The sequence below is a fragment of the Ignavigranum ruoffiae genome, from assembly GCF_900110675.1.
Classification (GTDB): Bacteria; Bacillota; Bacilli; order Lactobacillales; family Aerococcaceae; genus Ignavigranum; species Ignavigranum ruoffiae.
In genome coordinates, this window is record NZ_FOEN01000002.1 from 57,672 (window position 1) to 173,014 (window position 115,343).

A 115,343-nucleotide genomic window follows, 5' to 3' on the forward strand; every position below is an offset into this window, starting at 1 on the left:
GCTGCCTTAACCAATGCTGAAATTCAACTTTTGAGTCAAACAAAGGCACAAGCTATCAGCCAAGCCTGCGACGAGATTATTAATGGAGAGCATCTAGAACAATTTATTGTAGATCCGATACAAGGTGGAGCCGGAACTTCGATGAATATGAATATTAATGAGGTCCTAGCTAATCGCGCTTCAGAAATCTTACATGGCAAACTCGGTGATTATCAAACAGTCCATCCAAATGATCATGTCAATTATGGTCAATCGACTAACGATGTCATTCCAACCGCTGGTAAAATGACTGTCATTCAACTTAGCAAAGATTTACGTCAAGAATTAACTCGTTTGGCCTCAGCATTTGGCGATAAAGCTAAAGAATTCGACCATATTATTAAGATGGGACGGACTCAAATGCAAGATGCTATCCCTATCCGTTTAGGTCAAGAATTTAATGCCTACCAAGAAGCCGTCGAACGTAATATTCGCCGTTTGGATAAAGTCTTAGAGGAAATGCATCAAGTAAACTTAGGGGGAACAGCGATTGGAACAGGTCTTAATGCAGACCGTTTCTATGTCGATCACGTCGTACCTAAATTAGCTGAATATAGCCAACTTCCATTAGTCCAAACCGAAGATCTGATTGATGGCACTCAACATATTGATGCCTTTGCCGCTGTTTCAAGTCAACTTAAGAATTGTGCCATTGCCTTTTCAAAAATTGCCAATGACTTACGACTTATGTCTTCCGGCCCTAAAACAGGCTTTAACGAAATTAACTTACCTAAGAAACAAAACGGTTCTTCAATTATGCCCGGCAAGGTAAACCCAGTCATTCCAGAAGTAATCAACCAAATTGCTTTCAGAATTGTGGGTAATGATACAACCATTACCATGGCCGTTGAAGCTGGTCAATTGGAATTGAATGCCTTTGAACCAATTATCTTCTACTCACTGTTTGAATCTATCACCATCTTAACCCACGGAATTCGCACCTGGATTGACAACTGTATTGTAGGCATTACTGCCAATGCAGGTCGTAGCCAAGAAATGGTCGAAAATTCAATTGGTATCATTACCGCCATTGTTCCTTTTGTTGGCTACCAGAAAGCAGCCGATTTAGCCAACCAAGCTCTGGCTTCAGGAAAATCAGTCCGTGAATTAATCCTCGAAGAGAAATTATTAAGTTCAGAAACGCTTTATAAGATTCTGGATCCATACAAGATGACTGAACCTGGCATCTCAGATATTAATGAATAAATAATTATCTGAACCGAAATTGTCATCGGCTTAGTTTCTTATTACGAATATCAAAATCTTCAATACAAAATTTTCTAAAAGACCGGTCTACAAAAGATATTTTTGTGGGTCGGCCTTTTATTCTACATACTCCCCTTCAATGTTCAAAGTCATCAGACTATCTTTTTGCATCTTCTCAACTAAGAAAAACTTATGGTATGATAGATATAATTATAAAATTATATAAATAAGGAGGTCGTCTATGTTAGATAAAATCAAAGAAGTCATGATTGCGATTATACCGATTAATATTTTAGTGATATTCATTGATTTATTTATTTTATCACTACCCAGAGCATCCTTACTGATATTTTTTGCCTCGAGTTTATTGCTGATAGTAGGATTAGCCTTATTTATGCTAGGTGTAGATATTTCTGCTAGCCAAATGGGAAGGATGCTAGGGCAAGGATTAACAAGTCTGAAAAGTAAACACCATTTATTCCTTGCAACTGCAGGGGTAGGTTTTATCATCTCGATTGCGGAACCCTCACTCACTATTTTAGCGCATCAAATTGAGCGGGGAAGTTTCCAAGCTATTAGTCAGCTTACTGTGATTATTATTGTCTCGTTAGGAATTGCTGTTTTTATGGCCTTGGGGATTTTTCGGATTGTATTCCGTTGGAATCTTCGAATCATCATGATGTTGGGGTATTTACTCGTATTCTTACTTTCTTTCTTTATTGACGATACGATATTTGCCTTTGCCTTCGATGCTTCTGGGGCCACGACGGGCGTGATGACTGTGCCTTTTATCTTAGCGATTTCTCAAGGAATTAGCTCGATGACCGACAATCCAACCGATGACAATCACTTTGGTCTAGTTGGCATTACCTCGATTGGTCCAATTCTAGCAGTCATCATTTTAGGCCTATTAACCCCTCAACTTAATATAGATATCACTGATATTGAAGCGGCTGGCATTAATCCTTCGGAAAATTTTATCTCTTTTTTCCTAACCCAGGCTTTTCAAAGTATCAAGCAAGTCATTTTTGGATTAGGCCCGCTGCTTCTTATCTTCGCTCTGTATCATTATCTTATTGAGAAGCAAAGTCAACGAATGATTCGAGATAGTTTACTAGGTTTTCTTTATCTAGCTGTAGGGTTAACCCTCTTTCTACTGGGAGTTTCAACCGGTTTTATGCCGCTAGGGCGTATCCTTGGAGAGAATTTATACATGCAGGTACCGACCATATGGTTAATGCTGATTGGCTTTATACTTGGGGTAGTCGCCATCTTGGCTGAACCGGCTATTTACGTATTAATCGACCAAATGGAAATGGTGACAGGTGGAGCAGTGGCCAAATTACCGATACTCATGACACTTTCAATCTCGATAGGTTTGGCTATTGTCTTATCAATCGCCAAAATTCTAGTCCCCAACCTTAATTTATGGGGCATCTTATTTATTGGTTTTGCTTTGATATTAATACTTGCCAATAAGGTTTCGCCGCTCTTTGTCGGACTCGCCCTCGATTCGGGGGGAACAGCCTCAGGGCCAATGACTGGAACTTTTATTTTTGCTTTTATCCAGGGGATTGCTCAAGCTCATCCCCATGCTGAACCTTTAAGAGATGGTTTTGGTATGATTGGAATTGTAGCGATGACCCCGATTCTTTGTGTTCAAATACTAGGACTCATTTATCAAAAGCAACAAGATCAAGCCGAAGACTGAAAGGAGGAATTTGATGAATACTGAAGAAAAGAACGAACTAATGATGGCGGTCGCTATCGTCAATCAAGCAAATGATCGAAAGTTTATCAAACAAGCCACTAAATACGGTCTAGCAGGTGGGATTAGTATTCCCGCTGAGGGCTTGGTTTCTTCTAAATTGCTAAAACTGATGGGCATACGAAAAGAAAAAAGAAAGATGATTCTTCTTTTTGAAAGAAAAAATCGTCTGATGACCATCTTAAATAAATTGGTGAAAGATTTTAAGATGGATCAAGCCAATCATGGCATTATTTTCTTATTATCAGCCAACTTCAACTTGGATTCACATAGTAATTTGAGCGACAATGATTGGCAAGAACCATCCCTATCAAATCAACTTATCTTGGCAACTTATCGACACCAGCGACGTCAAGATTTCATTGACCATTTCCAATCTTATCAACCTCCCGGTGGTACTATATTTACCGGCATTAGCTTAATAAAAGAAGAAATCTCTAGAGTTCTGGGGCTTGAACAGGCTCCCCAAAAAGATTTACTATTATCGGTCATGCCCAAGACAAAGGTGAGTGAAGTTTTTAAAGGACTAGAACATCAATTTCAAATTAGCCAAAGTAAAGGTATGCGACTATACTCATTTGATGTCGACCAATTTAGTAAAGACATAACCAAAGATAAGGAAAGAACACCAGTACTTATGAATAAGTCCTTATGTTTATTGGTGGCGATTATCACGGACCCCCTCTTTGAAGCTCTGACTGATTTGCTAGATGAACTACAAATCCATGGAGGAACCTTACTACATGGCCGAGGAATCCTTAAAGAAGAAGCAATCGAACATTATTTCCGCATACCGATCAATCCAGAAAAGTTTATCTTTTTCATCATCGATACTAAAGAACAAACAGATCATATTTTTACAAGGATTCAAGAACATCCAAAATTGATGTCCGCTCATCAGGGAGTGTATTTCACCCTACCTATTCAACAAGCATTTGGCTTACATCAAAGGAACCATAATAAATAAATTAATAAAAGGATCATCGATTAGTGATATTTTTGTATAACTTAATGATAAATAAGCCCTAACTGTTTTTTCAATCAGTTAGGGCTTATTTATTAATCAACTTAATATCCTTATGAAATCGTCTTTAACAAGGTTTGTTGTAGATTTTCCTCGATTTTCTTAATTTCTACTTCTGCTTCTTGGCGCGCTTTCTTTGCATTTTGATGAATCTGAATGGACTCTTCAATGGTAGAAATTAAATCTTCATTGACCTTCTTCAAGGTTTCAATATCAATGGTGGACCGTTCAGCTTCTTTAGCGACTTCAACTGTATTCTTCTTCAAGGCAGCTGAATTTCGCTTTAATAATTCATTCGTTGTATCAGAAACTTCACGCTGCATTTCTAAGACTTGTTTTTGCTTATTCATACCGAGAGCAATCACCACTTGCGATTTCCATAATGGAATGGTATTGGTAATCGCATCAGACACTTTATCAACCAACAATTTGTCATTATTTTGAATCAGTTTGATTTGGGGTGCGGTTTGGATTGCTACGGTTTTTGATGTTTTTAAATCATGGACTTTCTTTTCGAATCGGTTAACAGTTTCTTGGAAATCATTGACCACTTGGCTAGCCATCGGATCCCCACTGGTCTTGGCTTGTTCAAGTAAAGAAGGGATTACTTCTTGGCGCAATTCTTCAATCTTCTCTTCACCCGCTACAATATATAACTGAAGCTCATTGAAATAGGCTACATTCTTCTCATAAAGCTTATCAAATACGCCGATATCCTTCAGCAGTTCCATCCGGGCATTCTCTAACTGTCCTTGGATTTTATCAATTTGATGTTCCATATTGTCATAACGTGCCAGGTATTTTTCTACCGAGCGTTTAGCATTTTTGAAGAAAGGAAGTTTGGCTAATAAGCCCTCATCTTGAATCTGCGTAATATCTAGATCTTTAACTTTGACCATCAAATCAGCCATTAAATTACCAACATCCCCAACATCTTTAGAGCGTACTTCGGCTAATATAGTATCGGAGAATTGCGCAATGTTCTTCTGAGATTCACTCCCATAGACGGTCAGCAAGGTTGAGTCTTGCATATCGATCTCTTGTTTGATTTCATTAACCCGTTGGCGATCTTCCTCAGATAGTTCGGCGACCTTTTGTTCAACCTGTTGAGTCAGGACTGCTTTATCAGTAGTTACAGAATCGGTCAGCGCATTCGCTTTCATCAGTGAATCTAGGGTAATTTCAGATTTAGTCATATTTTCCTCCTACTTTATAGCGTCCATCAGTTGCTGCATCAGTTCAAAATTCGGCATCGGCATGATTTGAGTTACTTCTTTGGCTAATCCTGGCACACTAAATTCATTCACATCACCCGTTCCAGCGACGATGGTGCGGAAACCATGTTCCTTCCAGGCTAGGTTCTGTACTTCTTCATCGAGCAAGGCTTCAATACCCACTTGAGCTTGGTCATTTAAAGCAATATAGACATGACTGGACCAGACCGTCGGCCTTGGATACAAGATAATGATATCGTCTTTGACTTGTTGATAGGTCTCCGGTTGAAGTTTTGAGAACTCGAGGAGTTGATTTTCATAACCAGCAATCAATGGATAGGCCCCCACCCCTAAACGCAAGAATTGATTAAACATATCTGACGAAGAGGTTTGCATATACCCTAAGGCCTGGTAAATCTGTTGAATGGTAGGCAAAATATCTCTTAAACTTTGCTGATCCATAGCCTGATTATTATTCAAGGCGTTTGCTAATAGGCCTAAAAACATATTCCCTGAATTTGATTTATTCGGGTCCGTAGTAGCGACTAAGATACGACCATTTAACGCATTTAATTCCACATCTTGCCAAGTCTTCTTCTCTTTGATTAATTGGGCCAAATTAGGCATATCCACATAATAGGTCCCAGATTCCTCTTGGACGATCCCCTGTTTAATTAAGGCATCTACCACTAATTTACGTGAATAAAGAACAATAGGGGTATTTAGAACAATTTCATCATCCTTGGCGGAGTTTCCCTGATTTTTAAATAGTTCTAAGGCTAATTGACTGGAGGGAAAAAGATAATCCTGTTGAGAAAAATCGCCTTGGATCATCTCATAGGATCCATTGACATGAAAGTCCAAAGTCAAATTGTATTTCTTCTTGATGAGCTTCTTAAAGTCCTCATTCTTAAAAAGCCCCGACTTCTCTCCTCCCAGATAGCCATTCAAGTTGACTTCAGGTTGGGACTGGCTCCGGTATAAACTATAAGCGATGGCTGAGATCACTACGGCTAGCAGAATCAGCACACCCCAAAATTTGGACTTCACCGTAAATCTCCTCCTAATTTAATGGTCTTTTCTAATAAATCTGTTTCAATTTCTAAGGCGAAGAGTTTATCTTCGTGGTAGGCTTCTAATTGCTTAGTAAAAATTTGATCAAGTAAGCTGACAGATTCCGATGTTTTCTGACCTATCTGTTCTAATTTTTGATTTGAAATGTGGGTTAAATGAATTTGATGATAATTATTGATAATTTTAGCTGCTGTATCGAAATAATATTCCAGAAAATGACGAGATTTGGAAATTTCTCTGGGATGATCAGCAAGATAAAGCATAATATCATCAGCAATTTGAATTAAATGTTGAACCTGTTCTTTCAGCCTTGAGTTGGCCAAGGCTTGATGATCTTCTTTCATCTTCTGCAGATCCTGTTGGGCTGCCACATATAAATCCTTTATTTCCAAACCATTTTTTAAGTTATCCAGGTCAATATTACCTATTTTATTCGCTGGCTGACTAATTAAATACACGGCAATAAATATTCCCACAGCTAATAACAAACTAATCAACCAGTACCATTTAAATAGTAAAAACATAAGAAGAAAAGCGAGACTTGATAGGATTCCCGCCCATAAATTCTGTCGTGTCATCTTAATTATATCCTTTCACACTTTGGAAAGCTTCGATTAAATCTTTCCGCCCATCGAAAATCCGTGCTTTCGATAAATTGGCTAAGCTTTGTAATTCATCCTCATAGGCATCGCCAAACATAATTGAGAAAATAGGAATATCCATATTTAAGTCTTGGTATTGCTCCATCAAATGACTATCATCATCATTGGCTCGGCCATCTGAGAGGACAATAATCGCTGGCGAATAATCTTGGATGGTATCTTGATAATCACGTTGGATAATTTCTAAAGCCCGACCCAATGCAGTATACATCGCCGTACTTCCATTTGCCTTAATTCGTTCAGCTTTTTGATAAAGTGAACGAAGCTCTTCCCCATTGCCTTGACCATGTTCTTCAGCTACGACATCATCATTGAAGGCCACGATATAGGTTTGATCCTTACTTGTCCCTTGCAATAAATTCTCAGCCGCATGTTCTGGAACTAATACTTTGTTCAAAGCTTCAACCATTTGATCACGTCCCTCACCATACATTGAGCCAGAGTAGTCTAGGACATAGATGGTTAAGGCAGGCTTTTTAAATTGAGTCTGATATAAGTTTAACGCTTCAAGAATCACAGGAGCTTGAGGATAATTAATGGGTGAGAGGACTTGATCTAATTGAATCCCCCATTCGGATTTGAAGATGGAGCGATTTTCTTGGCGTACTTGACCAAAAGCTGACCGCTTTCCAGTTGCTTCTATCTTTGATTGCACCTCATCCGTTAACAAATAATTTTGTAATTCAAGAAAAGCCTCTTCCATCTTATCATCGCCCTGATCAATATAAGCTAGCGGCGAATCACTAATCGCTAAACCATCCTTAGGGTAGACCAGATAAAGAGGTTCTTTACCTGCTTCGATTAATTTTTGATTAGTTTGGATTAGAAGAGCTTCATAGTTGACCATGGCATCATAATTGGAATCAATAAATAGATCGACTAGCCAATTTGAACTTCCTGAAGAACGATTGACCCCGGAAAGCAAACGGGTCACTTTGTCCTGTAAATCTGCATTTTGCAGATCTTCGGCCGCTAAACCTTGTTCTTGTTTGCCAGCCAAGGCAGTGAGAAAACCCAAATAAGCTGACGCACCAGAATTCGATTGACTCGCCGAAGTCATGGCAAATTTCAGTTTGCCTGCATCAATTGCCGTCATGATTTCTTGAATATTGACATCATCGCGACCGACAAAACCCAATTCTTTGGCAAGACTCTCACGGATCCCAAAAGCAATCGGCGAAACTGAAATCGTGGTAGCGTGTTTTAATTGATGGGCCTGATCGCCTAAATTTAACCAAATGCTAGACGCGGGCCAGACCGCATCATAATCGGTTTCCTCGGCTTGTAATAGTCGCATAATATCGAGCGAACCTAAATAATCCATTTCAAGATTGTATTTATATTCTTTAGCGAAATCTTTAAGAATCGGCTCTAACTCCTTATTCTCTGACCCACTGACAATTCTTAAAGTCTGACGGCCATGGCCATCGGCAACAAAGTCTGCACCCTTATCGGTTGAAGTTTCATTATCATTGGTGCAGGCAACAATAAATAATAGACTACACAATAACAGCCATATTCGATGTCGCTTCATAAGATCCTCTCCTTTAATCTTATTATACTGTGCTTTATTCCTCTATTGTGTAAAAAATATGTAAAGAGAAGCAGATTATCTCATTAAATTATCATATATTTCTTTTTTATCCTTCATCTTCTAAGAAAATATGATAAAATAGTTAACAAATCTTTGAAAGTCTAAAGAAAAGTCGAGTGATGGATATGAATATTAAGAAGAAAGACATTATCATCTGTGGTTTTGCCCTATTCGCTATCTTCTTTGGTGCGGGTAACCTAATATTTCCCCCTTATCTGGGTGTGATTGCCGGAGATCGTTGGCAGACAGCCACTTTAGCCTTTATTTTATCGGATCCCTTATTACCGATTTTAGGGGTAATCGTGACCGCTTTTATCGGCGGACATTCACAAGATTTGGGCAAGAGGATTAATCCCGGCTTTGCCAAAATCATCGGTGGCATCGCTATTTTATTAATTGGTCCTTTATTTTCAGTTCCAAGAACTGGAGCGACCACTCATGAAATATTCGTTCAATCTTTTTTCCCCCAAGCTCCGCAAGTGATGACTTCACTTATTTTCTTTGGCTTGACCCTATACTTAGCCTTAAATTCAAGTAAAGTGATTGATTTTATCGGCAAGTATTTAACACCTTCTTTAATCATCATTCTCGTCGCCGTCTTTATCGCTGCGCTAGTCAATCCCCCAGCAAAAATGGTACAGACGTCCACAGAGAATTTATTTGCTTTAAGTTTTCGGGAAGGCTATCAGACCATGGATGCTTTAGGAGCCTCATTGATGACTGGGATTGTCATCAATGATTTGAAACGGCGAGGTTACCAAGAACGACAGCAACAACTTAAAGCCAGTATTTGGATTGGAGTCGTTGCTTTTATCCTACTCGCCCTCGTCTATGCTAGTTTAACTTACGCAGGATCAACGGTTTCGGCTTTTTATCATGCCAATACACCGCGAACCACGATACTGATTCAAATGATTGAACAACTTCTAGGCAGTTGGGGTAAACTCGCCATGGGCTTGGTCGTTGCCCTTGCTTGTTTAACCACATCAACGGGCTTAACCTCAACCTGTGGCCAGTTCTTCGAAGAAGTTAGTCAGGGTAAATTTAGCTATCGCCAGATTGTCATCTTGACAGTTGCCATTGAATTTATCATCTCGCTACTGGGTGTCGATGCTTTGATTAACATTGCCGTGCCGATTTTATCAGCCATCTATCCTGTAGTAATTGTTCTGATTTTCTTATCCATTTTTGATCGTTACATCATTTATGATTGGACTTATCTAGGCGCAGTCTCAGGAGCCTTTGCCATCGGAATGATTCAAGCAATTTATATGTTTGGCCAAATGCAAGGCCTGCCATTATTAGAAAACTTGGCTAAATGGACCTATCAATTACCTTTAAATCAATACGGTTTTGAATGGGTCTTACCTAGTGTAGTCACGGGTCTATTGTTTACTGCTTGGCAAATATTTCTACAACAACGACCGCTTAAATCCTGATAACCAACTTATACATCCATACGACGCACATAATCAATCAAAGGCTGGATCGAAGAACGATCGAGATAAGAAGTTGATTTCCCATAAGCTTCTAAGATTACTCGCTCTTCCGGCTTCAACTCTTCAAATTCCATCTTGTCAAGATGGAATTTTTTCATGGCCCAAAGTAATAGCTTGTGATACCAAGACAAATCGGCAAAATTTAAAGCCCCTCTGAAATGAAAGAATTTAGCACGTTCAATGACTTGTGGGGGGAAGTTTCTTTGTAAATAGGGCTCAAAATTTATTTCATCCGGATTTACCATCCCTACGGTAAAAATAATTAATTTAGCAGCGGGATTTAAGTCGAAGAACTGATGATGGTCAATTCTCCCTGCATAGATTGGCGCCCCAAAGATCATCAAGTCATAATCAGACACATTCACCGCCTGTACCTGATCGGCTTTAACTAAAATACAATCTAAAGCTTCACTAATCCATTCCGCATATTGTCGGCAAGAACCATATTTTGTTTGATAGATTACAATCGCTTTCATTTTAATTCACCTCAATTAAAAGTCAGGTAAACTCCCTACTAATCAAAAAACGCTTCAAAATTGAGGCAAGATACCTCTGTAAGTCTTTATAAATTTATCATATCGGATTCTAAAGAAAAGTAAAGATAAATTGTTCGAATGAGCGCTGAATTTCATAATTAAATAAAAAAAAGCGAATATTTACCCACTCCACCTCCGTTATTAAGACTTAAATTGGACTGGACCGAGACCACACACGCATCACAGTCTCGCCTATTAAATCCAATAGCGCTTTAGGGATCTTCGTAAGTAAATATTCGATCGTTAATTGTTTCCGTAAATTTTAAATTGACTCAATCACGGCTATCAAAATCAGATTCAGGCCATGAGATAAAATACATTCAAACGTTCAAATAAAATTCATCCACTATATTAATGATTCAATCCTTGCAGGGTCTGCAGTCGATACATATCGTAATAGGTGCCTTCTTGAGCAATCAACTCGTCATGTCGACCAGCTTCAATCACTTTTCCACGATGGAGGACATAGATTTGATCCGCATTCTTAATGGTCGACAAGCGGTGGGCGATTACAATAAGGGTTGATTGCTGGCGAATCTTATCTAAACTTGCCTGAATATATTGTTCTGTCTCAGTATCAATATTAGCTGTCGCTTCATCAAGAATTAAAATTTGCGGTTTACGCAGTATGGTCCGCGAAATATTAATCAACTGCTTCTGCCCGGCTGACAGCGAGGTTCCGCCTTCAGAAATAATTGTTTGATAATCATCTTCTAGTTCATTAATAAAATGATCAGCACCGGTAAAATGAGCGGCTGCCTTGACTTCTTCATCGCTATAATCGCCGTGTAGACGAATGTTATCGATGAAATTTCCATAAAACATAAACGCATCTTGTTGAACCAAACCGATGTCCTGCCGCAACGCCCCTTTAGAATAATCGCGAATCGACTGGTTATCAATAAGAATCTGTCCCTGCTCATATTCATAGAAACGCATTAATAGATTAATAATTGTTGATTTCCCAGAACCAGTATGACCCACGATAGCAATCATTTGTCCTGGTTTAGCTTCAATATCAATATTTCTTAGGACATTATGCTTGCCATCATAAGCAAAAGTAAGATCATTAATTTCAACCTGCCCCTGAATGGTTTGACCAACTGTTTCAGAAGCTTGTTGCGGATCAATCATCGGGTTGTTCATCAGATACATCCCTCTTGAGGCTGAAACTAAACCATCTTGATAGATTGATAATGAATCCAACATGCTTCCAATCGGATGGAAGAATGATTTAGAATACGAGGTAAAGGCATAGATAAGCCCGATATCCAAGGCACGACCGGCCAAGAGTTCTTGACCAAAAATCCAAATCACTAGAACCAAGACAACTTGCTCAATCAAATTAACCGCAGGCATCAGAAAGATGGCATTCATCTTAAACATGTTCTTGCGGGCTGTCACATAATCTTGGTTAATCTCATTAAATTCGGCCTTCATCCGCTCAGTCTGATTGAATTGCTGAATCAACCACATGCCCATCGTCGATTCAGAAATCTGGGCATTCACCCGACTGAGGGCTCGGCGCATTCGTCGATATACTCTGGTTGAAATCCGTTGGTAGACATACACCAAAATAATGACCAAGGGAATAAAAGCCATGAAAACCCAAGATAAAGACACGGATAATGAAAACATGGCAATCCCAATCATAAACGCATTAATAAAGCCATCAAAGAAAGTGAGAAAGACATTCCAGAATTCCTTAATCGTTTCAGTATCATTAGTAATCCTTGAGACAACTTCCCCATTAGGGGTCTTGTTGAAATAATCCATACTCAATGCGCCAATCTTATGATAAATAGTGTCGCGCATATCTGCTACTGTCTGCTCCGAAGCAATCTTGAAAGTAAAGTCCTTATAATAAACCACCACGAGACGAACCGTTAAGATCGCCAAGTAGGTCAAGGCCACTCTTAAAGTAATGCTCGTCGTCGCTGTTCCTTTGGCTAGATATTGGTCAATGTAACGTTGAATGATCACCGGCAGATAAGCCGAGAATGCTGAAGCCAGGACCATCAAAAGGATGGACAAAATAAACCATTTAAGGTGTTTGCGGGCGAAGCCGAATAAATATTTCAGAATCTGAGCTTGTTCGCGAAGGGAAAAACTAGTTTTCTTAGCCGATTTCTGATTCATCTTCGTCGCCCCCTTCTGCTAACTTAGCCTCTAATTGTTGTTGATTAAACATATTCTCGTACCAAGCACGATTTGCTAACAATTCCTCATGGCTACCCCGTTCACTTACCCTGCCATCATCTAAGACCAGAATCTCATCGGCCCGCATGATAGAAGATAAGCGATGAGTCGCAATAATGGTAATGCCTGACTGACGATAGCTTCTGAGATTACTCAATATTTTTTGTTCAGTCTTGGCATCGACCGCCGATAAGGCATCATCCATGATTAAAATCGTAGGTTCAATGGCAAGGGTACGCGCAATAGAAATCCGTTGTTTTTGTCCCCCTGACAAACTAACTCCACGTTCACCAACCAAAGTATCATACCCCTCAGGAAAAGAAAGAATATCTTCATGTACTTCAGCAATCTTTGCATATTTTTCGACTTCAGCTTGATCCATTTCGGGCCGGCCGAAACGAATATTATCACGCACTGTCGTTGAGAAAAGTAAATTATTCTGGGAAATATAGCCAACTTTTCGATTTAATTCATGCTGATCAATCCGCTTAACATCTTGACCATCATATAAGATAGCCCCATGCTCTAAATCATAATTACGAACTAATAAATTAAAGATCGTCGACTTACCAGAGCCCGTCCGACCAACCAAACCTAGACTTTGACCTTCTGTTAAATCAAACGACAGATCAGTTAAGCTAGGTCGCTCAGCTCCAGGATAGGTAAATTCATCGATCTTGACTTGAAGTGATTGGTAAGATAAGCCATTCAATGGATGAGGATCATTCTCAACGCGAGCCGTTGTTGCCAATAAATCGGTAATTCGATCATAGGAAGCATTGCCTCGCTCCATGGTATTAACCAAACGTCCCACCGCTAATAAAGGCCAAGTCATATTCCCTAAATAAGAAAAATAAGCAACTAATTGACCAATGGAAATTCGTCCACTTTGGACAAAATAAGTCCCAAAAAATATAGTCAATACATAAGTTAAACCGGTAATCATATCAATACTCGGTGTATACGCCGAATCAATCTTATAAACTTGCCGATTCTTGGCGACAACATTCTGTGTTTCGCCATGAAAATCCTGATAATCAGCTTCTTCTTCGCCAAAGGCTTTAATCACTTTCATCCCCGCGATCGATTCTTGAACACGATCATTCATCTGCGAGAAAGCTTCTAAAGCTTGTCGGTAATAGCGGTTAATCAATTGACCCATGTAACGCGCCACCAGAATTAATAACGGAAATGGCAAAATCGTATATAAAGTTAATTTCCAATCTATTAGAAATACCATAGAAAAAAGTGTGACCACTGTAATTGATAAGGAATCAGTTAGGGTAAGAATGCCACCCCCAGCCACAAAACGCAATGAGGCCAAATCATTGGTCGCATGAGCCATCAAATCACCCGTTCGATACTCGGAATAGAACTCCTGGTCCATCTTGGTAAAGTGATCAAACAATCGATTACGCAAAATGGCTTCTAAACGAGTCGAATTCCCAAACAAATTATTCCGCCACATATAACGTAAGCCGTACATCAATAATCCAATGGCAAGCAAGAGGAATATATAGCGATATAAGGCATCTTGACTGAGGACCCCACGTGCCATCTCATCCACAGCATTCCCAATAATTAGCGGAATCATGGCTGACAGAATCGCACAAGCAATCAAGCCACTAATCGCGAGTAAATAGGTCTTCCACCTGAGTTTAAAAAACCAGGCTAATTTCTTAAATATTGCAAACATACTTTGCTCCTTATCTTAGTATATTTTATTTCATCTCTTACTCATTATTTTATAATAATCTGTCAGGTAGAACAAATATTCGAACTATTCTTTCTATATTATAGAAGCAATTCTTTTTGCAAATGGCTAAACCTCGGGTATACTCAAATTAGCATTAGCGAATACCATTATCTTTTATTAAGGAGGAGCCCCGATGAAAAAATTGCTATTATTGACCCTACTAGCTACGTCCATGACCCCCCTTGTTTCGGCACAAGATATTGACCAAATTGAAGAAGACTTAGTCAAGATTGAATTAGAATTAAATGATAAGATTGACGATCTTTATCGGGCCAGTAACGGTTTTATCTTAAAAGATTTAGATGCCAAAGATGAAAATGAATATGAAGATGACCAAGCCAAAATTGAATTTCTATCTAAGGGGCGCTACTATATTGCCAATGTCTATAATGCTTGGGTGTTCGAGTACACCAATCAATCCGATGAAGAGGTTGATCCTTTCAGTGCTTTAGAAAACTTGTTCACTGTTGAGATTTCCGACAGTCAGGACGATAAAGCTGTCAATGATTGGACAATCTATCCTTTATATGAAGATGGCGATAATCAGATGGCCATCAGTAAAGAATTTAATTGGGATAAGAAAATCCAACCCGGGGCTAGCCAAGTCTTTATGATCATCTATCCTAAAGACTATCTCTACTCCTATAAACTCTTAGTGAATGATGGAGACTTAAGCTTAGATGCTTATGTTAGTGAGTACGAGCAATAAGAGATAATCTCATAAAGATTCTGTTTAAATATTACAAAAATAAAGCGAGTATTTATCTGTCAAGGGAGAGCTAGCAAGCATAGACCCTACAAACCTTAATCGATAAATATTCGCTCTTTGTCTGTGCTATTAATATTTCTAAGCAAACGGATGCTAATAAATGGCCAATCTAATCATAAATAAAATCTAATATTTTGATTGGCCTGGCCGTGATTTTAATAATAATTTTCATAAATCTAATTATTTTTACTTCGAAATATGATATGATAGATAAATCAGATACCGATAGCTCAATTGGATAGAGCTCCAGCCTCCTAAGCTGAAGATGCGGGTTCAATTCCCGCTCGGTATATAACTAACCTTAAGAATCAATCAATACCCCTCATAATTATTGATAACATAATGCTTTCATACAAATTTGATTTATTTTGATTTGGTGTAAAATATTGAGTGTGGCGTAAAATTTTAACCCTACAGACGAATAAAAAGTTTACAACAGACAGTATATACAGCCTAATAATTAACTTAAAACTCAAAGGAGGTTAAATAATGGATAATAAAACGCTTATTCAAAAAAAGAAAGATGACTTCAATAAGGAAATTCAAAAAAGAGAGCTAAAACAACTGGAAAAACAAATAGATAAACATATCGAAGTTTTTATTCGTTTAAAGGATAAATAAATATGAACTATATTGATTTAGAATTTGCTATTAAAGTCCATGATATGATTATAAACAAATCTGGCGGTATGGAAGGTATTCGAGATGTCGGACAACTTGAAAGTGTTTTATTCCATATAAAAAATGATCTTTATTATCCAACATTTACAGACAAATTGACACATTTAATATTTTCAGTTATTAAATTCCATATGTTTAATGACGGAAATAAACGAACATCAATATCGCTTGGACTCTATTTTATGAATCTGAATCATTACACCTATGCTGATGATGATTTTATCCAAAAAATGGAAAGTATTGTGATTGAAGTGGCCAACAATAATATTTCAAAAGAACAATTATTGTTTACTCTCAATGATATACTAAATAAATAACAGTTTTTATTATTCCTAAAAATCCTCTTTATTTGCTCAACATAGAAACTAAAAACCATGCTTGAAATGAATGTTCTGACCCCCTAAAGTTGGACGCTTTGTTCCAACTTTAGGGGGTCAGTCTATAATCAGGCGTGTCTATTTTTCTAAATTTTATTCATTTCCTTAAAAGACAACTAACTTTCAGCATCAAACACTTCTTGCAGAGCTTGCCAAAATGATCGAGGAGTTGAAGCAAGCTGAATTGGCGTTATGGTCGTATACCCCGCTAAGACTCGTTCTAGATCGGATTTATCAACCACATTCTGGTCAGACCGATGCAACCAGTAGACAGGCTCATCTTTAGGGGTTCGATAGGCCTGATACTCAAAGCGTAGTTCAGTCTGGTTTAATGGCGCGACTATTATCTTCGATGTTGTTAACTGCTCTTGCTTGACTAAGTTGATATTATAGAAACAATACTCAGGCAAGGATATTTGGCTAAGCGTGTGCCAAATTTTTGTCAGTTGAGGCAGTATATAATTGTAATCAATTTGGCCCTGTTCTGACTTTCTCGCTGAAATGGCCATGGCCGGAACACCGTGAAGACTTGCTTCGACAGCTGCAGCTACCGTTCCTGAATAATAGATATATTGACCGATATTATCACCCAGGTTGATCCCCGACATCACCCAATCAACTGGTTGATCAATCAAGACCTCCAGACCCAACTTGACACAATCTGCTGGCGATCCATTGACAATGTAAGCTGCTTGACAGCCAGGAAAGTCAATCTTTCTAAAAGCGAGGGGGTGTCGCATGGTAATGGCTTGACTGGTTGCACTTTGCTCACTGGCAGGAGCGAGCAAATAGACCTCTGCCCTTTGACTCAGCCATTGGACTAAGGACTTAAGGGCTGGCGAATGAATGCCGTCATCATTTGATACCAGGACTCTCATCATCGTCATATCGGATTATGCGCGCTCAGCGATAACTTCTATTTCTACTTTAGCACCGAGTGGTAAACCAGCTACAGCAAAGGCGCTTCGAGCCGGATATAAACCTGCAAAAGCTTCAGCATAGATTGTATTCATTGCTTGAAAATCATTTATATCAGCCAATAACACGGTAACTTTAACGACATTGGCTAAGCTTAAGCCCGCTTCTTCCAAGACATATTGAATATTCTTAAAGACTTGTTTAGTCTGAGCTTCAATATCCCCTTCAACCAACTTCCCGATTTCTCGGTCAATACCAATTTGACCAGATAGAAAGACAAGATTGCCACTTTCGATCGCTTGAGAATAAGCACCTACCGGTTGGGGAGCAAATTGTGATTCAATGGTTTTCATACAATTCCTACTTTCTTCTTATAATCTGCCTCGATTATAACATATTCTCTAGATAATCCTATAATTTATCTAAGCCCATTTTTAAATCAGCAATGATATCATCGGCATCTTCTAGGCCGACTGATAAACGAATTAAACCTTCCGCAATCCCTGAGGCTGCCCGTTCTTCTTCAGTATAAGGTGAATGAGTCATAGAAGCTGGGTGTTGGATCAGCGTTTCACAGTCGCCTAGAGAAACCGCCAAAGTACATAATTCTAATGAATTAATGAAATTAATTCCAGCTTGTTTGCCACCTTTGACTTCGAATGAAATCATGCCACCAAACTGGTTCATTTGTGATTTAGCCAATTCGTGTTGAGGGAAGCTAGCTAAGCCTGGATAGTAAACTTTTTCGACATTATCGTGGCTTTCTAAGAATTGAGCAATCTTCATTGCATTGCTTGAATGTTTCTCCATCCGTAATTCCAAAGTTTTCATGCCTCTTTGAATCAAATACGCATCGAAAGGTGATAAAACGGATCCGGTCATGTCTTTAATCCCAAATAAAGCGACTTGACTAATTATTTCTTTGCTACCCACCGCAAAGCCGGCAATCACGTCCCCATGACCATTCAAGTATTTAGTTGCTGAGTGAACCACCACATCTGCACCAAGTTCTAGCGGTCTTTGAATATAAGGGGTATTGAAGGTGTTGTCAACAACTAAATAGCAATCCTTTTGCGCCTTGACTAACTCAGCAGTCGCTTTAATATCAGTAATTAACAAGTTAGGGTTGGCTGGCGTTTCTAAATAGACAACTTTAGTATTCTCTTTCATGGCGGCCTTAATTTCTTCTTGGTTTGAAGCATCAACAAAGGTCACTTCAACTCCATAGCGCGTTAAACCATGACTTAACAAGGCAAAGGTACAACCATAAAGTGTTTTCGAAGCGACTACGTGGTCACCAGCCTTTAATAAGGTCCATAGTACTGAACTAATAGCTCCCATCCCTGAGGCAGTAGCGACTGCGGCTTCACCTGCTTCAAGATGAGCTAACTTATCTTCAACTACTTTAACGGTCGGATTTCCTAGACGCCCATAAATATACCCTTCTTCTTCCAAGGCGAAACGGCGACCACCTTGTTCAGCATTTTCGAAGACAAAAGTTGAAGTTTGATAAATAGGTGTTGTCAAAGCCCCATATTTATTCGTATCATGCCCTGCATGAATCGCTCGAGTTGCAAAACCTAAATCTTTGTTCATTTCCATAATTACCACTCCTCATATATTTTATATTGTTATTGATTTTTGTCTGGGACACTCTTCTAGGACGGTCCACTTTTCAAAGTCCCAAGGATGTTTGTGAATATAACCATTCGCAAACGGAAAGATACTAGAACCAATGGTTAATAAAAGTACGATGAACTGATACCAAAGTAGCGGAATGATCTCTAATGGACTGACCGCGCCTTTAGTTAAACCAGCTGCAATTAAGACTTGGGCACCATAAGGAATCAACCCTTGCATAAATGTTGAATAACATGAAAGCAAGGTGGCTGAGCGCCGAGGATCAATGCGATAAGTTTCAGAGATCCGTCGGCATGTTGGGCCGGAGATAATGATTGCTACCGTATTGTTGGCAACCGCCGCATCAATTAAAGAGACAATCGCCCCGATGCCAAATTCAGCCGTCATTTGATTCTTAATGACTTTCTCAATTTTATTCAATATCCACTGGATACCGCCGCCATAAGTCACTAAGGCAGCGAGACCCCCAGACAGAATGGCTAGCAGAACCATTTCAAACATGCCGGCAAAACCATCGTAGCTCAACTGGGTGAAGGTCACGAGATCAAACTCCCCATAGAATAAGCCGATGATTCCTGAGATCAGTAAGCCCATGCCTAGAACGACAAAGACATTCATGCCCATCAAGGCGAAGATTAAGACGAATAGATAGGGAATCACTTTCACCAGTTCATAGTCATAAGAAACTGCTTGTAAATCGGCAATCGATTCCGGTCGACCGAAAATATAGAGTAGGATTACGGTAATAACCATGGCTGGAAGGGCAATCATAAGACTGGTCCTAAATTTATCCTTCATGGAACAGCCCTGTGTTCGAGTTGAAGCGATTGTCGTGTCAGAGATAATCGATAAATTATCGCCAAACATGGCCCCACCAATTAAAGCCGCGATCATTAAAGCTAAGGAAACCCCTGTCTTATCAGCAAATCCTACCGCTATCGGTCCAACAGCAGCAATCGTTCCAACCGAGGTCCCCGTGGAAACCGAAATAAAACCCGCAATTACAAAAATTCCAATAGTAATCAATGATGGTGGGATGAAATTTAAACCTAGATTCACTACTGAATCTACCCCACCCATGGCTTCCGAAACTGTTGAGAAAGCCCCGGCTAACATATAAATCATAATCATGATGATGATGTCGCTATCGCCACAACCTTTGACAAAGACATCGAATTTGTCATCAAACTTTCCTTTTATTATTAGAAAGCCAGAAATAATACCGATTAAGATGGCAATCGGTGCTTTTAACACATAAAACCCCATCGGGTCTCCCTGAGAAACAAAGAACATACCTGCGCCAAGATAAATGCCTACGAAAATTAAAAAAGGAACGAGAGCTCGCGCTGAGCCAACTTGTATTTCTTTATCTTCTTTCATATATTCACTCCTTTATTATTGAATCTGTGTATAAGCTGTCCTCCTTCGTAAAATGATTTCGCTTTCATCGACAGCTCTATCATATACGATTTTTTACTGAAATCACTTTCACAATCCTGCATTTACAGGCTTAAGTCTAATAATACAGACACCAAATCTCCAACAAATTAATACAGAATTATACTATAAATATTCAGTTAAAATAGGGAGTAGATTGCTTTCTTAAATTCTATTGTAACAAGACCTTTCTTCTGTTTCATGGATGATATGACAAATTTTGCTTCAGTAATCTCGAAGGTGTTTATCAATTCCTTGCCCCTCGGGGTATTTCTTTATCTTCGGAAACTTTTTCTGGTAGAATGATTGAAGAATGTAAAACGTTTACATATATTAGGGGGATTATTATGCGTTACATGTTATCCAAAAGCAAACTACGAATGGTTGAGTTAGTAGACTTTCTTTATCCCCAACAAGATTGGCTGACCATTAAAGAAATTGCCGACCATTTCGGCTGTTCCGAACGTACGATAAAAAAAGATCTGGCCTTAATCCGTAATCAGAGTCAAGAAATTTATACAGAAAGTTCTAGTGAGGGAATTCGCTTGCATGTCGCTGAAAATCATGGCATCGAGAGCTTCTATCGGCAAATATTTGCTAATGATTATGTATATACCTTATTAGAATATTTACTCATTCATGGCGAGACCACCATCGAAAAGTTGTCCGAAGATTTATTTATCAGTGTGCCTACACTCTATCGTTTGACCCATCAAGCCAACGAAACTTTAAGCAGAAATTTCGAAGTTAAAATTCAAACCAGTCCCTTTTCCTTGGTAGGGGATGAGAAGACGATTCGTTTTATCATTGCACAATACTATACTGAGGCCTATCCAAGTTATCAGTGGCCCTTTGAATATCTTGATGAGCATTTTCTTGAAGAATTCTTAATTTTTCTGAGTCATCATTGCCAAATTAAATTAACCTTTGCTGATTTGCGGGCCTTGAAACTCTCTACAGCGGTTTATTTATATCGCCACTTTGACCAACATATCGCCAATTGGCATATCGATCAGGATAAATCGGATGATTATTACCATTCGCTGATGATGGATTATCGCTTCCGCAATTTGCAAGTAGAATTTGAACAACGCTATCAAATAACTTTTAATCAGAAAACGTTTGAAGATCTTTTTGGTCCATATTTACATCCGCTCTACTTTCTATCGTTTCGAGATTGGCAACAAGAGCGAAAATACAGTCCCTTGGCTGAGAAATCCTATCAATTCCTTTCTCACTGGCTGACTGACCTCGCTCGTCAATTTGAAATCCCTTTAGAGAATAAAGATCTGATCATGTTAAAGTTGCATAATACTTTACAAACTGAAGGTATTGAGACGCGGGCGATTTTCTTGATGTCTAATCGTAAGCAACAATTTTGCCAGTTGATTAAAGACAAAGATATCGAGTTCTATCATAAGATTCATCAAGGAATCCTTGAATATCGCCAACTATTCCATAAAAATGACAACATTCAAATAGTATATCATATGATTTATCTAGTTTATATCACTTGGACCAACCTATTTACTCATTTAGCTAACCGTAAAAAGCCGATCAATGCTCTGATATTAAGTGACTTTGATCAGGGGCATACCCTTTTAATTCAAAATATTATTTATCATCACTTTGCCAACCGCTTAGTGACTCATGCTTATCAGTCTTTAGACATCAAGGAGTCCATCTTGCAGGAATATGATATTATTATCGCAAACTTCCACATCCCTCATACCAATCATCCACGAATTATTTGTGTAGATTGTGTACCCACTAAATCCGATCTCGTCTGGGTGAATCAGATGATTGAACAAGTCCATGAAGAAAGAGATAGAAATGTTAAAGCCCAAAATTTTCTTCACATCATTGAATAATTGACCTCAGATTAAAAAGACTGACCCGCAATTCATCACTTCACTAAAAATAATAAAGTGAAGAACGAATGACAGGTTAGTCTTTTATTGATTAAATATTTTTAAAAGGGCTTATCTGGCCAAGGTTTGAATCGGTAGATGATCATTCAATAAAGCATGACCAGGATCTAAGCGATTCTTCTGAACTCGGCCACTCTTAATAAATAAAAGCGTGATGGTGGTTGATATCAAAATACTAAAACCGTGAGTCAAGAAACCTAAGCCTAGATTGAAACCAATTGGTTGGCTTAAAATATAAGCCACACAAGCATAGAGCATTAAGACAGCTGGTAGGAATGTTACCCAGTAATTCCGCTGATGTAAGAACAGATAACGGGTAGATACGAATAAGGAAATTACTGCCGTAACTTGATTAGCCCAGTTGAAATAGCGCCAAATAATATTGAAATCCATCATAGTTAAGACAAAAGCGACCGCGAAAATGGGTAAAGTTAAGGTTAATACACGCCGAGCTGTATCTTGTTTAAAACCAATATATTCCGCGAGAATATTTCGCAAGCTTCTAAAAGCAGAAAGTCCTGAAGAAATTGGCAGAACAATCACACCGAGAATAGCGGCTGTCCCTAATACATTCCCTAAAAGCAACACTGAGACTTGATTAACCACATAAGAAGGGGTGCCCGTTTGAATCATTTCGGCTAAGCTCCGACCCTCAAATAAAGTCATTGAAGCCGCTGCCCAAATCATAGCAATGATTCCTTCCGCAATCATCATTCCATAGAAAGTAATCCGCCCTTCTCTTTCTTTGGTCATGGTCCGACTGACCATCGGAGTTTGAGTCGCATGGAACCCTGAGATAGCCCCACAAGAAACCGTAAAGAATAAAGCAGGAAAAATAGGTGTATGGTTTGGATGTATATTGGTTAAATGAGCAACATTCAAGTCAGGAAGTTGATAACCGCCAGTAAGTAGAGCAATTCCCATCGCCACTGTTGAAAGGATTAATATTCCGGCAAACCAAGGGTAAACTTTACCCATAGCTTGATCAATTGGCAAGAACGTCGAAATAATATAATAGACAAAGATGAGGAAAGTCGTCAAACCAATACCAATAAAATCTGGACTAATATCGGCAATCAAGGTAGCGGGCGAAATCACAAACACAGTCCCCACCAATAAGAGCAGTAACATGATAAAGATATTGACCAGATGACGAACAGGCTTGCCGAGGTACTTGGCCGCTAGTTCTGGTAAGTGAGCTCCATTATTTCTCAATGAAATCATACCGATCATATAATCATGAACGGCCCCGGCAAAGATACAACCTAGAACAATCCAAATATAAGCCGCTGGTCCATATAAAGCTCCCATAATCGGTCCAAAAATAGGTCCTGTTCCCGCAATATTTAATAATTCAATGATACAATTTTTCCACCGTGGCATCGGTACAAAATCCATACCATCTTGTAAAACTTCAGCCGGAGTTAAGCGGTCTGGATTAATTTGAAAGTTTCTTTCAATATAACTTCCATAAAATATATAGCCCAAGATTAATAAGACAATTCCGCCAATAAATGTTAACACAGCCATCTTCCTTTCTTTCAATAATGCGCTTACATTATATGAAAGAAAGAGCTGTTTGCGTAAAATTCATGACGAAATAACTGATATTTCCGATGAAATGCAGTCAGGCCCCTTTCAAATACAGTAAGACCTACTAGTCTATGCCTAACATGGTCTTAAAATGATTCAAATAGGAGCGACTAACTGGAACTTTATCTCCATTAATCATGGTTAAACGAAAAGTTTGGTTAAACCAAGGCTGAATTTCTTTCAGGGCCGTTTGGTTAATAACATAAGATCGATGAACTTGAATAAATCGCTGCCCGGATAATTTCTCTCTTAGGGCTTTTAAGGTGGTTTTACTAATGTATACTTTTTCAGCTAAGTGAATCTCAACTTGGCCCGCATCCGCCAATAAATAAATAATTTCTTGCGGATCAATCATAATTATTCGGTCTTCGATTTGGATGGGCAAAGTCGAGCTGGGCTCAGTTATAATTGTCGATGTCGCTATTTCCTCAGTTTTTGTTTGAACTGAATTTTTATGACTAGCAGCCAATCCTTGAATTTTAGTAATAATTCGTTGGACTTCTTCTTGACGGAAGGGTTTTAACAAATAATCGACCGCATTTTGATGGAAGGCATCAATGGCATACTGACCAAAAGCCGTGGCAAAGACAATATAAGGCGGATGATCTAATTTGTTAATCATTTGAGCAAGTTCGATCCCCGACTCTTCTTGCATCTGAATATCTAGAAAGGCCACATCAAAGGTCTGCCCCAATAGTTTAGGGAGTGCTGTTTTGATGGAATGACTTGATTCTACCTTAGCTTGAGAATCAACCGACTTAATCAGATAAGTCAATTCCTGAATGGCTAAAGGTTCATCATCGACTAAGATATAATTCATGATATTTGACCTCCTTGAATGGGGATCTTGGTCTCAATACAAGTCCCTTCCCCTTGGCGACTCTCAATCTGCAAAGCTGCACTTTGATCAAAAATTCCCACTAAACGTTGATTGAGATTGTACAAGGCGGTTCCAGTGCCAGTCTCAGATTCTATGGGTTGATGCGTAATTTCCTTTAGAATCTCTAGACGGATGCCCCGACCATTATCTTGGACGCGTAATAATAAATAATTGGCTCTACAACGAGCTTTAACCCATACCTTGGCACCATCTTCAACTTGCCAATGTTTAAAAGCGTGGCGCATCGCATTCTCCACCAGTACTTGAACGGTAAAATTCGGCAATTCAATAGACAGACATTGAGGGTCTACATCAAAATTGACCTCTACCCGACCAGGAAAACGGGCCTCCTCTATTTCTAAATACGCTTGAACATGTTGAATTTCTGCAGCCAAGCTAATTAAAGGATGTTGGTGATTGGTGAGTGAAGCCCTGAAATAATCGGAAAGATTGAGCAACAAGTGGCGAGCTTTATCAACATCAAAACGCATAATGGCTGAAATAGTATTCAAAGCATTGAAGAAAAAATGGGGATTCACTTGGGCTTGTAAACTTTTGAGCTCAGCTTGTTCGAGCAATTGTTTCTGCGCTTGAATCATCCCAAAGGTTAATTGCATGGAAAAGATATCTGCTAATCCAGAGGCTAATTCTTCTTCTAATGCAGTTATATCTTCTGACCGGTAGAAATAAAATTTCAAGGTTCCTAAGGTCTCATTTTGGTTCTTTAGAGGCACGATAATGCCTGCTGCGATTGGGCAATTAGCTTGATGACAACCAATCTGGTCTGAATTCAAGGCAATCGACTTCTTACCACTAGCTAAGGTCGTCTGAGTCAAGTCGGTGCGAATATCTTGGCCCGCAAAATGATGGTCAGAGCCTGCACCAATATAAGCCAACACTTGATGATCATTGGTAATTGAAACGGCGGCTGCGTTGACAGCGGGATAAATCAATTCGACCAAAGCTTGAGCAGAGGTTCGATTCAGTCCTTGATTGAAATATGGTAAGGTTTGATTAGCCAGTGACAGTACTTGAGAAGTCTGGATGGCCTTTGTATTTACCCCTTGGCGAATTAATAATTGAATGATAGACATAAAGACACCCGCACCCAGACTATTCACCACAACCATAGGAATGATAATTAGTTGGATTAACTGAAGCGCTTGACTAGCATTCTGGCTGAACAGATAGATAATCAACATTTGCAGAAGCTCCATCATGGTCGCACAAAGACTAGCTTCACTCACCGATAGATAACGTTGTTGGCGAATTGATCGATCCCCCAGTAAGCCAGATATAATCCCTACCGAAACTGAAGAAACAAAATAGATAAAGGGATCTAAACCTCCTTGTAGGACACGGACAATGCCGGTAACCAAACCCACTGCAAAACCTAGAAACGTTCCGCCAATCATGCCCGAAATACTAATCGCTAAAACACGAGAATTTGCTAAAGAAGCGCCCGCTGGAAGTTGCCAAAGGTTAGACGTATTAACAATTTGATCCCCTTCAACCACAACACCCATAAAATTTGAGATAATTGCAAACAAGGCAAAGACAATAAATAGCCAGACCCATGACTTCTTACTTTGGCGTTGCTTCATGGCTAATTGTAATTTATCCGTCGTCATTAAGGTGTAAGCCAAAATAACAATAAACGACGCCCTCAGTAATAACTGTAAAAATAAATTCGCCATCATCTTGCCCCCTATATCCATAGCAATATTTATTTTATAAGAAAGTCTAGCTAGACGCAAAAAATTGTTAGCTATCATTGATTTGAAGTGCCTTCGTCGCTTAATTCCTCAAATTATCGATAAACCACCACCCAAAAATAGATGGGAACATTTAAGCCAAGTCAGATTAAATCAGCATTCTCAAACAATATTTGATAAAATCAATTATAATCAGCTTTTTCAATTTCAGGTCTTGCCATCTTTCAGTAAACATGATAGACTAATAAAAGTTTCTGTTTTAATTAATCAGAAACTTCTGGGGGCGTAGCTCAGTTGGGAGAGCGCTACAATGGCATTGTAGAGGTCGTCGGTTCGATCCCGATCGTCTCCATTCCATATGAATAATTCAAAAAGACTAGCTAAGTTGCTAGTCTTTTTGCTATTTATCCATAAAAAATAGAGCAGTAGATTATCTACTGCCCTATCAAAATCTCTCAGATGTGTTTAATAGGATTGACGCTTAATTAACACACATCCAAGTCCAACAAATAGTAGTCCAAATAAACTATATGCAAACAATTCAAGGTCTGATTCACCAGTTTCCGGTAAAACATTGGCTTTAACCACTGGAATTTCTGGTTCTTCAGGAATCTTCGGCTCTTGAGGCTCGTTTGGTTCTTCTGGTTCCTCAGGCTCGTTTGGTTCTTCTGGTTCCTCAGGCTCCTCTGGCTCTTCAGGCTCTGGATCCTTAGGTTGATCAGGTTGCTCAGGGTCAGGATATTTATTAGTAATTTCAAACCCTTGAGTCATATCCCCAGTGATTACAACTTCCACACCTTCTAATAAGTGTTCAGCCACGGTATATAGATATTTTTTACCTTCAGCATCCCATTTAGGAAGGTCTTTCCAAGTATAGGCTGTCTCCCCATCTTTGAGTTCAATGGTATCGACGACTTCGCCATCACGCAGTAAATCAATCGTGATGGTTGGCTTTTCAGCTGGACCATTAATCCACACTTTCTTAACGCCTAGTTCCGTCAATTCAATAATAAACTCATTGATTAACTTATTGCCATCTTGGCGACTGGTATAGCCATCAACTGGACGTTCTTGAACGGTATAGGTATATTCGTTACCTTCTTCATCCCATTTAGGAAGGTCTTTCCAAGTATAGGCTGTTTCCCCATCTTTGAGTTCGATGGTATCGACGACTTTGCCATTACGCAGTAAATCAATTGTGATGGTTGGTTTTTCAGCTGGACCATTGATCCATTCTTTTTCGATGGCAAGTTGAGTTAAGTCAATAATAAACTCATTGATTAACTTATTGCCTTCTTGGCGACTGGTATAGCCGTCAACAGGACGTTCTTGAACGGTATAGGTATATTCGTTACCTTCTTCATCCCATTTAGGAAGATCTTTCCAAGTATAGGCTGTCTCCCCATCTTTAAGTTCGACGGTATCGACGACTTTACCATCACGCAGTAAATCAATCGTGATGGTTGGCTTTTCAGCTGGACCATTGATCCATTCCTTTTCGATGGCAAGTTGAGTTAAGTCAATGATAAACTCATTGATTAACTTATTGCCTTCTTGGCGACTGGTATAGCCATCAACTGGACGTTCTTGAACGGTATAGGTATATTCTTTACCTTCTTCATCCCATTTAGGAAGGTCTTTCCAAGTATAGGCTGTCTCCCCATCTTTAAGTTCGACGGTATCGACGACTTCGCCATTACGCAGTAAATCAATTGTGATGGTTGGTTTTTCAGCTGGACCATTGATCCATTCCTTTTCCACTTCAATATCTATTTTATAAGTGTTCTTGATCTGCCAGGTTAATCCATTCGTATTATCCGATTGAATCAAGTCAACTTTTGGATAGCTACCATGCTCATTTGGAGTTGGATTTGTTACATTGAATAAACTATAAGCCACTCCATCAATCATTAGTTTAGGTAGATACAAACGATATAATCCATCAGCATCTTTACGTAGATAGAAGTTATACTCAGTTAAGCCAGGCACATTGCTTTCAACTACATATTCAGCAATTCTTAATGGTTGACCATTTAAAATCAACTCGATGGGTTTTTCCTGACCAAAAATCACTGATTTATTCAATTGAGTTAACCATTCACCATCCAAAACAGGATGTGGAATCTTATCCCAAACAAATTCTTGTGATTCAACTATTTTATCATCAACCACTAAATTTAGCTTAATATTACCCATAAAATCTTTAAAATGATCGTTGGTAGGTAATAATCTAATTAAACCATCATCAGTTAAGCCAGCTTCCGGACGATAGTTATCTGCATATTCTATGCGGAAAATATATTTTCCTTTTGATGGAATCTCAATATATTTTCCATTAAAGTGATCAACAGTAGCTTCTTCTATACTGTATTTTCCTTGGGCCAAAGCTAAAGGATCTAAGCGATCGAATCGACCTTGCCATTGATTTTCTTTATTTAAGATTAATTGGCGATAAACTGGTTTTCCATCTTGATCATAAGATTCAACAACCTTTTTGCCATCTTTTAATAGATAAACAATAACTTCCTTGGGAAAATCTTTCTCAGGGATTTTATCTTCATTTATCCATTTTTTCTCAACTTCTAGGCTAGTTTGCTCGAAATTGGTTAGGGTAAAAGTATGTTCACTAGCATCTTGAACAATTTCACTGGTTTCTACCAGTTGTTCTGCCATAAATCCACTACTTGCGGTATCGTCATAATCTTGAATCCATAGATATGGTAAACGTAATGTATAGGTGCCATCAGCATTCCGAACTAAAACGACGGCATAACCACTATCATGAATACCATAACCGTGAATATCTTTACTCCAGTCTTCTCCATAATCGATGAAGGCTCGATCTTGGCCGTAGTATTCGATATTGTTAATTTTATTCAGCAATAAAGGATGCTTCAACAAGCTTTGCCATTGAGTTGCTTCGGTCAATTCAGCATGATCAATTAAAGTTAATGCTTGATCTTGATCTTTGAAATATAAGTAAATCTTAGATTCTGGCATTTCTGCTTCATCATCATAATCTGGACCTAAATCTGTAGAGAAAATACGTTTAATCACTAGGTGACCTGCTTCAATTTTCTGTTCATCTTGTTGAACACGTTCAGTGACTTCAACATGGTATTGATTACCTTGTTCAATCACTAAGTATTTCAAACCACGTTTTGCCAATTCAGCCGCTGAGAAAATCAAGCCTTTATCTAAAGAATTTGCCGGCAGACCTTCAATGTCAGCATAAGGCGTTTGGTGGAATAAAGCAGACCATTGATTATCCTTATTGAGCGTGATTTCACCATATTTATATAGGCGAGGATCCTTGGCATAATTATCGCGGACATATTGGCTGTCTACATCTTCTGGCACAATAAAGATATCAACGATAACATCCTTATTTTCTACCGAAGAAGAGATTGAAGGATCCCAGATTTTCTCAAGACGTAAGTTATAATCACCCAAATCTTCTGGTGTGGTTAGGTTAGCATTAGAGCCAAAGCCCCCACCATTTCGTGAAGTATTACCTAGGATAAAGGTTTGCGCTGTTTGCCAAGCTTCTTCCATCAGAGCGTCATCGTATACCGCACGTAAATTAACCATAAGATCGGTATATGATAGATGATCAGGAATCTCGTCGCCTGTCTTTCCTTCTTGAATGAATTTAATAATGTTCAAGGCTTTAGTCACTGGTGAAAGTTGAGAGTAAAACTTATCTTTAATATTTATCTTATTTAAAAGGAAATATTTAGTCTTCTTAGAGAAGGTTAAATCTCGACCCGCACCATCTGCTTTATTATTAAAGACATAAACGGTATGGCCATCGCCTATATGCACAAATCCAGTTGGACAATTCCATAAGCCACCACCATTACCACCACCAAATGAATCAATCCAAGTGGCTCGAGCAGTGTTTTCAGTAATCAATAACTTATCAAGAATTTGAATACGTGGCGGGAATGAAACATAGACGCCACCACCAAAATTATTTGAACGGTTGTCCAAGATCATTGTTTTTACAAAGTGAACAAAGTTAGTGTCTACATAGACACCTCCACCCACGGTAGAAGCCACATTCTTATAAATCAAGCCACCCTTTAATGAAGCTTCTGATTTATTTTCTTTGAGGTGCTTCTCGTAGTTTGCAGGAGTATTAGCATATTCGCGGTTGACAATGTTACTGAATTCACTCAAAAATTGATCAGAAACAGCAATTCCGCCACCAGATCCAGAACGATTATTGGCCACAATCCCATCATTCAATGTTAATTTGGCCGCCGGATTGGAAGCGAGTATTTGATTTGTTATTAACAATCAAACCACCATTCATTTCGAAATAGGCAGTATCAGCCGAACCGAATAAACTCCCTACAAATACACCACCAGTGATTCCCCCATTGTTATTATCAATCAAGCCATTGTTCATCGTAAAACTAGCGCCTGGGTCAACATAGACAGCTCCAGCCGAGGTCGGACGAGTATAATCAGGGTCAATCTTTTCATAAGATGTATTCTGACTGATTCGTCCCCCATCCATAATCAATTGGCCACCTTTTTTAACTTTAATCGGCGCTGTATAACCATGATTGTTCTTACTTCCCATAAGAATAGCATTAATGATACGTAGCTTACCGCGGATATCCATCATGGTTCCTCGATCGTCAAAGGCAGTTTGAACCGAGCTATTGCCATCGATATATAAAGCGCTTTCTTTATCGCCCAAAATCAGTTCACCTATAACTTCGAACAAAGTATCGGTCACAAAGTTATCAGCCCGTCTAATTACAACAGCCCCTGATTCACGTGTCGGTAAAGGATTATTGGTTAAATCACCAATCTTTATTGCTTCCTCTCCGCGACGTCGAGCTTCTTCAATGATTTCTCGTTGACTAGCTTCGCCACGGTTAGCTGCATCTGCTGGTTGTTCAATCGCTTGCCAAGCTTCATCTGCTACTTTTGCATTATTAGCCGTTAAGGTAATCTGTTGATCCTTACCAATTCTCAGTTTCTCCGTTAAGTCAAAACTGTCCATAATCTTAATGGTGGTAGCTTCAGTGCCGGCTTCAGCAATCGCTTGCTTTAATTCTTCAAAAGTCCGCACTTCCACGACAGATGCATCTTCAACATTTGGACTTGGGTTCTCTTCAGCTGCTAAGCTACTATCTGCAGCAGGTGTTTCTTCCTCAGCGAGTATGTCCATCTCTGGGCTAGGGATTTCATCTTCTGCAGGCATCACTGGATCAGTTTGAGGAACAGCTTCCTCCTTACTGCCTGATTCTGGCTCTTCGGTCAACATTTCAGCAACAGGAATCCCTGAAGCTTCTTCGGGTTCAATTTCTAAAGCATTATTGACCGTTCCAACTTCTGGTTGTTCCACTAAATTGACTTCTTGAGCACTGACTATATTCATCGGAATAAAATACAAGACCATCGTAAATAACACAAATAAACATCGTTTAAATCGATTCATGTCATTTCTCCTTTCTATTAAATATTTAGAATAAAGCCAAAAAAGCCACCAATAGATTTACCCAAAAATAAACCCACAATGACTACCCAACTTCATTCTATAATAATATTATCACATAATAATTATTTATTCAGTAATAAATTTATATTTCTGCCAATTATTAACCGATTTAATAGTTGATAAAATTTGCACATGTAGCTGATTTAATCCATAGGGAATACCTTATCTTTGGTATTAACTTTACGCTTCAGTTATACTCAATTTAATCGAAGGAAAGGAGCTTTTAAATGAAAAAACTACTGAAAAGTATTGTCTGTTTCTTAATATTCAGCCTAAGCATAAATCTAGCTCAGACTGCTTACGGCCAAGATGAGGCTTTTGATTTAAGTCAGTATAGTGAGAGTAATATGGATGTCAAGGAATTTTCCGATAAAATCAGCCAGGCCGCTAACGAAATTGAAAATGTCGAAGAAGATATTAATGTTGATATTCTCGTAGAAACAGCTGAAGATGAAGATCAATCTAACTTAACGGGAAACTTTAAACTATTATATGATCAAACACAAAGTTTAGCGTCAGTCATTCTAAACGTAGAAGTAGACGATGGCAATCAGCTTCAAAAAAACCAAGTATATATGCCCAATGGTGAAAAAAGTCTTTGGATCCGCGAAGATAGCCAAGATAATTGGACTAATCAAACACCAGCAGGCCCGCTTGACCAATACCATTCCAAGCCCAATTATCTTCTAGTCTTAGACACAATTCTAGACTTACAAGACGATCTAAAGATTCTAGAAAATGAAGATGCTTACGTTCTGACTCCAAAAGATGATTCGGTTGATTTATTTCACGCTTTTCAAGACCATTATGATCTTAAATTCGACGGAAATCCGAACGACTTAGATCAACAAGCCATCTTTATCTTTGACAAGGATAATTTTAACCTAAGCCAGGTCCATCTTAAATTCTTCTTTGAAACGGAGGAAGGACGACTGAATATGGACGTCTTAACGGATTTCTCCAATTGGAACCAACTCGACCCTAGTATCTTTGAACAAAATCCTGAAGAAGCCACCATTGAATCATCATTCTAATAATTATTTTTTTGACTTGTTTAGTTATTTAATAATCTGTTTTATGCCTTATCGCCAATAAATCTACAAAAGACCGAATGACAAATACAGAAATAAGGGAACCTCCTCCACATTATTTACTTGGTATAATATTTCAAGCAATGTCTGTAGAGTCCTAATCCACTAGGAAATTGTTAACCCTATTCTGATTGATTATACTTCGGTCCTTTTTCAATTGCTTTTAATAACATCGATCTGAATATTCTTTATTTTCTTAATTTTCTAAAATAGGCTATTTGCAGATAATAGAATAGTACAAAAATCAGCAGACTAGTAGCAATCATCTTGAACCACTCCGCCCCACTAACATCAATATTTGGATATTGATTATTCATGGCTAAAGATAATTTCGCTGAGACAAATAAATAAGAGAGAATTTCAATTCTTTGCTGACTGGCCAAGAAGAAAGACAAAATCCCAGTAGCTAAAGATATTGCCACGGGAATGGCAAAACTATCAAATCTGAGTGATAAATAGGATTGGATACACATCATGACTACTGAAAATAAGGTGACCCAGCCCAACCAGCCCGCTATACCCAAAGGCATGGCTGATTCAAAATTAAATAGACTCCCAGCACTAAAGTAAAGAAGGATAAACCATAATTGACTGAGACAAATCACAATGAACGCCGTCATAATTTTGGCTAGAATAATTTGTCCTTCTGAATAGGCTGCTGAAAGTAGGAGTCGTATGCCATGATGGCGATGTTCTTGTCGCCAAATGAACGCTAAACACAGTCCTACAACAAAAGGATAGAAGAAGGAACCATAAAATAGAAAGACTTGCGTCCATAAGCTAACCCATTCTCGCTGTAAAATAGCTTGATTATAGGAAAAATTAATACTACCAAAAATCACGGCAAACAAAGGGAGTCCAATTAAAGGAAGATATATTTTGGATTGCTTTAATTTCAAAAATTCAAGTCTGATTAAATTCATTTTATTCACCTACCTTCGTTTTTTGGCCGAAATACACGCCGAGAATACCGAGAAGGAATCCAGCTAGGATTGGATAGAAAGTGAAATTTCGTAAATGGTATTGGAAAGTTTCACCAACTCTTTCTGCATCAAGGCGCATCAATAATATATACCAGGCATAGGGTATGACATAAGTCATCAATTCTGAAATTAACATTACCGCGATTCCAATTAATGAACCAAAGATAGCTCCAGCCATATTAGCCAAAGGATTCTCAAATTTTAGGGCCAAATAATAATGAACGCCACTTAAAGCAAAATTCACCGCCACAGTTCCTAAATAATAATAAGCTATTTCAATCGCAGAAAGACTAAAGGGAACTGAATAAACCATTAGTATGCCAAAAATTATTAAATACATCAGGCTAGTAAATAGCCAGAGAACCCCCTGCAAATACCAAAACTTAACTTGGTTCACCGTCTGAACCGACAAACCACTGGTATAAATTATTTTCCACATATTGTGTTTAGCTTCCTGTTGAATGCCAATATTATAGATACTGGCAATTAATAATGGATTAACAATAATTGCCAAGAGACTCAAGGCATCAAAGACTTTGTATATCGTAAAATGATTAATATCACCCATTATTTGTAAAAATACAATGAAAAGATTGATAAGTATCATTCCGATAAAAAGAATCACAAAATAGAATAAAGAATATTTTTTAGCTTCTAATTGAAATAATTGACCTAAATTCATTGAATCCCTCCTGACAGACTCTTGTCAGCAGTGAATTCTATAAATAGTTCTTCTAAAGAACGAACATTTTCATAAAGTCGATAAACCTCAATTCCAGCTTGAACCAATTGCTGATTCATTTGAGCCACTCTGGCATCTTCTTGATAAGGCAGTTGGATTTCATCAGCTTGGATTGATTGGTTCGGCAGATTCAGTAAAGAACATGCCAATTCATTATCAGATGTTTTTATACAAAAGCTACGCCGCTGGTGATGTTTAAAATTCTCTATCGTCCCTTGATACAAAAGTTCTCCCTGGGCTAAGATTCCTATCTGACTGGCCATCTTCTCAATCTCATCCAAGGCATGCGATGACACCATAACGGTTGTCTGATAACAATCGGGCAAACTTTTGACTAAACGACGAATTTCATCTTTGGCCTGGGGGTCTAAGCCGTTGGTCGGTTCGTCCAAAATCACCAAAGGAGGACGGCCCATGATAGCCATGGCTATCGCTAAACGCTGCTTCATCCCAAGGGAATAATGTTTAACTTTCTTCTTTACCTGGCCGGACAAGCCGACAATTTCAAGCGCCTCTTCAATAACTTGCGCTGGTAATCTCTTCATTTGACTGACAATCTCTAAATTTTCGGGTCCAGTTAAATTCTCGTAATAAGAGGGTTCTTCAATCAAAGCCCCAATCCTTTGCATGAGGGCTTGACGGTCTTGGTTTTGTCGATCTTGCCCGAATAAATGAACAGCTCCACTGGTAGCTTCTTGTAAGCCACATATAATCTTCATAATGGTTGATTTACCTGCTCCATTCGGACCAATCAGTCCGTAAACTTCGCCTTGTTGAATGACCAGCTGATCGATATCGACGACTTTTTGTTGCTGAAACGACTTGGTCAAATGTTCAAGTCTGACAATTTCTTTCATTCTTATCACCTCGTATTCAGCTTAACTCATAAATCATAAATCCAGCTAAATTCTACCTTAATTTTCCCTTAAATCGGTCAGAATCAGTCAATGTTAATCCTTTACCATGATATACTAAGAGAAAGGAGGGACTTATCCGTGAACTATTATCAACGCCGTCTATTATTGGTCGAGGATCACCAAGAGATTGCTCAATTTATTCGTCAAAGTTTAATACAAGCCGGTTTCCAATCGATTAATTGGAAAGCAGATTTCCAATCCGCCCTTCTAGCACTGGACCAAGAGGCTTTCGATTTAGCCATACTAGATATCATGCTTCCTGATGGAAATGGCTATGACCTTCTACAATATATTCGTCAAAGTTCGCGTATGCCCGTCCTCTTCTTATCGGCCGTATCAGATATTGAACAACAATATAAAGGCTTTGAATTAGGTGCTGACGATTATATTGTCAAACCCTTTAAGACACGTGACTTGGTTCTGCGGATTCGTTCCTTGCTTAAACGAGCCTATCCAGAAGCCAGAAATTGGATTCAAATTGGCAACCGCAGAGTTGACTTTAGTCGGGCAATCATTATTCATCAACAAGAAGAAATTCCTTTAACCGCCAAAGAATATGCTATTCTTAAGGTATTAGCGGACCAACCTAACCGGATAGTAAGCTTTGACCAAATAATGATACAAGTCTGGGGGCATGCCTATGAGGGCTATCAGAATAGCTTGATGGCTCATATCCATAAAATTCGCCAAAAAATCGAAAATAACCCCACTGAACCTAAGTATCTATTGACAATGAAAGGCTTAGGCTACAAATTAAATTTGGAGCGATAAAATATGTCTACGTTCAAATACTTAACCCGCTTGATTGCCCAATCAACTCTGACCATCTTGCTGGTCTTTATTACCAGTTTGGCCATTTTTATAGCTGCTGTTTTTTTCCTCTTGGTGCAAGATTATCATACTAATCATCATCCAAATCAAATCCAGGTTCAACTAATAAATGATACTCAGGAATTAGAACTCACCAAAAGCAATAAAGATCTCTTAAGAAAAGAAAAAATTTGGCTGATGGAACTTAATCAAGAAGGACAGATCGTCCAATCGTTTGATCTGCCAGATAACTTAAAGCGAGATTATCAACTGAATGATGTCGTTCGCTTTACCCGCTGGTATTTAGAAGATTATCCCGTCTTCTCTTACCCTATCAATCAACACTTGTTAGTCCTAGGTTACCCCAAACACAGCTTTGATAAATTTCCGATGAATTATTATCGTTTAACCAAATTAAAGGGTTTGTTTTTGCTGGGTTTAATATGTTTCGCCATTTTTGCCCTTGGTTTATATATCATATATTTACGAAACCGATTATCTTTGAACCAAGAACTTGCGCCAATCAATCAAGCTATTCAAGATTTACAAAATCAACAAGACATTTCCTTGAATGAAGTCGGTAGCTTTAGCGAAATCAAACGTACGCTTAATCAAACTGCTCAAGTTATCCAAGACCATCGCAAGCAAAAAGATCATTGGATTCGTGGTGTAAGTCATGATTTACGAAACCCTTTGACACTTATTCTCCAACATAGTGACAACTTGGCAAATAAAATAAAGGATGCCAACGACCTGCAACAAATTGAAAAGCAAGTCCAAAATATGCAAGATATTATAGAAAATTTAAATTTATCCTATATCTTGGATCAACAAGAGCTCCAGCAACAAATTGAATCTGTCTCTTTTAATCAAATACTACGAACTATCCTGACTGACTTTATTAACACATATCCCGACCTGGCTATTGATTATCAAATAGTGGACCAAGAAATTTATATCCAAGCCATTCCTTCCCTTATTCAACGTGCCATTAATAACATACTCTACAACTCTATTAAGCATAACCAAGAAGTGACTATAAATATTCAGCAAAGAATTGAAAACAATCAGATTCAACTAGATATCATAGATAATGGGACCATCACGCTTCAACAAGTCGAAAAGTTAAATCATAAAACTGACAACTACGAGAACCATGGCCTCGGCAGTCTGATCAGTCAACAAATTATCCGCCTACACCATGGAACGATGAAATATTTTTATCAAGACCCTGGTCTAAAAGTTAGTCTCCGACTACCCCTAGCTCGAGAAAAACAAAATAATTCTTGACAGGTCATAAACGATTTAGTAGGATAATTAGTAATTGTTACTATTATTTGATTGGAGAAATTATCATGGATGCTTACTTTACCTATCCCGAATTAGTTGAAGAAGCCTATAGCTTTTACCAAAATTCCGATATAGAGATCGATAAACTCAGTCTTTGGCGGAATATGGTCGATTTAGGGATCCTCGATGGTCTAGGACAACCGACCTCGGCAGCCATAAATTCTGGTCTAGTCCGTGAATTTATCGAAGAAGAAAATCTTAGCCTGGCGGAATTCAAAGAAGTCTATCCAGTTTTTGATCGTTATTCGGATCAATTCTTTATCTTTCAGGACGGCTTCTGGCAAGTCCATGCTGATTTGCTTGACCTTATCCAAATAGATATTGAAGATGGTAGCCTTTCAGCACCAGAGGTGATGGAACTGGAAGCCTATTTCAACAATCAGATTGATGACATATTTAAAGATTAAAGGAGCGAAAAATATATGGCAGTCCCAAAAAGCAAAACCTCAAAATCTCGTAAAAATAAAAGACGAGCCCAACACAAGTTGTCCAGTCTAAACCTTAGTTTCGATTCGCAAACCGGTAGCTATAAAATGAGCCACCGAATTGATGAAAATGGCTACTATAAAGGACGACAAGTCATTAAAGTCAAACAAAAATAAAACTGAATAATTGTTTAATTGCAAATTAAACGACAGACATACGAAGCAAAAAGATCCACTGACAAGTCAGCCAATTTCTCTATTGGCTAGCTTGGTGGATCTTTTATTTACGCTTAGCTGGGTGTAGTAGCGCGGATAAATCTTCTTAACTACAAGAAAGACAAGTTTACAAGAAGTATTTATTCTGCCAAGCGGATATTAAATAATGTTATGCAAACTAGTAAATAATCTTTAAATCTTTTAAGACAGCTTCAGCTTCGTTAAAGAGACTTTCAATAATTTCTTTACAAGGGCGAATTTCAGTAAACATACCCGCAACTTCACCGCACATTGGTGATCCGGTATTCATGTCGCCTTCATAAACCGCACGGCCAAGCGAACCTTCTGTCAATTTCATGAGTTCTTCTTTTGGTGCATTTTCTTTCTCTAGTTCATAGAACTTAACTAACATTTCATTGGCTAGGGAACGAACAGGGTCTTTCATTGAGCGACCTGTTACAATCGTGGCAGTGTCATTAGCATTAATAACGGCTTGCTTATAATTCTCATGAATTGGGCATTCTTCAGCAGTTAAGAAAGCTGTTCCGACTTGAATACCTTGGGCTCCGAGGGCATACATAGCCACTACTGAACGGCCATCTCCAATTCCTCCAGCCCCAATGACCGGAATATCAACTGCATCAACGATTTGAGGAAGAAGTGACATGGTTGAGGTTTGACCGATATGGCCCCCAGCTTCTTGCCCTTCAGCGACTACCCCATCAGCGCCAGCAGCTTCCATCTTCTTCGCATGTTTAATTGAAGCAATGACTGGGAAGACTTTGATTCCCGCTTCTTTCAAGCTAGGAATATATTTAGCCGGCGATCCAGCTCCGGTAGTAACCAAATCAACTTTTTTCTCAATAATAACTTCGACTAATTCATCGCAATTATCAACTTGTAACATCAAATTAACACCGAAGGGTTTATCAGTGATTGCTCTTAAATCATCAATTTCTTGGCGCAGTTGATCGGCAGACATACCACCAGAAGCGATAATTCCCAATCCACCTGCTTCTGAAACGGCAGCAGCTAGTTTATGAGTCGCAATCCGAGCCATAGCCCCTTGAAAGACTGGATATTTTATCCCTAACATTTCACAAACCGTTGACATAACATACACTCCTTTTGTGTTATTTTTCACATTTTATGTTTAAATTATACACTTAGGATTTTTGCTTTTCAAGCTACAATATTTTGTTTTTGCTATATAAAACTTGCTAATTAAGTCCATTAAAATGTAAAAAAAGCCGATACAATCAAGTTTACATAGCATTCATAAGTGCTCGCCTACAAAATTGTATCCGCTTTATTAAATTATTTAATCACTTTATTAGAGAACCTTATTGAAATTGACTCGACAAAGGTATATGTGAATTATAGCACTTTACTGCTTGTTTTCCAAGTCCTGACGCTGTTTTAAATTCTCAAAAATTTGTACACTTTGGTCTTGGAGCATCTTGCCAATGTCAGTGTCCTTAACTTGTAAACGTTCAGAACGTTTTAATACCATCTTTTGTTCTGGCAGAATGGTGATGCGGTTCTCAATGGCATGTTTTTTATTCTTAAATGGATGGTGAGCTGCCAAATAAACCTCATGAGAATTATCAACCAAGGTATAGCCAGCAATTCCGGTAACTTTATTATATGCTTTAGCCAAGCCGCCATCGATTACTAACATTCGTCCATTGGCTTTGATTGGGTCTTCCCCACTCTTGGCTTTGACGGGCGTATGACCATTAATGATATATCCTGATTTACTTGAGCCAAATAGGTCCATCAAGCGAAGACAGAATTTCTCATCATTGCGATAGAAATAATAAACATTCTGAATTTCTTTATGGGTTTCTTTCTCGGCAATGTAATAACGTTCGAAAGTCTTCATGGTATGCTTACCAAAGAGTGACGACCCTTCGCCACACCAGAGATACCACATTAAATCAGTGGCAAAGTCTTCATGAGATTGGGGATCGGCCATTGCCTGATAAATAGCTTCTTGATAAAAATCCATCAAGGCCTTCCCTGAATAGCTTTCACCATTGAAACTAATCTCTTTTAGTGAACCATCTTCATTACAAGGAATGCAACCGTGGAACAATAAATTGCCATTATAAATCGTGTACATCGAGCCTTGATCAACTAGAAAATCAATATGTTTCTTTAAAGACTCACTATTTTGGAATTGATTCATTAAATCAACAATAATCAGCTCTTCATCTAAGGTCAATTCGTAAGGATTCTCATAATCAACCAAATCAAAGGCGCCATTAATGATGTCATAGGTGCGTTGATTGATAGTAATCGTCTTGCGATCTTCGGACAGCTTCTCAAGTAGTAGGCGATTACTTTGTTTAAACTCTGGTCGACGGTGGATAATTTGCCCCTCTAATTTGAATTGAATGATCGCAATCGCTTGGTGCATCTTGGAAATTGCAATTTGCTCTTCCACCGTATAATTGTCTTTCTCGGCTCCCCGTGGTCGGAACTCATCATTATCTTGATAGTATTTCTCTGAGAATTTACGTAAACGGTTTAAATTAATCCCATAAACGTCTTCCAACAAACGAGTATGTCCATAGCGCAAAGTAATTCTCAAGACAATCGCTAAACAAGCAAAATTGCGAGCCATCGCCCCCATCCAAATCAAATCATGGTTGCCCCATTGAATATCTAACGATGGCGCTTTCATCAAAGCTTCGATAATCAGGTCTGGTCGCGGCCCACGATCATAAATATCCCCTAAGATATGTAGATGATCGACCACAAAACGTTGAATTAAATAAGATAATACAACCGCAAAATCATAGGCTAAGTTCAAATCGATAATCATTGAAAAAATTGAATCAAAATATTCTTGTTTATTACCCGATTCATCATATTGATATAAAAGTTCTTCTAGAATATAAGCATATTCCTTGGGCATGGCTTTGCGGACTTTCGACCGAGTATATTTACTAGAAACATAACGTGTCACCCGAACTAATTGGTTTAAGAGAATCATCCAATCTTCATCATTATAATTCTTCTCTTTCAAAACCTCTTCGGGATAATAAATAATATAGCAGAGTTCCTTCTGACTCGCTGTCGACAGTTCCCCCCGAAACAATTCCGCGACTTTGATACTGATAATGCCGGAGCAATTTCTCAATATATGATCAAACGTTTCAAATTCCCCGTGCAAATCACTGATAAAATGTTCCGTAGCTTTGGGAAGTTGTTGTATTGCTTCTAAATTTATTAACTCTGTCAAACTCTCCAATGTATTCATCAATCCATCTCCTCATCCAAACATACATCTACCTTATAATAATACAAAACAGCGGATATATGTCAATCTAAAAGACAAAAAATACGACTTATTTCATAAATTTAGCAAGAATCCTCGTAAACAATTCAATATTAATTTAGGAATAATATTATTTTGAAATAGAATTATTTAGAGAAAAAACGGCGAAGAATTCAGAAATTCAAAGAGTCCCCTTATTGGCCTGATAAGAGTCTCAAATTATTATATTAATACATCTGAATCCTGCCTAGCATTCAACGAAAGATCATGTTATCTTGAGCCTAGTTGCAATCATAAGCAATGAGGAGGATGGATCAATATGACAACTAAAGCGAAAAATAATCAAAAAGTTAAATACCATTTAAATAAGGATTGGCAGGGACTGGTAAACTATTTATTGTCACAAGGTCACCGACTCAATCCTCAATACTTAAATAAGATTGACCCTTTATTAATTTTTAATCTGGATGCTTGTCTCACTTCAGCTAAGACCTTAATCATCGACCACCATAATCAAATCTGGCATAGTTCTGAAAACTTTCGTAAATTAGCTAACCAGTGGTTCAACGAGGTCGCCTACTCCTATCCTGATTGGTGCAATGTTCTGGCAAAGATTCTAGGAAATCGGCAAAAAGACTTCCCGTTTGTCTATGGTAATCATATCTTCATTAAACTTTATCTAGATGCGAGTAGCACCTACCACTGGATCAACTTGAGTCATTGTCAATCTATCCAAAAAGAAGAACAGATAAACCATCTCCGTTTTATTTTTGACTATGACGGTGACGACCTCCCTCAACACTTTAAAATGATTATTGATAGTCAAAGACAACAACTTCAACAACAAATTCGCCTGGCTTATCGCCTCAATCAAACTTATCATCAAGCCTTACGTCTATTCTTGCGGCAATTTCATTCCATGCAAGATTCTTCTTATTGGCTATTAACTCATCCCTGTTTTCAATCCTTAGACGAGCAACTCAGTCGTAGTCAGAATCTCTCATTGCAGGCACAAGATCTTCGCCCACTCCTTTTACCAAAATAAAAAACCTATGTTAACCCAAGATAGGTCAATATAGGTTGATAGATTACTCAACGGTCACTGACTTCGCCAAATTCCGCGGTTTATCTACATCTAAATCTTTAGCCAAAGCCGTATAATAGGCTAATAACTGACCGTATACTACACTGGTCAATGGGCTCAATAAATCTGAACTGGTCGGCAAAATTAGCTGATCGCCTGCTTGTTGATTGGCTTCATCGGCAATTACAATAACCTCAGCTCCCCGAGCCTTGACTTCTTCAATATTACCTCGAGTGTGAGCTGCCGTCTTTGCGTCGGTAATAATCGCAATGACCGGAACCCCTTTTTCAATTAAGGCAATCGTTCCATGTTTAAGCTCACCGGCGGCAAAAGCTTCTGTATGAATATAAGAAATTTCTTTTAATTTTAAGGCGGCTTCCAAAGCCACTGCATAATCCAATTGGCGGCCAATATAGAAGACATGTTCAGTCGCTAGTAAGGTATCTTTAACAATACGTTCGATTTCCGACTTATTGGCTAAGATAATTTCGATATCATTGGCCACTTTACTTAAGGAAGCAGCGATGTTTAAATGCTTATCTTCAGCTAAGGCATCACAGAGAATGGCTAACATAGCAATTTGAGCAGTATAAGCCTTGGTAGAAGCCACCGCAATCTCTGGACCGGCATGTAATAAAAGCGTGTGTTTAGCTTCCCGAGATAAGGTCGACCCTTTAACATTAGTAATGGTTAACGATGGAGCATTCCATTCATTAACTTGTAATAATGCTTGACGTGAATCCGCCGTTTCCCCACTTTGACTTAAGAAGATAAAGAAAGGATGTTGCGATTTAAGCGGTGGATGATAAGCAAATTCGCTAGCTAAATATACTTGACACGGCACACCTAACCAATCTTCGAAGAAGCTCCGTCCAACCAATCCCGCATTATAAGATGTGCCACAGGCTACAATATAAACTTGGTCCGCAGCTTTTAAATCCGCTAAGATTTCTGAATCAATTCGTACGGTTTGATCTGGATAATATGTTTGGATTAAATGACGGATAACCCCTGCTTGTTCATCAATCTCTTTTAACATATGGAAAGGATATGGACCTTTTTCAATATCTTGAACATCAATATCCGCATAGAAACTAGATCGTTCTACAACTTCTCCTTGAAGATTTTTAATGGTAATGTCATCCGCAGATACAATCACAATTTCTTGATCTTTAATCGCTAAATATTCTTGACTTAAATCAATAGTAGCCATGGCATCTGAACAAATAACATTGAATCCTTGACCCATCCCAACTAAGAGCGGACTCTTATTCTTGGCCACATATAGAACGTCCGGTTGAGTCCGATCAATTAAAGCGAGCGCATATGAACCACGAATCAATGAAAGAACCTGACGGAAGATTTCTTCAGTCGACTTGTCTTCAGCTTGTTTGACCATATAATCCATTAATTGAACAATGACTTCTGTATCGGTATTTGATTTAAAAGTGACATCTTTTAAACAGTTTTCCTTAAGTTCGGCATAATTTTCAATAACTCCGTTATGAACAAGGACAAAACGCTCAGATGCTGATACATGAGGATGAGCATTATCCGTCGTCGCCGGACCATGCGTTGCCCAACGTGTGTGACCAATCCCAGCGACGGCCCCAACATGGTCCTTAACAATAGCTTCTAAATCTTTAATCCGACCTTTGGTTTTATATAATTCACCATGGCCTGTACTATCCACCGTATAAATTCCAGCTGAATCATAGCCGCGATATTCTAAACGGCCTAATCCAGTTAATAAATGCTCTTGAATCTTACCTTGTCCAACAAAACCAACAATTCCACACATAAATATTCCTCGATTCTATTCTGAATGATTGCTTTTAGGTGTGTAATATTTCTTTTGGCTTAAAATTTGCATCTTAATTTTGTGAAATATTTGTAGACTACACTGCCTTGAGCCACCCGCCGAAATTTCGATAAGCTCAATCCTCGTCACCTATATAAGGTCTGGCGCTATCCAATTTATTTACCTTTCTATCAATTTTCTAAAAGCTTTATAATGTTAAACAATTATCAAGCCAATGTCAAAAGATTTCTTTGAAATATATTATTATTTTCAAAATATTCTCTATATAATCGGATGGGAAAACAGACCTATCAATAAATTAGCAACTGCACAAGAATACGTAAAAAAACTAATAAATCCCCTTTTAAAAGGTAGAATTTTACTTGTATTTATTTGTGAACTATCAAACAATAAACGACCCTCACAATTTCCAAAATGTGCAGACAGCTTACACAGACTTAGAACCTGGTCGCTTAGATTTTGTCTAGTAGATCTAGTCCGGAAAAGTCTTGCTTTGAAGTATAATCACTTGCAAGCAGACTCCTTTATTTTTTATTGGGAAAGAGCTTTTGAAAAAAGAGAATAAATTCATTTTTAGCTTAGGTTTTGAATGGACCTTAAGAACCATTGGAACAGCATACTTTACTCACATCATTCCCTTGAACCCTTTGGCTTTTAGGGAATGAGTCGAAAAGTAAGTCTGGAGCTTATGTAATAAGCGGAAGACGGTGCCCTAATGGTTCGAAAAATCCATGCAAAACAATCTAAGCTAAAGTTTAACATTAAATTTTTGTTTTTGATAAATATATAGAAGATGATAAAAATGGTCTAAGCAAAATACCTAGTAGTATTAATTTTAGACAAAGAAAAAAGAGCAGTCACCTGCCCTAATCTCTCTTTAGGTCTTTACCTACCTCTATTGAGACTTCATCCTATTTAGTTATTTTCTTTTTATTCCGATAGGTCAACTGACAATATCTTTCATACCAAATATCAATAAATTTAGGCGAGAAAGGTCCCCGCTCTTCTTCAATCCAACGGACTAATTCCTTTATCTGATACTTAATAATCTGATCAATCTCATCTGAGTAATGATAGCGACGTCCATGTAATTCATATTCATCTAAATCCAGAAGCCGCTTCTCCCCATCTGGAAACACTTTAATATCTAAATCATAGTCGATGTACTTTAAGGCTTCTTTATCCATCACAAATGGGGAAGCCAGATTGCAGTAATAGGTCACTCCTCGTTTGCGTAGCATGGCAATAATATTAAACCAAAAATGTCTATGATAATAGACCAAGGCTACTTCCCGAGTAACCCAACGTCGACCATCTGATTCAATCACTAAAGTGTGGTCGTTACAACCGATAATAGACTGCTCACTGGTCTTTAAGACCATGTTATCGCGCCAAGTTCGGTGTAATGAACCATCATGTTTATAACTTTTAATAGTGATGAACTCCCCTTCCCTAGGTTGTTTCATCACTGATCCTACTTTCTATGATATTTAGAAAAAATTTGGATCATCCAAATTTATACAGAAATAGTATACCACAATTAGGGCCATTTTGTCCGCAAAGCAACAATTTTTAACAAAATCCTTATTTAGGATCAAAAGGCAACCTAGCTTGCAATAATTTCTTTTGTAAAGTAGATATTGGGATTTGATCAAGCTTTGATGCATCAATCCAGATAAAATCTTCTGGCCAGTTAACCGAGTCCGTCATTTCTTCTGCAGGGCTAAGGATTAAAGGCACCAGTTGACACTGCCAGATGCGATGACTAAAGACATGCTTAACTTGGCCATAGTGATTAAAATCAGTTTGTTGATATTGGTTGCGATTATGGAGTAGTTTCAACGCTTCGTTTTTGATTCCTAATGCTTGCAAATCCTGGCCAAAATCACGCCACAGCGGATCAATTAATTCACCGCGGCTGACAGTTTCCATTACCATATCTTGTTCAACCAAGGGGAAATGCCAGAGACCACTTAATAATTCCTGGTCTGTATGACGGCGCATCAAGAATTGTCCGGCAGCATTCTGAATCACATAAGCTAGATAGGTATGTTTACTGGCTTTAAGCTTGGCTTTTTTCACCGGATAGAGATGACTGGTCTGATGTTGGTAAGATTGGTCGAAATCCTTCAACGGATGAGGATCTGGCCTATCCTGATGAGGGGTCATGACCATCGCCCCCATATCCATCAGCGCTTGATTGAAATCGCCTGGGCGCTCAGGGTCAATCAACTGGTAGAGATAGGCACGAATCTTGTGTTGAGTTGCTGTTAAAGTTACATCCTCTTCAATTTCAAACAACCGGCTAACAATTCGAATCAAATTACCGTCCATAGCTGGCTCAGCTTGATTGAAAGCTATAGAGGCGATCGCTCCAGCGGTGTAGGGACCGATCCCCTTCAAGGTAAGTAAATCTTGATAAGCTTGCGGAAATTCTCCAGCAAAGTCTGTTTCAATCTGTTGAGCGGCCACTTTCATATTCTTCACTCGCGAATAATAGCCCAAGCCTTGCCAAAGGCCTAAGAGCGTATCCTCATCGGCCTGGGCCAGGGCGGCAACATCGGGTAATTCTTCAATAAAGCGATAATAATAAGGGATCACGGTCGCTACTTGGGTTTGTTGTAGCATAATTTCACTGACCCAAATTTTATAAGGATCCTGATCCTGGCGCCAAGGCAAGTCGCGGCCTGTTTGATCGTACCAGGCTAACAAGGTGTCTCGAAAGGCAGCAACCTGTTCCTCAGTCCAGGGAATCGGATATCTTTCAATTAACTGTTGACGTTTGACCACGGTACTTCCCTCCTATTTCTCAGCAAACCAGTCCAAATGATCTTGCAAGCAAGACTCGATATCATCCTGATTGAATCCTTTACGGTATAGATTTTGGCGGATTATTTGCTTTAATTGATTTCCCTGGTATATGCGTGATTTTCGTTGATAGAGCTTGGTAGCTTCGGCTTCAACCAACTCTTGATCATCGACATCATTGGTTAATAAATCATGATAATCCACACTTGCAATCCAGTCTTGCGGATATCCCTTGCTTTGCAAGTGCTGGTTCAGCTTTAAGCTTTGCATTTTTCGACTGAGTTTACGATGTTTCTTGGTAAATTTTTCCGCCAGATGGCGCAAATTTTCTTGTCCCTGTGCTAAAGGATATTCGGCCAAAGCAAGCTGAATCTTTTCAGCGTTCAAGCCTTTTTGTCTGAGTTCTTGTTCAATCAGTAAAGGCCCCTTACGGTTAATCCGCATCTTGGTCCGGACATAGGCTTGGCCATAATAGACATCATCCACAAGCGCCTGGTCTCGCAACTTGTTCAAAATATGCTCAATGTCCTCCTCACGACTCGCTCGATCTTGGGGAAGATGTTTATGAAGATACTGACGCATTTGGTTAACCGTTCTTAAACCATAAGATAAATAATTTAAAGCTTGATTGTAATATTTATTGACTTCTTCATCATAACGAATATGAGCTAAGCGATCAGGAGTCACTTCCAACCCTTTGTACAAAGCATATTTGACCAGAATATTCTCATCAATCCCTAGATAGAATTTCCCATCAACATATAGATTATAGCGATTAGCTCTTTTACTTTGTTTTTCAATTTTACTGATAATCATCGCGATTCCTCATTCAATCTTAAATAATTACATAAAATGGTGCTAACATATACCTTTCTATGTTAACATGATTGAGAATAGAACCCAATCTTAATCTCTTGGATGAGGTGTGAACTTGAAACAGAAATATAAAGATTTAGTTGAAGTCGCTGCCCAAGCAGGGATTATTCTACTTGAATCCCATGCAGAATCTTATCGGGTTGAAGATACGGTCCGCCGTATGTTGCAGACCTCCGGCTTTTCAAAAATTGATGTCATCTCGAATACGACCGGTCTTTTTATCACTTTGGATGATGATGATCCCTTGGTCGAACCCTATACCATTGTTAAAAGAATTACCGAGCGAGGCAATCATTTAAATAAAATCTACCGCGTGAATAATATTTCTCGGTCGTTAGTTGATGGGACTCTGTCCGTTGAAGAAGCCAGTTACCTCTTGAAATTGGTCGACGACTCGGAATATACCGTGATTAATAAAGACATGGGCACCATCCTGATGGTAGTTGGCTTTGCCATTCTTCTAGGCGGTAATATTTGGGAGGTCCTGATTTCTTTTATTGCCGGTGGTACAGTCGCTCTCTCGCGCTTAGGTCAACAAGCTTGGAATCTGAACAGCTTCATTGCTGCCACCTTCGCAACTCTGCTGACCACATTGATTGTGAATGCGATCGTTTATCTGGTTCCTGACTATGCTCAAAGCGATATCATTATTATCTCGGCCTTGATGCCCCTCTTCCCCGGTATGGCCTTTACCAATGGCCTAAGAGATACCCTTAAAGGGGATTACATCTCAGGAGTGGCTCGAATTAGTGACGCCTTAGTAATCGCGCTTAGTATCGCCCTTGGCGTAGCGATTGGCTTAGCAATCTTTACCGGGGTGGTGAGCTAATGTTTTGGGATGTTTTTAATATCTTAGCCTTATTGTTTGCTGGCTTTCTCATCAGCTTAGCCGCTTCGATTATTCTTGAAGTGCCCCGCAACCTCATTCTTAAGAATGGTATTATTGGAATCATCGCTGAAGCGGTCTTTATCCTGACCAATTTGAAATTCAATGCTGCCATTTCAGTCTTAGCGGCCTCAATTGTCGTCACCTTAATTTCTCAAGTCGCTGCCCGCCTATATCGGGCACCGGTCACCGTCTTTTACATTCCCGTCTTCTTTATCTTTGTACCCGGGGCCGCCCTCTATAAGATCGCCTATTATCTAATCCAAGGTCAACAAAATCAGACCATTGATTCACTCTTTGAGGCCTTGACTATTTCCGGTGCGGTCGCCCTCGGCGTCTTCTTCGGCGACAGTTTCCTCGAAATCATGACCACCTTACGGAACAAAAGAAAGAACAAGAATGAAGAATTAGAATCATAAATTAACAATCGTCAAAAAACTCAAGCCCCTCTCACACAATGCCTATCCTGAATAAGGGATAGAGATTGGTTGAGAAAGGACTTGAGTTTTGTTTTTCTTATATGCTACTTATTATCCTCGCAGTAAACAGCTTGTCTGGCTGACTTTATTTGACTCAGCATTCTAATACTTTTTACTGAATTCATCTAATATTAATATTGTAAAAGTTGCAAAATTTGTTGACGCCATTGGTCTTCAATATCTGACTTATGGAATTCGGCAACTTCTTCTAAGGAAGCAAGGATAATTTCATCAGAATTGTGAACTTGACCGAGTTTCTCAATTTGAATACCAGCTTGTTCAGCTAGACTTTCGAATTGTTCTTGGTCTTCGGAAGTAATGGTTAACACAAAACGAGATTGACTCTCACTAAAGAGTTGTGCACTGCTGCCATTATAATGGGCTTCGAATCCGAAAGGAGTTTTGAGCAACATTTGCATTAAGGCAACGGCCAAGCCACCTTCAGAAATATCATGGGCAGCCGTCAACAAGTCTGCTTGATTCGCTTGATAGACAAAGTCTTGCACCTTGGCTTCGGTTTCTAAATCAAAGTCCAACAGTCCAGCAATGTCACCAGTTTGATATTTTTGAATCAGTGAGCCGGCATAGTCATCTTTGGTCTGCCCGACTAGATAAATTAAGTCGCCTGCTTGTTTAAATTGTTGGGTTAAGACCTGATCTAGATTATCAACCAAACCAACCATACCAATCATCGGTGTTGGGTAGACCGCGCCATCTTGGTTCTCATTATATAGGGACACGTTCCCCGAAATCACTGGGGTTTCTAAGCGACGACATGCTTGAGTAATCCCCCGTGCTGCTTGGGCAAATTCGTAAAAGATTTCAGGATCTTTCGGATTACCATAATTCAAGCAATCCGTAATTCCTAAAGGTTTACCCCCTGAAGCAACAATATTTCGAGCAGCTTCAGCCACCGCAATTTGTCCACCTTGATAAGGATCTAAATAAATATAACGAGAATTACAGTCGGTGGTCATCGCCAAGGCTTTCTGAGTACCTCTCACCCGAAGTACTGCCGCATCTGAACCTGGTCCAACCACGGTTGAAGTTCTAACTTGGGAATCATAGCGTTGATAGAGCGGTTCTTTATCAGCTAAATCCGCGGTTAATAATAAATCGAAAAGACTCTTTTGAATCTCATCAATTTTCGGTACAAATTTATCTGCTTCTCGGTAGGCTTGCATCCGGGCAGGTTCGCTTTGAGGATTCTCATACACCGGTGCATCTTCGGCCAAGGTATCAACCGGGATATCGGCCACTAATTGACCTGCTTGGAAGACTTTATAGTCATGACCTTCCACGACCCTGCCACAAATAACGGCTTCTAAGCCATAACGAGCAAAGAGATCCGTTACTTGTTGCTCTTGACCTTGCTTCACACAAATTAACATCCGCTCTTGAGATTCAGATAATAGAATTTCGTACGGGGTCATTTCAGTTTCTCGTTGAGGAACATCATCAAGATATAATTCCAAGCCTGAATTGGCTTTTGAAGCCATTTCAGAAGAAGATGAAACGAGTCCAGCCGCACCCATATCTTGAATTCCCACTAGGATATCGGCATGATTACGAATTAAATCTAAGCAGGCATCCATCAGCAGTTTTTCCATAAATGGGTCACCGACTTGAATGGCTGAACGTTGGCTTTCATTCTTCTCAGAGAATTCATCGGAAGCGAAAGTTGCCCCATGAATCCCATCTCGCCCTGTCTTAGCACCCACATACATAATCGAGTTATTTAACCCTTTAGCTTGACCTTTCTGAATATCTTTGTGGTCAATCAGACCGACACACATGGCGTTAACTAAAGGATTCCCCTTATAAGCTGCATCAAATTTAGTCATTCCCCCGACTGTAGGAACGCCAATGGAATTACCATAGCCACCAATACCCTCAACCACGCCGGATACGATGTCTTTCGTCCGTTGATCAGTCAATTCTCCAAAGAATAAAGCATCTAAGACAGCTATCGGTTGTGCTCCCATCGAAAAGATATCCCGCAGGATACCACCAACCCCTGTTGCTGCTCCTTCATAGGGCTCTACCGCTGAGGGGTGGTTGTGAGATTCTGCTTTAAATACGACCGCTTGTTCGTCGCCAATATCAATAATTCCAGCACCTTCCCCTGGACCTTGTAATACTTGAGGTCCTTCGGTATAGAATTGTTTGAGAATTGGTTTAGAATTCTTATAGGAACAGTGTTCACTCCACATCACGGCATAGAGACCAGTCTCCGTGTAGTTAGGCAAACGACCCAGAAGGCCTTGAATTTTGTCATACTCTTGATCTGTAAGACCCCATTCTTGATAGATTTTGGAGTCTCGCACCTCTTCAGGCGTCATTGCTTGTAATTGCATAATCGATTCCTTTCTATCGTTCATCCTGATTAAAGTTTGTCATTTAATGCATCTCTTAAAGAAGTAAAGACTCTTAAACCATCAATATAACCTAAGACAGTTTCAACAGCCCGTTCAGGATGGGGCATTAGCGCCACCACATTCCCTTCTTTATTAGAAATTCCGGCAATATTAGCAACCGAACCATTTGGATTATCTCCTTCAGGATAACGGAAAATGATCTGATTGTTTGCTTCCAATTCTACCAAAACTTCAGGATCACAATAATAATTCCCTTCAGCATGAGCGATTGGGAATATGACTTCCTCGCCAGCTTGATACTGTTGAGTAAAGATTGTCTGATTATTTTCAATAATTACCCGTTGAGGTTTACATACAAAGTGGAGTCCGGCATTGCGTGATAATGAACCTGGCAATAGGCCAGCTTCAGTCAAGATTTGAAATCCATTACAGGCCCCAAAGACTGGCACACCTTGAGCTGCCTTCTCTTTAATCGCCTTCATGATTGGACTACGCGCAGCAATTGCCCCAGCCCGTAAATAATCCCCATAAGTAAATCCACCAGGAATTAAGATAGCATCATAGCCAGCCAAACTTTCTTGACGGTAGTCGACATAGTCCACATCTTCCTTTAGCACCGAATTTATCGCTTCATACATATCCAGATCACAATTAGAGCCTGGAAATTGAATTACCGCAAATTTCATCCTTATTCCACCTCAATTTCATAACGATAGGATTCCATCGTTACGTTGGCTAATAACTTATCACAAATATCATCGATTTTCTCTTCTAAACCAGCCCGATCATTCTCAGCAATTCGAAGTTCAAAGTATTTACCCATTCGAACTTCTTCTACCATATTGTAACCCATTCCATGAATTGCCTTCTTGATAGCTTCCCCTTGCGGATCCAGAATTGATTCCTTATAACTCACATATACCTTTACTAGAAACATTGCCCGTTCCTCCATTTCTGATAATCTGACCTATCAGCCATTATTTGCCTTCACTCTAACACGCTTTACTCTAAAAAACAGCAAAAAATGAACTTAATTATTATTTTATCCGTAAATGTTCGGGTTTTGATTTGAAGAAGATAATTTTAGCCTAGAAAAAGCCTATCCTTAGACACTTCTAAGAATAAACTGGACAAAATTTTGATAATCAAAGTACGCTATCCCTTTCATTCCCTTGAAGCTTTCATCTTATGGGAAATGAGGCCTAAAGTAAGTCTGGAGCTGATGGAATATTTGGAAAAGATGCTCAATTGTACTTTTCCGACTTTCAGAAACTATTAATAGTAATTGACTAAGTAGGGTGTTATTAAACTTTCAAAATAAATATGAATCAATGAAACTCGCAAGCATAAGAAAATCCACCTAGCTTATAAACTCTTAGCAACCAGTCGCTTAGAGCTTGTCTAGTGGATTTAGTTCGGAAAAGAAACGCTAAGAAGGACGGTTGCTTAATCTAGTCTTGGTGCTAATTCCCATATTTATGCACATAAAATGATTGTTTAACATATCCAACTATGCATAGTGATTAAGTATTTTTATGATTGGGCTTTGATTTTACATGGCATATCTGAACCATCGGAGTAGCATACTTTACCCACATCATTCCCTTGAAGCCTCTGGCTTTTAGGGAATGAGTCGTAAAGTAAGTCTGGAGCTTATGGAATAAGCGGAAGACGGTGCCCAATGGTTCAAGATATCTCATGTACAAAAGATCAAAGCGTATATATCAATTTTTTTACAACACGATTCTGCGGTTACAGTACTTATCCTTACTTGGGTCATGGCTAATTACAAAGACTATCTTATCCGAAAAATACGCCTTTAATAACTGAAATATCTTCTCAGCACTTTCTTCATCAACCGCACTGGTAATCTCATCCAGAATGATGACATCAGGATCTTGTAACAGCAAGCGAGCGATGGCTATCCGTTGCTTCTCCCCGCCCGAGAGATTACTCCCCCCTTGTTGAATGAAACTCTGCCAATCTTTATATTCAAAAATAGTTGCTAGAATCCCGGTTTCATCTAAGAACATCTTCTCTTCTTGATTCAAGGCTCGTCCATTGCCAATATTCTCCGCTAAAGTCTTATTAAAGATTGGCGGTTCTTGAGTTAGGTAGGCGATTCGCCCGCGCAGGTTCAAGATTGAGACTTGATCTAGCGGCAAACCGTCAATATAAATTCCTGAACTGGGTCTAAATTTCAAGAGCACTTTCATCAAGCTACTTTTTCCAGAACCAGACGGACCAGCAACTTTAATCCAATCCCCTCCAGTAAATTGTTGATTGATTACTATCTTTCGTTCATGACCTAGTTGATAAATGACCTCGTTCATCTGAATCGAATCGATCTGCTCTATTTCTACTCCATGATCTACTGCTTCTGTATAGGGCAAAATATGCTCCATTAAATAATCTTCAGCGGTACGTAAAGAAGACATATCTAAATTCGCTCGAGTTAAATCTCCAATAGCTTGGAAATAAATCGGCAAGACAATACTTGTCGTCAAGAGACTGGCAATGCTAGTCTCAGCTTTAGCTACCGATAGAATCAGCAATAAATATATAGAATATTGAACACATTGATTAAGACTGGAAATTAAGTTTGAAGAAATATTGGCAAAACGATTAGTTCTAGCCAAACGCCCATAGGCTTCAAGAATATCCTCGGTGATTAATCGATGGATTGAATCGTATGAAGCTAATGATTTTAAATAATCTACATTGGCAACGATTTGTATGATATTTTGTTGAGTACTGGCGAATTTCTCTTGAAAGTTCCGCATACGTTGACTCAGACTACAGTTGATATAACGAAAGCCAAAATAATTAATCGGCAAGAGTAATAATAAACTAAGAAAAATCTTGAAATCCAACCACAGAGCTACGGCTAATGTTAAGGCAATTAAGACGCCCGCTGTTAATAAACTATTCAAACCTCCCATAACAAAAAGGTAAAGAGCATCCACCACTTCAAAGAATCGTTGAATAATCGCAGTTGCCCCTTGTTGCACAATCTGGTCATATTCAAGTTGAAATAAGTAGCGCAGATTATCCTCAAAATGATTAGCATTCATCTCTTGGGTCCATCGCTCTCGTATCATTGTCAATAAGGATTGTAGCAAGAATGAAACCAGCATCATACCAACAAAAATAACTAATATTGTTTGACGCGATAAATTTAAAAGAGGACTATTAGGGACTAATAAAGGTAGTAACACTCGAGACAAAGCTAGAATCAAAGCGGACAGAGCCACCATAAAAAGTAATTTCTTGGGAATTTTCTTAATCAATTTCATCTTGAGCGCCTCTTCCTAAATTTAAGGCTGTATAAATCAGCGAAAATTCATTCAGATCAGCCATTAGATTTACCTGAATTCGTTGATCAGAGACTTTTTGCATGAAATAGGACAAACTACTTTTAGCATGGTCAGCCAAATATTGATTAATTTTCTGGGTAAAGACCTGACTAAATTGTTCTGCAGTGGTTGAATCGCTAAAACTCTTTTCAAATTGCAGGGAAAAGTAGTCAGCTTCCTGGTCAATAAATCGTTGTTGATTTTGATTGCTTTGATACTCTTGTTGAATAAATCGTTCAACATCATCCTGAGTAAAATGCCATTTGCCGGCGAATTTCTGTCCTCTTAGTCTACCATCACGCAAGTAGTTACGGATAGACCGTGTTGTCACTCCTAAAAGTTCTGCCACTTCTTTACTTGAATAAGTTTCTTCTTCCATGTACATCCTCCTTTTTAAATTTTTCCTATATTTTCCTATTGTTACCTTTATTTTCCTATGTTTTCCTTGGAAATGCAAATAAATTTTCCAAAAATTAAGCAAAGACCGCTATCATCGTTCTCTCTTCCTTGTCCGAGAATATAAACAAAAAATGCATAAAAAAGAGTTGGGCCGATGGTCCAACTCAAAAATAATTTTATTTAATTTTAGTAGAATACAACGACTGGGGTTCCTACGTTAACATATTGGAAAATAGTTGCTACTGCATCATAAGGTGTATTGATGCAACCGAGCGATCCGGCATAGGTAAAGACATCGCCCCCATAAGCTCCTTGCCATGAGGCATCGTGAATCCCTTGGGCATTGTCATCAAAACGAATCCAATAATTTACCGGCACACTATATTCGACCTTCAAACGTGGATTATAACCAATTAAATCCGTGTTGGCTAACATTTCGTTAACCGCATCGGCTCCCGGAACGGTATCGGTTCCCGGCATCCCTGAAACAATACCAGTTTCAACGATTAATTCGCCATCAACATAGAGCAACATCGTTTGATAGGTTAAATCAATCTCAATATAAGTATCACCAAATTCATTGGCTTCACCACCGTTGTCACCCGTACTATAAATTTCTGGCTTCCGTTTAACATCTTTACCTGCTAAGATATCTGCTTCTAACTCAGGTAATTCCAATTCTGTATCAATCTGCCAGCCCAATATACCTGGTGGAACCTCTACGGTTCCTTGATACGTTGATTCAAATTCTCTTACAGTACCGAAGGTGGAGTATTTTTCATTCAAGGAATCTAAATATGGCACTAAGGCTTCTTCATCCACGACAATCTCACCTTGATCATCCAAGGAAACCCATTCGACCAATTTATCATTCGGAATTGTAACTTCATCCCCAGCTAATAAATAAGTTATCTTAAGATCCTTATAATTATTAATCTTAGCCAGTTTGGCTTCCAATGTTTCTGTATCCGTCACATCTAGATGGGTCGTATAGTTATCTTCTAACTGAATTGTATCTTGATGACTTTCAACTGCTTGAATGATCGACTCGGTCAATTGGTCAAAATTAATGGTCGTCCCATCTTTACCATCTTGAATATAATATCCTTTTTTATCATCATGGGCTAAGGTATCCGGCGTGGCTTCTTGCCGGTCTTGATTATCTAGACCTGCTTCTTCAGCTAAGCCCTTCAACTTATCGGTATCTAATTCTACTTCATCATGAAGCCCCTGTTCTGCTTTGGTCGTCTTCATAAAAGCGAGTGGCCAAGAAGCCACATCCCGTTGCTGATAAAGTTCTTCCAATTGTTGGTCAAGATTAATCTTAGGTTCTAAATCTTTCAATTGAACGATTAAGACTTCTTGACCTTTCTCTTGGATATACAGTGTCTTGTCCTCAAGATCTTGACAAACTTTATCCTTGGCTTGAGCTAATGTTAAATTGCCAATATTACTTGAAATAAATTGGGTATTGGCCGTAAATTTATCGGTATAATATTGTTTTCCTAAGAAATAGCCTCCTATGATGGTTAATAGAAGGACCGTTCCTATAATGAGTTTCTTTTTCACTGTCAAAACGCCTTTCTACTGAATTAAACATCCGTTATTAATTATTCGCATTCATAGGATACCATAACTTAGAATTCGAAACTAGGGAATTTAAAGATTTCTTAAACTTATCTTAAAATTTAACATATTATTCATAAAAAAGACATAATTGAAACCTCTTACTGCACTAGGGGTTTCGCTTATGTCTTGTTGATTGGATTAAGCTTGATCTAAACTTGTCTTTAATAATTGATTAACCACTTGTGGATTTGCTTGACCCTTGGTCGCTTGCATAATTTGGCCGACTAGATAACCCATCGCCCGTTTCTTACCATTCTTGTAATCTTCAATAGATTCTTGGTTCTTAGCCAGAACGTCATCGATGATTGGTTGTAATTTCGCTGGGTCACTTAATTGAACCATGCCTTCAGCTTCGACAATTTCCTCAGCATTTCCACCTTTAGTTACCAGAATCTTAAAGAGTTTCTTGGCCATCTTCGAAGAAATCGTGCCGTCATCAATCAACTGAATCATCTGACTCAAGTTTTCTGGTGTCAATTTAGTTTCAAGTAGACTTAAATTCTCTTTGTTCATATGCGCTGACACTTCACCCATCAACCAGTTGGAAACTTGTTTAGGATCCACTTGGTGGGCGACTGCTTGGTCAAAGAAGTCTGACATTTCTTTCGTTTGGGTCAGCACCATCGCATCATAAGCTGGCAGTTCAAATTCATGAATATACCGATGGCGGCGTTGATCCGGCATCTCAGGCAGAGTGGCTTTAACAGTATTAATCCATTCTTCCGAAATCGTCATTGGCGGCACATCTGGTTCAGGGAAGTAACGGTAATCCGCAGCCCCTTCTTTTACCCGCATTAGAATTGTCTTACCCGTACTTTCATCGAAACGGCGGGTTGCTTGTTGGACTTGATCACCCCGGCGAAGAATATTGGCCTGACGTTGTTCTTCATATTCTAAGGCTTTCTTAACATAGTTAAAACTATTTAGATTTTTGATCTCCGTTTTGGTACCAAAAGCTTTTTGACCATAGGGTCTAAGTGAAATGTTGGCGTCACACCGGAGAGACCCTTCTTCCATCTTCACATCGGAAACACCCGTATAAAGAATTTGTTCCCGTAATGCTTCCAAATAAGCATAGGCTTCTTCAGCTGAACGGATATCTGCTTCAGAAACAATCTCAATTAAAGGAGTTCCTTGCCGATTCAAATCAACATAAGAAAATCCTGCTTGGCCGTGGGTATTCTTACCTGCATCTTCTTCCAAGTGGAGACGGTGAATCCGAATCCGCTTAGTTTCGCCATTGACTTCAATATCCAAATACCCGTTCCGACCAATTGGCTGGCTATCTTGGGTAATTTGATAGGCTGAAGGATTATCAGGATAGAAATAATTCTTGCGGTCGAAGGACATTTCGCGTGCAATCTCGCAATTTAAGGCCAGAGCAGCTTTCATGCCATACTCAATGGCTCCGCGATTGGCTACGGGTAGAACCCCTGGATAAGCCCAGTCTTTAGGATTTGTATTGGAGTTTGGTTCAGCACCGAAGTGAGCAGCTGAAGTTGAGAAGATCTTAGCTTGCGTCTTCAGTTCCACATGGACTTCTAGTCCGATTACTGTTTCAAAATTCATTACTTACATCCTCCTATAACTCGGGTCTTTGGTTGACAAAGTCATGGTTCTTTTCAAAATTATCTGCCACTTGATAAATCCGCGCTTCGTCAAGGGCCTTGCCCATTAATTGTAAACCAATTGGCAGATTATTTTGGTCGAAACCAGCTGGAATCGAAATACTTGGAATCCCCACTAAGTTCACCGGTACTGTCAACAAGTCCGCTAGGTACATTTCAATTGGATCTTGGGTACGGGTACCAATCTTAAAGGCTGTAGTCGTTGTTACCGGCCCCATAATTAAATGATAATTCTCAAATACTTGATTAAATTCGTCCTTTATCATGGTTCTGACTTGAGCAGCCTTCTTGAAATATTCATCATAGGCCCCTGAACTTAAGGAGTAAGTCCCCATCATAATCCGGCGCTTAACTTCAGCCCCAAATCCTTCTGAACGAGTCTTGAAATAGACTTCTTCTAAGTTGCTGGCTTCTGGTGACCGATAACCATAACGAATTCCGTCGAAACGTTGCAGATTTGAAGAAGCTTCTGCAGAAGCAATAATATAATACACATTGATGCCATATTTTGAATGAGGCAGGGATACTTCTTCAACAATCGCTCCTTGAGATGCAAAATAAGCGGCCGCTTCTTCCATGGCTTGACGGATTTCAGCTTGAATCTTATCCGACTTAAATTCTTTAGGAAAAGCAATCCGTAGACCCTTGATTGATTGACCGATGAATTTGCTGTAATCAGTATCTATAGCTTCTAGACTGGTCCCATCTTGGTCATCATGACCCGCAATAACAGATAATAATTTGGCATTATCTTCTACAGTTAGCGTCATTGGCCCAATTTGATCTAGACTAGAGGCAAAAGCAATCGCTCCATACCGTGAAACTGCTCCATAAGTTGGCTTCATGCCAACAATCCCATTGTAAGCGGCCGGACAGCGGACACTTCCCCCAGTATCGGTTCCTAAAGAAGCTGGTACTTGACGACAAGCGACCGTGGCACCTGAACCTCCAGAAGAACCTCCGGGTACGTAATCTAGATTCCATGGATTGTGGGTCGTTCCGAAATAAGACGTTTCAGTCGAAGCTCCCATCGCAAATTCATCCAAATTTACTTTACCAATTATTATCGCTCCGGCTTCTTTAAGCTTACGAATGACCGTCGCATCATAGACAGGTACGAAGTCTTCTAGCATTTTGCTCGCAGCTGTCGTTCGTAAATCCTTCGTCAGAATATTATCTTTAATCGCAATTGGAACACCATTCAGGGCAAAATTTGAATCTTGGTAACCTCTCTCATCCGCTTCTTTGGCCGCCTTCAAGGCTTCTTTTTTGTTAAGACTGATAAAGGCATTGAGTTGTTGATCAGTGGCATCGATATAGTCGAAAAGATGTTCCACAAGTTCAACACTGGTAAATTGTCCTGCTTTTAAACCAATTTGAATGTCTTTGATCGTTGTTGGAAATTCCTTCATTAAGCTTCCTCACTCTCTATAATGACTGGAACTCGAATAAAGCCGTCTTCGCTGTCGGGCGCATTAGCTAACATCGCCTTAGGCAAGTCGCTAGGAACGGCTTGGTCTTCGCGAAAGACGTTCTTCTTCTGATTACCATGGAAGGTTGGTTCGATCCCCTCGGTATCAATAACCTGTAATTCTTGAACCAAGGCCATAATCCGACCAATTTCATCGGTATAGCTTTCCAGTTCATCATCGGCAATCACTAATTTGGCTAATCCAGCTAATCTTTGAATATCTTCTTGATTTAACATCTGCTTCTCCTTTACCTATTAATGAAATACATGGCTTTGTATTTGATTCTTATCGGCAGACCGGCTAATAAAGGCTTGAATCCCATCTACCGATTCAATCCGAATTTCTAAATCAATGTTCTCTGGCAATTCATCTTGGACCACGTCACTGACATGCTGAGCCAGAGCGGCGACTTGAGTATTTTGATAGAATTGAGTCACAATCTCAATATCTAAACTTTTAAGCGTATCATCGACATAGAAAGCTTGACCGCTAATCCCATTCAGATTTGGAAAGAAATCTAAGACACGATTCCTAAAGCTATCAAAATAAGTATAGCGTTCAGATTGTTGTTCAGGATCCAAAATCGGTAGTAGCACCCGATATTCATTATGTTCGGTCCAATCAGCTACCGCATTCCCCTCGCGAGAGATACCATCAAGAATAAAGGTGCCTCCCACCACATCACTATTCGGAGCATCGCGATATAGACCCACTAGAATAGGAATCGAACGTAATTCTTCAGTGTTACGCAAACGACCCACAATGATATTTGCATATTGTTTACCGCGCTCGCGCATTTCACCCATGGAGATTTCTTGTTCATGTACCACGCCCTGATCATCTGTGTATGAATAGGTTGAATTCATGGCTAAACCAATGACAATACCACTTAAGGCAAAACCATCCTCAGTCTCTACCATAATATTCTTCTCCAGAATTTGATTCAAAAAGAGGGGCGTGGTTTGATTATCGACGGACACTTGATTGTTATCACCGGACTCGGTCGATTCTTCCAAGGTCGTCTCTTCCGAAGTCATTTCGGTCATGGTCGTTTCTTCTTCAGAAGTGGTCGTCTCTTCCCCTTCAGCCAAGGCCGGATTCAAGCCTTCTGGATTATCTTCCGATTCACGACCTAGCCAAGCGGTTAAGGTTTCTGAATCAATTAATTGGCCTTCTTGCAAATAATATTGATCTGGAGGAAAGACTGATTTACTAATCCGCATCAATCCTTCTTCGAAAGCCTTGGCATTACCGACTGAAGCCGGTGTATTAGTTGAAGAAGCAGAAGCCCCTAATTGATATTTACCATCGATAATGACCGCACGGTATAGGTCAGCCGCTAATTGATGGTTGGTCGTATTGACCGTCGCTTGGTTTGGTTTAACCTCAGCTTGATCATCTTTAGGCCCCACATTTTCAATACAACCTGTCAGACTGGCTAGGCAGGCTAGCAGGGAAATCCCTTGTATATATCGCTTATTCATTCGCATCTACCTCATTTAATTTCTCTAATAATTCTGCTTCATTAATTACTGGCACCCCTAAATCTTGAGCCTTCGTTAATTTACTTCCAGCCTTCTCGCCGACGACTAAGAGGTCGGTCTGTTTGGATACACTACTGGTCACATTGGCTCCCAGTTGACTTAATAAATCTTTAATTTCATTTCGAGTATATGTTGATAAACTTCCTGTGACGACTACGGTTTTGTCTTGCCAATATGACGATTCTTGAGTGATTTGATTTTCGTCTTTGTCACGGCTCAGCTTCAAGCCTGCAGCTTCTAGTCGCTTGAGTAAATTGAGTGATTCTTCATTCTCCATATAGGCACGGATTGAATGACTAATCATCGGCCCAATTCCTTCAATCTGACTAATTTCTTCGGCACTGGCCGCTTGTAAGGCATCCATACTCATGAAATGGTCGGCCAATAATCGAGCGGCTTTAGCCCCAACATGACGAATTCCTAAGCCAAAAATTAACTTAGCTAAGTCTTGATCCTTGCTGGCTTGAATCGATTGGTAATAATTTTCGGCTGATTTTTCCTTGGTTTGAGGAAGTTTGAGGAAATCTGCTACTTCTAAGTCATATAAGTCAGCCACATCGTGAATCAATTCTTGCTCTAACAATTTCCCAACGACCTTCTCGCCAATACCGACAATATTCATGGCATCTCGGGAAGTGAAATGAGAAATCTGAGCCAATTGTTGTGCCGGGCAAGCTAGATTGATACACCGTAAGGCGACCTCTTCATCCAACCGGACCAATTTACTTTGACAAACTGGACAATGGTCAGGAATGGATAAAGGCTCAGAGTCCTCTGGACGTTGATCCACTAAAACACTCACGACTTCGGGAATAATATCGCCTGCTTTCTGCAGTATCACTCGGTCATGCAAGCGAATATCTAAATTCTTAATATAGTCCACATTATGTAAGCTAGCGCGTTGAACTTTGGTACCAGCCAATTGCACAGGAGACATGACCGCCGTTGGCGTCACCACGCCCGTTCGACCTACGGTCCATTCGACCTCAAGGACCTCTGTTTCAGCTTGTTCTGCCTTAAATTTATAAGCAATCGCCCAGCGTGGGGCTTTGACGGTAAAGCCTAAGCGATCTTGATCCTCAAAGCGGTTCACTTTGATCACCGCACCATCAATTTCATAATCCAAACTTTGACGTTGTTGTTCAATTTGCTGTAGAAACTCAATGACTTCTTCCTTGGTCTGACACAATTTGCGGAAAGGATTGGTTCTAAGACCAATTTTCTCCAATTCTTCGAAGAGTTCCGCCTGCGAACTAGGCTGAAAGTCCTCGCCAATCACTGCACTGTATAAGAAAAGATTTAGTTTACGTTGAGCCGTAACCTTAGGGTCGATTTGGCGCAAAGCTCCAGCAGCGGCATTCCGTGGATTGGCTAATGGAACCTGGCCAGACTCTTCCCGGCCCTGATTTAACTCGAGAAAGACGGCTTTAGGCATATAAGCTTCGCCACGAACAATTAAATCGATTGGTGTTTGCAAGCGTAGAGGCATCGATTTGATGGTTCTTAAATTCTGGCTGATATCTTCGCCAACTGTCCCATCCCCGCGAGTGGCACCATTGACAAATTGGCCTCCTTCATAAGTTAAGGAGATGGCTAAGCCATCAATTTTACATTCCACCATAAACTCAACCTGGTGACCTAATTGTTGAATGACCCGATCCAAGAAATTTGCCACTTCCTCAGCTGAAAAAGCATTGTTTAAACTATACATAGGTACTTTATGTCTAAATTTATTAAAGCCCGATAGCAATTGATCGCCGACACGCTGAGTCGGAGAATCTTGGCGAATAAAGTCAGGATATGCCTTTTCTAAGCTTTCTAACTCACGATAGAGCATATCATAATCATAATCGGTGACGGTAGGTTCATCTAAAACATAGTATTGATAAGCATATTGATTGAGCAATTCAATAAGTTCATCGATTCGTTTCTGAGCCTCTTGTTGATTTAAATTTGGCACCTTTCAACCTCCGTTCTATGTCTCGTCTAGTATAACATTAAATAGCTAAGCTGTAATCGAAAAGCGGTCTTTTTCCTTTGAGGGTCGCTCAATTATACAGACCATTATTCAGTAGCTTTTCCTTCGCAAATTAGACTTAGCGAGTCAATCCTTTCAAATCCCTTATTGATCGACTTTTTTAATCGGGGCAAATTTAGCGAGGACTTGTTTGTCTCCTTGACTGGCAAAGGAAATCGTCAGCAGTTGGTCGCCACCGGATTCAACAACGTTCTTCACTTGACCTAAGCCCCAAGCCCGATGATCGACTTGGTCACCAACTTGCCAGTGCACATTGTTATCGGTCGCTTGACCTTGAGGGCGGGCCCGCTTATTTCCAGAACCTGGACGAGGGTTAAGAATCACCCGGCGGGCACTTTGTCGGGCCTGATTGTCTCGTTCATCAGGCATCTTCCAGCGTTCGACAAAGTTGATCTGTGATTTTTGTAAATACTGGTCGTCAATTTCATCGACGAAGCGACTGGGCAGATTTTGTTGGTAGCGACCATATAAGAGCCGGGACCGAGAAGCGGTTAGATACAAGACTAGTTCGGCGCGGGTCATCCCCACATAGGCTAATCGGCGCTCTTCTTCAAGTTCTTCTTCACTTTCAAGCGCTCGCCTCAGTGGAAAAAGACCCTCCTCTAAGCCGACAATAAAGACATAAGGAAATTCTAAGCCCTTGGCCGCATGCATGGTCATCAAAGTGACTTGGTCAGCTGTTTCAACATCGTCCTGATCGGTTGCTAACGAAAGATCCGCTAAGAAACGGGTTAACTTTGGTCGAGCCTGGTTGGCATCCTGATTTTCTCCATTCGCTTTAAAATCAGGATCACTTTCCTCTAAATCACTAAAAGCTTCATCAAATTGCTTGGTCACCGATTCGAATTCTTCTAAGTTCTCTAGTCGATTCTGAGCTTCGAGCGTTCCTTCTGTTCTTAAAGACTCAATATAATCGCTCTGTTGCCAGACTTGATCGACCAACTCACTCATGGTTAGAAATTCAGCCTGCTGTCTTAAGCGCAAAACCATCGCTTGAAAACGTTGTAACTTAGTAATGGTTCTTGCTGGTAGATTGGAATGATTCAGCTCGCTTATTGCCTGAAATAAGCTGAGATTGATTGATTGGGCAAATTCGGCTAATTTATCAATCGTAGCTTGACCAATCCCCCGCTTAGGCACATTAATAATTCGGTTGAAGGAAAGATTATCTACTTCGTTATCAATTAAGCGTAGATATGCTAGAGTATCTTGAATTTCTTTACGCGCGTAGAATTTAAGACCTCCAATAATTCGATAAGGTAAGTTGGCCTTAAGAAGTTGTTCTTCCAAGCTCCGTGATTGGGCCTGAGTCCGATAAAGAATAGCAAAATCCTGATTAGCCAGTCCCTTATCTTCTTTTAACTGATAAATTTGTTGAATAACATAACGCGCCTCATCAATATCTGTTTCGGCCATATGGAAGTGGACTTTCGGACCTTCAGGATTATCTGACCATAATTTCTTAGGTTTACGATGCACATTGTTGGCAATCACAGAGTTAGCTGCATTTAGGATATTTTGCGTAGAGCGATAATTTTGCTCTAAGAGGATGACTTTAGCATCAGGATAATCCTCTTCAAAGTTGAGAATATTCTCCATGTTAGCGCCCCGCCATCCATAAATACTTTGATCAGCATCGCCCACTACACAGACATTCCGAAGCAAACCAGTGAGTAAGTGAATCAATTGATACTGACTATGGTTGGTATCCTGATATTCGTCAACGTGGATATAATGAAATTTCTGTTGGTAGAATTCTCGGACATCCTCATGTTCAGTTAAAAGCTTGACCGTCAACATAATCAAATCATTGAAATCCATCGCATTGCTCTGAAAGAGTTGACTCTGATATTGCTTATAAACGGTAGCTTGAATATCGCCTAAATAACCCACAACCGTCTCAGCATAAGCATCGGGCTCTAACCCCTCATTCTTGGCTTCATCAATCGCTGCCAAGAAATTCTTATAGTTAAATCGTTGGCTGTCCAGATTTAAACGCTTCATAATTTGTTTCATCAAGGTTTGCTGTTCACTACTATCAATAATTGAAAAATTCGCTTGATAGCCTAAGCGATGACCCTCCCGGCGTAGTATTCGAGCACACATGGCGTGGAAGGTAGCCACCCAAATCGATTCGGCTTGTGGCCCGACTAGGTGTTGGATCCGGCTTTTCATCTCGTTGGCCGCTTTATTGGTAAAAGTAATCGCCAATATATTCCAAGGGTTGACCGCTTCTTGTTCAATTAAGTAAGCAATGCGATGGGTCAACACGCGAGTCTTGCCCGATCCGGCCCCAGCCGCTATCAACAAAGGACCTTGGGTGGTTAGGACGGCTTCTTTCTGTTTGGCATTCAACCGGTCAATACTTTGCATTAATGCCGTTGTCACGATATATTCCTCCTAAAATAATAAAACGATGTACCCTTTGTACACCGTTTAAAGTGATGACTCTGCTAATAGATTGGTAATTTCAACTTGTCTTTGACAGCTCTCTAGTGAATCCCCAGTAACCACGACTTGGCCTAACAAATTTGGACTAGCCGACAAGTAGGAATTAAATAAGGCAAACCCCCAGTCGGTTCTCAACATATATTGAGTCATGACTGACTCTTTGTTCAAGGCTTCTAATGGGTATGAGATGGCTGCCGGATGTTGAATCCTTAATTTTGGTAAAGGTAAGCCAACATAGGCTCGGATGGTCGCTTCAAAATGCGACACCGACATTGAGCCAATGGTGAACATGGCTTCACTGGAAAGACCGATGCTAGCTCCATTGAGATAAATCACGCCTGCCGCAGTAACCAAGAAGGTCAGCGTCAAAGAGCCAATCAAATGAAGATCGTCAGCCAATTGATGGGCTATTCGAAACATCTCTTGAGTAATATATTCATCCACTTGAGCTGGATAGCGAACTTGTTCTCCCGAAGCAAAACCTTGGTTGACAATCTCAAAGATTGGATAGATTAAAATTTCTCCCCGTTCATTACGGACGGCTGTGAGCGATACTCGTTTTTCAGTAGGAATCCAAGATTCAAGGATACATGACCCCCGCTGTAATTTTTCTTCAGCTTGTGGATAATCCTCAGTAGAATAGAGGAAGACGTGTTCCTTGGCATCTTGCAAGTGGCGTTGACTCGATTTCAGCACAGCTGGGAAGCCAATATATTCAATGGCTTCTTTAATATCTGTTAACGAGGTCACTAAGGAGAAAGGCGCAACCAGAATACGATGGGCATCTAGATAGGCTTTCTCGATAAGTCGGTCGGTCGTAATCGCCCGCAAATCTTCCGACAAGGTTAAGTCCGTCTGTTGGGCCAATATATTAAATTGTTGGTTAGTTAATAACCCTTTTTCGACGACGACTAAGTCTACCCGACTGGCAAAATATTCTAAGGTTTCTTGATCAAGGGTATTGACGACCACCTGCCATGAGGCAAATTGACGAATCGGATTATCTTCATGAATGACTAAGTTTCCTACACGATAGCCCAATCTTCCTGCTTCTTGTGCTAATATAGCCGAGGAAATCGATTCTCCAATAATTCCAATGGTTTCCCCGGGATAATGTCTCTGCGCCATCGTGTCACCTCCATTAATATCTTTATTATTTTAGCATATCTAATCCTTTTTGTAAGGATATCTTAATGAATTTATTGACTCTACTTTGAATTATTAGGGACTAGTCTGATCATATTGATCAAGTTGCCAAGTTTCAATCATATCAATTAACTTCTGGGCATAATCAGGATCGGTTGCATAGCCCGCCTCAGCCAAGCCCTGAGCTTGACTCTGATAATCTTTGCCCTCTTTGACTGCCTGATAATAATTGGGATCCCAGGTTGTACCATAATAGATTAATTCAGCATGGGCTCGCATCGAACTAGCCCAATCTGGATAGACTTTGAAGCGATCCTCCATCTCAGTCATTTCGCCATCAATGAATTCTAAAGTGGGTAAATCCACCCCTGCTGGATCAGAAGCTTCCGTCTTTACCCCATATAGATTATGATATTGGGCTGATAACTGACTTTCGCCAAAATTAGATTCCAAAGCGGCTTGGGCCATGGAGATACTGGCGAGTATCCCGTATTCTTTCTGCAAAGTTTGGGCGATTGGAGCAATTTCTTCAATAAAATTTGCCTGTTGTTGATAGGTTATCGTCTGTGGATCTTGATTTTGACCCGGGCTAAAATTTATCCATTTAAAAACCAGCACAAGAAAGAGACCCAGCAGAACAAATAAAAAAATAGTCAAACAGCCGATTTTTTGGAGAAATTTCGGCTTAAATTTTTTCCATTTTTTTATCAGCGGATGTTGTCTGGGTCTTTTCTTAATGGTTTTACGTTTATAAGTTTTTGCCTTTTTTGTCGGCATCGGCATCACTCTTAATCTTTGTCTTTTAGTTTTTCACTTTCATCATCGAACCATTGGAGTAAGCGGATCTCATCATGACCAATTTGTTGTTGAATGACTCCAGGCAAACGATACTCAATAATATCATTATAACCCCAGAAATTGTAATCAGCAATCACCCGCAGAATGACCATGTTGGAACGGCGTAGACTGTCTTCTTCATTCTCTTCGGTTTGAGCCCATTCGACCCGAGCATTGCCATGATTCATCCAAGTCTTGCCAATTTGATATTTCAAGAAATGGTATTCGCTGACCGGGTCAATCATCCCAGGCATAATTTCTGAATTGCGGACGACTTTTTGTACGAGCATCCATTCATAATCGGTAAAGAGGGTTGAGAGAATTTGAACGTTCTCATATTTTAGCCCTTGTTCGCCCTTCTTCCAGCGGTCCCAGGACTGAGGCGAGATGCCCAACTTTTCCGTATAAAAAGCTTTCTCACTGATATACTTTTCGTTAATCGCCCGAACGACAATATCAATTAAAGATTTATTCATATTCATCACCTTTTACGTGTATTTTTAATTAATTATACACCCTGAAAGTGTGTGATGCAAAAAAGAAACCGACACGAAGCCGGATTCTTTGTAGTCACAGAATTAATTTCCTGAAGTATATTGATAACTTTGAGTGGCTTCATTCCAGAACCAGGTGACTGGAATCGGATTCCCTGCTTCATCTGTAATGACAGGTAAGGAGACATTGCCTCGACCTTCCACATATTGCTCAGAGTATTGTGGCGTTGGCTCAGCGGTCACGGCCGGTTCTTCACCAATAATTTCAACCTGAGCATTCTGACTTGTCGCCTCAGTTTGTTCCGTACTTTCTTCGCTTGTGGTCTCTTCTTCGGTTGAAGTGACTTCACCCGTAGTTAATAGTTTCATACTATCTTGCACGGCTTGGCGAATACTATCTACACTGGCTTCAGCATCTTCCATTTCTGAAGCGAGAATGACTAAGACATAAGTTTTATCTTCTCCTTCAAGGATCGCTGAATAATATTGTTGTTTACTATTATCATCAACGGAAGTAATCTCATAACGACGACGGACGTCAGTTAGGTTCTCTTCTGGATACTTGCGTGAGATTGGCGTTTGAAGCAAGGCTTCTTTCAATTGTTGGTCAGTTGTCTCATTGATTAATTGATCTTGTGCCAGCTTTTCTAGCAATAGCACAATGTCCTTGACATTGGTCACAGCACCTTGGATACTTCCAGTCTCATCGCTGGCCAACTTATTGGTCACTTTCGTTCCAAAGTAATTTGATTCATTTAACCAAAGATTGAAGTCATTAGGACCCCCCGTCGCTTGAATCAGGTGATTCATCGCGGTCACATCTTGTTGCTGAACGACCAAGCGAACAAGCGATTCTACTGAATATTCACTTTCAGGTTCAGCTTGGGCAAATTCACCTTGATCGCCTTCGGCAATCAGTTGTTCATTTAATGGAATTGTTTGGTCCATGGTCAAGCTATCTTGGTCGACGGCTTGATACACTCGTTCAAGAATAAACCAAGCAATCATCGCATCAGCATCCACTGATTGACTATCGTAGACAAGAGCCCCGTCTTGATCTGAACCGACTTCTTTAATCATCGCAGAAACTTTTTGGTTGGTGCCGGCTACTTGGTCATAGATTTCATTAAACTGATCGAGTTGAGCTTGATCCAAATTGTTCTTAGGTAACTTATAGCTTAGACTTTCTTTGAAATTCAAATCCTTGGCTTCAATCACTAAATTTTGTTCTTGGTTACCATTCGATAAGACATCTGCACTTGGATCATTGAAAGAGATGGTCAGGCGATTGCCTTCTTTAATTAAAGAATATTCATCTTCAATCACTTTTTCTTGACCATTGCTCATCAATTTAAAACTAAAAGTATCGCGACTAATCTTATCCACCGGTCCCTCGAGGTCTAAATTCACTTGCACAATCGGGAACTTATCTAGATTGACCTGGCTATCTTTCAATACCAGATCGGCCGCCTCACTTTGACTGGCTTCACTTGTCGCTTCTTGACCAGCCTGGGTCGTCGCTTCTTCTGCTGATTGAGAAGCCGCTTCTTCACTTGTTTCAGATTCTTTGGTTGGGGCTTGGGCAACTTGAGGTGACCCATTAAAGAATTGTTCAGCGCGTTTAAATAATTGAGGTCCAAACATAAATGCCAAAAACACCAGTAAGACCATCAGTAAGAGTTTGAACAGCCCCCAAATAAATTTACCGACGCCAGAGGCTTTCTTACGAGGTGTCTTAGGTACGATGGTAACTTCTTCAAATTCTCTTGTTTTAGGACTTTCTTCAAGGGGGGTAGTCTCTTGACTTTCAATCTTATCATCGCTACCAAATACATAACCACAATGGGCGCATTGATGTTTACTCCGGACTTTACGTCCACAATTTGGACACTGCATACAAAAAACCTCCTGTATTTTCCTCGATATATTCCTCTTTATTGTAGCATATTCACTTGACTTTTGTCAGTTAGAAATGGTCTATTCTACCGCCTTCAAGGCCTCAACCATATCAATATGTCGAATCTTTCGATGCATAACGGCCATGACAATCGCTGAGAACAGAATCGTAAGTAAGAATGAATAAAGATAACTTAGTAGATGGACTCGTGGGTAGAAGAGCACATCATTGAGCTGCATCGTCTTCATTATAAAATGAGTCAAACCATAGCCCATGGCCATACCCAGACCAGATCCTAAGAGGGTCAAGACCAATATTTCATCATAAATATACAGACTGACTTCGTGACTATAAAACCCTAAGACCTTAATCGTCGCTAACTCTTTCATCCGTTCCTGGATATTGATGTTGGTAAGATTATAAAGGACGACAAAAGCCAAGCCAGCTGCAGAGACGATCAGGACGACCGTAATTAAATCCAGACTCCCCAAGGAACTTTCAATGCCAGATGCTAAATCCGAAATTTCAAAGACGGTCAGAACGGTCTCTTCGTTCATTAAAGCTTCTTTAACTTGACGATGATTTTGACTACGATAATCCAAATAAAAGGCATTCACTACCGGTTCTTCTAACATGTATTTGCGATAATCATCCGCCGTCATATACATATAATGACCAATGTAATTCTCTGTAACCGCCTTGACCGGAATTTCTTGTTGGAGGTTACCGTAACTAATAGGTAGCCGTCCTCGTTCCTGACTCTTGACAAATTCTTCTAATCGTTCACTGATATAAATTTGACCTGGTTTCAAAGCAAGTTGTTGATCCGGAGTTTGCCGACGGTGAAGATGAACTAGTTGGTTAAAGCTGGTTAAATCCTGATCCAGCGGAACAATCAAATTAATCTCTTGATTGCTAATCTGATCGAGGCGACTTTGGATAGTGGCTTGATAAATTGGCACGTAGTTATTTATTTCTTGATTTTGCTTTAATTTATCTTCTATTTGCTGAACTTCTTCAGCTTCGGCTCCTTCATCCAAGATAACAATCGCATCAAAAGTCTGAATTTGCTTAAACTGCTGATCGATAATCCCCGAAATGGTATTGGAAATACCAAATCCAGTCACAATTAACATGGTACAACCCGCCACCCCTAAGAGCGTCATGGCATTGCGTCCCTTGTAGCGAATCAAATTACGCACGGTCATCTTGCTCTTAAAGGATAAAGCGCGCCAAATTAGTGAAATTCGCTCTAATAGAATTTTCTTCCCTGATCTTGGGGCTGGGGGCCTCAATAGTGAAGCTGGCGTCTCTTTAAGTAATTGTTTGGGTGAAGCAATGGCTGGGATTAGTCCTGTCGCTAAGGCAATCGCCGACACGGCCAAAATCCAGCCCATTGAATAGACAATGACGGGTTGATCGAACAGAAACATGATATTGTAAGCTTTGAGAATGACATTAGGAAAAATTGCATAACCACTAGCTAGACCAATCAACGTTCCTAAAAGGGTAGCTAATCCAGCATAGATAACAAACTTCTTCAAAATGTCCAGATCAGCAAATCCTAGTTGTTTCAAGGTTCCCATGAAATTTCGCTGTTCAGTGGTCATCCGCTTCACGGTAGTAAAGCTAACCAGTACCGCAATGAATAAAAAAAACATAGGGAAAATATTAGAAATCACATTGAGTTGATTGGCATTGTCACGGACACTCAAATAGACAGAGTCTTCTTGACTCAGTTTAATTAAAAACTCTGGTGTTAACAATTTTCGTAAGTCTTCACGGGCTGATTCTAGCGCCTGCTGGCCAGATTCAATCTGAGCTAGGGCTCCAGGATAAGTTGAAGCGAATTCCTTTGATGCAGATTGATAGGCATTTTGACCAGACTGATAGTCTCTTTCGGCCGCCGAAAGTTGCTGGCGCCCCTCTGCTAAAGAAGCTTGACCCGCTTCTATTTGAGCCTGGGCGTCCACCAGTTGTTGCCAAGCTACTGCCAATTGATCATAACCTGCAGCTAAGGCGTTCCGCCCACTCTCTAATTGCAAGCGACCTGCTTCCAATTCCCGGCTGGCGCTCTCAAGCACGCTGGGTGATAATTGCTGATAGGAAGCAATTTCTTGCCAAGCTGAGGCTAATTCCTGGCTAGCCTGGTCGAGCTGTTCTTTCTGGCTATAATATTCTTGCCAGCCACTCTCTAGTGCATCTTTCCCTTGGATGAAATCCTGAATTCGACTTTGCCAAGTTTGGTACAAGTCACTTTGACGGATGGATTCAATTTGGACTTGATCGAGTTGCTCTAATAAACTAGCCAATTGATTCGCCAACGCTTGAGAATTATTCTCTTGAATTTGACTCTCTTCTAAAGCTGCATAAGCCTCTAATATTTCTTGATCAAGCGCCTGTAATTCAGCCATCATCTGATCCAATGTAGCTTGGTCGATTGCTGAGTCAGCTTCTTCGCCTGATCCGGTTTCATCTTGATTCCCTGCTTGACTTAACAAGAATTCAATTTGATCGGCTAACTGGGCCCGTTCTGCTTCTAACTTAGCTAAATCAGTCGCAGCGTTAGGCAAATCGGTGGTCGAATTATCGGCTTGTTCCGATTGCAAGGTTTCAATTTGGCGTTTGATTTGATCAATGAGGCCAGGATAATCATTGACTAAAGATTCCAACTCGGCAAGATTGTCAATGCCAGCAGGTAAGAGGTCTTTAAGTTGAGCCTCAATGGCTGAGCGAGCCGACTCATAAGTCGCTTGACCAAATTCTAGCTGTTGGCGACCAGATTCTAGTGCCGCTAAACCAGATTCTAGTTCAGTCTGATGCTGAGTCAGATTAGCAATTATCTCGGCAAGACCACCATTTAATAAACTCTCGGCCAATTGATATTGGGCGAGTCCTTCTTGATATGAAGCTTCATAGCCATTCAAAACCTGTTCTTGTTTGGCTATTTCTTGAGCACCCTGATGATATTCTTGATAGCCTTGTTGATAGGCCTGCCAACCCTGGTCAATTCTTGCTTGACCGGCTTGTAAATCGGCTCGACCCTGTTGAATTGCCAAACTAGCCGAATGCAAATTACTTCCTTGCTGTCTTAAAGCCTCTTCGCCACTTTCCAATTCTGATGAAGCTTGTTCAAGTTCGGCTTCTTGCTTGGCTAACTCTTCTTCAGCCTCCTGGGTCAACTGACTCAACTTGGCCTCACCTCGACCATCGAGTGCTTTATTGATTGCTTCTTTGTCTTGTTTAAGTCGATCTTCCCAGCTGCTTTCATAAGCTTTTTGATTACTTAAATAACGATCCCAAAAGAAGGCATCCGTATAAATATCCGCTTGAATCGCCTCGGCTGTCGAAAGGGCAAAAATATCAATCGACTCATTACCGCGGTTTGTCCGTTCGAAATAAATGGGACTCTCAACGAAACCAACTACCTTAAAGCGTTCTTGCTTCAAATGGGGTGCCTGGTCGTCTGCGCTCTCTTTCGATTTATTAGTTAAATCAATCCAATCACCTAAATTGACCGTCAGATCTTGATTGTCCTGATAATAATCCAATAATTGACTATCCAAAGCAATTTCATTATCTGCTTGGGGCCATCTTCCTTTGTTGAGTTTAAAGAAATTCTGCTGAGGATCCTTGGCTAAGGGGTAGACCTTGACCGTTAAATCACCTGGCGTCAAATTCACACGAGCCGTACTGATTGGCAACCAATCGACCTCCACTTGGGCCAATAAGTCTAAATCTGCTTGATTAATGCCATAAGTTCCTTGAACTTGACCATGGGGAAGATGATTTTCGCGGAAATACTTCTGACTGGTCGCAATCATCGACGGCCCTGCAGCCTTAATCCCTATAAAAAAGGCAACCCCCAAGGCAATAATCGCCAATATCGATAAAAAGCGGGGAAAGGACAATTTAATCTCCCGCCAGACATCTTTCCATAGCATCTTCTTCCCCTCCTTTCTACTTGAAAATAACACACTACCATTTTATTTCTTCCACACGTTTAGGATGGTCCACCTGCTCAATCTCACTGACTTTACCGTCATTAATCCGAATTACTCGGTGGGCCATTTGGGCAATCGTCGAGTTGTGAGTGATGACCACAACCGTCGTATTAAATTGAGCACCCATTTCCTGCAATAATGCCAACACCTGTTGTCCCGTTTCAAAATCTAAAGCCCCAGTAGGTTCATCAGCCAAGAGTAACTTCGGCTGACTGGCGATGGCTCGGGCAATCGAAACCCGTTGTTGTTCGCCCCCTGATAATTGGGCCGGGAAATTATCCAAACGGTGGCCTAAGCCACATTGTTGAAGCACTTGATCAGCATCTGCATGACTTTTTGAGATTTGAATCGACAGTTCTACATTCTCGCGGGCGGTCAGATTGGGTACTAAATTGTAATTTTGAAAGACAAAACCGATATTTTCACGGCGGAATTTAGTTAACTCTTTATCAGAGTAATCGGAAATATCCTGACCATCGACCCATATTTCGCCCGAAGTTGGATGATCCATCCCGCCTAATAGATTCAGGGTTGTCGATTTACCTGCTCCTGAAGGGCCTAGGATTACGGCAAACTCCCCCTGCTCAATCGTAAAAGAAACTCGGTCATTGGCCTTGGTCACAATATCACCGGTACGATATTCTCTTGTCACATCAATAAATTCAATATAGGCCATACGAACCTCCTAACAAGTCCGATAAAATACTAAGACTTTCAAGTATTGACTTTGCGGATCTTCACTGGTCGGGTAGTCTTCAGGCAGATCAAAGGATTGAATTAATTGACATTTCCCTGGATGCTGATTGGCGACTTCAATCATCTCTTGACGGAAATCGTTACTATCATAGCCACTGTGATTGGTAGAAATGATGGTCATCCCCCCTGGCTTAGTCAGGGTAAATAATTCTTCAGCCAAGCTAGGGTAATCTCGATCGGCTGAGAAAACATATTTTTTAGTGCGGGCGTAAGTTGGTGGGTCGCAAACCACCCAATCGAATTGAAGTTGATGTCTTTTGGCATAACGTAAATAATCAAACACATCCATGATTCGAATTTCATGGTCGCTTTCGGCGAGATTGATACCATTCAAACTAAAATTATCAGTAATCCCTTGACGACTCCGATTCGCCACATCTACAGAAACCGTCTTCTCAATACCGGCTAAAGCAGCCACTAGTGAAAAAGCCCCCGTATAAGCAAATAAATTTAACAAAGACTCGCCTTGAGCCTGTTGGCTAATAAATAAACGCACATCTCGTTGATCGGTAAAAATACCAGTCATCCAGTCCTGACCCAGATAAATCGCAAAAGATACCCCATTTTCTAAAATCTTTAAGGGTTGAGGGGCCTGATCGCCCCAAAGATGTTGGATGGCTGCTTCATCGCCAGTCAAATCGAAACGCAGCGTCTGATAACACCCTTTGAAATCATAGGGACTGGCTTGCAAATAATGGTTTAACCATTGACGATAGGCATAGATTCCCCGTGAATACCAATTTATTTGTAAATACCCATCATAATAATCTAGGGTAAAGCCACCTACTCCATCCCCTTCACCATTAAATAGACGAAAAGCATTGGTCTTTTGTAAATCAAAACTTGCAAAACGTTGATCAATGGCTTGGACAAGACAATACTCGAAGAATTCTCGAGTAAAATATTGGTCTGCTCGAGTACTATAAATCCAGGCAAAGCCCTTATGCTGACGCCCCACAATCGCCTGGGCTAGAAATTCTCCGTTCGCTTGAGTCAAAGTAATGCGTTGACCCTCTTCCTCATTTTCTATGCCCTGACCGCTTAGGAAATCCTCTTCTGTAATTAATTTATATCCCTGAAGAATCTTTTGACTAGCTTCAGACTTCATTTTGTAAGTTGTCATAACTTTCCCCAATCTCCTATTCGTGTTATAATCGATCCGATGTTACAATTGTAACATCAACATGATTTGAGTACAAGACTCGAGCCCGCTGCTGTGACAATCCTAGCCATTTTGTAAAGGATGTGAACCAATGACAAGTTCGAACAAAAATAATCTAGAACTAAGCAAAGAGTCTTTACGTACCGCTTTGCTACAATTAATGCATGACACTCCACTTCATCAAATTAAGGTCACTCAACTTTGTCAAAAAGCTGGCGTTTCCCGAATGGCATATTATCGCAATTACCCCTCGCTCTTGGCCCTCTATCAAGATATCATCCATAGCTTCTTAGCCGAATTTCTGCAAAATTCCTACCACTATATCCAAGCAGGTCGCTGGCAGGACTTCTGGTTGGAATTCTTTACCTATATCCATCAACATCAGGATCTGGTTCGAATTATTCTAAATCATCAAAGTCAAAGTGAAATTCTTCATTACTTGAACCAATTATTTGTTCCTAAATACCAAGAAATTAGCCAACAACAGCAATATTATATCCGCGGAATCATCGGCCTGACCTATAATATAATGTTGGCTTGGGTTGAAAGTGATTTTAATTTATTACCCGAGGACCTGGCCCAGCTCTGCCAACAAATGATTCCATCCAGCCTAACTGACCAAGGACTTCATCAGTTTTTTCATCCAAAATCAGATAACCAAGACTCATAATCGATTTTTTAAAAGCAACTGAATATTTAGCAACATTCCTTAGATATCTATGGTGATAGGCCACGTAGAAATCCAAATCATATAAAAAAATACGAATCAGTATGACACGCAAGAAATAGAAGATCCACGCAGCTTACAAGTACTTAACGACTTGTCGCTTAGAACTTGTCTAGTGGTTCTAGTCCGGAAAAGCCTCATGCTTTGAAGGACGGTTACTTGCCTGTCAACTGATTCGTAGATTTTTTGTTCGATGATCATTCATATTTTAAAGCCATTAATTTGAGATTAAATGAATAGCTTAGGGCCTTATTTTTATAGAAGTGTTAGAACCATCGGATTAGCATACTTTACTCTCATCAGTCCCTTGAAGTCTTCGACTTTTAGGGACTGAGTCGTAAAAGTAAGTCTGGAGCTTATAATATAAGCGGAAGACGGTGCCCTGATGGTGCTTACACTTAATAAAAAAGACCTAAGCAAAATATGCTTAGATCTCAAACAGTTTATTGAATTTTATTAATTTTTACTACATTAATTAATCCGTCAGCAAACTCAATTCCTGGTTCAAATCCTCCAGACTTAAGCTATTTAAGTCACTTTCCTCAACGAGTGGTTCAGCCAATGGTTCCACATAAACACTCAACTGATAATTATGCGCTCGATACTTGGCCGTTTCATGATCAAAAATATTTAAATCAAAATCTTCCACCAAACCCACAAAATCCGCCTGATAAGTTAACATGTCAGGATCCACCAAGAAGGTATACTGGGTTAATTTATCAGAAACCGTCTTCGACTGGTATTGATAGATCATGTGGCCCACCTGATCAACCGCCTGCAATTGATTTAGCCGACCATTCAGCTGTAAACCCCAAGAAATAAATGGTCGATGCGCCTGCCATTCGAGACTAGCTTCTACATTTAAATTCTGTCCCGCCACTTCATCCGACAAATAATCTGTTCTTTGGTAAAAAGATACCGTTTGATCAAAATTTAATATTCCATCAGGAATCCCTAAACGTTGACTGCGAATGCCTAGACGTTGATCTTGAATGGCTCGAATCACTTGATAAGGTTTAAAATTTCTAACTTGGTTCAAAGAAGGTAGAAGCTGCAAAGATGGCGTCAATTGACTCACAAGCAAGTCAGAATTTCCTCTGCTCGGAATACTTACAAAAGTCTCTTCCAAGGGGAATGTCTGACCGATTTGCTGATAGGTCAACCCACTGACAAAACTCGGCTGAATTAACGAATCCAGGGCTAGGTAGTTTCTTTGTAAATCTTGAAAACTTAACAAGTGATAAGTATAAGGTTGTTGAGATGTCTCAGCAAGTGAACTCTCCTGGGTTGCCGGATAGAAATCTAATCTTAGGTCCATCGCCCCATGTTTTTGATCGACTAAAGCCCGGCCATATAATAAGAATTCACCAGTATTTTGATTCTTTAATTGATATTGGACTTGATATTGGTCCAGACGCCGAATTTTGGCCAAAGTTTGTTCAATGGATTTCATTTGCTGGAACTTACTAACCAGCAGCACTTGGCTATGAACTTGAATGGGTTCTATAAAAACAGGGCAAAGCATCAATAATGCCAAGCAGAAACCCCTTAATCTCTTTCCCATCATCATCCTCTTTTCTCAAACAATATTGCCATCGCTCTCAGCAAAAACACGAACATTAATCCTGAAAAAATTATTAATATTAGTTATTTTCACTTGCCTCTTTTAAATCGTGGTATACTCAGCCTACAAATTAATCATTGGAGGGAAAATTTTTGGAAAATTTCTTTAAACTAAAGGAAAACAACACTTCCGTTTCCACGGAAATTATGGCTGGGATTACCACATTCTTAGCGATGTCATATATTCTTTTTGTCAACCCTGCTATTCTATCACAAACAGGGATGCCAAGTCAGGCAATCTTTCTGGCAACTTTATTTGCTTCAGCCATTTCGACATTATTTATCGGTTTATTCGCCAATGTTCCTTATGCCTTAGCACCCGGAATGGGACTGAATGCATTCTTTACCTACACCGTCGTATTCAGTTTAGGTTTTACTTGGCAAGAAGCTTTATCCATGGTCTTTATTTGTGGTCTATTTAATATTCTAATCACTGTAACCAAAGTCCGCAAGGAATTAATTCGGGCCATCCCAGAATTCTTACAACATGCGATTTCAGCAGGAATTGGTGTCTTTATTGGCTATATTGGGATTAAAAATGCTGGACTGCTCCAATTTATTTCTGATGCACCGAATATCGTTTCAATCAATGGTGGTCCTGCCGATGCGACTTCTTTCCCGGAAGGTGTTTATACCGTCTTAACTAATTCAGCCATTGTGCCTGAATTGATTAAATTTAATAATCCATCGGTATTCTTAGCACTCTTAGGACTCGCCATCACCGTTATACTAATGATTCGCAATGTTAAAGGTGCTATTCTGATTGGTATTCTATTGACTTCGATTATTGCTATTCCAATGGGCGTGACTGATTTATCCAGTCTAAATATGGCTGAGAATTCGTTGGGTAATGCCTTTGGCGAATTAGGTCAAACCTTCCTCGTGATATTCACCCCAGCTGGTTTACCATCCTTATTCAGTGATTTAACCCGCTTACCGATTGTCTTAATGACCATCTTTGCTTTCTCATTATCCGATATCTTTGACACGATTGGTACCTTTATCGGTACTGGTCTAAAAACAGGTATTTTCACCAGTCAAGATATTCAAGACCTAGAGAATTCAACGGGATTTGATTCTAAGATGGATAAGGCCTTGTTTGGCGATGCGATTGGAACTTTCTTTGGCGCCTTATTAGGAACCTCAAATACAACCACTTATGTTGAGTCTGCTGCTGGAATTGGTGCGGGTGGACGAACAGGATTAACTTCAATCTCCACCGCAGTGATGTTCTTATTAGCGATGTTCCTAGCGCCATTTCTTAGCTTAGTCCCTGCTGCGGCCACTGCCCCAGCCTTGATTATTGTCGGCATCTTGATGTTAGCTTCAATCAAAGAAATTGAATGGGATGACTTCTCGATAGCGGTCCCTTCTTTCTTTACCGCCATCTTTATGGGCTTAGCCTACTCTATCTCAAATGGGATTGCAGCTGGCTTCATTACCTATGGTTTGATTAAATTATGTAAAGGCGAAGCCAAGGATTTACATCCATTAATGTGGATTTCGATTATCCTCTTCCTATTGAATTATGGTATTCTAGCTATTCTATAAGCATTCACTTGTAAGAAGCACATGAGGTGCTTCTTTTTTTGCGATTGATTGTAAAATTTACTTCAACAAATATTGATAGCAATCCATCATGTCATATAGCGACCTGAGTTGACTAAGAAATCGAACAGAGGAAAGATCAATCTTTGCCGACAGTACTTGCTCGGTAAATGTCCGGCAAGACTAAGAACTTCTTCGAAATCTCCCTGAACATCGGCAGCTTGCGCTGGCAATAAATGTGCTCCTCGCGAAGCTATGAGTTGGTTAAATTCTTCTTTATTAAATAGGTATTTAGCTAAAGAGAAGGGCTGGGGGATTGCCTGATACAGATCAGCCCAAGTCTCCGCCGATAAATCCCGGTAAACCCACTGATCCGGGAAAATTTCCCTCAGAGTCTGTAATCCATCTTGATAATCAGCAGGAGAATGAAACCAATCGGGGAAAGCTTGTCGATCCTCAAGTGGCCAAGGACGGTCTTTCAAAGGATGAATCCTTGCTTCAAGCCAACCGCCTTGCTCTGACCACAATAATTCGCCATAACAGCTTCCCTGACTACCGGCCTGAATAATCGCTTGGCCGGAAGGAATAATCTGGCTATAACTAAAGTGCTGATGACCACAAATTAAGCCCTTCACTGCTGGATAACTTTCTAAGAATTCATGAGCTTGGTCCGCTTGGTTCGGGTAAGTCCATAATCGATTTTGTTTCATATCTTTAATCAAGCCCCCATGGTAGGCTACTAGAATCAGATCGACCCTCTCTTCCAGTTGGTCAATCAGTCGGCCCACGCTGATTAGTGGATCTTCGATAAAGACCTCTAAACTATGTGCATGGGGCATGGTTTGCCGACATTCACTATTGAGAACGCCAATCATTGCCACCTTATATCCACGAATTTCTCGAATGATATAAGGATTAAAGCAAGCTTGACCTGATCGATCAAAGACATTGGCAGCAAGATAAGGCATCTCTAAAGCTGCTACCTGTGTCTTCAACCAAGCCAGACCATAATCTAAGTCGTGGTTTCCTATGACCATTGCATCAAAAGCCAAATCATTGGCTACATTGACCAAGGGAGAGATTTGATCAGTCTTAGCAAAGTAGCTGGCCAAGGGGCTGCCCGTGAAGAAATCACCATTATCAATAAAAATATCAGTTCCTGCACGAAAACTGGGTTTAGCTAATTCATACAAGCCTCGATCAAGGAAGCCATGGATATCGGTGGTTGCCGCAATCCTAATCATAATATTTCCCCCTTTATTTTAGCTTATGACGTAAGATGGCATTCAAGTAGTCGATCAGTAAGACCACGACAATAATCGATAAGAGAATAATACTTACTTTGGACCAGTCTCGCTGCTGTAAAGCAAAAATTATCGGCGCTCCGATTCCTCCCGCCCCCACTAAACCAAGCACCGTTGCACTTCGGACATTAATTTCAAAATGAGTCAAAATATATGTAAAGGTCTTAGCCATAATTTGGGGAAGCTTTGCATATTGAAAAACTTGCCAAACACTGGCCCCACTCGCTTCAAAAGCTTCAATCGGCTGCCCTTCAATTTGATCACAGGCCTCGGCGACTAACTTGCCAACCATACCCACCACTTGGATACTTAGGGCCAAAGCTCCGGCAAAAGGGCCAGGACCCACAATTCTAACAAAAAGAATCCCATAGATTAAAGCAGGAATCGCCCTTAAAAAAGCAAAAAATCCTTTAATCACGCTCGATAAACTCTGCAATTTACGACCTATTATTCGCTTAGAAGCTAAGAGTGCTAAAGGAAAGGCCAAGACCGATCCTAATACTGTGCCAAAAAAAGCAATATTTATCGTCTCAATCATCAAACTCAATAAATCTTCTTGGCTACCATCATAAAGGTAGGTCCACTCAGGCTGCATCAAGCCACTTACAATATGTTGTAAATCACGCCAATGTACTAAAGTCATATTAGAAAAATCAATTCGCATGAAAGCTAGGACGAGCACACAGATAAAAATAATCGATAATCCAAATTTTTTCCAAGACATCAGAGCACCTCTTTTCTGAGATAATAGCTCAGCCCATCCGTCAGCAACACAATTAACAGAACAACCAAAATAATTAGAGAAACACGATCATATTTGAAAAAACCTAAATTTGTCTGCAGAACCACCCCTAAACCACCGGCGCCCACATAACCCAAAATCGCTGAAGCTCGAATATTCACCTCGAAGGCGTATAGGCAATAAGAATAAATGTCATGCTCGACTTGGGGCCATACCGAATTACAAGCAATTTGCATTCTACTCGCTCCTACCGCCTGATCCGCTTCAAGCGTTCGCGCATCAAGCGTTTCAATACTGCCATAAATCAATTGAGACACCATCCCAAAAGTAAAGACAGTAATCGTGAAAACTCCCGTAGCTGGTCCAATACCGATAATGGCAACAAATAAGGCTGCTAATAATAAGTTAGGAATGGTCCGAATCACGGCAAAGATTGAGCGAATAATGACCGACAAAGCTAACATTTGAGAGACCATCGGTGTTGCGAGGAAGGCTATCGGAATAGCTAATATAGATCCTAGAAACGTTCCCACCACCGCCATGGCTAGCGTATCGATTACTGGGTCGATAAGTTTGGGAAAATAAGCCCAGTCCGGGTTCATAAAAGAAGATAAAAAAAGCTGGAATTGCTGCCGATTATCCAACACCTCCCGCCAATCGGCCGCTAAGTTACGTTGACTATAATAAAGAATGATTAATAGGCCCACGAAGTTTAGCAATTGAAGACCTAAACGATCATGGATGGTATCTTTCAATCTCATTTCGAAACCACTTCCCTTAGCCAGAGACTTTCCCCATAAATTTCTTCCAAGCGCGCATCATCTGCTTCCTGAACTGGACCGTCAAACACAATCCGTCCCGATTGCATGCCAATAATACGACTGGCATAGCGACGTGCCAAGTCAATAGAATGGAGATTAATCACAATGGTTCGACCATATTTCTGATTTAAACGTTGGAAATCTTTCATAACACTCTCGGCAATAACCGGATCGAGCGAAGCCACGGGTTCATCCGCCAAGATAATTTCCGCTTCTTGGACAATAGCCCGAGCGATGGACACTCTTTGTTGTTGGCCTCCTGATAAGTTACGAGATCGTTCCTTTAACTTATCCTCTAAGCCGACTAATTTTAACGCTTCGATAACCTTTTGATAATCAGTTGAACGATACCAACCCAATAAAGTCTGTAAGTTATTATAGTAACCTAAACGACCTGAAATGACGTTCTTCTGAACAGTATGACGTTTAATCAATTGAAATTGTTGAAATATCATACCAATATTACGTCGGATTTCTCTAAGTTCACGACCTCGAGCTTGAGTCAAGGACTGACCATTGATAAAGACTTCCCCATCACTGACTTCAATGAGACGATTTATCGTACGTAACAGCGTACTTTTCCCAGCTCCCGAAGAACCGATTACCGCCACAAATTCGCCTTGGTTAATGGTCAAATTAATCTGGTCCAAACCGCGCACACCATTGGCGTACACCTTGCTTACATTTCTTAATTCTATCATTCTAAGCTCCTTATCCTAATAAATTGACATAAAAAAATCTCATTTGACAGACCCTGCCAAATGAGAAACAAAGCTTTGATAAATGATTCTTTATTCAGCAGCGATCTTGGTATATTCAACCACTGTGTCATAAACCGACTCATCAGCTTCAACATAACCTAAGTGATTCCATAAGGCCATAATATCTTTACCTTCATCAGACTGATTCATCTCCAAGAAAGTTTGTTTTACTTTCTCTTTCAAATCAGCATCCATCTTTGGTTGAACTGCAATCGCATCATTCGGGATTTCCCCTTCAGATAAATATAATACTTTTAAATCTTCTGGAAGTTTATTATCTGGGAAAGCCTTAGAGAAAACATAGCGCGTACCTTGGAAAGAAAAGCCGGCATCTTGTTGACCATTTAAAATCGCCGTAATCATTGACGGAATATCGTTTACCACGGTTAAGTTAGCTTCACTAACTAAATCAATTCCTTGGTTTTTTAATTCAGCAATCGGATAGATATAACCGGAAGCAGAGCTAGGATTTAAGGTCGCAATGTTCTTGCCCACTAAATCTTTGACATCTTTAAGATCACTGTCTGCCTTGACTAAGATCTCAGCTCGGAATGATCCGGTCGTTTCACCCTCTAAGGGTTCGCCGGTTTCGTCATCAAATGCTCCCAAGACAGAAGTCAATAATGCTTCAGCTACTCCCATGTCTCGTGCTTGCGTATAAGCAGCTGGTGGCATAATACCGATATCCACTTGACCAGAAGCCATCGCTTGAACAATGGTTGAATAATCAGTGGCTAAGGTGACATTCACTTCCCGTCCTAATTTCTCACTTAAATATTTAGCGAAAGGTTCTGCCTTAGCCTGCATCGATCCATCATTATTAGTTGGTACAAATTGAACTTCAAGAGCTTTCTCTTCAGCTTCAGCCTTGAAATTTAAACCAGTAGCAACGAATACAAAAGCAATCAGCACCAGAGAAACGATCGATAAGAAAGATTTTTTACCCATGAATTATTCCCCTTTTTTTAATTGATACCTTTATTATAAGTAGGAATTATTAATTTTAAGTAAATTTTTTGTAAATCTTTGGCAAAGGCTAAAAATAATTTGATTTTCTAAAACTGAAAGCAAAAAAACTTAATTTTAGCAAAGAAAATAACCGAACGGCAATCAATGATCAGAATCTTTAAGTTTGGGCTTTAACTTTTTCAGTGGATTTTGCTAAGCAATTTCCAGGAAAAGGTTGTTCCTTACTTGATGGGTTGATTCATATATTGAGTAACCATTCGGTTAATATATTAAATAAAGTATTGAATTTTGACTATTCTTTGAGTTATAAGACTTTATCAAGGAACTCTTTGGTTCGTTCTTCTTTCGGTTGATTAAATAATTGATCAGGAGTGTTTACTTCAACCACATAACCTTCTTCCATAAAGACCACCCGGTCTGCGACTTCGCGGGCGAAGCCCATTTCATGCGTTACCACAATCATGGTCATCCCTTCATTAGCTAGATTCTGCATAACAGCGAGTACATCGCCAACCATTTCGGGGTCAAGGGCGGAAGTCGGTTCGTCAAAAAGCATAATGTCTGGTTTCATCGCCAAGGCTCGAGCAATGGCCACCCGTTGCTTCTGACCTCCCGAGAGCGAGCGCGGATAAGCATCAACCTTATCAGAGAGGTCAACTGTTTCTAATAATTCTCGCGCATAAGCTTCAGCCTCTTGCTCAGACATCTTGCCTAATTCTACCGGAGCTAGGCTAATGTTGTCCAAGATCGATAAATGAGGGAAAAGATTAAAGTGTTGGAAAACCATGCCGATATGCTCGCGGACTTTATTAATATCTATATCGGCAGAAGTAATATCTTCTCCCTTAATCAAGACCGATCCCCCTTGGATGTCTTCCAGACGGTTCAGACAACGAAGTAGGGTTGATTTGCCTGATCCTGATGGACCGATAATACAGACCACTTCCCCTTCTTCAACTTCTAGATCGATTGACTTTAAGACTTCATGCTCACCAAATGATTTCTTTAATTGTTTTACTTCTACTATCGACATTTAAACCATCAACTCTCTTTCTAGACGGTTGGAAATCTTCGTAAGAATCGTTATCAGAATGACATAGATCAAACCAACAATTAACCAAATTGATCCTGATTGGTAAGTACGAGCAATAATAATTCGTCCGGTCTGGGTGAGTTCGACCAGGCCAATAATGGATAGAATCGAGGTATCTTTTAGAGTAATGACAAATTGGTTAATAAAAGACGGCACCATCACTTTTAAAGCCTGAGGTAAGATTATTTTCCTCATGGTTGTCTTCTTACTTAGACCCAGTGAACGCCCTGCTTCCATCTGACCGACCGGGATGGCTTGAATCCCACCGCGAACAATTTCAGCAATATAGGCCGCTGCGTTTAAACCCAGCGTTAAGATTCCTGCGATTGGGGTGGCGAATTTGATGCCAGTCATCTGAGGGATTCCGAAGTAGATAAAGAAAGCCAGTACTAGCAGTGGCAAGCCCCGCATCAAATCAATATAGACTAAAGCAATCGATGATAGTACTGAATTTTCTGAATTTCGCATCATCCCTAATAGAATTCCCAACACAAAGGCAAAGAATAATGAAGCAAAGGTAATCAGAATTGTCTTATATAAACCACTCATCAAGGCAGGTAAATTCCCTTTCAATTGACCAAAGAAGGAATTATCTACCGTTTCATCGGCTTCGGCACCAATATATCTATCGAGGATTTCGTCATATTTGCCGGAGTCTTTAATCGATTTCAAACCGGCATTAAACATTTCTAGCAGTTCCTTATTTTCGCCTTTACTCACTGCGAAGCCAAAAGGCATCTTTTCGATTTCTTCACCAATTAGGCGTAAATCAATGGTTCCTGTATTGACCGCATAGGCCATGACCGGATAGTCTTCAATCACGGCATGACTGTTTCCAGAAATTACATCTTGATACATATTGACCGAATCTTCAAATTTGGTCACTTTGTAACCATATTGATCTTTCAAGCGTTCGGCAATATCGGCCCCTTGTGAACCAATTTTGGTCGCCACCTGCTTCCCTTTCAAATCTTCAAGTTTTTGAATATCGCTTTTGGCATCAACAGCAAACATAGAACCTGCTTCAAAGTAAGGATCAGAGAAATCAAAGGATTGTTTTCTTTCATCAGTGATTCCCATGCCATCAATCATACCGTCAGCCTGTTTAGATTCCAAGGCTTGCAGCCCTGATGAGAAAGGCATAATCTTGTACTCTATCTCAAAACCTTGATCTTCAGCAATAGCTTCCAGAATCTCAATATCAATCCCAATTAATTCACCATTTTCATCAGTAAATTCAAATGGACTATAATCTGTAGAGGTAATTACACTGTACGTCTTTTTCTCTTGGGCAAGTACTTGACTAGCGGGCAAAATCAAACCTAAGCCAAAAATGAATAAGATCCAACAAAACAAGACCGACCCGATTTTATTACTTTTTTTGTGTTTTTTACTTTTAGTATTCACATAAATCCACCTCTTGTTAAAAATTTTAAAGAATAAAATTAAAAAAAGCAAAAGATATACACTATAATATGAAATATATATGAGTTTCTACTGATTTTTTTCTTATTTTAATCTAATCTTAATCAAGTGAACGCAAAAAAAAGACGCCTGCAAAACAGACGTCCTATGTTAGAAGCGCTAACACAAGTTTAATTCTATCACTTGCCTAGTCAGGTCGCAAGATTTATGACTGTGAGTGAAATCAATTTTCCCATGCGCTATCAACTTATGCTAAAATGAAAATGTATGTTCTAAAGGAGGAATTCGATGCAATCCGGTCCCACAAATACCTTAGAGTCACAACCCTCGCTGCCAATTCTGATGGTTTTAGGGGCAATCATTGGACTCGTCGCTGGCTTAACTTCGATTGCTTATCGCTTTGTGATTAGTCAATTTGAAAGCTATCGACATATTTTATATAGTCAGACAAGTTTATTCTATCTTATCTTGTATGGACTGGCTATCTTATTGATTGCCTATATTCTACTACGTTTATTACAATGGGCACCTTTTTCGAATGGATCTGGTATCCCGCAAATTAAAGCCGAAATCATGAATCATATTGATCAAGCGGCTTGGCCAACCATCATAAGTAAATTTGTCGGTGGATCATTAAACAGTTTGATTGGTTTTAGCCTAGGAAGAGAAGGCCCCTCAATTCAAATTGGAGGTATGGCTGGCAAATGGTTGAGCCAAGTCTTTAAGGTACCTAGCCTTTCCCGTAAATTTCTAATCACAGCCGGTGCCTCGGCTGGATTATCAGCAGCTTTCAACGCACCCCTAGCGGGTGTTCTGTTCACCTTAGAGGAAATGTATGGCACCCTATCAACAGCCATTATCGTGCCCAGCATGGTAGCCAGTCTGGTAGCCAATTTCGTTTCCTTTAAATTAATGGGATTGGAATACTCTTTCTCATTCGCCATTAATCAGAACCTGCCCTTGGATTGGTGGTATTTATTAATTATACTCGGCTTAGCTTCGGGAATCGTAGGTGTTGCATTCAATACTTTATTGGAACAAGGTCGCCAACTGTTAGCCAAGAGTAAGTTGAAGCCTTATACCATTATCATCTTGACTAGTTTCATCGTCTTGGCACTAGGTTACACCTTGCCAGAAGTGCTTGGTGGTGGCCATCACTGGATTGAAAAAATGTCCACTCAACACTTCAGTCTCGCCTTTCTAGCCCTAATTCTTATCGTAAAAATGATATTAACCATTCTTTGTTACAATTCAGGCGTCCAAGGGGGCATCTTTCTCCCTGTCTTAGTCTTGGGCGCAACGCTGGGAAATATTATTGCTCAAAGCAGTCTAACTGCCCAAGATCAAGACACCTATTTGATTAATTTCATAATTCTGGCCATGGCCGGTGTGCTGGCTTCAGTGGTTCGAGCACCTTTGATGTCTATTCTCTTAATTACCGAAATGACTGGCTCTTTAAATCATTTTATTAATATTGCCATCGTCGCTTTCATCGCCATGGTGACCGCTGATTTATTAAATTCTCAACCAGTCTATCATACCTTATACAGCAATCTACTCCGACGAATCGAACGTGATCAATTACAGATCCATGATCATCAACAAATAATTATCTCGCCGATTCAAATCAGCCACTCTGATCGCCAAGCCTCGTTATTGATTAAAGATCTAACCCTGGATTGTCCCTTCCAGATTGTCAAAGTCATTCGCGAAGAACAAAGCTTTATCCCAAACGGCTCCGATGTGCTTCTACCTGGTGATTTAATCTACGTCGCCTACGCCAAATCCGACGCTGAAAAAGTCATTAGCTATTTCCAAAGTTAGCATCAATCTTTTAGCGAATATCAAAATCAATATACAAAAATCACTTAAATTTTCACTATCAACAGCAAAATAGAATTCGTATAATTCTAGAATTGACAAGTTCTCTCTAAATAGCGTATAATGAATTCTATCGTCATGCGGACATGGCGGAATGGCAGACGCGCTATCTTGAGGGGGTAGTGAGTGGATACTCGTGTGGGTTCAAATCCCATTGTCCGCATTATCTATTTTATTTTTTTAAAAGAAGTATAAACGTTGGTAATATAATGTTTTGAATGAAAAATGAGATTGTTTGATATTAACTGAAATCAAATTTTATCTACAATTTTACATACAACTTTTATAAATTAATGCGTCCTCAACAAAATATTATTTTAAGAGCCTGTAATTGGCTCTTTTTATTTTTAAATGAGATTAAAAATGTAACAGACACAAATACGAATCCTGTCACTCGCAAGAAACTGGAAAGTCCACGCAGATTACAATCTCTTACGACTTGTCGATTAGAGATTGTCTAGTGGATTGAGTTCAAAAAAGAAAGACTTTGAAGAACATCCACCCCAACTCTCTTTCTTTATTCTTCAAGATAAGAATATAATTTTTAGTACGAGTAATAAATAAAGTTATTTTTCTTAAGTCGGAAGCATGGGCCTACGAGAACCCTAGGATCAGCATACTTTACCCACATCAATCCCTTGAAGATTCCGACTTATGGGATGTGAGGCCTAAAGTAAGTCTGGAGCTTATAATCATAAGCGGAAGACGGTACCCAAGAGTTCGAGTAAGCCCATGCCAAAGACTTAAACAAGAAAAAATTGTCTAATCCTATTAATTAGTCTTTTTTAAATTATAATCTTTCTCATTTTAATCACATTATCGGCTATATTTTCAGTTAAATATCATAGTTCCTTGAATTGATACTTATGCCTTTACAAGCTTATTCTCTTTTGTTAGAATTCGTACTATAAATTCTGAGAGTTTACAGATGTAATCTCTACTATTTTATTTAGGAGGATGGTTTGATGGCAATTATTTTATTTTTATTCGTTTTTCTTGCCTTATTGTTTTTACTTTTCCGCATGAGTCGGACTCACGTAGCCTATGCCAAACGGGTCTTCACCGGCTTGGGCTTAGGGATTGTCCTAGGGGCAATCATTCAGTGGCTATACGGCGTTGAGAGTGATACCACCAATCAAATAATGGATTGGATTTCGATCGTCGGCTCCACCTATATCAAATTGTTACAAATGTTAGTCGTGCCTTTAATCTTTGTTTCCTTGGTCAAAGCCTTTACCCAAATGGAAGGCCACAGCCATCTAGGTAAAATCTCAGCCCATATTCTTACGGTTTTAATCGGAACCGTTTCTGTTGCAGCGACATTGGGAATTGCCTCAGTATTGTTATTTGGACTTAATGGTGCTGAATTCAGCCAAGGTGCTCAAGAATTGGCTCGAATTGAAAGCCTGCAAGAACGCAGTGCCATGGTTGCCGACCTCAGCCTACCTCAACAAATTATTGAATTCGTACCAAGTAATATCTTCGAAGACTTAGCGGGTAGCCGACCAACCAGTACCATCGCGGTCGTTATCTTCTCAGCCTTAGTAGGAATTGCCTATTTAGGTGTTGCCCGAAAATATCCAGAAGATGCACGAACTTTCAAGGGTATTATTGATGCCCTACACCGCATTGTCATGCGCTTAGTATCACTTGTTTTACGCATGGCTCCTTACGGAATTCTGTCTCTGATGACCATGATGGTCGCTACTTCCAGCTTACAAGCTTTGTTGAATATGGGAACCGTCTTATTGGCTTCATATTTTGCTTTTGCCATTATGTTTATCATTCATGGACTCATCTTGGCAGTCAATGGTCTATCACCGATGACTTACTTTAAGAAAGCTTGGAATGTCTTGAGCTTTGCCTTTACCTCTCGCTCTAGTGCAGCGGCTCTGCCTTTGAATATTGCGACTCAAGAAGAGGCCTTTGGGGTCGACTCTACGACTGCGAATTTCTCAGCCACCCTGGGAATGTCCATCGGTCAAAATGGCTGTGCCGGAATTTATCCTGCCATGTTAGTAGCTATTATTGCTCCAACCGTTGGTCTTGATTTATCTAATCCGATGACCTGGTTAACCATTGTAGCAACCGTAGCGATTTCATCATTTGGTGTTGCTGGGGTTGGCGGGGGCGCTACTTTCGCCGCCTTGATTGTCTTTGGAACCTTAGGCTTACCGATTGAAATTATTGGTCTAATGGTTTCTATCGAACCGGTGATTGATATGGGGCGGACAGCATTGAATGTTTCTGATTCTATCGTGGCAGGTCTAGTCACTTCAAAACGACTACACTCGATGAATACACAAGAATTCAATGATCCCGAACAACAATTAACGACTGAAATTGGTTAATTGATAGATTTAAATAATAAAAAAGCTATCCTAAAAATGCTTGAAAGTTATTTCTTGCGCTTTGGGATAGCTTTTATCTTGCTCAATTAAAGATCAATTCTACTTGGCTTAAATTTATTTTCGGCTATAATCAAATTATAATGATAATCTCTTAAGGCTGATCGTCAATTTTGCTGTCGTTTGTTCCACGCTTCCCATAGGATAATGATGTTAGAGGAGGATTTGAATGCTTAAGAAGTGTCTACCCTATCTGCTGTTTAGCTTAGCTATCTTGTTTATCTTTAACCTATTTGCTCCTCAAGTTGTGGCTAAAGACTTAAGTTTTGATGATTTTATCGGAAGTTATACGCTAGAAGATAGTTTTATTAAGGAGATTTCTGTCAAAGAAGACCAGGTCATACTTTATCTAGACGATATCGAGCAAGCTATTAGCAAAGGTGACCCGCTAGAAGAAGTTTATCTGCAGATTAAGAATTTTGTGGCCAACGAGCCTAGACAGGACTTAGCTGATCCGACTGAAAGTAATCAAGACTCGCTCTTAATCGCCAAAGCCTCTTACCGAGAAAATAAAGATACCGATCATGAAGCTAGTCACCAATTAGTCTTTGAAGATTTGATTCAATCGGCAATGGTTCAAGATAACCGCTTAGAATTAGCCTTGAATGATAAGTATCTTTTCCAACTTGCTAAGGACAAAGATGGTAACTTAGTTGATGACCAGCACCAGGTCACTTTCAACAAGCAATAACTTTATAGAGACGCGTTGAGCAATCACTCATCCAATAGAATTTAAATATTTAAACAAAAATAGACCGAATATTTACCGAATCGACACTAATAATTCCGACGAATGGTAAATATCCGGTTTTTTGATGCTTTATTGATTGACGCAACCCGTGCACTTATATCTGGTATCTATATCTTGCCTACACAAACAAAATTTAGCTTCAATCTTATCTTAACTTTATCAACCGCGTTTCAGACCGATACGCTGACTTTGTGGATCCAATGAGATCACTTCAACTTCAACAATATCACCGACGGCGACCACTTCTGCAGGATGCTCGATAAACTTATCCGATAATTTGGAAATATGAATTAAGCCGTCTTGCTTGACGCCAATATCGACAAACGCTCCAAAATCAACCACATTGCGGACCACCCCTTGCAAGGTCATACCGACTGATAAATCTTCAAAACTTAAGACATCCTCGCGTAAGATTGGGGCAGCTTGACCATCACGAATATCCGCCGTTGGATGCATCAAGCCAGCCAAGATATCCTCGAGGGTTTCTTTACCAGTAGCCAAATCTTGACTCAAATCAGTGAGATTAAGTTGGCCGAGGACCTGTGTGGCTTGCTCACTGCCCAGGTCAGCTAAATCAATACCAGCTAGGGCTAAAATTTTCCGGGCCAAAGGATAAGATTCTGGGTGAATCGAGGTCTGGTCTAAGGGATTGTCTCCACCTAAGACCCGAATGAAACCAATCGCTTGCTCGAAGGTCTTGGGACCGAGTCGTTTCACCGCTTTAATCTGGTCTCGCGACTGATAGCTACCGATACTATTGCGATAATCCACAATATTCTTGGCGGTCGTTAAACTCAAGCCTGAGACGTGCTGTAAGAGTTGAACCGATGCCGTATTGATATCGACGCCGACTTGGTTTACTGTCATGTTGACCACGAAATCGAGTTGTTCGTTTAAGGCTTTTTGGGATACATCGTGTTGATATTGACCTACTCCCATTGATTTAGGGTCGATCTTAATTAATTCTGCCAAGGGATCTTGCAATCGACGAGCGATTGATACTGCTGATCGTTCTTCCACTTGGAAATCAGGAAATTCTTGGCGAGCAACCTCACTGGCCGAATAGACTGAAGCCCCTGCTTCACTCACCACAATAAAGCGAGCGGCTAGTTGATGTTCTTGGATGACTTGGGCCACGAATTGTTCAGATTCTCGGCTCGCTGTTCCATTGCCAATCGCAATCACTTCAATTTGATATTCCTCGATAAGCTCAGCTAGTTTGTCAGCTGCCGCTTGTCTTTGGGGCTGGCTGGCCGGTTTATGCGGATAAATGACTGCTTTAGCTAAAACATAACCTGTTTCATTAATCATCGCCAATTTACAACCCGTTCGATAAGCTGGGTCAAAGCCCATAATCCGTTTGCCCTTAAGGGGAGCTTGGAGTAACAAATGACGCAAGTTATAACCAAAGACTTCAATCGCTTGTTGGTCGGCTTCTTCTGTCATTTGGTTGCGAATCTCTCGCTCAATCGCCGGTTGAATGAAACGCTTGTAGGCATCTTCGATGGCTGCCAAGACGCGGTCCTTCTTCGCCTCAGCCAAAGAATCGGCCACAAAGCGTTTAACCATATAATGAATTGCTGGTTCAGCATCCGCCTCCACCTTGACCGAGATGACGCCTTCTTTTTCAGCGCGGTTCATCGCCAGTGTCCGATGGGCCTGAAGTTGGCTCAGCTTTTCTGTGAAATCATAGTACATTTCGTAGACCTTTTGCGGATCAGCTTCTGCATCTTTCAGCTGACTTTGGACCACCGCATTATAATGATAATATTTGCGAATAAAATCGCGGAAATCAGCCCGATCAGACACAGCTTCAGCAATGATTTCATGAGCACCCGCTAAGGCGGCTTGAACGTCTTCAACTTCTTGGGAAAGGAATTGCTCAGCCTTCTGTTCAATATTGCCGGTCTCTTCTGGAGCTTGTAACCAATCTGCTAATGGTTCTAGTCCTTGTTCCTTGGCAATCATAGCTTTGGTTCGCCGTTTTTGCTTATAAGGTCGGTAAAGGTCTTCAACTTGTTGTAAAGTGGCAGCTTGTTGGATCGCTGTTTGCAATTCTGGGGTGAGCTTGTCTTGCTCAGCAATCAAACGTTTAACATCCGCCTTTCGCTCAGCTAGGGCTAAGATTTGCTGTTGCTGTTGTTGGATTTCATATATTTGAACCTCGTCTAAGGACCCCGTCCTTTCCTTACGGTAACGGGCAATAAAAGGGATCGTATTCCCCTCCGCTAACAATTCTAGCGTTGCTTGGATCTGCCGATCTTTAATTTGGGTCGCCTGACCTATCTGCTGAATTAAATCGGCTTGAGTCATAATCGCTGACATAGAATAATTCCTCGCTTTCTATAACGAGCTAATTATAGCATAGGTTGATGGGACCAACAAAACCTGGGCTTTACCCCTAGGCAATATAAAGTCATATAGCTTTCTTAATATAAAAAGCCGGGTCCCCTAGTGAAACCCAGCTTGATAAAGATTGACTTCGAAAGTCTTTATACCTTCATGTTTGCTTACCTCAAACATTTCTCACAGTTCCGTTCATTTTGGCCTAGATTTTTAAATGTGTCATCAGCTTAATATAGTGATAAATCTCGCTAGTTGCTAGCTAACTGCTTACCAATACATCACAACTTCGTCGTTGTCTTCAAAGTTCAAATCGCCAAAGAGATCTAACAAATCACGACCATAATCACCTAGATTATCTAAACAGTAGCGCGCATTAATAAAGGTAATCTGTAAATCAGGCAAATCTAAGAGGACATCCCATAAAGCATCTAAATTATGACCTGTATAATCAGGCAACTGTAACGTCTCAATCAAATATTCATAGGTCGCTTCTCGACTGGTCATCATTTGCCCATCAATAATATAATCCATAGTTTCCTCCTAATATAATTGTTCAAAGGTCTGATAATGATCAGGGGTGTAATAAATCAACCCATCATTGGAATAAATCAAGCGTTCAGGCCCACGATGGTCGGTATAACCTGATTGAAGGTCAGCCTCGTAATACTGTCGGCCTTGTGCTTTGGGTAGTTTGCCTTCACGATTACCGAAACGATTGCCACCTACCACAAATTCTTTGTCTTGAGGAGTCCAGCCGCGGTTCTCTGCCTCCTGTTTACTAATATAATTATCAGGTAAACGTTGATACTGATGAATATAAGCGGCCACTTCTTCTTTACTATAATAATAGCCATCCTCTTGAATTTGACTGGCTTGCTCGGTCACCCCTTGCGAAGCCTCTTGAACCGGTGAATTCGTATTGGTAAAGAACCAGACCAAACCCGCTAGACAGATTAACAATAGACTGGTTAGTGTTTTTTTACTTTCCATAGTTAATTCCTTTCATTTTTTAATTATCATAACAGAAAGTCTGCATTAAAAATACCTTGCCGGTTAAAGCAAGGTAAATTATTTGTTGCTGGCAGAATCTTTCATTAAAGTCCTAAGTGGCCTTTGACTAAATCTTCAATGCTTTGCAAGCTTTCTTTCACATCGGCATCATTTAAGACAATATCTTCGATGACTGTATTTAATTCATTAAAGACTTCACCAGAACCTACATATGGAACTTGTGATTGACCGTATTCTAATTCTTTGGTCGCTGCTTCTACATAAGGGTTTTCTTCTAAATATTTCTTCCAAATTTCAGAATCTGTACCCGATTTGGTAATTGGTAAATAGCCTGATTTGGTGGCCCAAGTAGCTGTATTATCGGCCTCTAAAAGATAAGCCATAAAAGCCACAGCACCAGCTTTCTCTTCATCAGTGGCTGATTCGAAGATCCCTAAATCATTCCCGGCAAATAAAGTTAAAGCTTCACCCTCACCGTAAACTGGGATTTCAGCCGTTTCTAAGGTCATTCCAGATTCTTCAACCCCTGGTAATACATAAGGGATTCCGGCAGAAGAACCGATATAAAGAGCAGACTCACCTTGAGAGAATGGACCAGACATATAACCATCTTCGCCAGCAGTCCGAGCATAGCCTTGATCAATTAAATCTTTTAAGAATTGCATAGGTTCCACGGCTTTGTCTGAAGCGATATCGGTTGAAGATAAGTCTTCAGCGATCCAAGTGGCCCCATTTTGACGCGCCATGGTTTCAAGTTCCATGGAGAAGCCATTCTCTAAGCCCATAGCTGGTTTATCTACGCCAGCTTCTTTCAAGGCATCGCCTAAGGCTTTGACTTCATCCCAAGTCTTAGGAACTTCAACGCCCGCTTTATCCAATAAGTCCTTATTGACGAACATCAAACGAACTGATTTAGAGAATGGAATCGCATAAATTTGATCATCCATCTTGACCCCGGCCATGAACCCTGGGTAAATATCATCCATTAAGGCTTGGCTAAAACCATTCTCATCGGTAAGTAAATCATCGAGTGGAGTTAGAATCCCTTCTCCAGCGTAATCGGTAATATTTGAAGGGGTTAATTGAGACATGGTCGGTAATTCATTCGAAACAACAGCGCCAAGGACTTTTTGATTTAAAGTATCATATTCACCTTGGTTTTGTTCGACAACTTCATATTGATCTTGAGACTCGTTAAATTGTTTAACTAATTCAGTGATGGCTTCTTGATGCGGACCATTCATCGCATGCCAGAAAGTCACTTTCACTTTTTCTTGAGCGGATACAGACGTTAAGCTAAATAAGCTCGCCACCGCTAAGACAAAAACAGCCAGTAGATTGATAATTTTTTTCATGGAAAATTTTCCCTCCTGAGATTTTTCTGAAACTTTAACCTTTAATACCAGCGCGCGAAATTCCTTGGACAATATACTTCTGCAACAACAAATAGATGACTACCATGGGCACAATGACCAGGGTTGAAGCAGCCATTAACAATTCGAAGTTAGTACCTGCTTCCGTGGTAAAGGCTTGCAGTCCCACGGGTAAAGTCCGTAAAGATTTATCATTCGTGACAATCAATGGCCACATGAATGAATTCCAAGAACCAATCACCTTTAGAATCATTACCGCCATCAAGGTTGACTTAGACAAGGGCACCATGACTTCCCAGAGGAAGCGCCAGTCCGATGACCCATCAACTTTGGCTGCATAATAAAGAGCATCTGGGATCGATTCGAAGGATTGTTTCAGGGTGAAGACCGAGAATACTGAGGCAAGCCAAGGAATAATTAGCGCCCCATAAGTATTAATCAAGTTCAATTTCGATAAAGTGACGAAATTAGGGATAGTCATTAGCTCACCAGGGACCATCATCGTTGATAATAAGAGAATAAATAAGACATTCTTGCCCCAAAATTTCATCTTGGCAAAGGCAAAAGCCGCTAAAATACTGGTAAATAATTCGCCCACAGTGGTAATTGTAGTCACAAAGAGCGAATTCAAGAAATAACGGGCAAAAGGAGCCGTCTTTAATGCTTTGACATAATTAGAGAATAGCCAAGACTTGGGCAACCAAGTTGGTGGGATTTGAGCCACTTCACCGGGAGATTTCAAGGAAGTTGCTAACATCCAATAAAAAGGAATCACCATCAAAATTCCACCCAAGGTCAGCAAGACATAGCGTAAAATCGTACTCGGTTGTTGTCTGCGATGCATGCTACTCCCCTCCCCGCTTAGCAAAATAACGATTACCATAATACTGAATCAAGGTAATCGCAAGGACGATGGCAAATAATACAATCCCCGAAGCGGCGGCTACCCCGTATTTATTCTGGACATAGAATTTTTGGAAAAGATAATAAACTAAAGTAGTCGCAGAACCCGCTGGCCCCGGCCGACCCGAGAATAAAGCGAAGACTTCATCAAAAACCTTGAATCCATTAATCACGCCCATGACGGATAGTAGGAATAACATGGGCCGTAACAAGGGCAGCGTAATGGTCCAGAAACGTTGCCAAGGCCCAGCTCCGTCAACTTTGGCCGCTTTGTAATAGCTGTCATCAATATTAGACAGGCCGACCAATAATAAGAGGATATTAAAGCCCAAGCCTTTCCAAATTGCCATCAAAATAACGGCAATCATGGCATAGTCAGGAGAATTGAGCCAATTGATTGCTGGTAGCCCCAGACTGGTCAAGGCATAATTTATTAAACCAAAGCGTGAGTGATACAACCAAGACCAAACCACAGAAATAGCCACGGTCGAAGTAACAAAGGGAATGAAATAAAGTGAACGAAAAAAACTCTGTAATCTTTTGATACTATAGAGCAAATTGGCAATTAAAAGAGAAATCACTAACGAAGCAGGAACAACGCCGAGAACATAGAGCGCCGAATTCTTCAAAGCCTGGTAGAATTTCCGATCTTTCAATAGAATCTGATAATTCTTAAAGCCATAAGCGCTGAATTCACCAGTGAAGATTTTAAAATTCTCTTGCAAACTCATCTCAGCCGATTTAAAAATTGGATAAATGGTAAAGATGCCGACTAAAATTAACATCGGTAGAGTGTAGAGGCCAGCTCGCCATGTCGACTTCCAACTAGCTTTCTGGTTCATGGTTAGCCTCCTCAATCCGTCGGCCTTGTTTATCAAAACGCAAGAGATTCTGATCTGCTACCTTGAAGAATAGTTCTTGACCCACTTCGACGGGCGTCGAAGATGTTTGAGACCATACGAAATCCTCACCAGGACCTTGTAAATAGATTGTCACATCTTTACCGACCTGCTCAATCCGACTTACCTGGCCTTTCAGTAAAGCTTCATCTGCAGAAGTCATGATTAAATGCTCAGGCCGTACCCCTAGATATTGCCAAGCATCCTTATCTAAGATCTTATGTTTTAATAAGTTAGGACTCTGAGGTTGGAAGATATTAATCACCGGCGAACCAATAAATTTAGCCACAAAAAGATTTTCCGGTTGGGCATACAAGCTGACTGGGTCAGACATTTGTTGGATTTCACCCTCATTAAGAATCATGACATTATCTGCAATCGACAAGGCTTCTTCTTGGTCATGGGTTACAAAGATGGTCGTAATTCCAGTTTCTTGTTGAATCCGCCGAATCTCGCGGCGCATCTCAATTCTTAACCGTGCATCTAAGTTGGACAAGGGTTCGTCCATCAATAAGACAGATGGTTCTTTGACTAAGGCACGACTAATGGCCACCCGTTGCTGCTGCCCTCCTGATAATTGACTAGGGAATTTATCTAATTGGTCAGCAATTTGTGTGAGTTCTGCCATTTTCTTCGCGCGTTGGACCCGGTCAGCCTTAGGGACTTTGGCAATCTTTAGGGGATACATAATATTATCTAAAACAGTCATATGAGGATAAAGGGCATAATTCTGGAAGACTAGGCCAATATTCCGTTTAACCGGGTCTAAATCCGTCACATCCCGATCATCAAAGAAAATCCGTCCAGAACTGACTTCTAATAAACCCGAAATCAAATAGAGCGTCGTCGACTTGCCACTCCCACTCGGACCCAAGAATGAGGTCAGTGCCCGGTCAGGAAGATTAAAAGAAATATGATTTAATACCGTTTTATCTCCAAAACGTAAAGAGACATCGTCAAAGCGGACTTGCACGTTCTCACCTCATCATAAGATAGTTACATCTTAAATATAGCAAATAATCAGCCATTGTAATGTAAAGTTTATGTAAAGGTTGGCCATGGCTTAGACTTAAAGCTTGCTAATATGAGCTCTTACCGACAATTATTAAATTTATTAATCATCATATAAGCTATGGGAAAATAATTAACAGAAAGTAAAAAAAGTCCTATCTAGCTAAAAGGCTCATCAAATTATGATTGACCGCTTAGCAAGTAGAACTGAAAAATATTAAGAGAACAAAATTTGCCCAATAATCAAGTGCTCAGGATTCATAGTCGAATAGTTTTCAAGAAGAAATAAAATTGGCTGAACCCGGATTTTAAAAATACTAGGATCGCATAAAACAGAGACAAATAGCTTAAATATTCAAATGAACCTAAACATATTGTCTCCACGAAACCGTCTCCCCTTACCAGCGAAAGCTACTCGTCCAAACTTAGAGGGTCTTTGGCTAAGGAATAGGGTTCAACGAAGTCCATATGGCGATAATTTTGATTAATGGCTTGCCAATCACTGGCAGAGTAATTTTCCAAGGCTTGGTGGATTAATTTGGCAATATCTATCTCGGACAGGGATAAGACTTTGTCTTTACTAAACCAATGATAGTTGCCGCCACCCACTGACCGGTATTGGGTCACAGCGACCGTATAAACTTGATCCATCTTTATGGCTTGGCCAGTAGCTTCATCGGTCATTTCTAGCACGCGTTGGCCGATTGGCTGTTTTAAATCGACTAAACAATGGAAACCTGAATAAAGGTCGTAATTATAATGTTGAGGTTTTGGTTCTAATTTACGAGGGTTAACCCGCAACTCTCCTCGTGAATTGAAAGAGAAATATTTCAAATTAAATTCCATAATTTCTTTTAAATCTTGACCAGTCAAAGCCACCTTAGCAATCAAGTTATAGAAAGGATAGGAGAGGAGCAACTTCTCATTGGTAATTGGACCAACAAAATCAGCGAAACTATCATTAACGATCGCAATACCAGAGAATTGCGCTCCCGTCTCTTTTAACTGCAATTGATTTAAGAGTTCAGCATAGGGATGGCCGTACAGACGAGCAGCAAAGGCATCTTGAGTTGGCGATTGAATATCGGCGCTACCAATCACATGGTGTAGCCATTGACGTCCTTGCTGATAATCTGGATTTAAGACAGCCATCAGATTGCTATCATCTTCCTTGGCTTTACTAATCGGAATGAGTTGAGCCGACTTATCAATTATTCGATGGTGATCAATGGTCAAATCAATTCGACCGATCCATTCGCCACCAAATCCTGGCTGTACTACGGCAACTTGTCTGACGATCTCGGCAATCTCACGGTGTTGGTGACCCGTCAAGAGCACATCAATTCCCGGAATTTCTTCTAACATCCTGGCTCCTTGGTTTTCACCGGTTTGCGGTTCAATCGGTTGGAAATCAACCAAGTCCTTCTCAAAGCCCCCGTGATAAGCCAGAATCAAGACATCGACTCGGGGTCTAAGTTCGGCTACATATTTTTTGGCGGTGTCAAAGGCATCTGGGAAATCGAGTCCTTGATAATTCTGAGCTAATTCCCAATGTTTGATATAGGAAGTTGTTAAACCAATAATCCCAATCATTTGACCTTGAATTTCAATGATATCGTAAGGTTGACCATAAATAGGTTGACCCGAAATAGCGTCCACGGTATTGGCCGCTAGAATCTTCGCCTTTAATTGTTGTAAAATGTGATCACGATATTGATTACCAAAGTTAAACTCATGATTGCCAATCAATTGATAATCGTAATTCAAATAGTTCATGGCCCGAGCAAACATATCCCCATTTTCTTCAATTTGAGCATAATAGGTGGCTAAGCCAGAACCCTGAATAAAATCACCTAAATCAATGGTTAAATAAGGATGATCACATTTAGCTTGTAATTTTTTTAAGCATACGGCTGTATCTTTGAGCGATAAATTATCGGCATCCGGCCGTTCAATCCATTGTCCATGGGTATCACTAGTAACAAAGAGGGTTAATTCCAAAGTCATGCCATTCCTTCCTTCTGTAGGTCAATCATCGACTTGATTTCTTCTATAGTATACCACTGATGCTTAACCGGCAAGCAAGTGGCTAGACCTTGTTGGTTTAAAGCCTGACCAAATTCCAGCGGATTGAAGCTATGCCAAGGCAAGACTCCCTTGGCTTGAATCAGATAAGCCAGGTTGAGTAAATCACGCTGTTCAGCATGACCAGACACATCCGCTTGATAGAATTTCCAACCGCGTTCCACGATTCCGCGGACAAACGCCTCATAACCGGGCATAAAAAAACCTAAAGGCTCGCCATTCGAATGTAAATAGCTACCTCGAGGCAATTGATCAATAATTTCCAGGAAATCTTGATCCACTTGGATAAGATAGGATCCGGGATCAGAATGAATATCGACTAAACCTGCCTGGTTGAAAGATTTTACTATTAAGTGAGCTGGTAGGAAAGGTTGAATAAAATGATAGAAAGCTTCTTGAACCAGGACTTGCCGCTCACATTGCTGACAAAGTTCGACAAGCTGGATGAAACGCTCTACATTTTGCGGATAACCATTAAAGGTAAAAAGCTGATCAGGATGTTGGGTTAACAAGTTTTTTATCTTTTGTAAGAGCCCTAACTCACTAGGCGCTTGAAGCGGAGTCATTAATTCAGCCAAAGCCAAAGCGACGGGTGTTTGCCGATCGGCAAATTCAGAGAAAGAGGTCCCTTCCAGAAGAAGCAAATCAACCTGCTTCTGCCGGGCCTCTAAAGCCCAAGTCCAAACCCGCTCGGGGTGAAAACCGGTTAGACGCAAATCTCCTGAATGAATCAATTGCCCATCCGAACACTCAATAAAGATTGCTGAAGCCCCCAAAGTATCATGGTCACTCTGCCGATAACGGATTTTAAAAGGGCCAAATTCTAAGGGAACCTCTGCTTCTACTGGTCTTAACTCTAGCTGATAATCTGGTAAAAAGCCATGATTGACTAACTGTTGATACAGCGGCAGCGCCTCCGCCGAAGCATAGACCGATAGCTCAGGACTGACATGCTTCAAAGACCCCAGATGATCAATGTGCAGATGGCTTAAGCAGATAATGGTCTCTTTTTGCCGGGATTGATAAGATTGAATCTGACTCCTTTGCACTTGTTCTTGCGGATAGATTCCATCAACCTTGGGCAACAAGCCAGCCTCGATTAATTCTACGGTCTTGGATAAATCAAGTAAATCTTTAGCCTGGGCACCCACCTGAGCCCCAAAATCAGTAATCACACGATAATCCCCATGTTCAATCAGAATAATATTCCCGCCAATCGTATCTAAGCCAGCCAAAAATTGAATTCGTGTCGCAGTCATTCAGCCACTCCCTTTCCTCTACCCATTGTACGATAGGAGAAAGAAATTTAATAGGAGAAATGAGATAATCTTACACAATCACAAATTTAATAAATACCATGAAACACAAAAACAACGCAGCTTTCGCTGCGTTGCTTCCTAAATTCAAATTCAATGATTAATACCAGCCATTGGCTTGCCAGTAATTATAGGCTCCTGAGATGGATCCGTATGAGCCTACCATGTAGTCATACATCCATGCTAATTGAGTATATGGGTTGGTTGCCCAGTCGCTTCCGTGACTAGCCATTTTATTTCCTGGTAGGGCTTGTGGTAGACCATAAGCTCCTGATGATGGATTAGAAATGGTTGGATTAAAGCCTGATTCATGGTTAATAATAAAGGCCCATTGATCTTTCTCGCTGGCAGAGATACCATAATTTTGGCAGATCAACTCGAAAGCTGAATAGGCATCCATGCCTGCAGTTGGGGCTACTTGTTCTGAGCTTGCTTCAGTTTCTTCCACTGGCGCTTCGGTAACGACTTCAGTTTCCACTGGTGCTTCGGTCACAGGTTCTGTCTCTACTGTTGTTTCTTCTGTGCTTAATTCAGTTTCAACTGATGTCTCGGTAGTGGTCTCCACGATCTCGCTAGTAGTTTCGCTGCTAGCTTCCGTAGTGGCCTCACTCAGACTAGTTTCTTCTGTCCAATCAGACTCAATTGCACTCGTTTCGACTTCAGCAACTTCGGTCGTTGTTGTTTCTTCAGCGACCCATTCTTCAACCGCAGAGGGTTCTAACCATTGTTCAGTTTCTTCAGACGTTTCTGTCCAAAGATTTTCGCCTGCTGTTTCAAAATCAGCGACGACTGGCATCTCTTCAGAGGCAATTTCTTGAGCCTCTGTCACATTTTCAACGGGTGCTCCATTAATGGACGAATACATTTCATCATTGACGGTCAGAGTATGGTTTTGACGGTCAAATGAGATGGTTGATCCAGCGATAATTAAGTCGGGATTTTCGATCTGATTCAATGCCGCTAATTCAAGCACACCCATGTCTAAACTGCTAGCAATTGAAGTTAGGGTGTCGCCCCATTGAACGACATAATCCACTTGATTTTCTTTTGATTGACGGACTGAAGCCATCACTTCTTCTAAGGAACGAGCTACCCAAGAGAATTGAGACAATGAATCATTGGCTTGGGCGACAGCGTGTCCGGACAAGGCCATTGACAAGGTCAAGGCAGTCAAAGTTAGTTTCTTCTTCATATTATGTAAAACTCCTTATAATAAGATCCCTCACGACCCAAAAAGAGGTCGAAAAAGAGGGTTATTTCTAACTACAAGGGATATCGTACCTGAAAAATCGGCCCGAGACAATCAAATCCGATGATTCGTTATCCACTCTTAAATTAACAAGGCATTCTGTTATCTAAGCTACATCTCTGTAATCCAATCGTAATTTTTGTAATTTTGAGCTTTTTGCTAAATTTTCTCTCAATTAAAACTAGCTAAAGCCCATCAAGTCTCCATCATGCTTCAATAAAACCATCTATTCAACTAGCCAGCTATACTTATTATATTATTTGTAATTTTAATATATCGTGGTAAAATATGAAATAAGTCCAATAAAAGAGAAGGAGGCATAAAATGAAAAGTATCGATGTCGAGGCTGCCGAAGTTCTTGAAAAAGTGAGTGTCATCAAAGTCTTAGCTCATCCAATCAGATATTCTATTGCCCTCGCTTTGTATCATAATGGAACCCTGAATGTCGGGGCGATTCAAGATGTCTTGTCTCTTCCACAGTCCACTGTCTCTCAGCACATCAGTAAATTGAGAGAAGCAAGAGTAGTGACTGCGTCACGCGAAGGCACAAAGATCTTCTATGAATTATCTAACCCCATCGCTCCCTCATCACTAATCTCTAATGCCTATAATTTTGCCCAATAAAAGACGGTCGCAGGAGACATCGATTCAATTGATCTATCCTTGACCGTAACCCAAATAAAATCCCCGAGCCAAAATAATTGGTTCGGGGATTTTGTCTGTTTAGCCCAAAATTCTTAATCAGCCTTACTGATCAGCTCGAGTCGTTTCATCAACACTAATCCATAATTTAGAACGAATATCGTTAAATGCCTCATGAACACGAACAGAAAGTTGAGCAACTTGTTCACCAATAATGTCATAATTACCCGGTTCAGCAGTATAAACAGCCAAGGAGTACTCGCCATAAGGCGTGACGAAAGTAGCCACATCATTCTGTTCAGTACCACCTAGCCCTGACTTGTTCCATGACCGCGTGTCACCCCAAATGTAAGTCCGCAAGAAGGTATGGGTATTCATGGTAAACTTGTTAATCAACATCTCATCCCAGGGTTCTCCATTAACTTGATTGTTAGCCAGATAGGCGAAGAAGCGAGCCGCATCGGCGGGTGAAGTAGTAAACCAGGTACTATCCCCCCCATAATATTTCCCTTGGATATAGGTATCATAAAGTCCCATCTGATGAATATGCGGATTAATGACTGGACCGCCACCGACCGTATCAATAATCAGATTCGCTGCCGTATTGTCCGAATAGATTGAAACTAAGTCAACGAGTTCATCAATGGTGAATTGTGAGCCATTGGCATAGCCCTGGATAATTCCAGCTCCGGGCACTTTATCTTCATCATAGAGCGTCACCACGGTTTCTGGGGATAGCTGTCCTGTTTTATACTGATGATAAAGCTCACCCAAGACATAAATCTTCTGGGTCGAAGCTGGGAAGAAAATCTGATTATTATAGGAAGTCTGAGCCATCGTTTCATTATTTATAAAGGAAGCACCTACGCGGGCATTAATCCCATCAACCTCTTCTTGCAAGATCTGATCAATCGTATCTAATAATTCACGCTCACTATAATAGGTCAGGACATAATCTTGATAAGTCGTGTCTTTCTTAATCCAGCCTAAATCTTCATAACCGATATTGACATGGAGCCATTCCCCGTTTAGGGTTTGAGCCTCTTCCACTACTTCCATCGGCATCTCAAAAAAGTTCTCCGTGGTGGTTAATAAGCCAGAACCTTTGCTTCCCGGCGGTGCCGTCATAATCAAAGCATCAGTATTTTTATAGAGAATACTATATTGAACTGGTTTAATAGCTGCATTGGCTGAATATTGTCCTTTAGGCGTTAGATAGATGGTTCGCCATTGAGGTCGTGGCATTAACTTTGCCAGACGTTCACGTTGACTATTCATTTGCTTCGCTTGGGGAATATCGATCACTTGGTCGGTCGCTAGCCCCTGTTGATAATAACGCCAGCCCTCGAAGGGCAAGTCATGCCAGCCGGTATAAGGTTGACCAAATTGAAATAGATAGACCTTCCCCGCTGCCTGATACCAAGCGAACTGATTGATGCTCTCTTCTTTGATTAATTGATAGCGATTGGCCCTTGACTTCAGTGACAGCTTGGCAACATTGGGACTGTAGTAGAACCAAGGTACAACCTCAGGTTCTTCAACAAGCTCGCTCGTTGCTTCTTGATTCACCACTTCTGCGAGCAAGGGCTCATCAGTTCGATGCGAAACCCCTACGTTCAAGTCGCTATCCTTTAGACTTTGAACCAAAATCCGATCCTCGGGATCCAAATTGAATTGTCGTAGAGGAGTAAATTGCGAAAGTTTGGGCCCTTGCTTGGAAGCTAAGGGCTGGTCTAGCGAGAATTTCTCGGAAGAAGTTATATTAAAGATTCCAGCGACTACACTTACAATCAACCATACCACGACCATCAGCATTAAGATGGCGGCCATCAGCCACCAAATTCGATTCTTTCTATTCTTAAGGGCTTGATCTTGAATTGAACCCCATATCTTCTTCACGGCCTAATCTCCTCATCTAAGTCATTAGCGATTTTTAAACAAGCGAACTTCTGCACCGGGATTAATCTTAATTTTCATTTGTTTGACGTAATATTGAAACATTTCTTGCGAGAGTTCCATCTCAGGAATCATCTTTAAATATCTTTGATAAGGAATTTGTTCCCTTAACTCAATTTCATCGGCCTGGTTATGTAAGACATTCTGCATGATGAAGCTCTCATAAGTTTCTTCATTCAATTGCCGACCAGATTGGTTGAAGATATCTTGGGCAATCAATTTAAAGGTAAAATCTTCTAAAGCGCGTTCCGCAAGGATATCTCGCACATCCCCCTCAAATTCAAGTTTCAGTCGATCCCGAGCATACGCCTTTAACGTTCGACCTTCTGCTTGAGCATAAGCCTCGACTTGTTCAATATATTCTTTAACATAGGCCTCTTTTTCTGAGCGGTCCATCACCGTATTGGCCGTTTGTCGGTAGAATTTCAAGATAAAAGGTAAAACTTGTTCGAAATATTGATAGTTTTCTTGATTCTTCTGGTAAGTCTCCATACCGTATTGTTTTAGCTGAGCCAAATTGTCGATGCCAGGTAAATTTAAAGCCGCCACTTTCTCATCAGTTAAGGCGGACCATTCCTGACCCGTCATCTTCGCATATTGTTCTTCGGCATAATCCACCAAAGGCTGCGCCACGGCGTCCCAGGATGGAATCTCAATCGTCAGTAAATCTTCAGGTATTGGAATTTTTTGATAATCAATATAATTGGTCACACTACTCTGCATCAGAACCCTCCTCGTCATCTCTTAATTTTAGCTAAGCCTGTCAGGAATCTCAAGTTCAAAATAATTTTGTTCTTTCTATGCAAAAATAATTTTGTTCTTTCTAAGCTAACTCCTTTTTAGAAAAAATAACCGATAAATTTAAGCTAGCTTAGAAGTTTCTTCAGCCATTATAGTCTCATGATCATCCATTGGTCCATCGTATAATGACTGCCAACCATCTGAGACAAAGGTTGGGTCAAGGATGTAAAGCCCATTTTCTGATAAAAGCATAACGCATCGGTCAATTTTGAAGAGGATTCTAAGTAGAGCTGCTGGTATCCCGCTAAACGGGCTGCCTGACAAATATGGTCGAAGAGCTTGCGACCTAATCCTTGATGCAAAGCCTCTTGTTTGAGATAGAGTTTCTGTAACTCGGCAACGGGAAAGCCCTCTTGAATCTGACCGTAACCGCCACAACCCAAAATTTGCTGACCCTCTGCTAACACGAAAAAGGCAGACCGCTCTTGCTGCTGATAATGCTCAAACAGATGGTCTAATTGTGGATCCGTGTAAGAAGTTCCCGGCAAATCCAAATGATAATGTTCTAGCGATTGACGAATCAGCTGGGCTACAATTTCATTATCCTTTCCTTCAATCGGTCGAATATTTACATCGAAATGCTGCAAGGCTAGTCCTTCTTTCTAAAAGGCTGTAAAGCGGGCTTACTACGTTCTAAAGCAAAGGTCACTTCTCGACTTTCAGGATCAAATTTGGCCAAGCAGTAACTAGGGTCATGATAAAAGCTAAAATAAGCGCCATTCTGCAAGCCACAATTCACCCAGAGTTCCTTCGATTGAATCGTATCTTGCGGATAATCATCGACACCCGGCACCCACAAAGGATTCAGATGCAAATGAGTCATCAAATGATCGGCCAAATGAAGCACTATTTCATCACCTTGACTCAACTTAATGATCGCATGACCAATACTATGGCCCTTAGCTTGAAACAATTCAATCGCATCGTTGACGCGATAATATCCCCGCCAAAAGTCAACCTGATCAACAATCGGTTGCCAATTCTCCTGACGGTATGTTGCTCGTGTCCGTAGGGGTGGTTGTAGCAGTTCATCCCATTCGATTTCATTCACCAGAATTCGAGCCTTGGGATAGACCAACTCATACCCGGATTCAGAGTGGCTCGAACAGCGCGACAAGCCACCACAATGGTCGTTATGCATGTGCGTCATAATAATTAAATCAATATCTTCTGCTTTCAGACCCAGTCGAGCGAGTGAAGCTAAGGTTCGATTCTCACCAACAACTCCCTCATTACGAATCGTCTTGGCATCTAATTTATCCAGCCCATAGCCTGCATCGATTAAGATATTCTGACCTTGATACTGAATAAGTATCGGGTCACAGGTTTGTGACACTTGATTATGCTCATTGACCTCGACCAAATTTCGCCAAACAACTTGTGGCACTGGACCAAATAAGCGTCCCGCATCACACCAAAAAGAATTCCCCTCCAAAAAATGCAGGGTCATATCATGAAATTTAAAGCAATCCATTCAATCCCCCCAATTAAAAGTAATTATAAGCTTTATATAATAGGTAGACAAAGGATTTGTTTAAATAAAATAAATTATCTGCTTTACGAGAGCTTCATCCATCGATTACAATAAACATACATTACTAAACACTGGAGGACGACAATGAAACAAAGTTATTTTGACGGATCCTTACTTTCTTTTATCGGCAATCGCCTATTGGTCATTATTATCATTTGCTTTACTTTGGGTCTAGCTACCCCATGGGCGGTCATCATAATGACAAAATGGGAGATTGAACATACGGTGGTGAATGGGCAACGCTTATACTTTGATGGCACAGCCACACAGCTATTCGGCCACTGGTTGAAATGGTGGTTGCTCACGATTATTACTTTCGGAATCTATAGCTTCTGGGTTGGCATACGCATGCGCCAATGGAAGGCACAACATACCTATTTCAGATAGAAAGAAAATGGACAATACTCACGACAAAACTTTTGCCCATAATAGAATCAATAAATTTTGTCCCACTCATTACCTTTCATGCCTATAAAACTGATGACCTAATAAGCTAATCTTGATAGCGCTCTTAGCGATGTCCTATGATAGATAATATTTTATGGATAGAACAGGAGCGAATATTATGTCAGTAGCTAAAGACAAAAGAACAGGTAAATGGATGTGTCGTGTATCATATAAAGAGAATGAAAAATATAAACAAATCACTAGAAAAGGTTTTAGTACAAAGAAAGAAGCTCAAATCAACGAAGCCCAACTAAAATTAAATCTCGAAAATAGAATTTTAGTGAAACAGCAACCCAATAAAAATATAACCTTTGCAGATTATTTTGAAAATTGGGCAAGGAAATATAAAATCGGCCTCTATTCTGCCTCTACCGATGAAAAATATGAATATGATATTAAATTGGTTCATAAGTATTTTGGTAGAAAGAAAATAGCAGAGGTTACCAGAGATATGTATCAAGATTTTATTAATCAAAGAGGCAAAGGAAATGGGAAAGATATCGTAGAGAAAACCCATGGAAGAATAAAAGCCTGTATGCAAGATGCATTATACGAAGGACTTATCAATCGAGATCCCACCTATAAGTCCGTTTTACGCTATGAAATAGCTGGAAATAACAAATTGAAATATTGGAATGAGAAAGAATTTCATAAAATAATATATTATCTCAAAAACAATATGACTCCAGCAAATTTAATCCTTTATATTGCCGCCCTCACCGGTCTAAGAATTGGCGAGATATATGGCCTATCATGGGATGATATTCAGTTGAATAAACTATCCGTAAATAAAAATTTCGATTACAAAAACAACGAATTTACTCCGGGAAAAACAAAATCTTCAATCCGAACGATTTCAATTACTGAAAGTTTATACAACGAAATAATAAGATACAAAAATACCAAACATAAATCTTATAATGAGCATCTATTTATAGATAAGGGTAAACCTTGCATAAGTTACAACGGACTTCGTAAACACCTGAAGAAAATATGTAACATGCTGGTCATCGACTTCTTACCCATTCATTCCTTTAGACACTCACATTGCTCATATTTAATCTTCCAAGGAGTGAATATCCACTATATTTCTAAAAGACTTGGCCATACAACCGTCATCGAAACACTAAAAACTTATTCACATATCTTTGATGAATTTGAACAACTTCAAAACAATAAAGTAATCGACGCATTAACATATATCGAAGGTGCAAAATAAAGTGCAAAAAATTTAAGACAAACATCACCCAAGACAATATTTTTCCTAGACTCAAAAGTATTAAATAAGACCAAACGTTTAGCTTGGTCTTTTTTTCAGCGCCTATTTAACAGAACAAGTACATCTTCAACGACAGATCTACCTGTAACAATCTTTCGCGATAATTTTTCAATCAATAAGTCCAAGTAGTAGATAACGTGTAACACCATACCCCCCGAAGCAGAAAAAGTCATCATTCAATCACAAAATGAATCAATAAAATGTAATTACATAAAAAAAACGATTGAAGTGTTTCAATCGCCTTTCATAGACTCACCAACAGTCTTTGACAAAGATCCTAAAAAAGAGCACCTCACTCATAAAAAGCGAAGTGCTCTAAAGCTTGATACAAAGCCAATACCGATGGTCGGGGTCGAACCGACACGCCCGTGAGGGCACAGGATTTTGAGGTTAGGGTAAGCAATTATCGGCTATTGTCAATCGCTTCTAAAGCCATATATATCAAGGGATTTCGCATTGTGCGGTATTACCCATCATCACTGGACCTCGACTCCAATGCCGAAATCCCGACAAAAAAACCGCCCGCCAGCGTGAGGTTTATTTTCAATACAGAATATGAGCAAAAAATAAAATTATTGGGAAAGCCAAAATCGTTCTCTCGATAAATATTAAAAATAGTTTTTTGAAATCAATTCCAATTTCACTTTGAAGAATTATAGTTCCAACCTCCGTCAAATAGATCATTTGTACCAGAGATAACTCTGTGATAATAAATCGAGTAAACTCAGAATCTATATCCGTAACAAGTAATGGTGGTATAAACATATCAATAAAACCAACTAAAGTTGCTGGAGCAACCTCAAATGCATAAGGAATATTTAATAATTCGAATATTATTCCAATTGGATAAGATAGATATGTAAAAAAAGAGGTATTATACACTATAATTAGCCCCAATGTCCCCCATCCGACGACTACGGGGATCAATCCTATCCAAATTGAAATCATAATTTGAGTTCCATCATAGAAAATTTCTTTAAAACCAAATTCTTTGGAACGTTCGATTCCCTTTATTAGTGCCCATTTTAAAGTACTAACACCTCTTGGAGGATTGTTATCTATAACGATTTGATTATCATAATACTCATTAGGTATATTTTTTAATGGATATATTCTTGGCATAATTATAGCTAAAATTACACTTATTAAACAAGCAACTAAAAATATTAGTGTAAAGTCATTTTCTAATCGTGTTACCTGCGAAACAACATATACAAATGACACAGACACTAAAGAAAAGTTACACATAATATTTGCTGCGTCTCTTTTTGAATAATAGCCTAAATGATATTTTTCTCTACAAAGAATTACTTCAGCATTTGAAGCACCAAACCATGAAGTAACTAAGTCTAAAGCCGCAACTCCAGGCACTTTAAATAAAGGAGTTATCATATTCCTTGTAAGTACACCAAAAAATTCCATAACTCCGCAATTTGTTAAAAATGGCAGTATATAACTCAAAGCCATAGAGATTGTGATTAAGGATTTAGATAGTTCTATCATATTGAGCCCAGTTTTTTCTGAGTTAATTACAGAAAAATTAATATTGAATATTATTACTAATAAAAAGATACTGGATAAAATTCTAGTAATTAAATAAATTGGTTGTGTATAAAAATATTTATCTATAATAAAATTAATGGAACCATTTTTATCTAAACCTTTTTTTCGACGATAAAAAGCAACAATCCCCAAAATTGTCGAAAAGAAAGTAATTATAACTATAAAAATAAATAATAAATCTGAAAATTTGATCAATAACCAATCTGAAGCAGCTGAAACTAATGTTTTATTTTCTAAAATTGGGAGAGGGAGCATAAATGCTCCCAATCCAAATATAGAAGAAACAAGAAATTTAAATATATATTTTTTATCAATGTGGTAAAGTGGGTTAGTTTCCATAATGGAAGTCTCCCTTCTAATTACTCTAATAATCACTCACTAATTTAAAAACTTTGTCTTTATCACCTTTTAGATAAAAAACAATATTTTCTGTAGAAATTTTTTGGAGATCTTTAATGGAATTAATTGTATAGAAAGCAGCGTGAGGAGTTACAATTACGTTATCTCTTCCAATCAGAGGATGATTTTCAAGATGAGGGGTTTCATCTTTTAGAACATCTAATGCTGCTCCTTTTAAATAACCTACATCCAAAGCACGAACAAGATCATCTTCTTCAACACTGTTTCCTCTTCCCATATTTATAAAAAATGGAATTTTACTCATTTGTTTAAAAATATTTAGATTAAAAAATTTATCATTTGTCTTATTATAATTCATATGGTTAGAAATAACATCAGAATGTGATAGTAAATAATTCATATCTTCTACTAATTCAACTTCATTATTATTTACTAAATCTTTATTCACATATGGATCATAGGCCAATACTTTCATTCCTAATAAACTAGCTTTTTTAGCAACAGTTCTTCCTATTTTCCCTAAACCAAAAATTCCTAAGGTAAGATTCTCTATACGTGGGTTTGCTCCTGCAACATCGTATCTCCATTTAAAATTTTGTTCAACGTCTTTTGTTAAAATTTTTACTTGCTTAACTAATGAGAAAATCATTCCAATAGTAAATTCAGCCACATCAATCGTACAATATTCTCCTACCGGACAAACTCCAATACCTCTTTTATTAGCAGCTTTCAAATCAATATTATCATAACCAGTAGCATTCATAGAAATTATTTTAAGTTTTTTTGCTTTATCCATTGCTTCCTCATCAATTTTTATAAATCCAGTGAGAATAGCATCAACATCTTCAATAATTTCTAAAAATTCTTCTCTTTTTTCATCATGATATTCGTAAATTACAATCTCACAATCTGGGAAACCATTTTTCAGAATTTCCATCTCATAATCATGAGTTGGCATCATTGAATCTGGATAATCTGAAATTAATATTTTCATAAAATTACTCTCTTTCAATTGGATATGTCATACAATGTGGACCGCCACCGGCCTTTAAAATTTGCATTAGCGGTAACTTAACTACTTCAATACCTTCTGCTTCCATAGCCTCATTTACACTCTTATTATTCTCAATTCCTAAAACTTTTCCATTCCCTAATGCTTGGACGTTGCAACCATGTTTAAAAACTAGTTCACTAGGAACATCTATGATTTTGAAATTACGACGTTCTAACATCTTTATGAAGTTATACGGTAATTCACGGGTGGCAGCGATACAAATTTTTTCTGCTACAATATTAAAAATCATGTCTAAATGGAGATTTGCAGGAGGCGCTGGCACCGCAACGACCGTGTAGCCATATTTTTCTAGTTGTTCACGCAGATTACTTACCCCTAAATAATCTGTTCGATCAACTACACCAAATGCAATAGTATGCTCATCAATCATCCAGAAATCTCCACCTTCAAAACACCCTGCATTACAACGTGCAATAACTGGAACTCCCAATTCTTTTAATTTA

The 115,343-nt window shown here is 39.8% G+C and carries 93 protein-coding genes and 3 tRNA genes (2 of these 96 cut by a window edge); 27 read left to right on the forward strand and 69 right to left on the reverse strand.

Annotated elements, in window-relative coordinates:
* From BMX34_RS02475 to BMX34_RS02485, 3 genes are all read left to right on the forward strand, one after another.
* Positions 1-1,245 carry the 3' portion of an aspartate ammonia-lyase gene (locus BMX34_RS02475; protein ID WP_092570436.1) on the forward strand. Its footprint begins 174 nt before the window's first position, so only the last 1,245 of its 1,419 coding nucleotides appear in the window; the start codon falls outside the window, past its left edge; its stop codon occupies positions 1,243-1,245.
* A gap of 241 nt (positions 1,246-1,486) precedes the next feature.
* Complete coding sequence (locus BMX34_RS02480) at positions 1,487-2,956, forward strand: DUF1538 domain-containing protein (protein ID WP_092570438.1); 1,470 nt, start codon at positions 1,487-1,489, stop codon at positions 2,954-2,956.
* A 13-nt stretch (positions 2,957-2,969) separates the two neighbouring features.
* Complete coding sequence (locus tag BMX34_RS02485) at positions 2,970-3,980, forward strand: hypothetical protein (RefSeq protein WP_092570441.1); 1,011 nt, start codon at positions 2,970-2,972, stop codon at positions 3,978-3,980.
* 110 nt (positions 3,981-4,090) lie between these two features.
* Here the strand turns inward: BMX34_RS02485 and BMX34_RS02490 are convergent, their stop codons facing one another.
* The 4 genes from BMX34_RS02490 to BMX34_RS02505 are packed head-to-tail and all read right to left on the reverse strand — an operon-like array spanning position 4,091 to position 8,521.
* On the reverse strand, positions 4,091-5,233 hold the full coding sequence (locus BMX34_RS02490) for a toxic anion resistance protein (RefSeq protein WP_092570443.1): 1,143 nt from the start codon (positions 5,231-5,233) through the stop codon (positions 4,091-4,093).
* Between the two features lie 9 nt (positions 5,234-5,242).
* A complete protein-coding gene (locus tag BMX34_RS02495; RefSeq protein WP_092570445.1) occupies positions 5,243-6,301 on the reverse strand; it encodes a type 2 periplasmic-binding domain-containing protein in 1,059 nt (352 codons plus the stop codon).
* Positions 6,298-6,903, reverse strand: coding sequence for a 5-bromo-4-chloroindolyl phosphate hydrolysis family protein (locus tag BMX34_RS02500; protein WP_092570447.1), 606 nt, complete (start codon positions 6,901-6,903; stop codon positions 6,298-6,300). Before BMX34_RS02500 ends, BMX34_RS02495 begins: the two co-directional genes overlap by 4 nt.
* A 1-nt stretch (position 6,904) precedes the next feature.
* On the reverse strand, positions 6,905-8,521 hold the full coding sequence (locus tag BMX34_RS02505) for a VWA domain-containing protein (protein WP_092570450.1): 1,617 nt from the start codon (positions 8,519-8,521) through the stop codon (positions 6,905-6,907).
* Positions 8,522-8,700: 179 nt separating this feature from the next.
* Between BMX34_RS02505 and brnQ the strand changes: the two genes are divergently transcribed.
* Positions 8,701-10,020, forward strand: a complete 1,320-nt coding sequence (brnQ, locus tag BMX34_RS02510) for a branched-chain amino acid transport system II carrier protein (protein WP_327077506.1) — start codon at positions 8,701-8,703, stop codon at positions 10,018-10,020.
* 8 nt (positions 10,021-10,028) lie between these two features.
* Here the strand turns inward: brnQ and BMX34_RS02515 are convergent, their stop codons facing one another.
* From BMX34_RS02515 to BMX34_RS02525, 3 genes are all read right to left on the reverse strand, one after another.
* Positions 10,029-10,556 carry a flavodoxin domain-containing protein gene (locus BMX34_RS02515; protein ID WP_092570452.1) on the reverse strand — a complete coding sequence of 176 codons (528 nt, stop codon included), beginning with the start codon at positions 10,554-10,556 and terminating at the stop codon, positions 10,029-10,031.
* A 411-nt stretch (positions 10,557-10,967) separates the two neighbouring features.
* Entirely contained in the window at positions 10,968-12,755 is a 1,788-nt protein-coding gene (locus BMX34_RS02520; RefSeq protein ID WP_092570454.1) for an ABC transporter ATP-binding protein, read from the reverse strand.
* Complete coding sequence (locus BMX34_RS02525) at positions 12,736-14,511, reverse strand: ABC transporter ATP-binding protein (RefSeq protein ID WP_092570456.1); 1,776 nt, start codon at positions 14,509-14,511, stop codon at positions 12,736-12,738. The genes BMX34_RS02520 and BMX34_RS02525 overlap by 20 nt, the downstream gene beginning before the upstream one ends.
* Before the next feature lie 193 nt (positions 14,512-14,704).
* Here BMX34_RS02525 and BMX34_RS02530 point away from each other — a divergent pair, with 193 nt between their 5' ends.
* The 4 genes from BMX34_RS02530 (at position 14,705) to BMX34_RS02540 (ending at position 16,338) form a co-directional block, all read left to right on the forward strand.
* The gene (locus BMX34_RS02530) at positions 14,705-15,280 is read left to right on the forward strand and encodes a hypothetical protein (RefSeq protein WP_092570458.1); all 576 of its coding nucleotides are present in this window, start codon (positions 14,705-14,707) and stop codon (positions 15,278-15,280) included.
* Positions 15,281-15,559: 279 nt separating this feature from the next.
* Positions 15,560-15,632: transfer RNA gene (locus BMX34_RS02535), tRNA-Arg, on the forward strand.
* 197 nt (positions 15,633-15,829) lie between these two features.
* Positions 15,830-15,961 carry a hypothetical protein gene (locus BMX34_RS09925; RefSeq protein WP_268766595.1) on the forward strand — a complete coding sequence of 44 codons (132 nt, stop codon included), beginning with the start codon at positions 15,830-15,832 and terminating at the stop codon, positions 15,959-15,961.
* A 2-nt stretch (positions 15,962-15,963) separates the two neighbouring features.
* Positions 15,964-16,338, forward strand: coding sequence for a type II toxin-antitoxin system death-on-curing family toxin (locus BMX34_RS02540; protein WP_092570460.1), 375 nt, complete (start codon positions 15,964-15,966; stop codon positions 16,336-16,338).
* A 176-nt stretch (positions 16,339-16,514) separates the two neighbouring features.
* Here the strand turns inward: BMX34_RS02540 and surE are convergent, their stop codons facing one another.
* Genes surE through BMX34_RS02560 form a run of 4 tightly spaced genes read right to left on the reverse strand, consistent with a single transcriptional unit; the run spans position 16,515 to position 20,337 of the window.
* The gene (gene surE, locus BMX34_RS02545) at positions 16,515-17,285 is read right to left on the reverse strand and encodes a 5'/3'-nucleotidase SurE (protein ID WP_092570462.1); all 771 of its coding nucleotides are present in this window, start codon (positions 17,283-17,285) and stop codon (positions 16,515-16,517) included.
* Between the two features lie 6 nt (positions 17,286-17,291).
* Positions 17,292-17,669 carry a RidA family protein gene (locus BMX34_RS02550; RefSeq protein WP_092570464.1) on the reverse strand — a complete coding sequence of 126 codons (378 nt, stop codon included), beginning with the start codon at positions 17,667-17,669 and terminating at the stop codon, positions 17,292-17,294.
* Between the two features lie 58 nt (positions 17,670-17,727).
* Positions 17,728-18,918, reverse strand: coding sequence for a methionine gamma-lyase (gene megL, locus BMX34_RS02555; RefSeq protein ID WP_092570466.1), 1,191 nt, complete (start codon positions 18,916-18,918; stop codon positions 17,728-17,730).
* Positions 18,919-18,939: 21 nt separating this feature from the next.
* Entirely contained in the window at positions 18,940-20,337 is a 1,398-nt protein-coding gene (locus BMX34_RS02560; RefSeq protein ID WP_092570468.1) for a Na+/H+ antiporter NhaC family protein, read from the reverse strand.
* A 404-nt stretch (positions 20,338-20,741) separates the two neighbouring features.
* On the opposite strand from BMX34_RS02560, the gene BMX34_RS02565 reads away from it, so the two are divergent.
* On the forward strand, positions 20,742-22,265 hold the full coding sequence (locus BMX34_RS02565) for an AcpB/EbpR/MafR family transcriptional regulator (protein WP_159428820.1): 1,524 nt from the start codon (positions 20,742-20,744) through the stop codon (positions 22,263-22,265).
* 111 nt (positions 22,266-22,376) lie between these two features.
* Here BMX34_RS02565 and BMX34_RS02570 read toward each other — a convergent pair whose 3' ends face one another.
* The 3 genes from BMX34_RS02570 to BMX34_RS02580 all read right to left on the reverse strand — a co-directional run bounded on the left by BMX34_RS02570 (position 22,377) and on the right by BMX34_RS02580 (position 26,495).
* Positions 22,377-23,849 (reverse strand): carbon starvation CstA family protein, encoded by a 1,473-nt coding sequence (locus tag BMX34_RS02570; RefSeq protein ID WP_092570471.1) that lies wholly within the window; start codon positions 23,847-23,849, stop codon positions 22,377-22,379.
* A gap of 133 nt (positions 23,850-23,982) precedes the next feature.
* Positions 23,983-24,738, reverse strand: a complete 756-nt coding sequence (locus BMX34_RS02575; protein WP_092570474.1) for a LytR/AlgR family response regulator transcription factor — start codon at positions 24,736-24,738, stop codon at positions 23,983-23,985.
* Positions 24,735-26,495: a LytS/YhcK type 5TM receptor domain-containing protein gene (locus tag BMX34_RS02580; protein ID WP_159428821.1), complete on the reverse strand. Its 1,761-nt coding sequence runs from the start codon at positions 26,493-26,495 to the stop codon at positions 24,735-24,737. The genes BMX34_RS02575 and BMX34_RS02580 overlap by 4 nt, the downstream gene beginning before the upstream one ends.
* A 297-nt stretch (positions 26,496-26,792) precedes the next feature.
* Here BMX34_RS02580 and BMX34_RS02585 point away from each other — a divergent pair.
* Positions 26,793-26,865 (forward strand) — tRNA-Ala (locus BMX34_RS02585).
* Positions 26,866-26,978: 113 nt separating this feature from the next.
* Here BMX34_RS02585 and BMX34_RS09700 read toward each other — a convergent pair.
* Both BMX34_RS09700 and BMX34_RS02595 read right to left on the reverse strand, forming a co-directional pair.
* Positions 26,979-30,815: a Cna B-type domain-containing protein gene (locus BMX34_RS09700; protein ID WP_092570479.1), complete on the reverse strand. Its 3,837-nt coding sequence runs from the start codon at positions 30,813-30,815 to the stop codon at positions 26,979-26,981.
* Positions 30,757-31,971: a hypothetical protein gene (locus BMX34_RS02595; RefSeq protein WP_092570481.1), complete on the reverse strand. Its 1,215-nt coding sequence runs from the start codon at positions 31,969-31,971 to the stop codon at positions 30,757-30,759. The genes BMX34_RS09700 and BMX34_RS02595 overlap by 59 nt, the downstream gene beginning before the upstream one ends.
* Positions 31,972-32,258: 287 nt before the next feature.
* Here BMX34_RS02595 and BMX34_RS02600 point away from each other — a divergent pair, with 287 nt between their 5' ends.
* Positions 32,259-33,065 carry a DUF6612 family protein gene (locus BMX34_RS02600; RefSeq protein WP_092570483.1) on the forward strand — a complete coding sequence of 269 codons (807 nt, stop codon included), beginning with the start codon at positions 32,259-32,261 and terminating at the stop codon, positions 33,063-33,065.
* Between the two features lie 245 nt (positions 33,066-33,310).
* Here BMX34_RS02600 and BMX34_RS02605 read toward each other — a convergent pair whose 3' ends face one another.
* The 3 genes from BMX34_RS02605 to BMX34_RS02615 are packed head-to-tail and all read right to left on the reverse strand — an operon-like array spanning position 33,311 to position 35,704.
* Positions 33,311-34,045, reverse strand: coding sequence for an ABC transporter permease (locus BMX34_RS02605; RefSeq protein WP_092570485.1), 735 nt, complete (start codon positions 34,043-34,045; stop codon positions 33,311-33,313).
* Position 34,046: 1 nt separating this feature from the next.
* Positions 34,047-34,787: an ABC-2 family transporter permease gene (locus tag BMX34_RS02610; RefSeq protein ID WP_092570487.1), complete on the reverse strand. Its 741-nt coding sequence runs from the start codon at positions 34,785-34,787 to the stop codon at positions 34,047-34,049.
* Positions 34,784-35,704 (reverse strand): ABC transporter ATP-binding protein, encoded by a 921-nt coding sequence (locus BMX34_RS02615; RefSeq protein WP_092570490.1) that lies wholly within the window; start codon positions 35,702-35,704, stop codon positions 34,784-34,786. Before BMX34_RS02615 ends, BMX34_RS02610 begins: the two co-directional genes overlap by 4 nt.
* Positions 35,705-35,842: 138 nt before the next feature.
* Between BMX34_RS02615 and BMX34_RS02620 the strand changes: the two genes are divergently transcribed.
* From BMX34_RS02620 to rpmF, 4 genes are all read left to right on the forward strand, one after another.
* Positions 35,843-36,535, forward strand: a complete 693-nt coding sequence (locus tag BMX34_RS02620; protein ID WP_092570492.1) for a response regulator transcription factor — start codon at positions 35,843-35,845, stop codon at positions 36,533-36,535.
* Between the two features lie 3 nt (positions 36,536-36,538).
* Positions 36,539-37,864, forward strand: a complete 1,326-nt coding sequence (locus BMX34_RS02625) for a sensor histidine kinase (RefSeq protein ID WP_092570494.1) — start codon at positions 36,539-36,541, stop codon at positions 37,862-37,864.
* Positions 37,865-37,929: 65 nt separating this feature from the next.
* Positions 37,930-38,331, forward strand: coding sequence for a hypothetical protein (locus BMX34_RS02630; protein WP_092570496.1), 402 nt, complete (start codon positions 37,930-37,932; stop codon positions 38,329-38,331).
* A gap of 15 nt (positions 38,332-38,346) precedes the next feature.
* Positions 38,347-38,526, forward strand: a complete 180-nt coding sequence (gene rpmF, locus BMX34_RS02635; RefSeq protein WP_092570498.1) for a 50S ribosomal protein L32 — start codon at positions 38,347-38,349, stop codon at positions 38,524-38,526.
* Positions 38,527-38,743: 217 nt separating this feature from the next.
* Here rpmF and BMX34_RS02640 read toward each other — a convergent pair whose 3' ends face one another.
* A complete protein-coding gene (locus BMX34_RS02640; protein WP_259561195.1) occupies positions 38,744-39,688 on the reverse strand; it encodes a nitronate monooxygenase in 945 nt (314 codons plus the stop codon).
* 264 nt (positions 39,689-39,952) lie between these two features.
* Positions 39,953-41,833, reverse strand: a complete 1,881-nt coding sequence (locus BMX34_RS02645) for a fructose-1,6-bisphosphatase (protein ID WP_092570502.1) — start codon at positions 41,831-41,833, stop codon at positions 39,953-39,955.
* A gap of 337 nt (positions 41,834-42,170) precedes the next feature.
* Here BMX34_RS02645 and BMX34_RS02650 point away from each other — a divergent pair, with 337 nt between their 5' ends.
* Positions 42,171-42,896 (forward strand): hypothetical protein, encoded by a 726-nt coding sequence (locus BMX34_RS02650; protein WP_092570504.1) that lies wholly within the window; start codon positions 42,171-42,173, stop codon positions 42,894-42,896.
* Between the two features lie 43 nt (positions 42,897-42,939).
* Here the strand turns inward: BMX34_RS02650 and glmS are convergent, their stop codons facing one another.
* The 4 genes from glmS to BMX34_RS02670 all read right to left on the reverse strand — a co-directional run bounded on the left by glmS (position 42,940) and on the right by BMX34_RS02670 (position 48,381).
* Positions 42,940-44,736: a glutamine--fructose-6-phosphate transaminase (isomerizing) gene (gene glmS / locus BMX34_RS02655; RefSeq protein ID WP_092570506.1), complete on the reverse strand. Its 1,797-nt coding sequence runs from the start codon at positions 44,734-44,736 to the stop codon at positions 42,940-42,942.
* A 932-nt stretch (positions 44,737-45,668) separates the two neighbouring features.
* Positions 45,669-46,223: a DUF402 domain-containing protein gene (locus BMX34_RS02660; RefSeq protein WP_092570508.1), complete on the reverse strand. Its 555-nt coding sequence runs from the start codon at positions 46,221-46,223 to the stop codon at positions 45,669-45,671.
* Between the two features lie 118 nt (positions 46,224-46,341).
* Positions 46,342-47,547: an A/G-specific adenine glycosylase gene (mutY, locus tag BMX34_RS02665; protein WP_092570510.1), complete on the reverse strand. Its 1,206-nt coding sequence runs from the start codon at positions 47,545-47,547 to the stop codon at positions 46,342-46,344.
* Between the two features lie 12 nt (positions 47,548-47,559).
* Entirely contained in the window at positions 47,560-48,381 is an 822-nt protein-coding gene (locus tag BMX34_RS02670) for a RecX family transcriptional regulator (RefSeq protein ID WP_092570512.1), read from the reverse strand.
* 115 nt (positions 48,382-48,496) lie between these two features.
* On the opposite strand from BMX34_RS02670, the gene BMX34_RS02675 reads away from it, so the two are divergent.
* Positions 48,497-49,270 carry a threonine/serine exporter family protein gene (locus tag BMX34_RS02675; protein ID WP_092570514.1) on the forward strand — a complete coding sequence of 258 codons (774 nt, stop codon included), beginning with the start codon at positions 48,497-48,499 and terminating at the stop codon, positions 49,268-49,270.
* On the forward strand, positions 49,270-49,746 hold the full coding sequence (locus BMX34_RS02680) for a threonine/serine exporter family protein (protein WP_092570516.1): 477 nt from the start codon (positions 49,270-49,272) through the stop codon (positions 49,744-49,746). Before BMX34_RS02675 ends, BMX34_RS02680 begins: the two co-directional genes overlap by 1 nt.
* Before the next feature lie 191 nt (positions 49,747-49,937).
* Here BMX34_RS02680 and purL read toward each other — a convergent pair whose 3' ends face one another.
* The 19 genes from purL to BMX34_RS02775 form a co-directional block, all read right to left on the reverse strand.
* Positions 49,938-52,163 (reverse strand): phosphoribosylformylglycinamidine synthase subunit PurL, encoded by a 2,226-nt coding sequence (purL, locus tag BMX34_RS02685; protein WP_092570518.1) that lies wholly within the window; start codon positions 52,161-52,163, stop codon positions 49,938-49,940.
* A 29-nt stretch (positions 52,164-52,192) separates the two neighbouring features.
* Positions 52,193-52,870 carry a phosphoribosylformylglycinamidine synthase subunit PurQ gene (gene purQ, locus BMX34_RS02690; protein WP_092570520.1) on the reverse strand — a complete coding sequence of 226 codons (678 nt, stop codon included), beginning with the start codon at positions 52,868-52,870 and terminating at the stop codon, positions 52,193-52,195.
* 2 nt (positions 52,871-52,872) lie between these two features.
* The gene (purS, locus tag BMX34_RS02695; protein ID WP_092570522.1) at positions 52,873-53,121 is read right to left on the reverse strand and encodes a phosphoribosylformylglycinamidine synthase subunit PurS; all 249 of its coding nucleotides are present in this window, start codon (positions 53,119-53,121) and stop codon (positions 52,873-52,875) included.
* A gap of 796 nt (positions 53,122-53,917) precedes the next feature.
* Positions 53,918-55,480: an ATP-binding cassette domain-containing protein gene (locus BMX34_RS02700; protein ID WP_092570524.1), complete on the reverse strand. Its 1,563-nt coding sequence runs from the start codon at positions 55,478-55,480 to the stop codon at positions 53,918-53,920.
* Positions 55,467-55,919 (reverse strand): helix-turn-helix domain-containing protein, encoded by a 453-nt coding sequence (locus tag BMX34_RS02705; protein ID WP_159428822.1) that lies wholly within the window; start codon positions 55,917-55,919, stop codon positions 55,467-55,469. Before BMX34_RS02705 ends, BMX34_RS02700 begins: the two co-directional genes overlap by 14 nt.
* Before the next feature lie 206 nt (positions 55,920-56,125).
* Entirely contained in the window at positions 56,126-57,508 is a 1,383-nt protein-coding gene (locus BMX34_RS02710; RefSeq protein WP_159428823.1) for a L,D-transpeptidase family protein, read from the reverse strand.
* 198 nt (positions 57,509-57,706) lie between these two features.
* Positions 57,707-59,137 carry an Asp-tRNA(Asn)/Glu-tRNA(Gln) amidotransferase subunit GatB gene (gene gatB, locus BMX34_RS02715; RefSeq protein ID WP_092570530.1) on the reverse strand — a complete coding sequence of 477 codons (1,431 nt, stop codon included), beginning with the start codon at positions 59,135-59,137 and terminating at the stop codon, positions 57,707-57,709.
* A 13-nt stretch (positions 59,138-59,150) separates the two neighbouring features.
* Positions 59,151-60,608: an Asp-tRNA(Asn)/Glu-tRNA(Gln) amidotransferase subunit GatA gene (gatA, locus tag BMX34_RS02720; RefSeq protein ID WP_092570532.1), complete on the reverse strand. Its 1,458-nt coding sequence runs from the start codon at positions 60,606-60,608 to the stop codon at positions 59,151-59,153.
* Complete coding sequence (gatC, locus tag BMX34_RS02725; protein WP_092570534.1) at positions 60,608-60,904, reverse strand: Asp-tRNA(Asn)/Glu-tRNA(Gln) amidotransferase subunit GatC; 297 nt, start codon at positions 60,902-60,904, stop codon at positions 60,608-60,610. Before gatC ends, gatA begins: the two co-directional genes overlap by 1 nt.
* 18 nt (positions 60,905-60,922) lie before the next feature.
* Positions 60,923-62,152: a CamS family sex pheromone protein gene (locus BMX34_RS02730; protein WP_092570536.1), complete on the reverse strand. Its 1,230-nt coding sequence runs from the start codon at positions 62,150-62,152 to the stop codon at positions 60,923-60,925.
* Entirely contained in the window at positions 62,145-64,172 is a 2,028-nt protein-coding gene (gene ligA / locus BMX34_RS02735; RefSeq protein WP_092570538.1) for an NAD-dependent DNA ligase LigA, read from the reverse strand. The genes BMX34_RS02730 and ligA overlap by 8 nt, the downstream gene beginning before the upstream one ends.
* Before the next feature lie 162 nt (positions 64,173-64,334).
* Positions 64,335-66,623: a DNA helicase PcrA gene (gene pcrA / locus BMX34_RS02740; protein ID WP_092570681.1), complete on the reverse strand. Its 2,289-nt coding sequence runs from the start codon at positions 66,621-66,623 to the stop codon at positions 64,335-64,337.
* Positions 66,624-66,686: 63 nt separating this feature from the next.
* Entirely contained in the window at positions 66,687-67,829 is a 1,143-nt protein-coding gene (locus tag BMX34_RS02745; protein WP_092570540.1) for an ATP-grasp domain-containing protein, read from the reverse strand.
* Positions 67,830-67,922: 93 nt separating this feature from the next.
* The gene (locus tag BMX34_RS02750; protein ID WP_092570542.1) at positions 67,923-68,624 is read right to left on the reverse strand and encodes a glycoside hydrolase family 73 protein; all 702 of its coding nucleotides are present in this window, start codon (positions 68,622-68,624) and stop codon (positions 67,923-67,925) included.
* Positions 68,625-68,635: 11 nt separating this feature from the next.
* On the reverse strand, positions 68,636-69,160 hold the full coding sequence (locus BMX34_RS02755) for a hypothetical protein (protein WP_092570544.1): 525 nt from the start codon (positions 69,158-69,160) through the stop codon (positions 68,636-68,638).
* Positions 69,161-69,262: 102 nt separating this feature from the next.
* Entirely contained in the window at positions 69,263-71,074 is a 1,812-nt protein-coding gene (locus BMX34_RS02760) for a serine hydrolase (protein WP_092570546.1), read from the reverse strand.
* Positions 71,075-71,155: 81 nt separating this feature from the next.
* A complete protein-coding gene (locus BMX34_RS02765) occupies positions 71,156-75,019 on the reverse strand; it encodes an FtsX-like permease family protein (protein WP_092570548.1) in 3,864 nt (1,287 codons plus the stop codon).
* A gap of 34 nt (positions 75,020-75,053) precedes the next feature.
* A complete protein-coding gene (locus tag BMX34_RS02770; RefSeq protein ID WP_092570550.1) occupies positions 75,054-75,755 on the reverse strand; it encodes an ABC transporter ATP-binding protein in 702 nt (233 codons plus the stop codon).
* Positions 75,756-75,764: 9 nt separating this feature from the next.
* Positions 75,765-76,958, reverse strand: coding sequence for a class I SAM-dependent rRNA methyltransferase (locus tag BMX34_RS02775; protein WP_092570552.1), 1,194 nt, complete (start codon positions 76,956-76,958; stop codon positions 75,765-75,767).
* A 130-nt stretch (positions 76,959-77,088) separates the two neighbouring features.
* Here BMX34_RS02775 and BMX34_RS02780 point away from each other — a divergent pair, with 130 nt between their 5' ends.
* Positions 77,089-77,667 carry a TetR/AcrR family transcriptional regulator gene (locus BMX34_RS02780; RefSeq protein WP_092570554.1) on the forward strand — a complete coding sequence of 193 codons (579 nt, stop codon included), beginning with the start codon at positions 77,089-77,091 and terminating at the stop codon, positions 77,665-77,667.
* Between the two features lie 532 nt (positions 77,668-78,199).
* Here the strand turns inward: BMX34_RS02780 and BMX34_RS02785 are convergent.
* The gene (locus BMX34_RS02785) at positions 78,200-79,261 is read right to left on the reverse strand and encodes a hypothetical protein (protein ID WP_143440719.1); all 1,062 of its coding nucleotides are present in this window, start codon (positions 79,259-79,261) and stop codon (positions 78,200-78,202) included.
* Between the two features lie 179 nt (positions 79,262-79,440).
* Here BMX34_RS02785 and BMX34_RS02790 point away from each other — a divergent pair, with 179 nt between their 5' ends.
* The gene (locus BMX34_RS02790; RefSeq protein ID WP_200793404.1) at positions 79,441-80,898 is read left to right on the forward strand and encodes an NCS2 family permease; all 1,458 of its coding nucleotides are present in this window, start codon (positions 79,441-79,443) and stop codon (positions 80,896-80,898) included.
* A gap of 86 nt (positions 80,899-80,984) precedes the next feature.
* Here BMX34_RS02790 and BMX34_RS02795 read toward each other — a convergent pair whose 3' ends face one another.
* From BMX34_RS02795 to BMX34_RS02825, 7 genes are all read right to left on the reverse strand, one after another.
* Entirely contained in the window at positions 80,985-82,139 is a 1,155-nt protein-coding gene (locus BMX34_RS02795) for a metallophosphoesterase (RefSeq protein ID WP_092570558.1), read from the reverse strand.
* A 13-nt stretch (positions 82,140-82,152) separates the two neighbouring features.
* Entirely contained in the window at positions 82,153-82,923 is a 771-nt protein-coding gene (phnE, locus tag BMX34_RS02800; RefSeq protein ID WP_092570560.1) for a phosphonate ABC transporter, permease protein PhnE, read from the reverse strand.
* On the reverse strand, positions 82,923-83,702 hold the full coding sequence (gene phnE, locus BMX34_RS02805) for a phosphonate ABC transporter, permease protein PhnE (protein WP_092570563.1): 780 nt from the start codon (positions 83,700-83,702) through the stop codon (positions 82,923-82,925). The genes phnE (BMX34_RS02800) and phnE (BMX34_RS02805) overlap by 1 nt, the downstream gene beginning before the upstream one ends.
* Positions 83,699-84,463 carry a phosphonate ABC transporter ATP-binding protein gene (phnC, locus tag BMX34_RS02810; RefSeq protein WP_092570565.1) on the reverse strand — a complete coding sequence of 255 codons (765 nt, stop codon included), beginning with the start codon at positions 84,461-84,463 and terminating at the stop codon, positions 83,699-83,701. Before phnC ends, phnE (BMX34_RS02805) begins: the two co-directional genes overlap by 4 nt.
* A 90-nt stretch (positions 84,464-84,553) precedes the next feature.
* Entirely contained in the window at positions 84,554-85,471 is a 918-nt protein-coding gene (locus tag BMX34_RS02815; RefSeq protein ID WP_092570567.1) for a phosphate/phosphite/phosphonate ABC transporter substrate-binding protein, read from the reverse strand.
* A 325-nt stretch (positions 85,472-85,796) separates the two neighbouring features.
* Complete coding sequence (locus BMX34_RS02820) at positions 85,797-86,525, reverse strand: amino acid ABC transporter ATP-binding protein (protein WP_092570569.1); 729 nt, start codon at positions 86,523-86,525, stop codon at positions 85,797-85,799.
* The gene (locus BMX34_RS02825; RefSeq protein WP_234971665.1) at positions 86,526-87,992 is read right to left on the reverse strand and encodes an ABC transporter substrate-binding protein/permease; all 1,467 of its coding nucleotides are present in this window, start codon (positions 87,990-87,992) and stop codon (positions 86,526-86,528) included. It abuts the gene before it with no gap.
* A 306-nt stretch (positions 87,993-88,298) separates the two neighbouring features.
* Here BMX34_RS02825 and BMX34_RS02830 point away from each other — a divergent pair, with 306 nt between their 5' ends.
* The 4 genes from BMX34_RS02830 to BMX34_RS02845 all read left to right on the forward strand — a co-directional run bounded on the left by BMX34_RS02830 (position 88,299) and on the right by BMX34_RS02845 (position 92,990).
* Complete coding sequence (locus BMX34_RS02830; RefSeq protein WP_092570573.1) at positions 88,299-89,834, forward strand: ClC family H(+)/Cl(-) exchange transporter; 1,536 nt, start codon at positions 88,299-88,301, stop codon at positions 89,832-89,834.
* A gap of 137 nt (positions 89,835-89,971) precedes the next feature.
* Positions 89,972-90,054, forward strand: a tRNA-Leu gene (locus BMX34_RS02835).
* 802 nt (positions 90,055-90,856) lie between these two features.
* Complete coding sequence (locus tag BMX34_RS02840; protein ID WP_092570575.1) at positions 90,857-92,242, forward strand: L-cystine transporter; 1,386 nt, start codon at positions 90,857-90,859, stop codon at positions 92,240-92,242.
* A 226-nt stretch (positions 92,243-92,468) separates the two neighbouring features.
* Complete coding sequence (locus BMX34_RS02845; RefSeq protein ID WP_092570577.1) at positions 92,469-92,990, forward strand: hypothetical protein; 522 nt, start codon at positions 92,469-92,471, stop codon at positions 92,988-92,990.
* 219 nt (positions 92,991-93,209) lie between these two features.
* On the opposite strand, the gene BMX34_RS02850 is transcribed toward BMX34_RS02845, so the two are convergent.
* The 10 genes from BMX34_RS02850 to BMX34_RS02895 all read right to left on the reverse strand — a co-directional run bounded on the left by BMX34_RS02850 (position 93,210) and on the right by BMX34_RS02895 (position 105,186).
* Positions 93,210-95,375, reverse strand: coding sequence for a Tex family protein (locus tag BMX34_RS02850; protein WP_092570579.1), 2,166 nt, complete (start codon positions 95,373-95,375; stop codon positions 93,210-93,212).
* A 288-nt stretch (positions 95,376-95,663) separates the two neighbouring features.
* On the reverse strand, positions 95,664-95,927 hold the full coding sequence (locus BMX34_RS02855) for a barstar family protein (protein ID WP_092570582.1): 264 nt from the start codon (positions 95,925-95,927) through the stop codon (positions 95,664-95,666).
* Between the two features lie 9 nt (positions 95,928-95,936).
* Positions 95,937-96,386, reverse strand: a complete 450-nt coding sequence (locus BMX34_RS02860) for a ribonuclease domain-containing protein (protein ID WP_092570584.1) — start codon at positions 96,384-96,386, stop codon at positions 95,937-95,939.
* Between the two features lie 104 nt (positions 96,387-96,490).
* Positions 96,491-97,762 carry an ABC transporter substrate-binding protein gene (locus BMX34_RS02865; protein ID WP_092570586.1) on the reverse strand — a complete coding sequence of 424 codons (1,272 nt, stop codon included), beginning with the start codon at positions 97,760-97,762 and terminating at the stop codon, positions 96,491-96,493.
* A gap of 34 nt (positions 97,763-97,796) precedes the next feature.
* Positions 97,797-98,624, reverse strand: coding sequence for a carbohydrate ABC transporter permease (locus BMX34_RS02870; protein ID WP_092570588.1), 828 nt, complete (start codon positions 98,622-98,624; stop codon positions 97,797-97,799).
* A 1-nt stretch (position 98,625) separates the two neighbouring features.
* Positions 98,626-99,525 (reverse strand): carbohydrate ABC transporter permease, encoded by a 900-nt coding sequence (locus BMX34_RS02875; RefSeq protein ID WP_092570590.1) that lies wholly within the window; start codon positions 99,523-99,525, stop codon positions 98,626-98,628.
* Entirely contained in the window at positions 99,509-100,555 is a 1,047-nt protein-coding gene (locus BMX34_RS02880; protein ID WP_092570592.1) for an ABC transporter ATP-binding protein, read from the reverse strand. Before BMX34_RS02880 ends, BMX34_RS02875 begins: the two co-directional genes overlap by 17 nt.
* 449 nt (positions 100,556-101,004) lie before the next feature.
* Positions 101,005-102,600, reverse strand: a complete 1,596-nt coding sequence (locus BMX34_RS02885; RefSeq protein ID WP_092570595.1) for a bifunctional metallophosphatase/5'-nucleotidase — start codon at positions 102,598-102,600, stop codon at positions 101,005-101,007.
* Complete coding sequence (locus BMX34_RS02890) at positions 102,597-103,937, reverse strand: MBL fold metallo-hydrolase (RefSeq protein ID WP_092570597.1); 1,341 nt, start codon at positions 103,935-103,937, stop codon at positions 102,597-102,599. Before BMX34_RS02890 ends, BMX34_RS02885 begins: the two co-directional genes overlap by 4 nt.
* 157 nt (positions 103,938-104,094) lie before the next feature.
* The gene (locus tag BMX34_RS02895; protein ID WP_092570599.1) at positions 104,095-105,186 is read right to left on the reverse strand and encodes a LysM peptidoglycan-binding domain-containing protein; all 1,092 of its coding nucleotides are present in this window, start codon (positions 105,184-105,186) and stop codon (positions 104,095-104,097) included.
* Between the two features lie 381 nt (positions 105,187-105,567).
* Between BMX34_RS02895 and BMX34_RS02900 the strand changes: the two genes are divergently transcribed.
* The gene (locus BMX34_RS02900; protein WP_092570601.1) at positions 105,568-105,867 is read left to right on the forward strand and encodes an ArsR/SmtB family transcription factor; all 300 of its coding nucleotides are present in this window, start codon (positions 105,568-105,570) and stop codon (positions 105,865-105,867) included.
* A gap of 123 nt (positions 105,868-105,990) precedes the next feature.
* On the opposite strand, the gene BMX34_RS02905 is transcribed toward BMX34_RS02900, so the two are convergent.
* The 4 genes from BMX34_RS02905 to BMX34_RS02920 all read right to left on the reverse strand — a co-directional run bounded on the left by BMX34_RS02905 (position 105,991) and on the right by BMX34_RS02920 (position 110,116).
* The gene (locus tag BMX34_RS02905; protein WP_092570604.1) at positions 105,991-107,784 is read right to left on the reverse strand and encodes a serine hydrolase; all 1,794 of its coding nucleotides are present in this window, start codon (positions 107,782-107,784) and stop codon (positions 105,991-105,993) included.
* 24 nt (positions 107,785-107,808) lie between these two features.
* Positions 107,809-108,564 carry a hypothetical protein gene (locus tag BMX34_RS02910; protein ID WP_092570606.1) on the reverse strand — a complete coding sequence of 252 codons (756 nt, stop codon included), beginning with the start codon at positions 108,562-108,564 and terminating at the stop codon, positions 107,809-107,811.
* Between the two features lie 167 nt (positions 108,565-108,731).
* The gene (locus tag BMX34_RS02915) at positions 108,732-109,229 is read right to left on the reverse strand and encodes a GNAT family N-acetyltransferase (RefSeq protein ID WP_092570608.1); all 498 of its coding nucleotides are present in this window, start codon (positions 109,227-109,229) and stop codon (positions 108,732-108,734) included.
* 2 nt (positions 109,230-109,231) lie between these two features.
* A complete protein-coding gene (locus BMX34_RS02920) occupies positions 109,232-110,116 on the reverse strand; it encodes an MBL fold metallo-hydrolase (RefSeq protein WP_092570610.1) in 885 nt (294 codons plus the stop codon).
* Between the two features lie 144 nt (positions 110,117-110,260).
* Between BMX34_RS02920 and BMX34_RS02925 the strand changes: the two genes are divergently transcribed.
* The gene (locus tag BMX34_RS02925) at positions 110,261-110,563 is read left to right on the forward strand and encodes a DUF6693 family protein (protein WP_092570612.1); all 303 of its coding nucleotides are present in this window, start codon (positions 110,261-110,263) and stop codon (positions 110,561-110,563) included.
* A gap of 178 nt (positions 110,564-110,741) precedes the next feature.
* Entirely contained in the window at positions 110,742-111,842 is a 1,101-nt protein-coding gene (locus tag BMX34_RS02930; protein WP_159428824.1) for a site-specific integrase, read from the forward strand.
* A gap of 603 nt (positions 111,843-112,445) precedes the next feature.
* On the opposite strand, the gene BMX34_RS02935 is transcribed toward BMX34_RS02930, so the two are convergent.
* The 3 genes in view from BMX34_RS02935 to BMX34_RS02945 are tightly spaced (at most 25 nt apart) and all read right to left on the reverse strand, a layout consistent with a single transcriptional unit that may run on beyond the window.
* Positions 112,446-113,804 (reverse strand): YjiH family protein, encoded by a 1,359-nt coding sequence (locus BMX34_RS02935; protein ID WP_092570616.1) that lies wholly within the window; start codon positions 113,802-113,804, stop codon positions 112,446-112,448.
* A gap of 25 nt (positions 113,805-113,829) precedes the next feature.
* Positions 113,830-114,819 carry an NAD(P)-dependent oxidoreductase gene (locus tag BMX34_RS02940; RefSeq protein ID WP_092570618.1) on the reverse strand — a complete coding sequence of 330 codons (990 nt, stop codon included), beginning with the start codon at positions 114,817-114,819 and terminating at the stop codon, positions 113,830-113,832.
* Between the two features lie 4 nt (positions 114,820-114,823).
* Positions 114,824-115,343, reverse strand: the 3' portion of a protein-coding gene (locus BMX34_RS02945; RefSeq protein ID WP_092570620.1) for a dimethylarginine dimethylaminohydrolase family protein. Its footprint extends 335 nt past the window's final position; 520 of the gene's 855 nt are visible here — the last part of the coding sequence; the start codon falls outside the window, past its right edge; the stop codon is at positions 114,824-114,826.

What these genes read in the sequence shown, in the direction of transcription:
- BMX34_RS02480 (WP_092570438.1), top strand. Translation starts at nt 1,487, where the DNA reads ATGTTAGATAAAATCAAAGAAGTCATGATTGCGATTATACCGATTAAT.
- BMX34_RS02485 (WP_092570441.1), top strand. Translation starts at nt 2,970, where the DNA reads ATGAATACTGAAGAAAAGAACGAACTAATGATGGCGGTCGCTATCGTC.
- BMX34_RS02490 (WP_092570443.1), bottom strand. Translation starts at nt 5,233, where the DNA reads ATGACTAAATCTGAAATTACCCTAGATTCACTGATGAAAGCGAATGCG.
- BMX34_RS02500 (WP_092570447.1), bottom strand. Translation starts at nt 6,903, where the DNA reads ATGACACGACAGAATTTATGGGCGGGAATCCTATCAAGTCTCGCTTTT.
- BMX34_RS02505 (WP_092570450.1), bottom strand. Translation starts at nt 8,521, where the DNA reads ATGAAGCGACATCGAATATGGCTGTTATTGTGTAGTCTATTATTTATT.
- brnQ (WP_327077506.1), top strand. Translation starts at nt 8,701, where the DNA reads ATGGATATGAATATTAAGAAGAAAGACATTATCATCTGTGGTTTTGCC.
- BMX34_RS02515 (WP_092570452.1), bottom strand. Translation starts at nt 10,556, where the DNA reads ATGAAAGCGATTGTAATCTATCAAACAAAATATGGTTCTTGCCGACAA.
- BMX34_RS02520 (WP_092570454.1), bottom strand. Translation starts at nt 12,755, where the DNA reads ATGAATCAGAAATCGGCTAAGAAAACTAGTTTTTCCCTTCGCGAACAA.
- BMX34_RS02525 (WP_092570456.1), bottom strand. Translation starts at nt 14,511, where the DNA reads ATGTTTGCAATATTTAAGAAATTAGCCTGGTTTTTTAAACTCAGGTGG.
- BMX34_RS02530 (WP_092570458.1), top strand. Translation starts at nt 14,705, where the DNA reads ATGAAAAAATTGCTATTATTGACCCTACTAGCTACGTCCATGACCCCC.
- BMX34_RS09925 (WP_268766595.1), top strand. Translation starts at nt 15,830, where the DNA reads ATGGATAATAAAACGCTTATTCAAAAAAAGAAAGATGACTTCAATAAG.
- BMX34_RS02540 (WP_092570460.1), top strand. Translation starts at nt 15,964, where the DNA reads ATGAACTATATTGATTTAGAATTTGCTATTAAAGTCCATGATATGATT.
- surE (WP_092570462.1), bottom strand. Translation starts at nt 17,285, where the DNA reads ATGACGATGATGAGAGTCCTGGTATCAAATGATGACGGCATTCATTCG.
- BMX34_RS02550 (WP_092570464.1), bottom strand. Translation starts at nt 17,669, where the DNA reads ATGAAAACCATTGAATCACAATTTGCTCCCCAACCGGTAGGTGCTTAT.
- megL (WP_092570466.1), bottom strand. Translation starts at nt 18,918, where the DNA reads ATGGAAATGAACAAAGATTTAGGTTTTGCAACTCGAGCGATTCATGCA.
- BMX34_RS02560 (WP_092570468.1), bottom strand. Translation starts at nt 20,337, where the DNA reads ATGAAAGAAGATAAAGAAATACAAGTTGGCTCAGCGCGAGCTCTCGTT.
- BMX34_RS02565 (WP_159428820.1), top strand. Translation starts at nt 20,742, where the DNA reads ATGCGTTACATGTTATCCAAAAGCAAACTACGAATGGTTGAGTTAGTA.
- BMX34_RS02575 (WP_092570474.1), bottom strand. Translation starts at nt 24,738, where the DNA reads ATGAATTATATCTTAGTCGATGATGAACCTTTAGCCATTCAGGAATTG.
- BMX34_RS02580 (WP_159428821.1), bottom strand. Translation starts at nt 26,495, where the DNA reads ATGGCGAATTTATTTTTACAGTTATTACTGAGGGCGTCGTTTATTGTT.
- BMX34_RS02595 (WP_092570481.1), bottom strand. Translation starts at nt 31,971, where the DNA reads ATGAATCGATTTAAACGATGTTTATTTGTGTTATTTACGATGGTCTTG.
- BMX34_RS02600 (WP_092570483.1), top strand. Translation starts at nt 32,259, where the DNA reads ATGAAAAAACTACTGAAAAGTATTGTCTGTTTCTTAATATTCAGCCTA.
- BMX34_RS02605 (WP_092570485.1), bottom strand. Translation starts at nt 34,045, where the DNA reads ATGAATTTAATCAGACTTGAATTTTTGAAATTAAAGCAATCCAAAATA.
- BMX34_RS02610 (WP_092570487.1), bottom strand. Translation starts at nt 34,787, where the DNA reads ATGAATTTAGGTCAATTATTTCAATTAGAAGCTAAAAAATATTCTTTA.
- BMX34_RS02615 (WP_092570490.1), bottom strand. Translation starts at nt 35,704, where the DNA reads ATGAAAGAAATTGTCAGACTTGAACATTTGACCAAGTCGTTTCAGCAA.
- BMX34_RS02625 (WP_092570494.1), top strand. Translation starts at nt 36,539, where the DNA reads ATGTCTACGTTCAAATACTTAACCCGCTTGATTGCCCAATCAACTCTG.
- BMX34_RS02630 (WP_092570496.1), top strand. Translation starts at nt 37,930, where the DNA reads ATGGATGCTTACTTTACCTATCCCGAATTAGTTGAAGAAGCCTATAGC.
- rpmF (WP_092570498.1), top strand. Translation starts at nt 38,347, where the DNA reads ATGGCAGTCCCAAAAAGCAAAACCTCAAAATCTCGTAAAAATAAAAGA.
- BMX34_RS02645 (WP_092570502.1), bottom strand. Translation starts at nt 41,833, where the DNA reads ATGAATACATTGGAGAGTTTGACAGAGTTAATAAATTTAGAAGCAATA.
- BMX34_RS02650 (WP_092570504.1), top strand. Translation starts at nt 42,171, where the DNA reads ATGACAACTAAAGCGAAAAATAATCAAAAAGTTAAATACCATTTAAAT.
- glmS (WP_092570506.1), bottom strand. Translation starts at nt 44,736, where the DNA reads ATGTGTGGAATTGTTGGTTTTGTTGGACAAGGTAAGATTCAAGAGCAT.
- BMX34_RS02660 (WP_092570508.1), bottom strand. Translation starts at nt 46,223, where the DNA reads ATGAAACAACCTAGGGAAGGGGAGTTCATCACTATTAAAAGTTATAAA.
- BMX34_RS02670 (WP_092570512.1), bottom strand. Translation starts at nt 48,381, where the DNA reads ATGATTATCAGTAAAATTGAAAAACAAAGTAAAAGAGCTAATCGCTAT.
- BMX34_RS02680 (WP_092570516.1), top strand. Translation starts at nt 49,270, where the DNA reads ATGTTTTGGGATGTTTTTAATATCTTAGCCTTATTGTTTGCTGGCTTT.
- purL (WP_092570518.1), bottom strand. Translation starts at nt 52,163, where the DNA reads ATGCAATTACAAGCAATGACGCCTGAAGAGGTGCGAGACTCCAAAATC.
- purQ (WP_092570520.1), bottom strand. Translation starts at nt 52,870, where the DNA reads ATGAAATTTGCGGTAATTCAATTTCCAGGCTCTAATTGTGATCTGGAT.
- purS (WP_092570522.1), bottom strand. Translation starts at nt 53,121, where the DNA reads ATGTTTCTAGTAAAGGTATATGTGAGTTATAAGGAATCAATTCTGGAT.
- BMX34_RS02700 (WP_092570524.1), bottom strand. Translation starts at nt 55,480, where the DNA reads ATGAAATTGATTAAGAAAATTCCCAAGAAATTACTTTTTATGGTGGCT.
- BMX34_RS02705 (WP_159428822.1), bottom strand. Translation starts at nt 55,919, where the DNA reads ATGGAAGAAGAAACTTATTCAAGTAAAGAAGTGGCAGAACTTTTAGGA.
- gatB (WP_092570530.1), bottom strand. Translation starts at nt 59,137, where the DNA reads ATGAATTTTGAAACAGTAATCGGACTAGAAGTCCATGTGGAACTGAAG.
- gatA (WP_092570532.1), bottom strand. Translation starts at nt 60,608, where the DNA reads ATGAAGGAATTTCCAACAACGATCAAAGACATTCAAATTGGTTTAAAA.
- gatC (WP_092570534.1), bottom strand. Translation starts at nt 60,904, where the DNA reads ATGTTAAATCAAGAAGATATTCAAAGATTAGCTGGATTAGCCAAATTA.
- BMX34_RS02730 (WP_092570536.1), bottom strand. Translation starts at nt 62,152, where the DNA reads ATGAATAAGCGATATATACAAGGGATTTCCCTGCTAGCCTGCCTAGCC.
- pcrA (WP_092570681.1), bottom strand. Translation starts at nt 66,623, where the DNA reads ATGCAAAGTATTGACCGGTTGAATGCCAAACAGAAAGAAGCCGTCCTA.
- BMX34_RS02745 (WP_092570540.1), bottom strand. Translation starts at nt 67,829, where the DNA reads ATGGCGCAGAGACATTATCCCGGGGAAACCATTGGAATTATTGGAGAA.
- BMX34_RS02750 (WP_092570542.1), bottom strand. Translation starts at nt 68,624, where the DNA reads ATGCCGACAAAAAAGGCAAAAACTTATAAACGTAAAACCATTAAGAAA.
- BMX34_RS02755 (WP_092570544.1), bottom strand. Translation starts at nt 69,160, where the DNA reads ATGAATAAATCTTTAATTGATATTGTCGTTCGGGCGATTAACGAAAAG.
- BMX34_RS02760 (WP_092570546.1), bottom strand. Translation starts at nt 71,074, where the DNA reads ATGCAGTGTCCAAATTGTGGACGTAAAGTCCGGAGTAAACATCAATGC.
- BMX34_RS02765 (WP_092570548.1), bottom strand. Translation starts at nt 75,019, where the DNA reads ATGCTATGGAAAGATGTCTGGCGGGAGATTAAATTGTCCTTTCCCCGC.
- BMX34_RS02770 (WP_092570550.1), bottom strand. Translation starts at nt 75,755, where the DNA reads ATGGCCTATATTGAATTTATTGATGTGACAAGAGAATATCGTACCGGT.
- BMX34_RS02775 (WP_092570552.1), bottom strand. Translation starts at nt 76,958, where the DNA reads ATGACAACTTACAAAATGAAGTCTGAAGCTAGTCAAAAGATTCTTCAG.
- BMX34_RS02780 (WP_092570554.1), top strand. Translation starts at nt 77,089, where the DNA reads ATGACAAGTTCGAACAAAAATAATCTAGAACTAAGCAAAGAGTCTTTA.
- BMX34_RS02795 (WP_092570558.1), bottom strand. Translation starts at nt 82,139, where the DNA reads ATGATTAGGATTGCGGCAACCACCGATATCCATGGCTTCCTTGATCGA.
- phnE (WP_092570560.1), bottom strand. Translation starts at nt 82,923, where the DNA reads ATGTCTTGGAAAAAATTTGGATTATCGATTATTTTTATCTGTGTGCTC.
- phnE (WP_092570563.1), bottom strand. Translation starts at nt 83,702, where the DNA reads ATGAGATTGAAAGATACCATCCATGATCGTTTAGGTCTTCAATTGCTA.
- phnC (WP_092570565.1), bottom strand. Translation starts at nt 84,463, where the DNA reads ATGATAGAATTAAGAAATGTAAGCAAGGTGTACGCCAATGGTGTGCGC.
- BMX34_RS02815 (WP_092570567.1), bottom strand. Translation starts at nt 85,471, where the DNA reads ATGGGTAAAAAATCTTTCTTATCGATCGTTTCTCTGGTGCTGATTGCT.
- BMX34_RS02820 (WP_092570569.1), bottom strand. Translation starts at nt 86,525, where the DNA reads ATGTCGATAGTAGAAGTAAAACAATTAAAGAAATCATTTGGTGAGCAT.
- BMX34_RS02830 (WP_092570573.1), top strand. Translation starts at nt 88,299, where the DNA reads ATGCAATCCGGTCCCACAAATACCTTAGAGTCACAACCCTCGCTGCCA.
- BMX34_RS02840 (WP_092570575.1), top strand. Translation starts at nt 90,857, where the DNA reads ATGGCAATTATTTTATTTTTATTCGTTTTTCTTGCCTTATTGTTTTTA.
- BMX34_RS02845 (WP_092570577.1), top strand. Translation starts at nt 92,469, where the DNA reads ATGCTTAAGAAGTGTCTACCCTATCTGCTGTTTAGCTTAGCTATCTTG.
- BMX34_RS02850 (WP_092570579.1), bottom strand. Translation starts at nt 95,375, where the DNA reads ATGTCAGCGATTATGACTCAAGCCGATTTAATTCAGCAGATAGGTCAG.
- BMX34_RS02855 (WP_092570582.1), bottom strand. Translation starts at nt 95,927, where the DNA reads ATGGATTATATTATTGATGGGCAAATGATGACCAGTCGAGAAGCGACC.
- BMX34_RS02860 (WP_092570584.1), bottom strand. Translation starts at nt 96,386, where the DNA reads ATGGAAAGTAAAAAAACACTAACCAGTCTATTGTTAATCTGTCTAGCG.
- BMX34_RS02865 (WP_092570586.1), bottom strand. Translation starts at nt 97,762, where the DNA reads ATGAAAAAAATTATCAATCTACTGGCTGTTTTTGTCTTAGCGGTGGCG.
- BMX34_RS02870 (WP_092570588.1), bottom strand. Translation starts at nt 98,624, where the DNA reads ATGCATCGCAGACAACAACCGAGTACGATTTTACGCTATGTCTTGCTG.
- BMX34_RS02875 (WP_092570590.1), bottom strand. Translation starts at nt 99,525, where the DNA reads ATGAACCAGAAAGCTAGTTGGAAGTCGACATGGCGAGCTGGCCTCTAC.
- BMX34_RS02885 (WP_092570595.1), bottom strand. Translation starts at nt 102,600, where the DNA reads ATGACTTTGGAATTAACCCTCTTTGTTACTAGTGATACCCATGGACAA.
- BMX34_RS02890 (WP_092570597.1), bottom strand. Translation starts at nt 103,937, where the DNA reads ATGACTGCGACACGAATTCAATTTTTGGCTGGCTTAGATACGATTGGC.
- BMX34_RS02895 (WP_092570599.1), bottom strand. Translation starts at nt 105,186, where the DNA reads ATGAAGAAGAAACTAACTTTGACTGCCTTGACCTTGTCAATGGCCTTG.
- BMX34_RS02900 (WP_092570601.1), top strand. Translation starts at nt 105,568, where the DNA reads ATGAAAAGTATCGATGTCGAGGCTGCCGAAGTTCTTGAAAAAGTGAGT.
- BMX34_RS02910 (WP_092570606.1), bottom strand. Translation starts at nt 108,564, where the DNA reads ATGCAGAGTAGTGTGACCAATTATATTGATTATCAAAAAATTCCAATA.
- BMX34_RS02920 (WP_092570610.1), bottom strand. Translation starts at nt 110,116, where the DNA reads ATGGATTGCTTTAAATTTCATGATATGACCCTGCATTTTTTGGAGGGG.
- BMX34_RS02925 (WP_092570612.1), top strand. Translation starts at nt 110,261, where the DNA reads ATGAAACAAAGTTATTTTGACGGATCCTTACTTTCTTTTATCGGCAAT.
- BMX34_RS02930 (WP_159428824.1), top strand. Translation starts at nt 110,742, where the DNA reads ATGTCAGTAGCTAAAGACAAAAGAACAGGTAAATGGATGTGTCGTGTA.
- BMX34_RS02935 (WP_092570616.1), bottom strand. Translation starts at nt 113,804, where the DNA reads ATGGAAACTAACCCACTTTACCACATTGATAAAAAATATATATTTAAA.
- BMX34_RS02940 (WP_092570618.1), bottom strand. Translation starts at nt 114,819, where the DNA reads ATGAAAATATTAATTTCAGATTATCCAGATTCAATGATGCCAACTCAT.